104 protein-coding genes, 1 pseudogene and 1 riboswitch (2 of these 106 cut by a window edge) are annotated in these 112,617 nt (G+C 73.1%); of the genes and pseudogenes, 56 read left to right on the forward strand and 49 right to left on the reverse strand.

Features of this window, described 5'->3' with window-relative positions; translation table 11 throughout:
• Window positions 1-894, reverse strand: partial view of a LacI family DNA-binding transcriptional regulator gene (locus tag BRM3_RS14145; RefSeq protein ID WP_263593932.1) — the 5' portion only. Its footprint begins 111 nt before the window's first position; the window shows 894 of its 1,005 coding nt (coding positions 1-894); it begins with the start codon at window positions 892-894; the stop codon falls past the left edge of the window.
• A gap of 167 nt (window positions 895-1,061) precedes the next feature.
• On the opposite strand from BRM3_RS14145, the gene BRM3_RS14150 reads away from it, so the two are divergent.
• The 6 genes from BRM3_RS14150 to BRM3_RS14175 all read left to right on the forward strand — a co-directional run bounded on the left by BRM3_RS14150 (window position 1,062) and on the right by BRM3_RS14175 (window position 9,934).
• Complete coding sequence (locus BRM3_RS14150) at window positions 1,062-2,342, forward strand: sugar ABC transporter substrate-binding protein (protein ID WP_263593933.1); 1,281 nt, start codon at window positions 1,062-1,064, stop codon at window positions 2,340-2,342.
• Window positions 2,343-2,441: 99 nt separating this feature from the next.
• On the forward strand, window positions 2,442-4,022 hold the full coding sequence (locus BRM3_RS14155; RefSeq protein ID WP_263593934.1) for an ABC transporter permease subunit: 1,581 nt from the start codon (window positions 2,442-2,444) through the stop codon (window positions 4,020-4,022).
• Window positions 4,023-4,040: 18 nt separating this feature from the next.
• The gene (locus BRM3_RS14160) at window positions 4,041-4,934 is read left to right on the forward strand and encodes a sugar ABC transporter permease (protein ID WP_263593935.1); all 894 of its coding nucleotides are present in this window, start codon (window positions 4,041-4,043) and stop codon (window positions 4,932-4,934) included.
• Window positions 4,935-4,942: 8 nt separating this feature from the next.
• Window positions 4,943-6,850 carry an alpha-amylase family glycosyl hydrolase gene (locus tag BRM3_RS14165; protein ID WP_263593936.1) on the forward strand — a complete coding sequence of 636 codons (1,908 nt, stop codon included), beginning with the start codon at window positions 4,943-4,945 and terminating at the stop codon, window positions 6,848-6,850.
• A gap of 138 nt (window positions 6,851-6,988) precedes the next feature.
• On the forward strand, window positions 6,989-8,632 hold the full coding sequence (locus BRM3_RS14170) for a glycoside hydrolase family 13 protein (RefSeq protein ID WP_263593937.1): 1,644 nt from the start codon (window positions 6,989-6,991) through the stop codon (window positions 8,630-8,632).
• Window positions 8,633-8,668: 36 nt separating this feature from the next.
• Window positions 8,669-9,934 carry a carboxylate--amine ligase gene (locus BRM3_RS14175; RefSeq protein ID WP_263593938.1) on the forward strand — a complete coding sequence of 422 codons (1,266 nt, stop codon included), beginning with the start codon at window positions 8,669-8,671 and terminating at the stop codon, window positions 9,932-9,934.
• A gap of 16 nt (window positions 9,935-9,950) precedes the next feature.
• Here BRM3_RS14175 and BRM3_RS14180 read toward each other — a convergent pair whose 3' ends face one another.
• Window positions 9,951-10,733 (reverse strand): cysteate racemase, encoded by a 783-nt coding sequence (locus BRM3_RS14180; protein WP_263593939.1) that lies wholly within the window; start codon window positions 10,731-10,733, stop codon window positions 9,951-9,953.
• The gene (locus tag BRM3_RS14185; RefSeq protein ID WP_263593940.1) at window positions 10,730-12,055 is read right to left on the reverse strand and encodes a carboxylate--amine ligase; all 1,326 of its coding nucleotides are present in this window, start codon (window positions 12,053-12,055) and stop codon (window positions 10,730-10,732) included. The genes BRM3_RS14180 and BRM3_RS14185 overlap by 4 nt, the downstream gene beginning before the upstream one ends.
• A 107-nt stretch (window positions 12,056-12,162) precedes the next feature.
• Between BRM3_RS14185 and BRM3_RS14190 the strand changes: the two genes are divergently transcribed.
• From BRM3_RS14190 to BRM3_RS14200, 3 genes are all read left to right on the forward strand, one after another.
• Window positions 12,163-12,651, forward strand: coding sequence for a YbhB/YbcL family Raf kinase inhibitor-like protein (locus BRM3_RS14190; protein ID WP_263593941.1), 489 nt, complete (start codon window positions 12,163-12,165; stop codon window positions 12,649-12,651).
• Window positions 12,652-12,760: 109 nt separating this feature from the next.
• Window positions 12,761-14,029, forward strand: a complete 1,269-nt coding sequence (locus tag BRM3_RS14195) for a glycosyltransferase family 4 protein (RefSeq protein WP_263593942.1) — start codon at window positions 12,761-12,763, stop codon at window positions 14,027-14,029.
• A gap of 23 nt (window positions 14,030-14,052) precedes the next feature.
• Window positions 14,053-15,216: a glycosyltransferase family 4 protein gene (locus tag BRM3_RS14200; RefSeq protein ID WP_263593943.1), complete on the forward strand. Its 1,164-nt coding sequence runs from the start codon at window positions 14,053-14,055 to the stop codon at window positions 15,214-15,216.
• 46 nt (window positions 15,217-15,262) lie between these two features.
• Here BRM3_RS14200 and BRM3_RS14205 read toward each other — a convergent pair whose 3' ends face one another.
• The 4 genes from BRM3_RS14205 to dnaK all read right to left on the reverse strand — a co-directional run bounded on the left by BRM3_RS14205 (window position 15,263) and on the right by dnaK (window position 19,525).
• The gene (locus BRM3_RS14205; RefSeq protein ID WP_263593944.1) at window positions 15,263-15,703 is read right to left on the reverse strand and encodes a heat shock protein transcriptional repressor HspR; all 441 of its coding nucleotides are present in this window, start codon (window positions 15,701-15,703) and stop codon (window positions 15,263-15,265) included.
• A 60-nt stretch (window positions 15,704-15,763) separates the two neighbouring features.
• On the reverse strand, window positions 15,764-16,795 hold the full coding sequence (locus tag BRM3_RS14210; RefSeq protein WP_263593945.1) for a DnaJ C-terminal domain-containing protein: 1,032 nt from the start codon (window positions 16,793-16,795) through the stop codon (window positions 15,764-15,766).
• 187 nt (window positions 16,796-16,982) lie between these two features.
• Entirely contained in the window at window positions 16,983-17,663 is a 681-nt protein-coding gene (locus BRM3_RS14215; protein ID WP_263593946.1) for a nucleotide exchange factor GrpE, read from the reverse strand.
• Window positions 17,660-19,525: a molecular chaperone DnaK gene (dnaK, locus tag BRM3_RS14220; protein WP_263593947.1), complete on the reverse strand. Its 1,866-nt coding sequence runs from the start codon at window positions 19,523-19,525 to the stop codon at window positions 17,660-17,662. Before dnaK ends, BRM3_RS14215 begins: the two co-directional genes overlap by 4 nt.
• A gap of 521 nt (window positions 19,526-20,046) precedes the next feature.
• Between dnaK and BRM3_RS14225 the strand changes: the two genes are divergently transcribed.
• From BRM3_RS14225 to BRM3_RS14250, 6 genes are all read left to right on the forward strand, one after another.
• A complete protein-coding gene (locus BRM3_RS14225; protein WP_263593948.1) occupies window positions 20,047-20,445 on the forward strand; it encodes a GNAT family N-acetyltransferase in 399 nt (132 codons plus the stop codon).
• A gap of 203 nt (window positions 20,446-20,648) precedes the next feature.
• Window positions 20,649-21,188, forward strand: a complete 540-nt coding sequence (locus BRM3_RS14230; RefSeq protein ID WP_263593949.1) for a phosphotransferase-like protein — start codon at window positions 20,649-20,651, stop codon at window positions 21,186-21,188.
• A gap of 752 nt (window positions 21,189-21,940) precedes the next feature.
• Window positions 21,941-22,777 carry an ABC transporter ATP-binding protein gene (locus tag BRM3_RS14235; protein WP_263593950.1) on the forward strand — a complete coding sequence of 279 codons (837 nt, stop codon included), beginning with the start codon at window positions 21,941-21,943 and terminating at the stop codon, window positions 22,775-22,777.
• Complete coding sequence (locus BRM3_RS14240; RefSeq protein WP_263593951.1) at window positions 22,774-23,595, forward strand: ABC transporter permease; 822 nt, start codon at window positions 22,774-22,776, stop codon at window positions 23,593-23,595. Before BRM3_RS14235 ends, BRM3_RS14240 begins: the two co-directional genes overlap by 4 nt.
• Entirely contained in the window at window positions 23,592-24,386 is a 795-nt protein-coding gene (locus BRM3_RS14245) for an ABC-2 family transporter protein (RefSeq protein ID WP_263593952.1), read from the forward strand. The genes BRM3_RS14240 and BRM3_RS14245 overlap by 4 nt, the downstream gene beginning before the upstream one ends.
• Window positions 24,387-24,487: 101 nt before the next feature.
• Window positions 24,488-24,832, forward strand: a complete 345-nt coding sequence (locus BRM3_RS14250; protein WP_263593953.1) for a DUF2200 domain-containing protein — start codon at window positions 24,488-24,490, stop codon at window positions 24,830-24,832.
• A 35-nt stretch (window positions 24,833-24,867) separates the two neighbouring features.
• Here BRM3_RS14250 and BRM3_RS14255 read toward each other — a convergent pair whose 3' ends face one another.
• Entirely contained in the window at window positions 24,868-25,407 is a 540-nt protein-coding gene (locus BRM3_RS14255; RefSeq protein WP_263593954.1) for a YbaK/EbsC family protein, read from the reverse strand.
• Window positions 25,408-25,444: 37 nt separating this feature from the next.
• On the opposite strand from BRM3_RS14255, the gene BRM3_RS14260 reads away from it, so the two are divergent.
• On the forward strand, window positions 25,445-26,473 hold the full coding sequence (locus BRM3_RS14260) for a dipeptidase (protein ID WP_263593955.1): 1,029 nt from the start codon (window positions 25,445-25,447) through the stop codon (window positions 26,471-26,473).
• Window positions 26,474-26,492: 19 nt separating this feature from the next.
• Here the strand turns inward: BRM3_RS14260 and BRM3_RS14265 are convergent, their stop codons facing one another.
• On the reverse strand, window positions 26,493-27,671 hold the full coding sequence (locus BRM3_RS14265) for a zinc-dependent alcohol dehydrogenase (protein ID WP_263593956.1): 1,179 nt from the start codon (window positions 27,669-27,671) through the stop codon (window positions 26,493-26,495).
• Window positions 27,672-27,846: 175 nt separating this feature from the next.
• Between BRM3_RS14265 and BRM3_RS14270 the strand changes: the two genes are divergently transcribed.
• Both BRM3_RS14270 and BRM3_RS14275 read left to right on the forward strand, forming a co-directional pair.
• A complete protein-coding gene (locus tag BRM3_RS14270) occupies window positions 27,847-28,191 on the forward strand; it encodes a hypothetical protein (RefSeq protein WP_263593957.1) in 345 nt (114 codons plus the stop codon).
• 33 nt (window positions 28,192-28,224) lie between these two features.
• Window positions 28,225-28,953, forward strand: coding sequence for a DUF899 domain-containing protein (locus tag BRM3_RS14275; RefSeq protein ID WP_263593958.1), 729 nt, complete (start codon window positions 28,225-28,227; stop codon window positions 28,951-28,953).
• Window positions 28,954-29,072: 119 nt separating this feature from the next.
• Here BRM3_RS14275 and BRM3_RS14280 read toward each other — a convergent pair whose 3' ends face one another.
• From BRM3_RS14280 to BRM3_RS14295, 4 genes are all read right to left on the reverse strand, one after another.
• A complete protein-coding gene (locus BRM3_RS14280; protein ID WP_263593959.1) occupies window positions 29,073-29,606 on the reverse strand; it encodes a Dps family protein in 534 nt (177 codons plus the stop codon).
• Between the two features lie 260 nt (window positions 29,607-29,866).
• A complete protein-coding gene (locus tag BRM3_RS14285; protein WP_263593960.1) occupies window positions 29,867-30,319 on the reverse strand; it encodes a hypothetical protein in 453 nt (150 codons plus the stop codon).
• A gap of 48 nt (window positions 30,320-30,367) precedes the next feature.
• On the reverse strand, window positions 30,368-30,880 hold the full coding sequence (locus BRM3_RS14290) for a DUF2087 domain-containing protein (RefSeq protein ID WP_263593961.1): 513 nt from the start codon (window positions 30,878-30,880) through the stop codon (window positions 30,368-30,370).
• A gap of 222 nt (window positions 30,881-31,102) precedes the next feature.
• The gene (locus BRM3_RS14295; protein ID WP_263593962.1) at window positions 31,103-31,702 is read right to left on the reverse strand and encodes a class I SAM-dependent methyltransferase; all 600 of its coding nucleotides are present in this window, start codon (window positions 31,700-31,702) and stop codon (window positions 31,103-31,105) included.
• A 130-nt stretch (window positions 31,703-31,832) separates the two neighbouring features.
• Here BRM3_RS14295 and BRM3_RS14300 point away from each other — a divergent pair, with 130 nt between their 5' ends.
• The 3 genes from BRM3_RS14300 to BRM3_RS14310 are packed head-to-tail and all read left to right on the forward strand — an operon-like array spanning window position 31,833 to window position 34,984.
• Window positions 31,833-32,909, forward strand: coding sequence for a GNAT family N-acetyltransferase (locus BRM3_RS14300; RefSeq protein ID WP_263593963.1), 1,077 nt, complete (start codon window positions 31,833-31,835; stop codon window positions 32,907-32,909).
• Window positions 32,910-32,918: 9 nt separating this feature from the next.
• Entirely contained in the window at window positions 32,919-34,178 is a 1,260-nt protein-coding gene (locus BRM3_RS14305; protein WP_263593964.1) for a glycosyltransferase, read from the forward strand.
• On the forward strand, window positions 34,169-34,984 hold the full coding sequence (locus BRM3_RS14310) for a PIG-L family deacetylase (protein ID WP_263593965.1): 816 nt from the start codon (window positions 34,169-34,171) through the stop codon (window positions 34,982-34,984). The genes BRM3_RS14305 and BRM3_RS14310 overlap by 10 nt, the downstream gene beginning before the upstream one ends.
• A 70-nt stretch (window positions 34,985-35,054) precedes the next feature.
• Here BRM3_RS14310 and BRM3_RS14315 read toward each other — a convergent pair whose 3' ends face one another.
• Complete coding sequence (locus BRM3_RS14315) at window positions 35,055-35,816, reverse strand: endonuclease/exonuclease/phosphatase family protein (protein WP_263593966.1); 762 nt, start codon at window positions 35,814-35,816, stop codon at window positions 35,055-35,057.
• Entirely contained in the window at window positions 35,816-36,916 is a 1,101-nt protein-coding gene (locus tag BRM3_RS14320; protein WP_263593967.1) for an ADP-ribosylglycohydrolase family protein, read from the reverse strand. Before BRM3_RS14320 ends, BRM3_RS14315 begins: the two co-directional genes overlap by 1 nt.
• A 124-nt stretch (window positions 36,917-37,040) precedes the next feature.
• Between BRM3_RS14320 and BRM3_RS14325 the strand changes: the two genes are divergently transcribed.
• The 7 genes from BRM3_RS14325 to BRM3_RS14355 all read left to right on the forward strand — a co-directional run bounded on the left by BRM3_RS14325 (window position 37,041) and on the right by BRM3_RS14355 (window position 44,842).
• Window positions 37,041-37,850, forward strand: a complete 810-nt coding sequence (locus BRM3_RS14325; protein ID WP_263593968.1) for a hypothetical protein — start codon at window positions 37,041-37,043, stop codon at window positions 37,848-37,850.
• A 58-nt stretch (window positions 37,851-37,908) separates the two neighbouring features.
• Window positions 37,909-39,912, forward strand: a complete 2,004-nt coding sequence (locus tag BRM3_RS14330) for a M13 family metallopeptidase (protein ID WP_263593969.1) — start codon at window positions 37,909-37,911, stop codon at window positions 39,910-39,912.
• Window positions 39,913-39,941: 29 nt separating this feature from the next.
• A riboswitch (TPP riboswitch) is annotated at window positions 39,942-40,047 on the forward strand.
• Between the two features lie 79 nt (window positions 40,048-40,126).
• Window positions 40,127-40,753 (forward strand): ECF transporter S component, encoded by a 627-nt coding sequence (locus BRM3_RS14335; protein WP_263593970.1) that lies wholly within the window; start codon window positions 40,127-40,129, stop codon window positions 40,751-40,753.
• A complete protein-coding gene (locus BRM3_RS14340; protein ID WP_263593971.1) occupies window positions 40,750-42,879 on the forward strand; it encodes an ATP-binding cassette domain-containing protein in 2,130 nt (709 codons plus the stop codon). The genes BRM3_RS14335 and BRM3_RS14340 overlap by 4 nt, the downstream gene beginning before the upstream one ends.
• A gap of 39 nt (window positions 42,880-42,918) precedes the next feature.
• Complete coding sequence (locus BRM3_RS14345; protein WP_263593972.1) at window positions 42,919-43,593, forward strand: ArsR/SmtB family transcription factor; 675 nt, start codon at window positions 42,919-42,921, stop codon at window positions 43,591-43,593.
• Complete coding sequence (locus BRM3_RS14350; protein ID WP_263593973.1) at window positions 43,586-44,416, forward strand: MFS transporter; 831 nt, start codon at window positions 43,586-43,588, stop codon at window positions 44,414-44,416. The genes BRM3_RS14345 and BRM3_RS14350 overlap by 8 nt, the downstream gene beginning before the upstream one ends.
• Before the next feature lie 9 nt (window positions 44,417-44,425).
• Window positions 44,426-44,842, forward strand: coding sequence for an ankyrin repeat domain-containing protein (locus tag BRM3_RS14355; RefSeq protein ID WP_263593974.1), 417 nt, complete (start codon window positions 44,426-44,428; stop codon window positions 44,840-44,842).
• 10 nt (window positions 44,843-44,852) lie between these two features.
• Here the strand turns inward: BRM3_RS14355 and BRM3_RS14360 are convergent, their stop codons facing one another.
• Complete coding sequence (locus tag BRM3_RS14360; RefSeq protein WP_263593975.1) at window positions 44,853-45,368, reverse strand: GNAT family N-acetyltransferase; 516 nt, start codon at window positions 45,366-45,368, stop codon at window positions 44,853-44,855.
• 4 nt (window positions 45,369-45,372) lie between these two features.
• Entirely contained in the window at window positions 45,373-46,461 is a 1,089-nt protein-coding gene (locus BRM3_RS14365; protein ID WP_263593976.1) for an alpha/beta hydrolase, read from the reverse strand.
• A gap of 90 nt (window positions 46,462-46,551) precedes the next feature.
• Here BRM3_RS14365 and BRM3_RS14370 point away from each other — a divergent pair, with 90 nt between their 5' ends.
• A complete protein-coding gene (locus BRM3_RS14370) occupies window positions 46,552-47,061 on the forward strand; it encodes a TspO/MBR family protein (RefSeq protein ID WP_263593977.1) in 510 nt (169 codons plus the stop codon).
• Between the two features lie 246 nt (window positions 47,062-47,307).
• Here the strand turns inward: BRM3_RS14370 and BRM3_RS14375 are convergent, their stop codons facing one another.
• The 3 genes from BRM3_RS14375 to BRM3_RS14385 are packed head-to-tail and all read right to left on the reverse strand — an operon-like array spanning window position 47,308 to window position 49,490.
• A complete protein-coding gene (locus tag BRM3_RS14375; protein WP_263593978.1) occupies window positions 47,308-48,363 on the reverse strand; it encodes an Fpg/Nei family DNA glycosylase in 1,056 nt (351 codons plus the stop codon).
• Window positions 48,356-48,823 carry a ribose-5-phosphate isomerase gene (locus BRM3_RS14380; protein ID WP_263593979.1) on the reverse strand — a complete coding sequence of 156 codons (468 nt, stop codon included), beginning with the start codon at window positions 48,821-48,823 and terminating at the stop codon, window positions 48,356-48,358. The genes BRM3_RS14375 and BRM3_RS14380 overlap by 8 nt, the downstream gene beginning before the upstream one ends.
• A gap of 58 nt (window positions 48,824-48,881) precedes the next feature.
• A complete protein-coding gene (locus BRM3_RS14385; protein ID WP_263593980.1) occupies window positions 48,882-49,490 on the reverse strand; it encodes a mycothiol-dependent nitroreductase Rv2466c family protein in 609 nt (202 codons plus the stop codon).
• A 159-nt stretch (window positions 49,491-49,649) separates the two neighbouring features.
• On the opposite strand from BRM3_RS14385, the gene BRM3_RS14390 reads away from it, so the two are divergent.
• From BRM3_RS14390 to BRM3_RS14415, 6 genes are all read left to right on the forward strand, one after another.
• Window positions 49,650-51,437 (forward strand): ABC transporter transmembrane domain-containing protein, encoded by a 1,788-nt coding sequence (locus tag BRM3_RS14390; RefSeq protein ID WP_263593981.1) that lies wholly within the window; start codon window positions 49,650-49,652, stop codon window positions 51,435-51,437.
• A complete protein-coding gene (locus tag BRM3_RS14395) occupies window positions 51,434-53,320 on the forward strand; it encodes an ABC transporter ATP-binding protein (protein WP_263593982.1) in 1,887 nt (628 codons plus the stop codon). Before BRM3_RS14390 ends, BRM3_RS14395 begins: the two co-directional genes overlap by 4 nt.
• Before the next feature lie 147 nt (window positions 53,321-53,467).
• Entirely contained in the window at window positions 53,468-54,121 is a 654-nt protein-coding gene (locus BRM3_RS14400; RefSeq protein WP_263593983.1) for a DUF402 domain-containing protein, read from the forward strand.
• Window positions 54,122-54,176: 55 nt separating this feature from the next.
• Window positions 54,177-56,732: an aminopeptidase N gene (gene pepN / locus BRM3_RS14405; RefSeq protein ID WP_263593984.1), complete on the forward strand. Its 2,556-nt coding sequence runs from the start codon at window positions 54,177-54,179 to the stop codon at window positions 56,730-56,732.
• Between the two features lie 168 nt (window positions 56,733-56,900).
• The gene (locus BRM3_RS14410; protein WP_263593985.1) at window positions 56,901-57,833 is read left to right on the forward strand and encodes a mechanosensitive ion channel family protein; all 933 of its coding nucleotides are present in this window, start codon (window positions 56,901-56,903) and stop codon (window positions 57,831-57,833) included.
• 43 nt (window positions 57,834-57,876) lie between these two features.
• Window positions 57,877-58,350 (forward strand): globin, encoded by a 474-nt coding sequence (locus BRM3_RS14415; RefSeq protein ID WP_263593986.1) that lies wholly within the window; start codon window positions 57,877-57,879, stop codon window positions 58,348-58,350.
• A 105-nt stretch (window positions 58,351-58,455) separates the two neighbouring features.
• Here the strand turns inward: BRM3_RS14415 and BRM3_RS14420 are convergent, their stop codons facing one another.
• Window positions 58,456-58,941, reverse strand: coding sequence for an acyl-CoA thioesterase (locus BRM3_RS14420; protein ID WP_263593987.1), 486 nt, complete (start codon window positions 58,939-58,941; stop codon window positions 58,456-58,458).
• Between the two features lie 40 nt (window positions 58,942-58,981).
• Between BRM3_RS14420 and BRM3_RS14425 the strand changes: the two genes are divergently transcribed.
• Window positions 58,982-59,893 (forward strand): acyl-CoA thioesterase, encoded by a 912-nt coding sequence (locus tag BRM3_RS14425; RefSeq protein ID WP_263593988.1) that lies wholly within the window; start codon window positions 58,982-58,984, stop codon window positions 59,891-59,893.
• Between the two features lie 223 nt (window positions 59,894-60,116).
• On the opposite strand, the gene BRM3_RS14430 is transcribed toward BRM3_RS14425, so the two are convergent.
• The 8 genes from BRM3_RS14430 to BRM3_RS14465 all read right to left on the reverse strand — a co-directional run bounded on the left by BRM3_RS14430 (window position 60,117) and on the right by BRM3_RS14465 (window position 70,773).
• Window positions 60,117-60,596, reverse strand: a complete 480-nt coding sequence (locus tag BRM3_RS14430) for a hypothetical protein (RefSeq protein ID WP_263593989.1) — start codon at window positions 60,594-60,596, stop codon at window positions 60,117-60,119.
• Window positions 60,597-61,027: 431 nt separating this feature from the next.
• The gene (locus BRM3_RS14435) at window positions 61,028-62,353 is read right to left on the reverse strand and encodes an ABC transporter substrate-binding protein (protein ID WP_263593990.1); all 1,326 of its coding nucleotides are present in this window, start codon (window positions 62,351-62,353) and stop codon (window positions 61,028-61,030) included.
• A 140-nt stretch (window positions 62,354-62,493) separates the two neighbouring features.
• Window positions 62,494-63,345 carry a carbohydrate ABC transporter permease gene (locus BRM3_RS14440; RefSeq protein ID WP_263593991.1) on the reverse strand — a complete coding sequence of 284 codons (852 nt, stop codon included), beginning with the start codon at window positions 63,343-63,345 and terminating at the stop codon, window positions 62,494-62,496.
• Window positions 63,346-63,350: 5 nt separating this feature from the next.
• Window positions 63,351-64,211: a carbohydrate ABC transporter permease gene (locus BRM3_RS14445; RefSeq protein WP_318152416.1), complete on the reverse strand. Its 861-nt coding sequence runs from the start codon at window positions 64,209-64,211 to the stop codon at window positions 63,351-63,353.
• Window positions 64,211-66,769 carry an alpha-glucan family phosphorylase gene (glgP, locus tag BRM3_RS14450; protein ID WP_263593993.1) on the reverse strand — a complete coding sequence of 853 codons (2,559 nt, stop codon included), beginning with the start codon at window positions 66,767-66,769 and terminating at the stop codon, window positions 64,211-64,213. Before glgP ends, BRM3_RS14445 begins: the two co-directional genes overlap by 1 nt.
• Window positions 66,770-67,004: 235 nt before the next feature.
• Entirely contained in the window at window positions 67,005-68,687 is a 1,683-nt protein-coding gene (gene ettA, locus BRM3_RS14455) for an energy-dependent translational throttle protein EttA (RefSeq protein ID WP_263593994.1), read from the reverse strand.
• A gap of 222 nt (window positions 68,688-68,909) precedes the next feature.
• Window positions 68,910-69,608, reverse strand: coding sequence for an HAD family hydrolase (locus BRM3_RS14460; RefSeq protein WP_263593995.1), 699 nt, complete (start codon window positions 69,606-69,608; stop codon window positions 68,910-68,912).
• A 43-nt stretch (window positions 69,609-69,651) separates the two neighbouring features.
• Complete coding sequence (locus BRM3_RS14465; RefSeq protein WP_263593996.1) at window positions 69,652-70,773, reverse strand: YlbL family protein; 1,122 nt, start codon at window positions 70,771-70,773, stop codon at window positions 69,652-69,654.
• A gap of 137 nt (window positions 70,774-70,910) precedes the next feature.
• Between BRM3_RS14465 and BRM3_RS14470 the strand changes: the two genes are divergently transcribed.
• Window positions 70,911-72,440 (forward strand): zinc-dependent metalloprotease, encoded by a 1,530-nt coding sequence (locus BRM3_RS14470; protein ID WP_263593997.1) that lies wholly within the window; start codon window positions 70,911-70,913, stop codon window positions 72,438-72,440.
• The gene (locus BRM3_RS14475) at window positions 72,437-73,081 is read left to right on the forward strand and encodes an NUDIX domain-containing protein (RefSeq protein WP_263593998.1); all 645 of its coding nucleotides are present in this window, start codon (window positions 72,437-72,439) and stop codon (window positions 73,079-73,081) included. The genes BRM3_RS14470 and BRM3_RS14475 overlap by 4 nt, the downstream gene beginning before the upstream one ends.
• 42 nt (window positions 73,082-73,123) lie before the next feature.
• On the opposite strand, the gene BRM3_RS14480 is transcribed toward BRM3_RS14475, so the two are convergent.
• The 5 genes from BRM3_RS14480 to nudC form a co-directional block, all read right to left on the reverse strand.
• Window positions 73,124-73,762: a M48 metallopeptidase family protein gene (locus BRM3_RS14480; RefSeq protein WP_263593999.1), complete on the reverse strand. Its 639-nt coding sequence runs from the start codon at window positions 73,760-73,762 to the stop codon at window positions 73,124-73,126.
• 418 nt (window positions 73,763-74,180) lie between these two features.
• Window positions 74,181-74,459: a WhiB family transcriptional regulator gene (locus tag BRM3_RS14485; protein ID WP_263594000.1), complete on the reverse strand. Its 279-nt coding sequence runs from the start codon at window positions 74,457-74,459 to the stop codon at window positions 74,181-74,183.
• 113 nt (window positions 74,460-74,572) lie between these two features.
• Entirely contained in the window at window positions 74,573-74,704 is a 132-nt protein-coding gene (locus BRM3_RS14490) for a hypothetical protein (RefSeq protein ID WP_263594001.1), read from the reverse strand.
• 99 nt (window positions 74,705-74,803) lie between these two features.
• Window positions 74,804-76,984, reverse strand: a complete 2,181-nt coding sequence (locus BRM3_RS14495; protein ID WP_263594002.1) for an ATP-dependent DNA helicase UvrD2 — start codon at window positions 76,982-76,984, stop codon at window positions 74,804-74,806.
• Between the two features lie 819 nt (window positions 76,985-77,803).
• Window positions 77,804-78,805 carry an NAD(+) diphosphatase gene (nudC, locus tag BRM3_RS14500; protein WP_263594003.1) on the reverse strand — a complete coding sequence of 334 codons (1,002 nt, stop codon included), beginning with the start codon at window positions 78,803-78,805 and terminating at the stop codon, window positions 77,804-77,806.
• A 45-nt stretch (window positions 78,806-78,850) separates the two neighbouring features.
• Between nudC and BRM3_RS14505 the strand changes: the two genes are divergently transcribed.
• Window positions 78,851-80,098 (forward strand): phosphotransferase, encoded by a 1,248-nt coding sequence (locus BRM3_RS14505; RefSeq protein ID WP_263594004.1) that lies wholly within the window; start codon window positions 78,851-78,853, stop codon window positions 80,096-80,098.
• 147 nt (window positions 80,099-80,245) lie between these two features.
• On the opposite strand, the gene BRM3_RS14510 is transcribed toward BRM3_RS14505, so the two are convergent.
• Together BRM3_RS14510 and BRM3_RS14515 are read right to left on the reverse strand one after the other, a co-directional pair.
• Window positions 80,246-83,668: an ATP-dependent DNA helicase gene (locus BRM3_RS14510; protein WP_263595475.1), complete on the reverse strand. Its 3,423-nt coding sequence runs from the start codon at window positions 83,666-83,668 to the stop codon at window positions 80,246-80,248.
• Between the two features lie 5 nt (window positions 83,669-83,673).
• Complete coding sequence (locus BRM3_RS14515; protein ID WP_263594005.1) at window positions 83,674-86,985, reverse strand: UrvD/REP family ATP-dependent DNA helicase; 3,312 nt, start codon at window positions 86,983-86,985, stop codon at window positions 83,674-83,676.
• A gap of 213 nt (window positions 86,986-87,198) precedes the next feature.
• On the opposite strand from BRM3_RS14515, the gene BRM3_RS14520 reads away from it, so the two are divergent.
• The 5 genes from BRM3_RS14520 to BRM3_RS14540 all read left to right on the forward strand — a co-directional run bounded on the left by BRM3_RS14520 (window position 87,199) and on the right by BRM3_RS14540 (window position 92,828).
• Window positions 87,199-87,834: a TetR/AcrR family transcriptional regulator gene (locus tag BRM3_RS14520; RefSeq protein ID WP_263594006.1), complete on the forward strand. Its 636-nt coding sequence runs from the start codon at window positions 87,199-87,201 to the stop codon at window positions 87,832-87,834.
• A gap of 136 nt (window positions 87,835-87,970) precedes the next feature.
• Window positions 87,971-88,192, forward strand: coding sequence for a DUF3107 domain-containing protein (locus BRM3_RS14525; RefSeq protein ID WP_263594007.1), 222 nt, complete (start codon window positions 87,971-87,973; stop codon window positions 88,190-88,192).
• Between the two features lie 9 nt (window positions 88,193-88,201).
• On the forward strand, window positions 88,202-89,872 hold the full coding sequence (locus tag BRM3_RS14530) for a metallophosphoesterase (protein WP_263594008.1): 1,671 nt from the start codon (window positions 88,202-88,204) through the stop codon (window positions 89,870-89,872).
• An 84-nt stretch (window positions 89,873-89,956) separates the two neighbouring features.
• The gene (locus BRM3_RS14535) at window positions 89,957-91,708 is read left to right on the forward strand and encodes a DEAD/DEAH box helicase (RefSeq protein ID WP_263594009.1); all 1,752 of its coding nucleotides are present in this window, start codon (window positions 89,957-89,959) and stop codon (window positions 91,706-91,708) included.
• A 148-nt stretch (window positions 91,709-91,856) separates the two neighbouring features.
• The gene (locus BRM3_RS14540; protein ID WP_263594010.1) at window positions 91,857-92,828 is read left to right on the forward strand and encodes an NAD-dependent epimerase/dehydratase family protein; all 972 of its coding nucleotides are present in this window, start codon (window positions 91,857-91,859) and stop codon (window positions 92,826-92,828) included.
• Between the two features lie 185 nt (window positions 92,829-93,013).
• On the opposite strand, the gene BRM3_RS14545 is transcribed toward BRM3_RS14540, so the two are convergent.
• Complete coding sequence (locus BRM3_RS14545; protein WP_263594011.1) at window positions 93,014-94,129, reverse strand: CobW family GTP-binding protein; 1,116 nt, start codon at window positions 94,127-94,129, stop codon at window positions 93,014-93,016.
• Window positions 94,130-94,277: 148 nt separating this feature from the next.
• Between BRM3_RS14545 and rpmB the strand changes: the two genes are divergently transcribed.
• From rpmB to BRM3_RS14575, 7 genes and pseudogenes are all read left to right on the forward strand, one after another.
• Window positions 94,278-94,514 (forward strand): 50S ribosomal protein L28, encoded by a 237-nt coding sequence (gene rpmB / locus BRM3_RS14550; RefSeq protein WP_263594012.1) that lies wholly within the window; start codon window positions 94,278-94,280, stop codon window positions 94,512-94,514.
• A 58-nt stretch (window positions 94,515-94,572) separates the two neighbouring features.
• Window positions 94,573-94,740: a 50S ribosomal protein L33 gene (gene rpmG / locus BRM3_RS14555; RefSeq protein ID WP_263594013.1), complete on the forward strand. Its 168-nt coding sequence runs from the start codon at window positions 94,573-94,575 to the stop codon at window positions 94,738-94,740.
• Window position 94,741: 1 nt separating this feature from the next.
• Window positions 94,742-95,047, forward strand: a complete 306-nt coding sequence (rpsN, locus tag BRM3_RS14560) for a 30S ribosomal protein S14 (RefSeq protein ID WP_263594014.1) — start codon at window positions 94,742-94,744, stop codon at window positions 95,045-95,047.
• Window positions 95,048-95,068: 21 nt separating this feature from the next.
• Complete coding sequence (locus BRM3_RS14565) at window positions 95,069-95,323, forward strand: type B 50S ribosomal protein L31 (RefSeq protein WP_263594015.1); 255 nt, start codon at window positions 95,069-95,071, stop codon at window positions 95,321-95,323.
• Window positions 95,320-95,445 (forward strand): type B 50S ribosomal protein L36, encoded by a 126-nt coding sequence (gene ykgO / locus BRM3_RS14570; RefSeq protein ID WP_263594016.1) that lies wholly within the window; start codon window positions 95,320-95,322, stop codon window positions 95,443-95,445. The genes BRM3_RS14565 and ykgO overlap by 4 nt, the downstream gene beginning before the upstream one ends.
• Before the next feature lie 62 nt (window positions 95,446-95,507).
• Window positions 95,508-95,675, forward strand: a pseudogene (locus BRM3_RS15180) (GTP-binding protein); the annotation flags it as partial.
• Between the two features lie 62 nt (window positions 95,676-95,737).
• Window positions 95,738-96,475 (forward strand): GTP-binding protein, encoded by a 738-nt coding sequence (locus tag BRM3_RS14575; RefSeq protein WP_263594017.1) that lies wholly within the window; start codon window positions 95,738-95,740, stop codon window positions 96,473-96,475.
• A gap of 427 nt (window positions 96,476-96,902) precedes the next feature.
• Here BRM3_RS14575 and BRM3_RS14580 read toward each other — a convergent pair whose 3' ends face one another.
• From BRM3_RS14580 to BRM3_RS14590, 3 genes are read right to left on the reverse strand one after another with little or no spacing between them, the layout of a single operon-like run.
• Window positions 96,903-97,724 (reverse strand): Type 1 glutamine amidotransferase-like domain-containing protein, encoded by an 822-nt coding sequence (locus BRM3_RS14580; RefSeq protein ID WP_263594018.1) that lies wholly within the window; start codon window positions 97,722-97,724, stop codon window positions 96,903-96,905.
• Complete coding sequence (locus BRM3_RS14585) at window positions 97,721-98,350, reverse strand: MarC family protein (protein WP_263594019.1); 630 nt, start codon at window positions 98,348-98,350, stop codon at window positions 97,721-97,723. Before BRM3_RS14585 ends, BRM3_RS14580 begins: the two co-directional genes overlap by 4 nt.
• 46 nt (window positions 98,351-98,396) lie before the next feature.
• A complete protein-coding gene (locus BRM3_RS14590) occupies window positions 98,397-99,269 on the reverse strand; it encodes a PHP domain-containing protein (RefSeq protein ID WP_263594020.1) in 873 nt (290 codons plus the stop codon).
• 82 nt (window positions 99,270-99,351) lie between these two features.
• On the opposite strand from BRM3_RS14590, the gene BRM3_RS14595 reads away from it, so the two are divergent.
• The 4 genes from BRM3_RS14595 (at window position 99,352) to BRM3_RS14610 (ending at window position 104,182) form a co-directional block, all read left to right on the forward strand.
• Complete coding sequence (locus BRM3_RS14595) at window positions 99,352-100,938, forward strand: aminopeptidase P family protein (protein ID WP_263594021.1); 1,587 nt, start codon at window positions 99,352-99,354, stop codon at window positions 100,936-100,938.
• Between the two features lie 103 nt (window positions 100,939-101,041).
• Window positions 101,042-102,361 carry a magnesium transporter MgtE N-terminal domain-containing protein gene (locus tag BRM3_RS14600; protein WP_263594022.1) on the forward strand — a complete coding sequence of 440 codons (1,320 nt, stop codon included), beginning with the start codon at window positions 101,042-101,044 and terminating at the stop codon, window positions 102,359-102,361.
• Window positions 102,362-102,364: 3 nt separating this feature from the next.
• Window positions 102,365-103,057 carry a DUF1003 domain-containing protein gene (locus BRM3_RS14605; RefSeq protein ID WP_263594023.1) on the forward strand — a complete coding sequence of 231 codons (693 nt, stop codon included), beginning with the start codon at window positions 102,365-102,367 and terminating at the stop codon, window positions 103,055-103,057.
• Window positions 103,058-103,063: 6 nt separating this feature from the next.
• Window positions 103,064-104,182, forward strand: coding sequence for an Mrp/NBP35 family ATP-binding protein (locus BRM3_RS14610; protein ID WP_263594024.1), 1,119 nt, complete (start codon window positions 103,064-103,066; stop codon window positions 104,180-104,182).
• On the opposite strand, the gene BRM3_RS14615 is transcribed toward BRM3_RS14610, so the two are convergent.
• Window positions 104,183-104,617, reverse strand: a complete 435-nt coding sequence (locus BRM3_RS14615) for a twin-arginine translocase TatA/TatE family subunit (RefSeq protein WP_263594025.1) — start codon at window positions 104,615-104,617, stop codon at window positions 104,183-104,185.
• A 289-nt stretch (window positions 104,618-104,906) separates the two neighbouring features.
• Here BRM3_RS14615 and BRM3_RS14620 point away from each other — a divergent pair, with 289 nt between their 5' ends.
• Window positions 104,907-105,557, forward strand: coding sequence for an O-methyltransferase (locus BRM3_RS14620; RefSeq protein WP_263594026.1), 651 nt, complete (start codon window positions 104,907-104,909; stop codon window positions 105,555-105,557).
• 66 nt (window positions 105,558-105,623) lie between these two features.
• On the opposite strand, the gene BRM3_RS14625 is transcribed toward BRM3_RS14620, so the two are convergent.
• The 8 genes from BRM3_RS14625 to BRM3_RS14660 all read right to left on the reverse strand — a co-directional run.
• Window positions 105,624-105,794 (reverse strand): DUF3117 domain-containing protein, encoded by a 171-nt coding sequence (locus BRM3_RS14625; RefSeq protein WP_263594027.1) that lies wholly within the window; start codon window positions 105,792-105,794, stop codon window positions 105,624-105,626.
• Window positions 105,795-105,906: 112 nt separating this feature from the next.
• Window positions 105,907-106,224, reverse strand: a complete 318-nt coding sequence (locus tag BRM3_RS14630; protein WP_263594028.1) for a hypothetical protein — start codon at window positions 106,222-106,224, stop codon at window positions 105,907-105,909.
• Window positions 106,221-107,030, reverse strand: coding sequence for an LOG family protein (locus BRM3_RS14635; RefSeq protein ID WP_263594029.1), 810 nt, complete (start codon window positions 107,028-107,030; stop codon window positions 106,221-106,223). The genes BRM3_RS14630 and BRM3_RS14635 overlap by 4 nt, the downstream gene beginning before the upstream one ends.
• Window positions 107,031-107,089: 59 nt before the next feature.
• Window positions 107,090-108,235 carry a succinyl-diaminopimelate desuccinylase gene (gene dapE, locus BRM3_RS14640; RefSeq protein ID WP_263594030.1) on the reverse strand — a complete coding sequence of 382 codons (1,146 nt, stop codon included), beginning with the start codon at window positions 108,233-108,235 and terminating at the stop codon, window positions 107,090-107,092.
• Window positions 108,236-108,253: 18 nt separating this feature from the next.
• Window positions 108,254-110,809 (reverse strand): FAD/NAD(P)-binding protein, encoded by a 2,556-nt coding sequence (locus BRM3_RS14645; RefSeq protein WP_263594031.1) that lies wholly within the window; start codon window positions 110,807-110,809, stop codon window positions 108,254-108,256.
• 10 nt (window positions 110,810-110,819) lie between these two features.
• Window positions 110,820-112,208 (reverse strand): APC family permease, encoded by a 1,389-nt coding sequence (locus BRM3_RS14650; RefSeq protein ID WP_263594032.1) that lies wholly within the window; start codon window positions 112,206-112,208, stop codon window positions 110,820-110,822.
• A 77-nt stretch (window positions 112,209-112,285) separates the two neighbouring features.
• Window positions 112,286-112,537 carry a hypothetical protein gene (locus tag BRM3_RS14655; RefSeq protein WP_318152417.1) on the reverse strand — a complete coding sequence of 84 codons (252 nt, stop codon included), beginning with the start codon at window positions 112,535-112,537 and terminating at the stop codon, window positions 112,286-112,288.
• Window positions 112,522-112,617, reverse strand: partial view of a ribbon-helix-helix protein, CopG family gene (locus BRM3_RS14660; RefSeq protein WP_263594033.1) — the 3' end only. 147 nt of this gene lie beyond the right edge of the window; only the last 96 of its 243 coding nucleotides appear in the window; the start codon falls outside the window, past its right edge; the stop codon is at window positions 112,522-112,524. Before BRM3_RS14660 ends, BRM3_RS14655 begins: the two co-directional genes overlap by 16 nt.

Below are 112,617 nucleotides of genomic sequence, written 5' to 3' on the forward strand. Positions count from 1 at the left end.
GGCGCGCACGGCGGCGCGCGCCATCTCCGGGACGCTCTGGCGCACGGTGGTCAGGGCCGGGTTGGTCAGCCCGGCCCACTGGGCGTCGTCGTAGCCGATCACGGAGACGTCGGCGGGGACGGCGAGTCCGAGCGAGCGCACGCCCTCGAGGGCGCCGGCCGCCATCACGTCGGAGCCGCACACGATCGCGGTGCAGCCGCGTTCGATGAGCTCGCGGGCGGCCTGGTAGCCGCCGGCGTACGAGAAGTCGGTGAAGGCGATGTCGCGGGCGGGCGACTGCTCGTGGTCGATGAGCCCCTCGAAGGTGCGCACCTTCTGGCGCACGGGCCACGTGCGCTCGTCGCCCACGGCGAGCCCGATCGCGGTGTGCCCGAGCTCGCGCAGGTGCGCCGTCGCGAGCCGCATCGCGTGGTCGTCGTCGGTCGAGATGAAGGTCGCGTCGATCTCCTCGCGCACGCCGTTGATGAGCGCGAGCGAGACGCCCTCGTGCACGAGGCGGCGGTAGTGCTCGACGGGACCGCTCGGCTGGGCGTGGAAGCCGGAGACGACCACCACCCCGGTCGCGTCGAGGCGCAGGAAGCGCTCGAAGGCGGCGGCCTCACCCTGGATGCCCCGGGCGCGGGTGGAGATGATCGACGCCGCCCCCCGTTCGAACAGCTCGGCCTCGAGGCGGTCGGCCCACTGGCAGAAGATGGGGTTCTCGAGGTCGGGCACCAGGACCCCGACCAGCTCGCCCTCCTCCCCCACGTCGTGGTGGCCGAGCTCGCGTGCGGCCTCCCGCACGAGGCGCTGGGTCTCCTCGGCGATGCCGCTGCGCCGGTTGAGCACGCGCGAGACCGTGGACTCGCTGACTCCGGCGCGCTCCGCGATGTCCTTCAGCCGGGTCTTGGCCATGGGCCCTCCTGACGCCTCGAGGGGAGGGTGCCGGGCGGCTCCGATGCCGCCTCCGCTCGCCTCGTAAGTTCTTGCGAGATTCTTGCACAGACTTGCGGGGACCGCTACGCTCGTCCCACCGACACACTGATCCCCGTGTGCGGATTGACCACCTTTCGAAGGAGAAGATGGTGCAGATTCGTCGCAAGTCATTTCTTGCCCTGGGAACTGTCGGCACGGCGGCCTTCCTGGCCGCGTGCGGCAGCAACGATGATTCGTCCGACAGCTCGGCGTCCGACGGCGGCGGCGCCAGCGACGCGGGCGGCAGCGGCGACGCTCCCGCGCGCGCCGATGCCGACCTCGTGGTCTGGGCGGACGACAAGAAGGCCGAGTCCCTCCAGGGCCCTGCCAAGACGTGGGCCGACGCCAACGGCCTCACCATTGCCGTCCAGGCCGTCTCGGGCGACCTCCAGGGCTCGTTCGTGACCGCCAACCAGGCCGGCAACGGCCCCGACGTCGTGATCGGCGCGCACGACTGGATCGGCAACCTCGTCCAGAACGGCGCCATCGCCCCCGTGCAGCTGCCCGCCGACGCCCAGCAGAAGGTCGCGCCCGTCGGCCTCACCGCCGTCACCTACGACGGTCAGGTCTACGGCGTGCCCTACTCGGTGGAGACCCTGGCCCTGTTCGCCAACAAGACGCTCACCCAGGTCCCCGAGCCCAAGAGCATCGAGGAGCTCGTGAGCGCGGCGCAGGCCGGCGGCGCCGAGAACCCGCTGTCGCTGCCGATCGGCGAGGCCGGCGACGCCTACCACATGGAGCCGCTGTACTCCTCGGCCGGTGGCTACCTGTTCAAGCGCAACGACGACGGCACCTACGACACGAGCGACCTCGGCGTCGGCAAGGAGGGCTCGATCGCCGCGGCCGAGAAGATGCACGACCTCGGTCAGCAGGGCGTCCTGAAGACGACGATCTCGGGTGACAACGCGATCTCGCTGTTCACCGACGGCAAGGCCGCCTACCTGATCTCGGGCCCGTGGGCGCTCTCGGACATCAAGACCGCCAAGGTGGACTTCGCGATGGCCGCCGTGCCCGGCTTCGAGGGCATGCAGCCGGCTCGCTCCTTCGCGGGCGTCAACGCCTTCTACGTCGCCACGAAGGCCAAGAACCAGGCCTTCGCGGTGCAGTTCGTCAACGCGGTCGCGACCGACCCGTCGATCGCCGAGGGCATGTTCGGCGTCAACGAGCTGCCGCCCACGAGCCTGGACCTGCAGCAGTCCCTCGCGGCCGACAACCCCGAGATGGTCCAGATCGCCCAGTACGCGGAGAACGCCGACCCGATGCCCGCGATCCCGCAGATGCAGGAGGTCTGGGGACCGCTCGGCCAGGCCGAGGCGAACATCGTCAAGGGCGCCGACCCGACGTCGACGATGGAGTCCGCCGGCCAGGAGATCACCTCCAAGATCTGATCCGGCCCCTTCTGGCCGACACCGCGTCCGCGCCGCCCCTCGGCGCGGGCGCGGTGTCCGCCGAGCCCGTCATCCCGGCTTCTGAAAGGCAATGACGCCATGACCTCCCTGACGGCGCCCGCGCATCGCGAGCGCTCCACCTCCGTCCCCGCCGTCGTCGGCAGGGTTCTGCTCCTGGGCATCGTGCTCGCGGTGACCGTCTGGATCGTGCCCGTCATGATCGCCACGAAGCAGTGGCTGTGGGTCGGGGTGACCATCCCCGCCGCCGTCCTCTTCTTCGTGCTCTACAGCACCAAGCGCTTCATCCCGGGCAAGTACATCTTCCCGGGCACGTTCTTCCTGGCCACGTTCCTGATCGTCCCGATCGTGCTGACGGTCAGCTACTCCTTCACCAACTACGGCGACGGCAGCCGCGGGTCGAAGGAGGAGGCGATCGCCTCGATCACGGGCAACTCCGTGCAGCAGGCACCCGATTCGCCGCTCTACGCGATGTCGGTGGGCACGACGGGCACGCCGACCGACGGCCCCTTCACCCTGTTCCTCGTCAACCAGCAGACCGGCGAGGTCGAGATGGGCGAGGACGGTAAGAAGGCGACCGCCGCCGACTCCTCCGACGTGACCGTCACCGACGGCCGCGTGACCGCGGCGGACGGCTACACCATGCTCGACCCGCGCCAGATCAACGCCGCCTATCAGACGATCAGCCAGATCGCCGTCGAGGTCGACGACACCCGCGCGATCCGTGCCCAGGGGCCCAACCAGGCCTTCGTGGGCACCAAGGTGCTCCAGTACGACGAGGCCACCGACACGATCACCAACACCTCGACGGGAGAGAAGTACACCGTCGGCAAGGTCGGCGACAGCGAGGTGTTCGTCGACTCGACCGGCAAGCAGGCCTTCGCCCAGGGCTGGCTGCAGAACGTGGGCGGCGACAACTACATCCGCCTGTTCACCAACTCCAAGATCGCCCAGCAGTTCCTCCAGGCCCTCGCCTGGACCCTCGTGTTCGCGATCGGCTCCGTGCTGCTGTGCTTCGTGGTGGGCTTCGCGCTCGCCCTGACCCTGAACGACGAGCGGATCCGGGGCCGCAAGGTCTACCGCTCGGTGCTCCTGATCCCCTACGCGATCCCCGGGTTCATCTCGCTGCTCGTGTGGTCGAACTTCTACAACAAGGACTTTGGCCTCATCAACCAGACGCTGCACCTGCATCTCGACTGGTTCGGCGACCCCACGCTCGCCAAGGTCGCCGTGCTCCTGACGAACCTGTGGATGGGCTTCCCGTACATGTTCATCGTGTGCACGGGCGCCCTGCAGTCGATCCCCGACGAGCTCATGGAGGCCTCGCGCATCGACGGCGCGAGCCGCCTGCAGACCACCCTGCGCATCGTGACCCCGCTGCTGCTCGTCTCGGTCGCCCCGCTCCTGGTCTCGTCCTTCGCCTTCAACTTCAACAACTTCAACGCGATCCAGCTGCTGACCCAGGGCGGCCCGTTCGCGCCGGGCGAGTACGACCGCGGCGGCACCGACATCCTCATCTCGATGATCTATCGCATCGCCTTCGGCGGCGGCGGCTCGGACTTCGGCTTCGCCTCCGCGATCTCGGTCGCGCTGTTCGTCCTGACGGGCGTGCTCGCGATGATCCAGTTCCGCTTCACCCGCGTCCTCGAAGACATCAACTGAGAAAGGCAGGCGGTCATCATGTCGAATCCCCAGACCTCCGGGGCTCCCGCCCACCGGATGCCGTTCGGACGCTGGTTCGCCGAGATCGGCTGGCGGCACGTCGTCGGCATCATCGCGTTCCTCTTCGCGATCTTCCCCGTGCTGTTCGTGATCTCGGCGTCGTTCAACCCGCTCGGCACGGTCGCCTCGACCGGGCTGATCCCCACCAGCTTCAGCCTCGAGCACTACACGACGCTGCTGAGCGGAGCGAAGGGCAACTTCCCCCGCTGGTACCTCAACACCGTGATCGTGTGCGTGACGGTCTCCCTCACCCAGGTGTTCCTGTCCACGCTCGCGAGCTACACCTTCAGTCGCTTCCGCTTCAAGGGGCGCCGCGCGGGCATGCTGAGCCTGCTGCTGATCATGATGTTCCCGTCGGTCCTCTCGATGATCGCGATCTACACGATGCTCGCGGGCCTCGGCGAGGTGGTCCCGATCCTGGGGCTCGACTCGCTGCCCGGCTACATCCTCGTGATGCTCGGCGGCTCGCTCGGCCAGGTCTGGCTCATCAAGGGCTTCTTCGACACCGTGCCCAAGTCCCTCGACGAGGCCGCGACCCTCGACGGGGCCACCCACTGGCAGCTGTTCACCCGCATCCTGCTGCCCTCGCTCGTCCCGATCCTCGCGACGACCGTGCTGATCAGCCTGGTGGGCGTGATGAGCGACTTCCTGCTCGGCTCGCTCATCCTGACCAGCGATGACAACAAGACCCTCGCGGTGGGCCTGTACGGGATGCTCTACGGCGACAAGTCCAACAACCTCGGGATCTTCGCCGCGGGCTCGATCATGATCATGGTCCCCGTCATCCTCCTGTACATGTTCCTCCAGCGCTATATCGTCGGCGGCTCGACCGCGGGCGCCGTGAAAGGCTGACCATCTCCGTGCCCTCCTTCCAGAACCTCCCCCACCACGACTCCGGGCCGGTCTTCGTCCCGCAGCCTGCTCGGCGGCTCGGCGACGAGGTGCCGCTGCGGGTCTGGGTGCCGGCCGCCTACCCGGTGCGCTCCCTCGCCGTGCGCGTCCTGCAGGACGGCGAGCCCAAGGTCACCGAGCTCGAGGCGGAGGACGCCCCGACCCGCTGGAACGGGCAGTCGGGCACGTGGTGGCACGCCACCGTGCGCATGGTCAACCCCGATACGCGCTACCGCTTCTGCGTGGTCGGGGACGGCGAGCGCTCGCTCGACTACGCGTGGCTCACGGCGGCCGGCGTGATCGACCACGACCTCGCCGACGCGACGGACTTCCGTCTCGTGCTCGACGAGTCCCCGAGCTGGGTGGACGACGCCGTCGTCTACCAGATCTTCCCCGACCGCTTCGCGCGCGGCGCCGGCTCCCCCGCCCTCACCCCCGAGACCGTGCCCGCGTGGGCGCACATCATGGAGTGGGACGAGGAGCCGGCGGCGCACGGGCCGAGCACCGCCCACCAGCTCTACGGCGGGGATCTCGACGGCATCGTCGAGCACCTCGACCACGTGCAGTCCCTCGGGGCGAACACGATCTATCTGACGCCGATCTTCCCCTCCGGCTCCGTGCACCGCTACGACGCCTCGACGTTCGACGACGTCGACGCGCTGCTGGGCGGGCAGGAGGCCCTCGTCCGGCTGAGCAAGGCCGTGCATGCGCGCGGCATGCGGTTCATCCTCGACCTGACGACCAACCACACGGGCGACACCCACGAGTGGTTCGAGCGCGCCCAGGCGGACGCGGACAGCCTCGAGGCCGGCTTCTACCTGTTCACCGACCACCCCGACGCGTACGAGATGTGGCTGGACGTGCCCAGCCTGCCCAAGCTCGACCATCGCAGCCAGGCGCTGCGCGAGCGCATGCTGCAGGGTCCCGAGAGCGTCGTGGGCCGGTATCTCGCGGCGCCCTTCTCCGCCGATGGCTGGCGGATCGACGTCGCGAACATGACGGGCCGCTCGGGGGCGATCGATCTGGCCCATCAGGTGGCCCGCGACGTGCGCGGCACCATGCGCGACGTGGCCGGGACCGCGGAGGACGGCCGCGAGAACGCCTGGCTGATCGCGGAGCACGGGCACGACGCGAGCGCGGACCTCGTGGGCGACGGGTGGATGGGCACGATGAACTACGCGGGCTTCACGCGGCCCGTGTGGGCGTGGCTCGCCGACCCCGACAACGGCCTGAACTGGCTGGGACTGCCCATGAGCATCCCGCGCCTGTCGGGCCGCCAGATCGGCGCCACCCTTCACGAGTACAACGCGCATCTGCCCTACCCGTCGTGGAAGCACTCCCAGAGCCAGCTCTCGAGCCACGACACGCCCCGCACCCGGAGCGTCGTCGGGACGAGCGAGCGCCAGGTGGTCGCCCTCGCGGCTCTCGCGGCCCTGCCCGGCGTGCCCACCGTGTTCGCGGGCGACGAGCTCGGGTTCCCGGGACGCACCGGCGAGCACTCGCGCACCTCGATGCCGTGGGACGGCCTGGCCGGCGTGGGGCCGCGCGCCTCGACGATCGACCGGGAGGTGCTGCGCGCGACCGGCGACCTGCTGCGGCTGCGCGGTGACCTCGCGGCGCTGCGCCGCGGCGGCATCCGCTTCCTTGCCTGGGAGGACGATGCGCTCGTCCTCCAGCGCACGCACCCGGACGGCGACGTGCTCGTGCACCTCGCGCGCGACGCCCATGCGCCGATCACCCTCGACCTGGACGCCGGCGAGCTGCTGCACCGCGAGGGCGGCACCGAGGTCGAGAGCCTGGGCTCGGAGACCGGCGCGCCGCAGCTCCGGCTGAGCGCGTCGGGTCCCGGCACGAGCTTCGTGCGCCTGACCGCCTGACCCGACCTCCCCTCACGGCCCGGGCCGCTCTCCGGTAGCCGGCCCGGGCCGCTCTCCGGTAGCCGGCCCGGGCCGTCGACGCGCGACCCGCGCACCGCCCGGCCCCGGGCCCCACACCCCCTCTCGCAAGGAGAACCCATGTGCCAGCAGTGGTGGCGCGACGCCGTCGTGTACCAGGTCTACCCGCGCTCCTTCGCCGACTCCGACGGCGACGGCATGGGCGACCTGCCCGGCATCACCGCCCGCCTGCCCTATCTGAAGGGCCTCGGCGTCGACGCCGTCTGGCTCTCCCCCTTCTACACCTCCCCGCAGCACGACGCGGGATACGACGTCGCGGACTACTGCGACGTCGACCCCCGCTTCGGCTCCCTGGCCGACGCCGACGAGCTCATCGCGCGCGCCCACGGTCTCGGGCTCAAGGTGATCGTCGATCTCGTGCCCAACCACTCCTCGAGCGAGCACCCGCTGTTCCAGGCGGCGCTCGCGGCCCCCGCCGGCTCCCGCGAGCGCGACATGTACGTCTTCCGCGACGGGCGCGGCGAGCACGGGGAGCTGCCCCCCAACAACTGGCACTCGATCTTCCACGGCGCCGGCTGGACGCGGGTGACCGAGCCCGACGGCACCCCGGGCCAGTGGTACCTCCACATCTTCGACACCACGCAGCCGGACTGGAACTGGGAGAACCCCGCCGTCCACGAGCTGTTCGCGTCGATCCTGCGGTTCTGGCTCGACCGCGGCGCGGACGGGTTCCGCGTCGACGTCGCGCACGGGATGGTCAAGCCCGAGGGGCTGCCGGACGCGACCGTCGACGCGGCGGGCCTGATCGACGTGCCCGAGGGCGAGGTGCCCGTCTACTTCGACAACGACGGCGTGATCGACGTGTACCGCGAGTGGCGTCCGATCCTGGACGAGTACGAGGGCGACCGCATGCTCGTGCTCGAGGCCTGGATCCCCGAGCAGCGTCTGCCGCTGTACATCGGCCACGACAAGGCGCACCAGTCGTTTAACTTCGGGTTCCTCCAGGCCCGCTGGGGCGTCGAGACGATGCGCGCGGCCATCGAGAAGCCGCTCGCGATCGCCGAGGCCGTCGACTCGCCCACGACGTGGGTGCTCTCGAACCACGACGTGATCCGGCATGCGAGCCGCTACGGCTTCGCGCCCGACCACGTGTTCGGCGAGGGTCTCGCACGCGACGAGGTGCCCGACGCCGCGCTCGGGCTCCAGCGGGCCCGCGCCGCGACCCTGCTGATGCTCGCCCTGCCCGGCTCCGCCTACCTCTACCAGGGCGAGGAGCTCGGCCTGCCCGAGGTCGCGGACCTCCCCGACGAGCTGCGCGAGGATCCCTCCCACAAGCGCGCCGGCGTGCCCGGGCGCGACGGCTGCCGGGTGCCGCTGCCGTGGGTCCACGACGCCCCCGCCTACGGCTTCTCCCCCACCGGTGCGTCCTGGCTGCCGCAGCCGCCGGCCTTCGGCGAGCTCGCCGCCGATCTCCAGGACGGCGTCGAGGGCTCGACCCTCGAGATGTACCGGTCGGCCCTGCGCCTGCGTCACGAGCTGGATCTGGGCGTCTACGGCGACGGCGTGCGGTTCGTGGAGGACGTCCCGGCGGGCGTGCTCGCCCTCGAGCACGCCGGGGTCCTCGTCGTCGTCAACACGACCGATGCCGAGGTGAGCCTGGCCGAGGTGGCGGACCCCGCCGACGCGGTCCCCCTCGTGGCCTCCGCGGCGGGAGCCTCCGATGTGATCCCCGCCGAGGCGACGCTGTGGCTGCGTCGGCCCTGACCGGCTCGCGGCGCGCCCACCGCTAGGATCACGGCCATGCCCGACGCCACCGCATCGTCCTCGTCCGCCGCGCCCGACTTCGATCTCGTCCTCGCCGGGTCGGGGCTGGGCGTGTACACGCTCGCCCGTGCCTTCCACGAGGAGTACGGGGTGGTCGCGACCGTCGTCACGAAGATCGCGGTCGAGGCGATGCGGCGCTCGGTCGCGTGCAACGTGATCGAGCTGGGGGCGCGGGCCGACGAGGACGACATGGTCGCCCGCCTCGTGTCGCTGGCCGAGGAGCGCGGCGGTCGGCGGCCCCAGCTCCTGCTGGCCAACGCGGACTCCGTGATCCAGATGATGAGCGACCACCGCGAGCCCCTCGCCGCGCACTACGTGATGCCGATCCTCGACGCCGACGTCCTCGAGCGCCTCTCGGACAAGGCCGAGTTCGCGCTCGCGTGCGCCGAGCACGGCGTCGCGACCCCGGTCACGGAGATCGTCGACGTCGCGGACGCCCGCGGCACCTCGTGGACGCCGCCCGCGACCCGGATCCCCTTCCCCGTCGTGGTCAAGGCGGCGCGCACCGCCGACATGGCGCACGTGCGCTTCGCGGGCAAGAAGAAGGTGTGGTTCGTCGAGTCGGCCGCCGAGCTCGACGAGCTGCTGCGCACGATCGCACGCGCGGGGTACACGGGCCGCGTGGTGGTCCAGGAGCTCGTGCCCGGGGACGACACGACCGAGTGCTCGATCACGGCGTACACCGACCGCCACGGCCGGGTGACGCTGCTGTGCTCGGCTCGCGTGCTGCTGGGCGAGCACACCCCCGACGCCCTCGGGCGGCCCGCGGCGATGATCACGACCCCGCTCCCGGAGGCGCTCGAGCAGGCCCGGCGCCTGCTCGAGGCCACCGGGTACCGCGGTTTCGCGAACTTCGACGTCAAGGAGGACCCGCGCGACGGGTCCCTCAAGTTCTTCGAGGTCAACCCCCGCATCGGCCGCAACAACTTCTACGTCACCGCGGCCGGGGCGAACATCTCCCGCTTCGTCGTGGCCGACGCGATCGAGGATCGTGAGATCGAGCCCGTGACCGAGGTCGACGAGATCCTCTACTCGCTCGTGCCCACCCCGCTCCTGCTGCGCTACGTGCGCGACCGCGGCATGCGTCGCTGGGTGCGCCGGGTCGCGCGGCGCGGGGTCGAGAACCCGTGGGCCTACCCGGCCGACGGGCTGTGGGCCCGCGGCTACGCCGCCACGGTCGCGCTCAACCACGTCCGGAAGTTCCTGCGCTACTACCCGCGCCCCACCGACACCGGGTTCTGAGGGGCGGCTCGCCGCCTCACGGCGCGGGCGTCTGCCTCGCGAAGGCCGGGGCGAGCTCCTTGTGCGCGCGCAGCACGGTCTGCCGGGCGAGCTCGGTGAGGGAGTCGGTCAGGCGCTCGTCGGCGCGGAAGCCGTGCTGGTCGTAGATGACCGACAGCTCGGTGCAGCCGAGCACGACCGTGCCGGCGCCGAGGGCGACCGCCTCGGCGACGCAGCGCTCGAACAGGCCGCGGTCCACGGGCCGGTTCGCCTTGACCTGGTCGTAGATGAGCGTGTTGATCCGCGCCTGCAGCTCGCCGTCCGGCACGAGGGCGCGGAGCCCGCGCGCCTCGAGGGCGTCCTGGTAGACGCGGGCGTGGATGTTGCCCTCGGTCGCGAACACGGCCACCGTGCCCCCCGCGCCGACGCTCTGCGCGGCGACCTCGACCGTCGCGTCGACGATGCTCACGAACGGCACCGAGGTGACCGCCTCGATCCGGCGCACGAAGTGGTGGGCGGTGTTGCACGGCAGGACGAGCAGGCCCACGCCCGCGCGCTCGAGCATCGCGGCGTCGCGGGCGAGCACGGGGCCGGGGTCCGCGGCGGACTCGTCGAGGATGTGCGCGGTGCGGTCGGGGGTCGTCGAGTGCTGGGACACCAGCAGGTCCAGGTGCTCCTGGTCGCTCGCGGCGTCGGTGGCCCGCACCAGCAGGTCCAGGAACACGGCGGTGGCGGCGGGGCCGAGGCCTCCCAGCACGCCGACCACGGGCGCCCTCCAGGTGCCGTCGACGCGCGCGCCCTCGGCGCCGCCCGCGCTCACGGGCGGGCGTCCTCGACCGGCGCCGCCACGTCCTCGGGGCCCACGGGCTCGGGATGGTAGTGACGACGGAACTTGCGCACGTAGTTGGCCATCGCGGCCGCGATGTGGGCCCAGCGTCGCGGGCTGCGCTCCACGCCGCGGTAGACGAGGGGGTTGGCGACGCGCCGCGCGGCGAGCACCCGGCGCAGCTGGGCGCGCGCGTCGGGCAGCGTCGTGTAGTGCTTGACGAGGGCGACGGGCACCACCGTGTACAGCACCTCGGGCTGGTCCTGCACGATCTCGGGCAGCTCGCCGTCGGCCACCGGCGGCAGTCCCCCGCCGATGTGCTCGTCGACGTACCAGGTCACGGGGTTGTGGCCTCCCGCGGTGACGTAGTAGTTCGAGCGGCCCAGGCGGGGGTTGAGCTCGAAGAACTTGGTGCGGCCGTCGCGCGGGTCGAACTTGAGGTCGAAGTTGGCGTACCCGGTCCAGCCCAGCTCGGTGCACAGCCGCTGCGCCTGATCGACCATGGCAGGGTCGGTCCCCGTGATGATCGCGGCGGGGTTGCCGATCGCCCCGGGGCTGTGCTCCTCGAGCAGGGTGCGTCCCCACGAGGCGAAGCGCACCCGGGACTGCTCGTCGCAGTAGCAGGTGAGGATGCGCATGTTCTGGTCGTCGCCGGGGATGCGGTCCTGGACGATCACGCTGCTGCGGTAGCCGGACCCGCGGATCGCGCGCAGCAGGGCGATCAGCTCCTCGGGGGAGGCGACCGTGTGCACCTTCTGCTTGCCCGGGAACGAGATCTGCTTCCACGCCGAGACGTCCGCGGGCTTGGCGATCACCGGGAAGGTGAACGGGACCTCGAGGGCCGGGTCGACGTCGTCGGCGAGGTCGACGATGCGGGTCGCGGGATGGTCCACGCCGAGCCGCTCGCACAGCGCCGTGAAGTTCTGCTTCTCGGTGCCCGCGCGGAAGGTCTCGAGATCGACGTACGGCACGACCCAGCGGTCGTCGAGCACGTCGGTCTCGTCGCGCACGCGGATGATGGGCTTGACCGTCGCGTCGGCCGAGCCGAGCAGGATGAGGCGGCCGTGCGCGATCCGCCCGGCGATGTCCGCGAGCACGGGCGCGAGCGCCTCGTGGTCGAAGGGGTCGTCGCAGTGCACGTTCACGGTGATCGCGCTGTCGGTCACGTGCCAGCCGGCGAGGCGGGAGACGATGACCGTCCGGATCCCGTAGGCCTCGTGGAAGGCCCGCGCGAGGGAGTAGGCGCCGATGTCGCCGCCGACGACGACGGGCGTGAGAGCGGGCGCGGGCGAGGTCGCGGAGGCGGCAGCTGACATGCCGGCCAGTGTATCGACGGCGCCCTGCGCGCCGAGGGACGCCCGGCCGCCGTCACGGCCGCTGTGGCGCCCTCGACACCTCCCGGCCGCCTCCCTACCCTGTGGACATGACCACCGACACGTTCTCCCTGTCCTCGAGCGCGACCCCCTCCGGCTCGGTCGTCGCCGCCGCCCAGCTGGCCCCGGAGCTCGACGGCTCCTCGACCTCGCCGGACCTGACCTGGGGCGGCGCGCCCGAGGGGACCCGCAGCTTCGCGGTCACGTGCTACGACCCGGACGCCCCCACGGGCTCCGGCTTCTGGCACTGGGTGGCCTGGGACATCCCGGCCGACGCCACCGCGCTGCCGCTCGGCGTCGAGCGCGACGCGGAGGACATCGCACAGGCCGTCAACGACTTCGGCCGCCGCGGCTACGACGGCCCCAACCCGCCGGCGGGCGCCCCGCACCGCTACATGTTCACGGTGCACGCCCTGCCCGTGGCCTCCCTCGGCGTCGACCCGGACGCGCCGCACGTCCAGGCGCGCTTCGCGATCTTCAGCCAGCAGCTCGACTCGGCCTCGTTCACGGCCACGTACCAGGTGGCGCCGGAGGCCTGAGGCGGACCCCTGTATCAGGTCGCGGGCTGATCCGACAGGGGGCTCACTCCGTGAAATGTCCGGGGCGCACCGGAGGGACGCGGCGGCGCCGGGCCCCTACGCTCGAAGCATGACCGCACTTCCTCTGGGCACGACGGCGAGGACGCTCTCGCCGGCACCCGCCACGGTCCTCCCCTCCTCCGCCGATCCCCGCCCCCTCAAGGTGCTGCTGACGACCGACTGGTGGGAGCCCACCGTCAACGGCGTCGTCGCGAGCGTGACCACGCTCAAGCGCGAGCTCGAGCTCCTGGGCTGCGAGGTGCGTGTGCTGACGCTGGCCGAGGGCCTGCGCTCGACGCACGCCGACGGCGTGTACCGCCTCGGCTCCGTCTCCGCCTCGATCTTCTACGACCGGGCGCGCATCGGCGCCCTGAGCAGCGACGCGATCCGCCGCGAGATCCTGCGGTGGGGGCCCGACATCGTGCACTCCAACTGCGAGTTCTCCACCTATCTGTGGGCCAAGCGGCTCTCCCGGGACCTCGGGGTGCCGATCGTGCACACGTACCACACGATCTACGAGGACTACACGCACTACTACTCGCCGAGCCGCACGATGGGCAAGAAGGCCGTCGCGGCCTTCTCCCGCAAGCTGCTGGCCGGCACCGACGCCGTCATCGCGCCGACCACCAAGGTGAGCGCGCTGCTCGCGGGCTACGGCGTGCGCCGCCCCATCCACGTGGTCCCGACCGGCCTCGACCTGCGCCGCTTCCGGCCCGCCCGGACCGTCGCCGAGCGCGAGGACGCGCAGGCCCTGCGGCGCGAGCTGCGCATCCCCGAGACGCACCGCGTGCTCGTCTCCGTGTGCCGTCTGGCCAAGGAGAAGAACATCGAGGAGGTGCTGCGCAACGTCGCGGCGGCGCGCCGCACCGACTGCACCCTCGTGCTCGTGGGCGACGGCCCGATCCGCGCCGACGCCGAGCGCCTCGCCGAGCAGCTGGGCATCGGCGAGGACGTGCGCTTCGTCGGCTGCGTCGACCCCGCCCAGATCCCCCGCTACTACCGCCTGGGCGACGTGTTCGTCTCGGCCTCCCTCTCGGAGACCCAGGGCCTGACCTTCATCGAGGCCCTCGCGTGCGGCCTGCCGCTGCTGTGCCGGCGCGACCCCTCGCTCGCGGGCGTGGTGCTCGACGGCATCACGGGCTGGCAGTACGAGGAGGCCGGCGAGTTCGCCTACCGGCTGTCCGACCTGCTCGACCACGACGCCGATCGCGCCCGCATGTCGCGGTCCGCGGCGGCGCATGCCCACGAGACGTGCGGCTCGGATGCCTTCGGGCGCGGGGCGCTCGAGGTCTACCGCGACGTGATCGCGGCGCGACGTCCGGCTCGCGCCGCCGCGTGAGACCTGCGACCGGTCCCGCGACGATGCTCCTCACCCGCACCCGCCTCCCCGCCACGGGAGTGGATCGCCTCCGCGCCCGGGCGACCGCCGTGCTCGATGCCGTCCTGGGCCGGTTGCCGCGCCGTGCCGCCCCTCCCGCTGAGGCGCCCGACCGCCCCCTGAGGGTCCTGATCCCCCGCGGCCTGGCGCGCCTGGCCACCCAGTCGGGCATCGGCGAGGCCATGCGCCACCAGCGCACTGCCGTCGAGGCCCTCGGCCACACGGTCGTGACCGATCCGCTCGGGCCCTTCGACGTCGTGCATCTCAACACGCCCTTCCCCGACACGCCGCTGCTCGCGCGCTGGGCGCGGCTGCGGGGACGGCCGGCCCTCGTCTGGGCCCACTCGACCGAGGAGGACTTCCGGGACTCCTTCACCGGGTCCAACGTGCTCGCCCCGTGGTTCCGTCGATGGATCGCCTGGATCTACCGCAGCGGCGACGCGGTGCTGACGCCCACCGCCTACGCGCGCTCGCTCATCGTGCGGCCCGCCTACGGGCTGCGTCGCAACATCCACGTGCTGTCCAACGGGGTGGACACCGCCTTCTTCTCCCCGGACGCGTCAGCGCGCACGCGCCTGCGCGAGCAGCTCGGCCTCGGGGCCGAGGCCCCCGTGGTGATGAGCGTGGGGCTGCAGATGGTGCGCAAGGGCATCCTGGACTGGGTGGAGGTCGCGCGGGCGCTGCCCGAGGTCACGTTCGTCTGGTACGGGCACACCGACGCCCGCATGATCACGCGGGACGTGGCCGCCGCGATCGAGGGCGCCCCGGCCAACTGCCTCTTCCCCGGCTACGTGCACCCCTCCGTGCTGCGTGACGCCTACCGCGGCGCCGACGCCTTCTGCTTCCTCACCCAGGAGGAGACGGAGGGGATCGTGCTGCTCGAGGCGCTCGCCTGCTGCGCTCCCGTCGTGGTGCGTGACATCCCCATCTACCGCGACTGGCTGCCCGACGGCGAGGTCACCCACATGGTGCACGGCCGCGGCGCGGAGGTCGTCGAGGAGATGGTCACGCGCCTGCGGGATCTGCTGGACGGACGCCTGCCCGACCTGACGGCGGCGGGGCGCCGCGCCGCCGAGGAGGTCGACCTGCACCGCGTCGCCGAGCGGCTCGGCGAGATCTACGCGATCGAGGGCGTCCGCCCCCGGTGACCCGACCGGGGAGGCCGCCAGGTGCCCGCCCCGGCGGGCCCCGGCCTCAGGACCGGCGCGGCCGCCACAGCACGAGGGCGCCGGCCTGCTGACGCTCGGGCCGCTGGCCGCGGCTCAGCGAGGTCACCTGCCCGTCGCTGTCGGCGGCGAACACACGGCGCGCCGAGGCGGGGCTCAGCTGCTGCTCGACGGCCCGCTGGACGGCGCCGAGCTGCTCGTGCATGGCGCGCACCTGGTCCTCGAGCTCGAGGATGCGCTTGATGCCGGCGAGGTTGATGCCCTCCTCCTGCGACAGACGCTGCACCTGACGGAGCTTGGCGACGTCGCGCGCGCTGTAGCGGCGGCCTCGTCCCGCGGAGCGGCTCGGCGTCACGAGCCCGAGCCGGTCGTACTGGCGGAGGGTCTGCGGGTGCATCCCCGACAGCTCCGCCGCCACGGAGATGACGAACACGGGGGCGTGCTCGTCGAATCCCTGCGTCGGTGTCATCACCGCTCACCTCCCTCCTGGGGGCGGAACCGCGTGGTCACGGCTCCCGTGGTCCGCCGGTCACCTCGCCGCGTCGGCGGCGAGCGAGGCCCGCGGGTTCTCGTCCTCCTGCGCCGCGCGCAGCTGCTCGACGGCCGCGCGGGTCGCATCGTCGAGGTGGGCGGGCACCGTCACCTCGAGGGTCGCCAGCAGGTCGCCGGTGCCCTTCGAGGTCGTGATCCCCTTGCCCTTGGCGCGCAGGGTGCGGCCCGACGGCGTGCCGGCCGGCACCTTCATGCGCACCGTGCCGCCGTCGAGACGGGGCACCTCGACGGTCGTGCCGAGCACGGCCTCGTCGTAGCGCACCGGGACGGTCACCCGCAGGTCGTTGCCGTCGAGCGAGAAAACGGGGTGGGGGGTGACGGAGATCGTGAGGATCAGGTCGCCCGCCTCGCCGCCGTTCGCGGACGGCTGGCCCTTGCCGCGCAGACGGATCTTCTGGCCGTCGCGCACCCCGGCCGGCGTGCGCGTGGTGACCGAGCGGCCGCCGACGCTGAGGCGGATCTCGGTTCCGAGCGCCGCCTCGCGGAAGCTCAGGGTGGTCCGGGCCGAGAGGTCCTGGCCCTTGGCGGGGGCGGTGTAGCCGCCGCCCGCACCGCCGAACCCTCCGCCGCCGAAGCTGCCGGCGCCCCGACCCCCGCCGCCGAACATGGAGAAGATGTCCTCCATGTTGGGGCTGCCCTGAGCACCGCCCTGACCGCCGAAGCGGACCCGGGCACCGCCCTGGCCGCCGCCGCCGAACATGGCCGAGAACATGTCCTCGAAGCCCTCGGCGCCGGCTGCGCCGCCGGGGCCCGAGGAGAAGCGGGCGCCGCCGGAGCCCATCGCGCGGATCGCGTCGTACTGCTGGCGCTGCTCGGGGTCGTTGAGCACCCCGTAGGCCTCGCCGACCGCCTTGAAGCGGTCCTCGGCGTCCTTGTCGCCGGGGTGGCGGTCCGGGTGCAGCTGCTTGGCCTTCTTCCGGTACGCCTTCTTGATCTCCTGGGCGCTCGCGTCCTTCGAGACACCGAGCACCGCGTAGAAGTCCTTGTCGAGCCAGTCCTGTCCGGACATCGTCGGCGCCTCCCTTCGGATGCGTGGTCGTGGTGGTCATCATGTCGGTGGGGCCGCCGGGGAGGCGGCGATGCGGGTCGAGGCCCGCGGAGCGCGACGGCGGACCGTCCGGCAGCTGGACTGCGCGAACGATCCGCCGTCGTCGCTCAGGGGAGGCGTCGCGCCGGGGCGAGCTCCCCGCAGGGGGTCACTGCGGGCCGTAGGTGGCCACGCGGGCGGGCCGCAGCACGCGGTCCTTCATGCGGTAGCCGGGCTGCAGGACCGTCTTGATGGTGTTGGTCTCGACGTCCGCGGAGTCCTCGTGCAGGAGGGCCTCGTGGATGGTCGGGTCGAACACCTCGCCCGGGGCGCCGAAGCGCTCCATGCCGTGAGCGGCCAGGGCGTCCTCGAGCTTCGCGGCGATCGACGCGAACGGGGTGCCCTCGGCGAGGTCTCCGTGCTGACGCGCGAGCTCGAGATCGTCCAGGACCCCGATCAGCGAGGTCAGGACGCGACCGACGGCGGCCTCGGTCGACACGACCGCGCTCGCCTCGATCCGGCGCCGGGAGTTGACGTACTCGGCCTGGGAGCGCTTGAGCTCCTCCTCGAGATCGGCCACCTGGCCCTCGAGCTCGACGACCCGCTCCGAGACGACCTCGGCGCCGTCGCCGGAGGCGGCATCGGCGAAGAGCTTCGCCGCCTCGGCGTCGATCGGGTCCTCGGGCTCCTGCTCGGACCCGGGGGCCGGGGCGTCCGACGGACGGACGCTGCCGTCCGTCGGATCGACCCGGCGCTTGTCCGAGAAGGAGAACCGCGGCTCGTCCCGGCCGGCGCCGGAGCCGTCGCGCGGCTCCTGCTCCGGGGTGGGGCTGCTCTGGTCCTCGGTCACTTGTCCTCCTCGTCGTCCACGATCTCGGCGTCGACCACGTCATCGTCCGAGGACGAGCCGGTCGTGCCGGCCTGCTCGCCGTCGGCCCCCGGCGCCGCCTGGGCGTCGCCCTGCTGGGAGTAGATGGCGGTGCCGACCTTCTGCAGCGCCTCGTTCAGGGCGTCGCGCGTGGACTCGAGCTCGTCCTTGGACGCGTCCTCGTTCGCCAGGGTCTCCTTGGCGGCCTTGATCGCGTCCTCGGCGCCGGTCTTGTCGCCGTCCGGCACCTTGTCGCCGTTGTCCTTCAGGAGCTTCTCGCCCTGGTAGACGAGCTGCTCGAGGGTGTTGCGGGCGTCGGCCAGGTCGCGGCGCTCCTGGTCCTCGGCCGCGTGGGCCTCGGCGTCCTTGATCATCTGGTCGATGTCGTCCTTGGAGAGGGCCGACCCGCCGGTGATCTGGATGGACTGCTCGTTGCCCGTGCCGCGGTCCTTGGCGGAGACGTGCACGATGCCGTTGGAGTCGATGTCGAACGTGACCTCGATCTGCGGGATGCCACGGGGAGCCGGGGCGATGCCCGAGAGCTCGAAGGTGCCCAGCAGCTTGTTGTCACGGGTGAACTGACGCTCGCCCTGGAAGACCTGGATGGCGACCGACGGCTGGTTGTCCTCGGCCGTCGAGAAGACCTCGGAGGTCTTGGTCGGGATGGCCGCGTTGCGCTCGATGAGCTTGGTCATCACGCCGCCCTTGGTCTCGATGCCGAGGGAGAGCGGGGTGACGTCCATGAGCAGGACGTCCTTGCGCTCGCCACGGATCACCGCCGCCTGGAGGGCCGCGCCGATGGCGACGACCTCGTCGGGGTTGACGCCCTTGTTGGGCTCCTTGCCGGTGAGCTCCTTGACCTCCTCGGAGACCGCGGGCATACGGGTCGAGCCGCCGACGAGGACCACGTGGTCGATGTCGGAGACCTTGATCCCGGCGTCCTTGATCACCTGGTGGAAGGGGGCCTTGGTGCGCTCGAGCAGGTCCGAGGTCATCTCCTCGAAGTGCGAGCGGGTCAGCTTCTCGTCGAGGTGCAGCGGACCGTTCTCGGTCATCGACAGGTACTGGAGGGAGATGTTGGTCGACGTGGCCGACGACAGCTCCTTCTTGGCCTGCTCGGCGGCCTCCTTGAGGCGCTGCAGGGCGATGCGGTCCTTGGAGAGGTCCACGCCGTCCTTCGCCTTGACCTGCGAGATCAGCCAGTCGACGATCTTCTGGTCCCAGTCGTCGCCGCCGAGGCGGTTGTCGCCCGCGGTCGCCTGGACCTGGATGGTCGAGCCGTCCTCGTCCTTGGAGACCTCGAGCAGGGACACGTCGAAGGTGCCGCCGCCCAGGTCGAAGACCAGGATCTGCTCGTCGTCCTTGCCCTTCTCGAGGCCGTAGGCGAGGGCCGCGGCGGTGGGCTCGTTGATGATGCGCAGGACGTTGAGGCCCGCGATCTGGCCCGCGTCCTTGGTCGCCTGACGCTCGGAGTCCGAGAAGTAGGCGGGGACGGTGATGACCGCATCGGTAACGGGCTCGCCGAGGTACGCCTCGGCGTCGCGCTTGAGCTTGCCCAGGATGCGAGCGGAGATCTCCTGGGGGGTGTACTTCTTGTCGTCGATCTCCTTGGTCCAGTCGGTGCCCATGTGGCGCTTGACGGACGAGATGGTGCGATCGACGTTGGTGACGGCCTGACGCTTGGCGACCTCGCCGACGAGGACCTCCCCCTGCTTGGAGAAGGCGACGACGGACGGGGTGGTGCGGGTGCCCTCCGCGTTGGCGATGACGGTGGGCTGGCCACCCTCGAGGACGGCCACGCACGAGTTGGTGGTGCCGAGGTCGATTCCGACGACACGGGACATGTGTGCCTGCCTTTCTGCGGCGGATGCGCCGCGAACGATGTCGGTGGTGCCGCCCGGCGCGGGATCGGGTCGGGCGGGCTCGATGCCCACCCGACGGGACTGTCCCCGCCGTGCGACTCCGCCGGCCGCCGGGGCCGGCGGCAAGACGTGAGCTGCTTCGGCTCAAGCAGATACCTCGCGGGTCGAGGTGTCAAACCCCTCGGCATCAAACTTGAGTACATACGACTCAACTACAGGGGTGGGCGGAGTATTCCGGATGGGTGCACGAGTGACGGGGGTCACATTCCCAGCTGCGGCTGCTCGCTCAACTGGGCCAGTTCTGACGTTCTTGGCCAGTGCGAGTCACATCTCTCGCCGACGTCAGACGGGCACGATGGACGTGTCGGCGGGCACGAGGTGCTCCTCCGGTGCTACCACCGTCGCCGGCGACGAGGTCGCGACGACGTGAGAGGCGGTAGGTGGAGATCCGATCATCAGGGATCCGCCCGACATCGATGGACGGCGCCTCTAGAGTCATGGGGGTGGCCGGCCGAACCGAAGAACCGAGACTGACTGAGCACAACGGCACCCTTGGCGCCGCCGCGTTCGCGTCGATGCGAAGCGACCGGCTCTATATCCGTGATCTGGACCTGGTCATCGAGGCACCCGATGGCTCGCCGGCAGGCTGTTGCACGGTGTGGTTGGATCCGGCCAACGGGTGGGCCGAGGTCGAACCGCTGGGCATCGTCCCGGAACACAGGAACCGGGGCCTGGCCCAAGCGCTCGCGCTGGACGCATGCCGTCGAGTCGCGCATCATGGCGGCCACTCCGTTTTCATCAACACTGCGCCGCTGCCGTACTACCGGGCACCGTGGGACGCCTACCTCAAGGCCGGTTTCACCCCGATGGGCCGAGGCATTCGAATGAGTCGGCGAAGCTGAGGAATCGGACAACTCAGCGAGAGTCCGGGCACCGTGCCCAGGTCACGCACCACAGGTGACAGAGCTGTGCTTCTGACAGATCTCGCGGGAACCTCCACTTCTGATCCCACGGCTCCCCGCGCGCCCGAGAGAGGAGCACCGCGCCGCACGTCGCGTCGTCGTCCAGAACGTGCCGGCCCAGGGATCTGGTTAGGCTCCTCGTCATGCCACGACGTGAGTTCGGAATCTTCCTCAACGGCTCGTACGGAGTGGGCAAGTCCTCGACGCTCGATCACCTCACGGACCTCTTCGCCGAGGCCGAGCTGCCGTTCAGCCTCTTCGACGTCGACTGGTTCCACCGCTCATGGCCTCCGGGGTCCGGGGACCCTCGGAACGTCCTGACCGAGGCCGACAACATTCGTGCCGTGTGGAGGAATTACCGCCGGACAGGTCCGCGGACGCCGATCGTCGCAGGCGTGATCGCGAGCCACGCGGACCGTGAGCGCTACACACGGTGTTTCGAGCTCCCTCTTCGAGTCGTGCACCTCACCGCATCGTCGGAGGTGGCAGAACGCCGATTGCGGACCCGGTACACAGAGAGCCAACACCGCGCTCTGACGTGGCACCTCGACGATCACGAACGTCTGGCGCGAGAGCTCCACCGGCTCTCGTCGTACGACCTCGTCGTCGACACGGACCACAGAACACCTGCCGAGGTCGCCGCGCTCGTCTTCGAGACGTTCGCGCCACAGCTGCGCGGCTGAGCCGGCCCCAGCAGCCTCGTTCGCAGTGTCGTGCCGACAGACGAGCCATCGCGGTCGCCTCGGCGGCGCTCCTGAGGATCGTGACGACGTCGCGCGAACCTGAGCGCCGCACCCGAGTGTCGCACCACAGGTCACAGAGCTGCACCCCGACGACTCCCACGAAATCTGCACCACCTGCGCGGCGTCTGTGCTCCCCAGTTCCTCTGTGCCCCGCTGCGGACCGTCGCGTGGGCAGAGGGGTCCGCGAGCGGACTCAAAGGGCCTCATCGCGCGGGCAGGCTCTCGGCCAGACGCGCCCGCCACGGTGCTCTTTCCCGAGGACAAGAGACCGCACATCAGCGTCGATGTCATCTGGGCAACCTGCCGGTGGCACAGCTGGCCATCGCTCGAATACCATCGACCTCGTGCATCTCATGACGGGGGCACGCGGGCCGCGAGGTCCACCCCGTCCCATCCCCTGCCCACGGAGACGTGCACGGGATCGGATGATGCGCCGGCCGACGGCAATGTCGGCATCTCTCCCGGTCATCGCGGCATCGCCGCGCGCTCAGAGATCCAAGGCGCTTCATGTCCTCTGCACGTCACCTCTCACCGTCCGAGCCCGTCATCCGGGCGGTCTCCCTGTCCAAGTCCTATCGTCGTCACCACCAGGATCCCGGGATCCGCGGGGCACTGCATGCCTTCCTAGGTCGTCGCGCCGAGGATCGCCTGGCACTGGCCCCCTCGATCTCGAGGTCGCCCCGGGTGAGGTCGTGGGCCTGCTCGGCCCCAACGGGGCCGGCAAGACCACCCTGGTCAAGCTGTGCTGCGGTCTCATCCGCCCCACCACGGGCACGGTGAACGTGCTCGGGCACGAACCCGCGCGTCGCCGCGCGGAATTCCTGAAGACGATCGCCGTCGTGTTCGGCCAGAAGTCGATGCTGTGGTGGGACGTGCCCACGATCGACTCGATGCTCGTGCACAAGGCGATGTACGGCCTGGACGGGCCGACATACCGCCATCGAGTCGGCGAGCTCACCGAGATCCTGAGCTTGCACGAGATCATCGACGTCCCGGTGCGACGCCTGAGCCTCGGGGAGCGCATGCGATGCGAGCTCGCGCTCTCCCTGCTGCACTCCCCGCGCCTGCTGTTCGCCGACGAACCGACGATCGGCCTCGACGTCACCGCGAAGCAGGCACTGCGGTCGATGCTCACCCGCACCAATGAGGCTCTGGGCACCACGATCGTGGTCACCAGCCACGACATGGACGATGTCGAGGCGCTGTGCCGTCGGATCCTGCTGGTGGCGGGCGGGCAGCTGACGTTCGACGGTGACCTCTCCGGTCTCCGTGCCCGGATCGCGCCCCGCCGCCAGATCCGCACCGTCCTCGACCGGCCGGTGCCGCCGGAGAACCTTCCACCGGGAGCAGTCCTGCGTGACCACGGGGTCGTGAGCATCGAGGCGTCGGAGGAGGAGCTGGAAGGTGCCGTGGCCTCGGTCCTCGCCCTCGGAGGTCTTCGGGACCTCACGGTGCAGGAGGTCGACCTGGACACGATCATGGCCCAGGCGTACACCCAGCAGTCGCGCCCGGGACGGGAGCGACGATGAGCCCCGCGATTATTCCTCCCGGTGGCACGCTTCTCACGACCGGACTGGCCCTGTTCGGACGGGACCTCACCGTGACGCTCACGAACCGGGCCTGGGTGCTGCTTCTCCAGCTGGGCGCGATCACCCCTCCCGTCGTCTCGCTCCTGGTCTGGACGGGCGCGATCGCAAGGGGTGCGACGCCCCCGATACCGGCGGACCGTCTCGTCACCTGGTTCGTCCTGGTCGCGGTGGTCTCGATGGTCACCTCGAGCTGGACGGCCTCGTTCCTCGCCGAGGACATCCGCACCGGCGGGCTCTCGATCTGGCTGGTGCGTCCATGCCCGGCCCTGGCCCACCTCGTGTCCAACAATCTGGCGGAGAAGACGGTGAAGATCGCCGTCCTGCTGCCGATGGTCGCAGCGCTCGGAGCGCTGTTCCGCGACCAGGTGCAGCTGCCCCTGGACCCCTCGGTCTGGCTGGCGGCGCTGGCCGCCCTGGGCTGCGCCGCCGTCCTGGCCTTCGTGCTCGACGTGCTCATCGGCTGCCTGGCCTTCTGGTTCGAGGACGTCGACGGAGTGCAGGGCATCATGAACCTCGCTCAGCGGTTGCTCTCCGGGGCGGTCGTCCCCCTGATGCTCCTGCCCGCGCAGGTGCGAGAAGCGATACGTTTCCAGCCCATCCGCTTCACGCTCGCCTTTCCCCTGGAGATCCTCACGGGCACAGGCACCGCCGATGTCGAGGACTGGCTCGCCATGCTCGGATGGACCGGCGCCTCCCTCGCCCTGCTCACCCTGGTGTGGACGCACGGGGTCCGACGCTATGAGGCGGCCGGCGCATGATCGGGCGCACCTTCTCGTGGTGGCTGGCGTGCTGGCGCCAGGCGATCAGCCGGGATCTCCAGTTCCGCACCCAGACGATCCTCATCGCCCTGGGGGCTGTGGTCGACGTGGCGATCTCCCTGGTGCCCGCCCTGGTCCTCGCCCAGAGCGCTCGAACAGCCGAGAGCGGATGGGACGAGTCCACCGCCGTGCTGGTGGTCGGACTGTTCACGCTGACCACCGCCGTCCTGGACACGGTTGTCGGTCCGAACCTTCTGCGGCTGGACGCAGCCGTGCGCACGGGGGAGCTCGACCTCCTCCTCATCCGGCCGATCCCCGCCGTCGTCACCCTCACCCTGCGATGGATCAGGCCGGCCGAAGCGACCCGCCTACTGGTCGGAGCGGCTCTCGTCCTCGGAGCCCTCTCGATGGTCGGCGGGGCCGTGTCACTCGGCGGAGTCCTCGGCTGCCTGCTGCTCATGGCTCTGGGGACCGGAGCCTGGACCCTGTTCTGGATCAACGCGAGCTTCCTGTCCTTCTGGTGGGCATCCGTCGAACCGGTTCAGGAGGTCATCGGAGCCCTGCGTGAAGCCGGCCAGTACCCGCGGGCTGCGTTCGACCGCCTTCCGCTGCTCGGCTTCACGACACTGGTGCCCGCGCTGCTGATGGCCACGCTTCCGGCGCAGGTGCTGCTGGGCGGAGAACTGGGCGGGCCGCTGCTCGGAGGGGTCGTGGTCGTCGGCGCAGGCGGCCTGGTCACCGCCCTGCACTGGCGTCTGGCCATCCGCCGGTATGACAGTGCGAGCAGCTGAGAGGGGTACCGCAGCCCACGCTCGGCTCTTCCCGGAAACCCACCACTCACAAGCACGCCGATCCTCCCGGCCGGCGTGCCGCGAGTCGCTACGATCCCTGCATGACGCACCGGATCTTCTCCATGCCCGTCGCCGAGGTGTACCCGCACTACGTCGCCAAGGCGGAGCGCAAGGGCCACACCGAGGCCGAGGTCCGCGAGGTCATCACCTGGCTCAGCGGCTTCGACGACACCACCCTCGACGCCCACCTGCGCGAACGCACGAGCTTCGAGGACTTCTTCGCCGCCGCGGTGCTCAACCCGCAGGCCTCGGCGATCACCGGCTCCATCTGCGGGGTGAGGATCCAGGAGATCGAGGATCCCCTCATGTGGCGGATCCGCTGTCTCGACAAGCTCGTCGACGAGGTCGCCGCGGGGCGTCCGATGGAGAAGATCAAGCGCTCCTGAGACAGAGCGTCGACAGGGGCGCCGGCGGTGCCGTCTCAGTCCGCGATGACGAGGTCGAGCACCTCTGCGGCGGGCAGGTCCGCGAGCTCGGCACCCGGGACCAGGAGCTTCGAGCCGCGCACGCCGCCGCCGATCACCACGAGGTCCGCCGCGGCCACGCGCGAGTCCACCAGGACCGGCCAGTCCGCGGGCAGGCCGACCGGCGTGATGCCGCCCGAGGTCATGCCCGCGGCCTGTTCCACCTCGGCCTGGTCGGCGAAGCTGATCCGCCGCGCTCCCAGATGCTTGCGCACCGTGCGGTTGACGTCGGCCCGGTCCGTCGCGAGCACCATCACCGCCGCATGGGTCACGGTCTCACCACGGCGGCCGCACACCACCACGCAGTTGGCCGAGGCCTCGGGGTCCACGCGGTACCGCTCGCAGAAGGCCGCCGTGTCGGCCAGCTCGGGGTCGATCTCGGCGACGCAGGCGCTCGGCACCGCTCCCCCGCCCACCGCCTGGGCGACGGAGGGGGCGAGCAGGTCGGTCGCGTCGGCGGCCGGGATCCAGGTGAGGTCTCCACGTGCATCGGGCATGCCCCGACCCTAGCGAGGGCGGTGGGAGCATGGGGGCATGAGCGCACCGATCGCCGTCGTCGACGGCCACAACGATCTGGCATGGGAGCTGCGCGAGCGCGGCTACGACCTTGAGACCCACGACATCTCCCGCCCTCTCGACGGCTTCCACACCGACCTTCCGCGCCTGCGCCGGGGCGGCGTGCGCGGCCAGTTCTGGTCGGTGTACGTGCCCTCGACGATCGAGGATCCGGTCACCGCGACGCTCGAGCAGATCGACGCGGTCCACGCCCTCATCGAGCGCTTCGGCGACGATCTGCACCTGGCCACACGCCCCGACGACCTCGCGGCCGCCCTCGACGACCGCGCCGACGGCCCGATCGCCTCGATGCTGGGCGCCGAGGGCGGCCATGCGATCGGCGGCTCGCTCGGCGCGCTGCGCTGCCTGCACCGCCTGGGCGTGCGCTACATGACGCTGACCCACAACGAGAACACCGCCTGGGCGGACTCGGCGACCGACGAGCCGCGCCACGGCGGTCTGACGGAGTTCGGTCGCGCCGTGGTCGCCGAGATGAACCGGCTCGGCATGCTCGTGGACCTGTCCCACGTCGCCGAGACCACGATGCGCGACGCGCTCGCGGTGAGCCAGGCGCCCGTCATCTTCTCGCACTCCTCGTGCCGAGCCGTGCGCGACCAGCCGCGCAACGTGCCCGACGACGTGCTCGCCGCCGTCGCGGCCGCAGGCGGCACCTGCATGATCACGTTCGTGCCGCGATTCGTCAGCTCCCGCCCCTCCGCCGATCTGGAGGACGTGGTCGGGCACCTCGAGCACGCCCGCGAGGTCGCCGGGATCGACCACATCGGTCTGGGCGGCGACTACGACGGCACGCCCGACATGCCCCGCAGCCTGGAGGACGTGAGCTGCTACCCCCGACTGTTCGAGGCCCTGCGGGCGCGGCGCTGGAGCGAGGACGATCTCGCCCGCCTCGGCGGGCGCAACATCCTGGCCACGTGGCGCGAGGCGGATACGGTCGCCGCCCGCCTGCACCGCGATCACCCCGTGGACCCGCGCCTGCGACGCCCTTGATCCGCAGCGGCGCCGGCCCTCAGCGCTGGGGGTCCAGCACCACCTTGATGCAGCCGTCCTCCTTCTTCTGGAAGACGTCGTACATCTCCGGGGCCTGGGACAGGCCCACCCGATGGGTCACGAGGTCGGCGACCCCGAGCGGGTCGGAGGGATCGGAGACGAGCGGCATCAGGTCGTCGATCCAGCGGCGGACGTTGCACTGGCCCATGCGCAGCGCGATGCCCTTGTCGAACATGCGCATCATCGGGAGCGGATCGGCCATGCCGCCGTACACGCCGGACAGCGACACGGTGCCACCGCGGCGCACCGCCGCGAGCGCGGTCTCGAGGGCGGCGAGCCGGTCCACGCCCGCCCGCTGCATGAGCGGCGCGGCGAGCGCGTCGGGCAGCAGCCCGGCAGCTCTCTGCACGGCGCCCGCGACCGGCGAGCCGTGGGCCTCCATCCCGACCGCGTCGAGCACGGCGTCGGCGCCGCGACCGTCGGTCAGCTCGCGCAGGCGCTCCACGGTGGCCTCGTCGTCGATCGTCTCGACGCCGTGCCGCTGCGCCATGGCCCGCCGCTCGGGCACCGGGTCGACGCCGATCACCCGCGCCCCGAGGTGCCGTGCGATCCGGGCCGCGAACTGGCCGACCGGTCCGAGACCGAGCACGGCCAGCGTGTCGTCCGCCCCGACGCCCGCGTACCGGACGCCCTGCCAGGCGGTGGGCAGGATGTCGGAGAGGAACAGGTACTGCTCATCGGGCCCCTCGTGAGGAACGACGACGGGGCCGTAGTCGGCGTGGGGCACGCGCAGGTACTGCGCCTGGCCGCCGGGCACCGAGCCGTAGAGCCGGGAGTAGCCGAACAGCGCCGCGCCGCTCTCGTACTGCGTGACCTGGGTGGTCTCGCACTGGGACTGCAGGCCGCGCCGGCACATCCAGCAGTGCCCGCACGCGATCGTGAACGGGATGACCACGCGGTCGCCGACGGACAGGCCGGTGACGTCGTCGCCGATCTCCTCGACGATGCCCATCGGCTCATGGCCCACGACATCGCCCGGGTCCATGAAGGGGCCGAGCACGGAATACAGATGCAGGTCGGAGCCGCAGATGGCGGTCGAGGTGATGCGGACGATCGCGTCCGTGGGCTCCTCGATGCGGGGGTCCGGCACCTCCTCGACGCTCATGGTCCGGGGGGCCTGCCAGGTGACTGCGCGCATGTCCTGCTCCTCCTCGTGGGTCGGGCCGTCGTCTCGACCCTGCCACAACCGACCTCCGCCGAGGGCGGGACCGACCGGACGGTCGCCGTCCCGACTGTCGGGGGGTGGATCTAGCGTCGGCGTCCTCGATGAGCACAGATCCCGGCCCCGTCGCCGGCCGACCAGAGGAGGGCCCATGCTCCACGACTCACGAGGCGAGGACGCCGCCGTCGACCGCGAACGGATCCGACGTCGGCTCCTGCGCCGTCGACCGTCGCTGCGCCATCGCCTGTTCACCGGGCCCAGCGGAGCGCTCACGATCCCGGTGAGCGGCGCGCGTGCCATCGAGATCGGCCGCATGCGCCGCAGCGGCGTGTCGCGCTGGGTCGTCGTCGAGCCGATGGAGGACGGCGCGGCGGTGCACGAGCCCGCCTCCCTCGAGGACTGCGTGCGCATCGTCCTGGTGGCCCTCGCGCGCCGGCGGCCGGTCGGCACGGGTAAGCCGGGGCGCAGCGGCGCCGTACCGCCTTCCGGCCGGTAGTGTGATGCACGACACCCGAGACGGGGAGGGGTCATGGGCACGGACGAGAGCACGACGACATCACCGACCGCCGGGCGCAAGGCGCAGCAGCCCGAGGCCGCTCCTCCGATCGTCGGCCGCGCAGCCTTCGACGAAGCGCTCGAGGCTCAGGTGCTCCTGGACAAGGAGGCCACCCACGCGAGCGATCGTGCCGCGGCGGCGCGTCGGCGCCTGCCCATGGTGGAGGTCGAGGACTACGTCCTCACCGGCCGTGACGGCCCGGTCCGGCTCTCCTCGCTCTTCGGCGAGCACTACCTGCTGCTCGTCCAGAACTTCATGTTCGCGCCCGACTGGGAGGAGGGCTGCCCGTCGTGCACGTGGGCGGTGGACAACCTCCCGGCGAACATGGGGCGCCTGGAGGAGGAGGAGGGCATAGCGTTCGCCCTGATCTCCCAGGCCCCCGTCTCGCGGCTCGAGGCCTGGAGGACACGCCACGGCTGGCCGCACACCTGGGTCTCGTCGGGGTCGACCACCTACCACGACGACTGGAACTGGACCCTGCACGCGGAGGACCCGGACTCCGGCGGCTACGCGGGCCCCGTGCCGGGCTATTCGTACTACCTCAAGAAGGACGGCCGGGTGTTCCTCACCTATGCGACCCGCCAGCGCGGCACGGAGGCCATCCTGCCGGTCGCGCACATCATGGATCGCGCCGTGTACGGGCGGCAGCAGGACTTCGAGGACAGCCCGAGCGGCTGGCCCCAGTACCCGACGTACGGCTGAGGGCGCCGCCCCGAGACGACGAAGGCCCCGTGCCCGGGCGAACGGGGCACGGAGCCTCCGGCTCGCGAGGCACGCGGCCCCGCGAGGGGCGACGGGGCGCGCGGCCCCGTCGTCGGTCCTCAGCGCACGGACGGCTTGCGCGTCTCGGCGCCCACGAACCAGGCCTGCTGCTCGAGCTGGTGGATGTAGTCGTGCAGGATGTCGGCCGAGGTCGGGTCGGCCTCGTCGACCGCGTCGTGCACGCGGCGCATCGTGGCGGTGGTCGCCTCGATCGACTTCACGACCAGGTCGATCGCGTCGTGGGTGTAGATCTCGCCCTGCGGGAGCTCGGGGAGCGTGGTGGTCGCGGCGACCACGGACGGCCGGCCGTCGGGCGTCGCGTGCAGGGCGCGCAGGCGCTCGGCGATATCGTCGGAGCCCTCGCGGGCGACCCCCACGACCTCGTCGAGGTTCAGGTGCAGGTCGCGGAAGTTCGGGCCGACGATGTTCCAGTGGGCCTGCTTGCCCACGAGGTGCAGCGCCACCAGGTCCACCAGGACAGCCTGGAGGTTGTCGGCGAGCGTCGCGTCGGCGGTGAAGCCGTTCTCCGCGTTCTCGCGGTCGGTCAGGGTCGCGCCGTGGTTCTCGGGAAGCGTCACGTCGGTGTCGGTCATCGCAGTGTCCTTTCATCCGGTCGGATCGACGGTCTCGGGCGGATCCTGTCATGGCGTCCGCCCCCGTCGGGGTGCCTCCAGCATACCCCGACTCAGACGTTTTTTGGACTCAGTCCAGATTAGGGTGACCTGACCTCGTCCCTCTGCACGCCTGTGACCTGCATGTTCTTCAGACGACCCGCACACGGACCATCAGGTCGCTCAGGCTGGACTTACCGAGCCCGAGGACGCGCCGGTGTCCCTCGCCGCGTCCGGAGTCCTCAGCCGACCGCCCGTCGCACGAGCTCGGCCACCCGCCGGCGGACCTCGTCGCTCGCGTGCAGCAGCGCGAACTCCTTGGCCCACATGTCACCGTCGTCGAGCCGCGCCATGTCGTTGAAGCCGAGCGTCGCGTAGCGGTCCTTGAACTTCGCGGCGGGCTTGAAGAACACGATCGCCTTGCCGTCGCCCGCGTGCCAGGCCGGGAAGCCGTACCAGGTCTTCTTGAGCAGCTGCGGCGCGGCGTCCGCGACCGCCCGCTCGACGAGCTCGGCGAGCTCGCGGTCCTCACCCTCCATGCCCGCGATCGCGTCGGCCAGGGCCTGGGCCTCCGCCTCCTGCTTCGCCGCTCCCGTGGCGGTGCGCGAGCGCCGGAGCTCCGTCCCGCGCTGCTTCATCGCCGCGCGCTCCTCGTCGCTGAAGCGCCCGTCCTCGTCCGTCCCCGTGTCAGCCATGGACCCTCCTCGTCTCGGGCCGCCGCCGGCGGCAGCAGATGGCGACGATTATGCGCTCGCCAGGAAACGCGGAAGCCATACCTGCTCCCAGTCGGTGATCTCCTGGGTCATGGTGCCGGTCCGGGCGGGCATGGTGCGGGTGACCCAGTAGGCGCCGAGGCTGTCGCGCTCGAGGAGCCCGTAGTCCACGAGCTCGCGTCGCAGGTAGGCCACGTCGTCATGCAGCACGCCGAGGATCTCGCCGACCTCCGCCTCGGAGTAGACGTCCCCCGGGGCGAAGCGCGCGAGCAGCTCGAGCATGACCGCGAAGCGCGCCCGGCGCCGGCTCGGGATCTGCACGAGCCGACCCTCCCGCAGGAACGGCCGGATCAGACGCTCGTGCTGGACTCGCGCCGCCACGGGATCCGGCTCGGCACGCGGCGCGGCGGGCGGCGAGATCAGCTCGCCGCGGGGATCGGTCGCACGCTCGGCGAGCAGGGCGGCGCGTGCGGCGGTGTAGTTCTCGCCCGTCTGCCCCATACGGGCACGGACGAGCTGCTTGAAGTCGCTGTTGCGGGTCATGGCGGTCACCTCGCACCGATCGGCATCCCCAGCATGCGACGGCGCGCGGACGCGTCATGGACTCGAGCCGATCCGAGGATGCTCTCCCCTTCGCCGCTGCGCTCGGGCTGGGGCCGAGGCGCGGGCTGGGCGACGGATCATCGCCGGGCCCGAGCCTCGCACGCGTCCAGCCCCCGGTCAAGCCTTTCCCGGGGCACCTGCCGCGGTGTCGGCGGAGCCGGGTCAGCGGGCCCGGCGCGCCATCACCGAATGCACGTGCCAGTGCTTCTTCTCGCCGTCGAAGGACCGGCCGTCCTCGTCGCGGACCTCGCGGCGCACGATGTGCAGGCCCTCGAACATCGCGTCGATCTGCTCGAGGGAGAGCGTCGCGATCTCCTCGTTCTCGACCCAGGTGTCCTTGTCGCCGAAGAGGTCGACCGCGATCACCCCGCCCGCCTTCACCGCCGCCCGCAGGCGCTCCCAGACGGTCGGCAGCGCATCGCCGAGCATCGGCAGGGAGTACGCGGCGAACACGGCGTCCACCGCGGGGAACTCCTCGACCTCGGCCACGTCGCCGTGGCGGAAGTAGACGGTCCCGGGCATGCGGGTGTTCTCGACGAGGCGCGAGGCGAGGGTGTCATCGGTGTCATAGGCGTACACGGTCCAGCCGTGCCGTGCGAACTCGAGGGCGTCGGCCCCACCGCCCGCGCCGATCTCCAGGACCGTGCGTCCCGGACCGTCCCCTCCGGCGGCAGCGATCACGCGGGAGACCTGCCGCCGCGCAGGGCGCCCCGCCGCCGACACGTTGTACGCGTGCCAATCGATCAGGGGTGCAATAGTCATGCCTCCACACTGTCCTCCCCGGCCGGTGATGTCCACGTCGGGCGCTACGCCCGCGGCGAACCTGCCCCCGGATGACGCCGGATGACGTCACCATGGCGCCGCCCGCCGGGCCGGCGCCTAGGATCGCCCGGTGACGACCAGCACGGAGAACCCAGCCCCAGAGCCCCAGCCCGAGCCGAGCCCGCGCGAGGCGGACGGCGTCCGGATCGTCGAGCTGACCGCCGATGAGGCCTCGACCGTGCGGACGGTCATGCAGGCGGCGTTCGCCGAGTACACGACGCCCGACTTCTCCTACGGCACCGAGGACGAGACGGATGCCTCGATCGCCGAGGAGCTGCGGAGCGGCGGCCGGGCGATCGCCGTGCTCGAGCACGGCGATCCGGTCGCGGTCGCCAAGCTCCATCCGGAGGAGAGGACCGGGCTGCTGTACTTCTGGCGGGTCGCGGTGCTCCCGTCCCGTCGCGGCCGCGGCCACGCCGACCGGATGATCGACTGGATCACGGCGACGGCGCGCGCCGAGGGGTACGACGGGATCGCCTGCAATGTAGTGCCGCGCCATCGGGGCCTGGTCGCCGTGTACGCGCGCCACGGCATGGCCGACCTCGGCGAGGTCACCGTCCCGCTGCACAGCGGCACCGGGGACGACATCACGCTCGTGCGCCTCGAGCGGCGCTGGCGTCCCCCGCACGAGGTGCGCGAGCTCGGCCCCGACGACGCCGCCGTCCTGCGCGACGTGCTGCAGGACGCGTTCGCCCAGTACGAGCACACCGAGGCGCCCTCGGGCGCGATGCTCGAGACCGTCGACTCGCTGCGCGAGGACCTCGCCGGTCGCATGCGGGCGGTCTCGATCCTGGTCGAGGGCCGCGTCGTCGCCGCGATGAAGCTGCGGGTCACACGGGACCGGGCGCTCGAGATGTCCCGGGTCGCCGTGATCGTGGACGAGCGCGGCCGCGGCTGGGCGCGTCTGCTCGTCGGATGGGCCTGGGGCGAGGCCGAGCGGCTCGGACTGCGCGCGGTCGGCTGCACGGTGCGCGCCGAGGAGGCCGGGCTGATCGCGATGTACGAGCACCTCGGGCTCGCCGTCACCGCGCACGGCGTGCATCAGAGCCTGACCGGGAGGCCCCATCAGGTGGTGCAGATGCGCGGCCGTCTGGCCGCCGGCCTCCCCGCCGGGGCCGTGCGCCCCGAACGTCGCTCGGACTCCTAGGATCAGTGCATGTCCGCCCGCCCTCTCCACGTCGCCGCGATCTCGCTGCACACCTCGCCCCTGTCCGTTCCCGGCAGCGCCGACGCCGGCGGCATGAACGTGGTGGTGCTCGAGCAGGCCACGGCCCTCGCCCGCCGGGGGCATCGGGTCGACCTGCTGACCCGCCGGGCCGATCACGACGCCCCCGCCGTCGTCGAGGTCGAGCCGAACCTGCGGCTGATCCACCTCGAGGCGGGACCCCCGCAGCCTCTCGCCAAGAGTGACATGGAGCAGGCGATCGTCCCCTTCACCGCCTCCCTGGAGCGACTGCTCGACGCCTCCGACGACCCGTACGACGTCGTGCACGCCCATCACTGGTTCAGCGGCGTCGCGGCGCTGCCCGTGACCCGCGAGCGCGGCCTGCCGCTCCTGCAGTCCTTCCACTCGGTGGCCGCCCCGGCGGACTCGACCTCGCTCGGCGCGGGTGAGCCCGCCGAGTCGGACGGCCGGATCGCCGGCGAGCGCGCGGCCGCGACGGCCGCCGAGCTCGTGGTGGCCGTCTCCGACGCCGAGGCCGGCACGGTCCACGAGCGCTACGGCGTACCCGCGGCGAGGATGGCGGTGGTGCGACCCGGCGTGGATCCCGAGGCGTTCAGCCCGGCGGCGCCCGCGGAGATGCCCGCCGAGCCGGTGCTGCTGTTCGCGGCACGCCTGCAGCCGCTCAAGGCGCCCGACCTCGCGATCGAGGTGCTCGCGCGGCTCGAGAGCGCCCACGGCGCCCGGCTCCTGCTCGCCGGCGGCGCCTCCGACGACTTCGCCGCCTACCCCGACGAGCTCGCCCGGCAGGCAGAGCGGCTCGGCGTGCGCGACCGGGTCGAGTTCCTCGGCTCCGTCTCGCGGGCCGAGCTCGCGCATCTCATGGGCGCCGCGAGCATCCTGCTGCTGCCCAGCTGGTCCGAGACCTTCGGCCTCGTCGCCCTCGAGGCGCAGGCGTGCGGCACACCCGTCGTCGCGTGGCGCTGCGCGGGCGGGGTCGCCGAGGCCATCGGTGACGGCGGCCTCGTGCTCGACAGCCGCGACGCCGACGTCTGGGCGCACGCCGTCGAGACCGTGCTCGAGGACGCCGACGCCCGCGGACGCATGGCGCGATCGGCCCGGGCCTTCGCCGAGTCCCGCTCATGGGCGGCGAGCGCCGCCGACCTCGAGGCGGTCTACCGCCACGTCCTCGACGGCGGCCCGCTGCCGCCGTCCGCCCTCCCCCGCCTGCGGAAGGACTCCCCATGCCCGTGACGCCCACCGCCGAGCCCCGCGATCCGTGGGCCCTGCTCGATGCCGCCCGCACCGTGCTCACCGTGCACGCCCACCCCGACGACGAGTCCCTCTCGACCGGCACCCTGCTGGCCCACCTGGCCGCCCGCGGGGCCGAGGTGGTGCTCGTGACCGCGACCCGCGGCGAGGAGGGCGAGACGATCCCCGGCTCGATCCCGGCAGGGGACACCCGTCTCTTCGACGAGGTGCGGATGGCGGAGCTCGACGGCGCGGCCTCCGCCCTCGGGATCGCGCGACGGCACCTGCTGGGCACCCCGCCCGCGCTCGCCCCCGGCGCCGCGCCGCGCCGCTACCGCGACTCGGGCATGCGCTGGGTGACCCCGCAGATCGCCGGCCCCGCCGAGGGCACAGGCGACGACGCCTTCACGCGGCGCCCGCACCAGGAGGCGCTCGCCGACCTCGTGGCCGCCATCGAGCACGAGCGTCCCGACGTGCTCGTCTCGTACGACGACGGCGGCACCTACGGCCACCCCGACCACGTGCTCGTCCACCAGCTCACCGCGGAGGCCTCCGCCGCGACCGGCGTCCCCTTCGTCGAGGTCGAGAGCTACAACGAGGAGGGCCACGGATCGGCAGACGGCGTCTTCGCCCACCGTGAGCTGCCCGGGACCGCCGCCGCCGTGCGCGGCGCGCTCGACGCGCACCGCACCCAGCTGACGCTGCTGGCTCCCGACAGGCGCACCGACTCGATCGGGCTGCGCCTGAGCGGGGGCCAGGAGCACCGGCTCCCGCTCGGCGCCGGGGTGCGCGTGCACGACGCGGACTGAGAGGCCGGGCTGACAGGCCGGCCCGCCTGGCAGGCCGGCCGTGCCGCGGACGTCGCCCGGGCGGCGGCGGTCAGAAGGCCGGGACCTCGATCTCGAGCAGCACCGGCAGGTGGTCGGAGGCCTCGCGGAAGCGTTCTGCGGGCACGGAGGCGCTCTCGGTGAGAGTCCGTGCGCCGAGCACCCGCACGTCGGGCGTCGCGTAGAGCGCGTCGATGCGCCGCTGCGGTCGGCGGGCGGGGAACGTGCCGCCGTGCGCGTCGTCGCCGGTGTCCCGCGCCGCCTGACCCAGCAGGGTGCGCGCGGCACCGCTGCCCACCTCGTTGAGGTCCCCGCCGACGACGACGGGGGCGCCCGCGCCGCGCACGAGCTCCTGCACGTGGCGTGCATGCACGATCCGGTTGTCCTCCTGGAGGGCGAAGTGGATGCACGAGACGACGAGCTCGGCGCCGGGACCGGTCGACAGCCGCACCGCCGCCACCCCGCGGGGATAGGTGGACTTGCCGTCCGTGATGCGCTGGGACACCCGGTGCATGCCCGACCGCACCAGCTGGCGCGCGACCTCGTCGGTCGCGAGGATCGCGAGCCCGCGTCCGAAGCGTCCGCCGACCAGGACGCGACGGCCGATGCGTCGGGCGAACCAGTCCAGACGGGTCTGCGGCAGCACGAGCCGGGGAGCCTCCTGCACGAGCAGGATGTCGGGGGCGATGTCGCCGATGGCGGCCACGAGGGCGCCGAGGTCTCCTCGCAGCTCGCAGATGTTCCAGCTCAGGATGCGCAGCGTGCGCCGGGGCGCGGCGGCCTCCGGCACGAGGGGCGCGGCGGGCTCGTCCATCAGAGCGCGGCGAGCGGCGGCTCGCCCTCGAGCACGACGGGGGCCTCGGGGAGGGACGCGGGGACGGGGAGGTCGACGACGCGCTCGGCGAGGTTCGCGAGCTCGCTGACCTCGTAGCCGGGCCATCCGAACAGGGCGCGGCGCCACTCGGGCAGGACGGACTTGTGGCCGAGCGCCGCGCCGAGCAGGCCGCCGGCGATGCAGGCCACCGTGTCGGTGTCGTAGCCGGCGCGCACGGCGCCGTCGAGCGTGTCGGTCATCGCGGTGCGCTGGGCGAACTTGCCCTCGGGGATCGTGGGGCAGGCCCGATGGATCGCGGACCACGCGGCCTGGAAGGCGTGCACGACCCAGCCGTTGCGTCCGAAGGTCGCGGGCGGCGCCGCCTCGGCCTCCTCGATGCGCTGGGCCCACAGCTCGGCGCGCTCGGGGCTCAGGCGCACCAGTCCCACGCGGATGTCGAGCCGACCGGTGAGGATGGCGTGGCGGACCGCGAAGGTCCACAGCACGCACGCCTCCTCGACCTCCTCGCCGTAGTGGGTGAGCCGACAGATCTCGAGGACCGCCTCGTGCAGCACGTCGTCGTCGCGGTCGAGGTAGGGCAGGGCCACCACATGGGTGCGCATGAGGGAGCCGTTGCCGGCGTTCTGGGTCGACTCCTCGTGCACCGCGATCGCCGCGGCCCGGAAGTCCTGGGCGCGGGGCACCGAGCGTCCCGCCGCCTGCGCGGCGTCCGCGGCGCGCTCGACGACGTGCGAGGTGAGGGTGCCGATGTCCGGGGTGCCCTTGGACCACGAATACCATTCGCGGGCCACCTGGTCGAGGGTGGACTCGACGCGCAGGTCATGCCCGTCCGGGGTCGAGGCGGCGGCCTCGAGCAGCACGATCGCCATGGAGGTGTCGTCGGTCCACTCGCCGACCTCCCAGCCGAGGATGCCGCCGCCGGTCATCGCGACGTCGTCGGAGGCGGGGATCGGCGCCTGGAACTCGTACGGCGCGCCGAGGGCGTCGCCGGTGGCCGCCGCGACCACGCAGCCCACCGCCCGGGCACGCTGCGCGCGCACGTCTGCCGCCGCATCCCCGCGACCCTGGATCTCGCCCACCGGGTCATCGTTCCACACATCGGCGCATGCCACAGCCACGACCGCGCACCGGCCGGACGCCCGGACCGCCTCCAGGGGGATGCCGGGGCGCCCCGGTAGGCTGGAGCGGCAACGAAGGAGCCCCATGTCGACGACATCCACCCCCTCGCCCGCCGCCGATCCGGACGCGTGCGGCAGCGATCCCCACGACCACACGGGTCACGATCACGGCCCGACCGGGTCCGACATCGTCACCGGGCTCGTCCGCGGCTTCTCGATCCTCGCGCTCGTGGTCCCGGCCTTCGGCGTGATCGTGGTCCTGGCGGCGCTCGCCTCGACCCCGTCGACGCCGCTCGTGGCCCTGCTGGGCCTCGTGCTCGGCGGTCTCCAGCTCGCGTCCCTCGTCGTCACCGGCCTCGTCGTCCAGCGCGGGGACCGGCGCCTGTCGGTCCATCCCGCGCTCGTCACGGCCCGCTCGGTGCTCGACGAGATCCTGCGCCTGGCCGTCGTGCTGTGGGCGCTCGTGCTGTGGCCGGCCCAGCCCCACGGCCCCATCGGGCTGTGGATCGGCGTGGGCTGCGCCGTCGTCTGGGTCGCTCTGACCACCGCCCAGCTGGTCTCCTCGCGGCGTCGCATCGCGAGCCCGTCGGACTGGTCCCAGGAGATGGTCGCGACGCTCCTGCTCGAGAAGGTCTCGGTGGGCCGCACGATGGTCATGCGCCTGCTCGACGTGGTGGGTCTCGTCCTGTTCCAGATCGGGGCGACGGTGCTCATCACCGCCGCGCCCGTGATGGCCGTCGCGACCATCGTGCTGTCGATCGCCTCGGGCCTGTCGACCCTCATGCTCGTGCGGCGGGCGCCCTCGGACCGTCTGCACTCCGCCTGGGCCTTCGCGCCCCTGGGCATCGGTCTGCTCACCGCGGCCCTCGCCCTGCTGGCCTCGCTCTCGGTCTGAGCCGTCCCGGCCTCTCCGTCGCCCCCTCGCTCCGCCCCTCTGGAAGGACCCTCCGCCCATGTCCTCTGATGACACCACTCTCGCCGCCGGCCTCGACCGCTCCGGGGTCGATGACTCCCAGCGCCTCCAGGACGACCTGTTCGGGCACGTCAACGGCGCGTGGCTGCGCGACCACGTGATGCCCGCCGACCGGTCGAGCGACGGCGAGTTCCGGCGCCTGCGCGACCTGTCCGAGAGCCAGGTCCGCGAGATCGTCGAGGACGCGGCGAGCGCCGAGGTCCCCGCCGACCCGTCCACGCCCACCGAGCGGATCGGCGCGCTCTACCGGCTGTTCATGGACACCGAGGCGATCGAGGGCGCCGGTCGCGCCCCGCTCGAGCCGCTCCTGGACGAGATCGTCGCCCTGTCCGACCACACCGCGCTGACCCGGGCGATGGCGTCGCCCGACGCCGGCACCTCCCTGATCCACGCGTACGTGTGGACGGACGACCGCGACTCGACGCGCTACCAGGTCAAGCTGCACCAGGGCGGCCTGGGGCTGCCCGACGAGTCCTACTACCGCGAGGACCGGTACGCCGAGATCCGCGAGGCCTACGTGACCCATCTGGGCCGCCTCGCCCAGCTCGCCGCCCTGCCCGGCCGCGACGGCCTCGTCGACGGGGACGCCACCGCCCAGGCCCGCGCGGTCATGGACCTCGAGACGCGTCTGGCCGGCACGCACGTGGACGTCGTGCGGCTGCGCGACTCCGAGAAGTCCGACAACCCCATGGGCCGTGCCGAGCTGCGCGAGGCCGCACCGGGACTCGACTGGAACGCGTACATCGAGGGCACGGGCGCCGCGGCCTCGGCCTTCGAGGTCGTCAACGTCGGCCAGCCTGAGTTCCTCGCGGGCGCCGCTCCCCTGTTCGCCGACGAGCCGCTGCCCGTGCTGCGCACGTGGCTCGCGCTGCACACGGTCTCCGCGTACGCGCCGTACCTGTCCTCGGACTTCGTGGAGGCCGAGTTCGACTTCAGCGGCCGCGTGCTGTCCGGCGCCGAGGAGCTGCGCGAGCGCTGGAAGCGCGGGGTCGCGTTCGTCGAGGGCGCCGTCGGCTTCGACGTGGGCCGCGAGTACGTCGAGCGCCACTTCCCGGCCTCGCACAAGGAGCGCATGCAGGGTCTCGTGGACTCCCTGCTCGCCGCCTACCGCACGTCCATCTCCTCGCTCGACTGGATGACGCCGGCCACGCGGGACAAGGCGCTCGAGAAGCTCGAGCGCTTCACCCCCAAGATCGGCTACCCGGAGCAGTGGCGCAGCTACGACGGACTCGTGGTCGACCCCGCCGACCTCGTCGCCTCGGTGCGCGCGAGCCGGCGCTTCGACGCCGCCTACGAGTTCGGCAAGGTCGGCGGCCCGATCGACCCGTACGAGTGGCACATGACGCCGCAGACCGTCAACGCCTACTACAACCCCGGCGCCAACGAGATCGTGTTCCCGGCCGCGATCCTGCAGCCCCCGTTCTTCGACGCCGACGCGGAGGACGCCGTGAACTTCGGCGGCATCGGCGCGGTCATCGGCCACGAGATCGGGCACGGCTTCGACGACCAGGGCTCGAAGTACGACGGGGACGGGAACCTGCGCTCGTGGTGGACCGAGGAGGACCGTCGCGAGTTCGAGAAGCGCACGGCGGCGCTCATCGAGCAGTACTCGGCGCTCTCGCCGCGCGAGCTCGACGACACCCACCACGTCTCGGGCGCCCTCACGATCGGCGAGAACATCGGCGACCTGGGCGGCCTGTCGATCGCCGTCGCCGCCTACCTCTCGCACTTCGAGGGCGAGGAGCCGCCCGTGCTCGACGGCATGACCGGTCTGCAGCGCCTGTTCTGGTCGTGGGCCACGGTGTGGCGCGGCAAGAACCGGCCCCAGGAGTCGATCCGGCGCCTGGCGACCGACCCGCACTCCCCCGCCGAGTTCCGCTGCAACGTGCCGGCCGCGCACATCGACGCGTTCTACGAGGCGTTCGACGTGACCGAGGGTGACGCGATGTACCTCGCACCCGAACGCCGGGTCCGCATCTGGTGAGGCCCGCGGGCGGTAGGGTGGTCCTCGTCATCCACTGACAGGGGAGCACCACGGGGTGCTGAGAGTGCGCGAACGGCGCAGACCCTCGAACCTGATCCGGTTTGCACCGGCGTAGGGAGTCGGGATTTCTCTCGTGACGCGCCGCATGGCGGCGGGCTCTCGCGCCCGCCGTCGGCGTCGCGTCACGACCCTTCCTCGACGGAAGGAGCACATGATGACGACGACGAAGGCCACACCGCACGAGAGGACGGACCGCCGGCGCGGGTTCCGCACCGTGGACGTCACCGTCACGGTCACGATCGGGATCGCGATGGGCGTCGTGTTCCTGGGCCTGAACTACCTCTACTACCCGATCAACTCGATCACGGCGGCCTTCGCGCCCGCCGCCGGGGTCCTCGCGGGCGTCTGGTTCCTGCCGGCGATCCTGGCGGGCCTGATCGTGCGCCGCCCCGGCGCGGCCCTGCTGGCCGAGCTCATCGCCTCCTTCGTGGAGATGCTGATCGGCAACCAGTGGGGGTACACGACGATGATTTCGGGCCTCGCCCAGGGCCTCGGGGTCGAGATCGGCCTGGCGCTGCTCGCGTACCGGCGCTTCGGCATCGGCGCCCTCGCCCTCGCGGGGGTGGTCGCGGCCGGACTCGAGTGGGTCTACGAGGCCTTCGCGACGAGCGCCGTGTCCTGGGCGCTGTCCTGGAAGCTCGTCTACCTCGCGCTCATGGCGCTCTCGGGAGCCGTGATCAGCCCCCTCGTCTGCCTCCCCCTCGGGCGCCTGCTCGCCCGGACGGGCGTCCTGAACGCCTTCCCCATCGGGCGGGAGCGGGCGGCACGGGACCTCGTGTGACGACCCGTGCACGCGTCGGCGGGGCGCTCGAGGTCCATGACCTCAGCTGGCGCCCCGCCGGCCGTCGGCTGCCCACGATCGACCACCTCGACCTGCGCCTCGAGCCCGGCAGCACCGTGCTGCTGGCCGGGGCGAGCGGCAGCGGCAAGTCGACGGTCCTGCTCGCGCTCGCGGGGCTGCTCGACGACGAGTCCGGGGACCTGAGCGGGCGGGTCGACGGCTCGGCTCGGCGCGGCCTGGTCCTGCAGCAGCCCGAGCACACGGTCGTGGCCGAGACCGTCGGCCGTGACGTCGCCTTCGGCCCGGAGAACCGGTCGGTGCCGCGAGCGGAGATCTGGGAGCGGGTGCACGGAGTGCTCGCCGACCTCGTCCCCGACGTCGACGAGGCGGCCGGCCCGCTCGAGACCTCGGGCGGCCAGCTCCAGCGCGTCTCCCTGAGCGGCGCCCTCGCCCTCGACCCCGAGGTGCTGCTGCTCGACGAGCCGGTCTCGATGCTCGACCCGGCGAGCGCGCACGAGGTCCGGGAGGCCGTCGCGACCCTCGCCCGCGAGCGCACGGTCGTGATCGCCGAGCACCGCGTCGAGCCGTGGCTCGATCTGGCCGACCGGCTGCTCGTGCTGGGCCCCCAGGCCCGGATCCTCGCCGACGGCGATCCCCGCACCCTGCTCGCCGAGCAGCGCGAGACGCTGCTCGCGGCCGGGCTCGAGCTGCCCGCCCCGGCGACGGCCGCTGCGCAGGAGACGGCCGCTGCGCAGGCGACGGTCGCCGAGCCGGCGACGGCCGGGGACGCCGACGTCGCCGAGGTGCTCGCGCTCGAGGACGTCGCGGTCGTGCATCCCGACGGCACCGGCCGCCTCCTGGCCGAGCATCTCGAGCTGCACGCCCCGCCCGGCGCGCTGGTCGCGATCACGGGGCCGAGCGGCGCCGGGAAGTCGACCCTGCTGCGCCTCGTCGTCGGCCTCGACGAGCCGGCCGGCGGGACGGTGCGTCGCCCCGAGGCCCGGCGGCGGGCGATGGTGCCCCAGAACCCCGAGCACTCCTTCGTGGCCGGCACCGTGCGCGAGGAGATCCTCGCCTCGCTCTGGGTGTCCGATGCCTCGATCGCCGACCGGCTGCTCGCCGCGACCGACCTGGCGGCCCTGGCCGGCGCCAACCCGTTCACCCTCTCGGGCGGGGAGCAGCGCCGCCTCGCGATCGCGGCGGCGCTCGCCGCGCAGCCCGCGCTGCTCGTGCTCGACGAGCCGACGGTCGGGCTCGACGCCCGACGCGCGGCGGCGGTCCTCGATCTCCTCGACACCGCCCGCGCGCAGGGCTGCACGGTCGTCGCCGCGACCCACGACCCCGTCCTGGCCGCGCGCGCCGACCAGCGCGTCGAGCTGGCGGGAGGACCCGCGGCACAGCCCGCGCGCCTGCGCCGCCGGGCGGCGCCGGCGGCGCGGCTCAACCAGCTCACGATGCTCGCGATCGGGCTGCTCGCGATGATCGGCTCGTTCGCGGTCGACTCCCCCGCCGTGGGCGCGCTCGTGATGGCGCCCATCGTGGTGCTCGCGCCGCTGGCCGTCCGCTCGCTGCGCGCCGCCGCGCCCCGGGTCCTGCCGACCGTGCTCGCGATGGCGACGGTCGCGTGGTCGGTCGTGCTGCTGTCCCCCGCCTCGATCGGGAGCGCCGCTGCCTGGGAGCTCGCCGCCCGGGAGGCCCTGCGGATCGGGGCGCTCGTGCTGCCCGGCGTGCTCATGCTCGGCAGCCTCGACCCCACCCGGCTCGGCGACGCCCTGGGCCAACGGGCGCATCTGCCCGCGCGCATCGTGGTCGGCTCGACGGCGGGGTTGGCCCATCTCAGCACCTTCCGTCGCAGCTGGAGGATCCTCATGGAGGCGCGACGGCTGCGCGGCCTCGCCCCGCGATGGAGCCTGCGCCCCTACGCCTCGGCCACGCTCGGCATGCTCGTGACCGCGATCCGCTCGGCGACCGTGCAGGCGATCGCGATGGATGCGCGCGGCTTCGCGACCGCCCACACCCGCACCTGGGCGATGCCGAGCCCCTTCACCGCGGCCGATGCGGTGGGCGGCGCGGTCGGTCTCGTCCTTCTCGTCTGGCCCTGGATCGCCCGCGCTCTCGTCGGCTAAGGCTTGAAAAGGTCTCTTTCGAAAGATATCTTTCGATACATGTCGACTCGCCCTCCCGCCCCGCCTGCCATCGTCGAGGACCACGGCCTGCCGCTGCGGAGCCTGCAGCGCCCCGATCAGCTGCGGGCGCTGGCGCATCCGCGCCGGCTGCAGATCATGGACCTGCTGATCGCCGAGGGACCGTTGACCGCGAGCGAGTGCGCCGCGGCCCTCGGCGACTCGGCGGCGTCCTGCTCGTACCACCTGCGCCAGCTGGCGCGGTTCGGGTTCGTCGAGGAGGCCGAGGGCGGTCACGGCCGCAGCCGTCCGTGGCGGTGGGTCGCGCTCGGCACCCGGATCGACGCCGGGGACAGCCCCGCCGAACGGTCGGCCGCAGAGGCCCTCGAGGCCGTCGTCGAGGCCGGCAAGATCGACCGCATCCGCGCGTACCAGCAGCACCGGTCGAGCGAGCCGTGGCGGACGTCCGCGTCCTCGTCGTCCTGGTCGATCCGGATGACCGAGGCCGAGCTGCAGGGTCTGTCATCCTCCATCGCCGCACTCCTCGCCCCGCTGCAGCAGCGCACCTTCGCCGGGGAGGCGCCGGAGGGGTCCCGGGTCGTCGACGTCCTCGCCTACCTGATGCCCCGTCCCGACCGGCACGCAGCCGAGGGCCCGACCACGGACGATGAGCCGGCCGCGGAGGCGCCGGGCGGTGACGGACAGACCCATGCGTGAGGTCTTGCGGCGTCGCGACGTCCGCCTCCTGCTCGCCAGTCAGACCCTGTCCATGTTCGGCGACTGGACGCTGCTGCTGGTCTTCGGCATCTGGGCCAAGACCCTGACCGGCAGCAACGCCATCGCCGGCATGACCGTGCTCGCCATGGCGGCGCCCGGGCTGCTCGCCCCTCTCGCCGGAGTCCTCGTCGACCGCCTGCCCCGCCGGACGGTCATGATCACCGTCAAGCTGATCAGCGCCGCGGTCGTCTGCACCCTGTGGTTCGTCGACGGGCCCGACCGGCTGTGGCTGCTGTTCGCGGTCGCGATGTGGTACGGCCTCAGCACCATCATCTTCAACGCCGCCATGACCGGTCACGTGCAGGCGACGCTCCCGATCGACCAGGTCGGCCCCGTCAACGGCCTGCTGGCCACGGTCAAGCAGGCCCTGCGGCTGATCGGGCCCATCATCGGCGCCGGCCTGTTACGTCACGCTCCTCCAGCGCCGCACCCCGAACGCGGTGATGGGACGTGCCGCCGCCGGCTACGACATGCTCGCCTCCGTGCCCACCACCGCCTCCATCGCCGCCGGCGCCGTCCTCGTCGCCGCCTGGCCCTACCAGGCCATCCTCGCGCTCAGCGCCGCCGGATGCGCGGCCGCCGCCGTGGTCCTGATCGCCGTCACCGCCCGGCGTGCGCGCATCACCCCGTGGCCGATCTCCCCGGTGGGCCCGTCCGACGCCGCGACCACCGATCCCGGGACGGGCCGGTTCGCCGCCAGCTGAGCGGTCGGCGGTCTGCCGGCGGGCGCCGCCTGTGCGCCGTCGCAGGATGCTGTCGCTAGCCTGGGTCGGTGACCTCGAACAACGCCTCCCCCGCAGACGACGATGCCGTGGCCCTCGCGCACTCCCTGTTCGACGCGTGCCGCCGCGGCGACGCCGCCGGAGTCCTGCCCTATCTCGACGCCGGGGCGCCCGCCACGATGCGCGACGCCGACGGCAACTCGCTGCTCATGCTCGCGGCCTACCACGACCACCCGGAGCTCGTGAGGGCTCTCGCCGAGCGCGGAGCGGACGTGGACCAGCTCAACGACCGCGGCCAGAGCCCTCTCGCCGGGGCCGCCTTCAAGGGGTACGACGCGGTGGCACGGGTGCTGCTCGACGCGGGCGCGGATCCCGAGCTCGGCACGCCGAGCGGACGGGAGACCGCCGCCTTCTTCGGGCGCGAGGCCATCGCGGCGATGATCGAGGAGCGTCGCGCCCGACCGTGACCGGGGCCCCTCAGGGGCGCAGCACCATCGCGACGTGCTCGATGCCGGCCTCGAGGAAGATGCCGCCGACCGTCTCGAAGCCCATCGAGCCGTACCACTGCTCGAGGTACGCCTGGGCGTCGATGCGGATCTCGAGCCCGGGGCCCTGCTCGCGGCAGACGTCGAGGGCGGCCTGCATGACGCGTCGGCCCGCCCCGCCGCGGCGCCGGTCCCCCGCGACCACGACGCGACCGATCCGCATCGCGTCACGGTCGGCGAGGACCCGCGCCTGGGCGATCACGCGTCCGGTCCCGTCGCCGCCTTCGGACGTCCGCTCCTCGAGCCAGACCAGGATCGTCGTGTCCTCGAGCTCGCGCCCGTCGAGATCCTCGTCCGTCGCGTGCTGCTCCATGGTGAAGACGCGCTCGCGCAGCTGCAGGATGCGGTAGAGCGTGCGCGGGTCGATCTCGCGCAGCGGGGCGCGACGCACCACGATCTCGGACGGCACGGCGGACGGATGACTGGCACGGGGCTCGGAGCTGGGCACCTGCTCACCCTACGGCGCGTCGACCGGTCCCCTCGGCCCCGGTCTGCGTCCCGGACGCCGAGAGCGTCCGGGCGAAGTCCTCCATGGCTGCGCGCCACGCCGCGACCATGCGCGGACCGCCGTGCCCCTCGTCCTCGACCACCACGAGGCGGCTCGCGGGCCATGCGCGATGCAGCTCCCAGGCGGTGACGAGCGGGCCGGAGACGTCGCGCCGACCGTGGATCAGCACGCCCGGGAGGTGGCCGATCCGATCCATGCGGGAGAGCAGGCCGCCCTCGGGCCCGAAGCCGTCGTGGGCCCAGTAGTGGGTGACCAGCCGGGCGAAGCCGAGGGCGAAGCGCCGCTCCTGCTCGGACAGGCTCTCGGCGGGGCGGGCGGGGCCGCGCACGTCGCCGGTGCCGATCCGGATGTGCTCGTCCTCCCAGGCCATCCATGCAGCCGCGGCCCTCTCCTCGAGGTCGCGGTCGCCGCATGTGAGCAGACGCCGGTACGCCTCGACGATCCGCACCCGTCCCGGGGAGCGGTCGTGGCGGTCGAACTCCCCGTGCCGCTCGGCGAACGCGGCGAAGGCGTCCCAGGCCTCGGGGTAGATCGCCCCGACGTCCTCGGTGATCCAGTCGACCTCGCGGCGCGACGTGCTCGTGACGGCCATCAGCACGATCCCGAGCACGCGATCGGGGTGGGCCTGGGCGTAGGCGATCGCGAGGGTCGAGCCCCACGAGACGCCCTGCACGATCCACGCCTCGACCCCGAGGGCCTCGCGCAGTCGCTCGATGTCCGCGATCAGGTGCGCCGTGGTGTGGACGGCGAGGTCGACGCCCTCCTCTGCGGCGCTCGGGGTGCTGAGACCCGCGCCGCGCTGGGAGAAGCCGATGATCCGGCAGCGCTCCGCGGGAGCCTTGCGGCGATACCCGCTCGTGAGGCGGCCGCCGGGACCGCCGTGCAGATAGAGGGCGGGGACGCCGTCGGGGGCGCCGGAGACCTCGTAGTGCAGACGCTGGCCGTCGCCGACGTCGAGCATGCCCTCCTCGAGGAGGGGTGCGGGCTCGGGCTCGGGCTCGGGGAGGGAGGGTAGCGTCGGGGCATCGTCCATGGGGCGAGAGCCTACTGAGCCCGGCATGCCGATCCGTCTCACCTCGGCCCGATGCTCGGCCGGATCGCCCCGCTCCCGAAGGAGGCCCCCATGTCCCGATCGCATCCGTCCCGCTCGCTCCTGCCCCGCGCCCGTCACCTCGTGCCGACCGGCCTGCTCACCGCCGCCGCGGCGGCCGCGGGCACCGTCGCGACCCGGCAGGGCGTCGACTCCGACTGGTTCGAGCGTCTCGACAAGCCCGACTTCTTCCCGCCCCGCTGGGCGTTCCCGGTCGCCTGGACGGCGCTGTACGCCGACATCGCCGCCACGAGCGCCGCGGCCCTCGACGAGCTGCCCGAGGAGGAGCGGCGTGCGCTCTGGCGTGCCCTGACGGTGAACCTCGGGCTCAACGCGGCCTGGTGCTGGGTGTTCTTCGCCCGGCGCGAGGTGGCGCTGTCGGTCCCCGTCGTCGCGGCGCTCACCCTCTCGAGCGCCGGCCTGGTGCGGCGCGTCGGCCGGGCCCGGCGGCGCTACGCCCTCGCCCTTCTGCCCTACCCGGCCTGGTGCGCGTTCGCGACCGCGCTGAGCGGGGCCATCTCGGCCCGCAACCCCGAGGACTGAGACCCGACACGGCGCGGGGGCCCTCGGGCCGTCCCGCCCGGTCAGCGCCTCGTCGAGCCCGCCTCACCGGGCCCGACGGATCGAGGGCCGCACGGACCGAGCCCTCCACCGATCGAGGGCCACGCGAATCGAGATCGCGCTTTCCGGCGGAATTGTCGTCGAATTCCGCCGGAAGACGCGATCTCGATGTGTCCGCGCAGGTGAAGCGTCCGGGGGCCCGGCGATATCGATCGGCGCCCCGTCGCCTCAGTCCCCCGCCGTCCCGCTCCCGAGGCCCTCGCCGGGGAGCGCCCACGCGGCCGCGGGGTGCTCGCGCGACCAGACGGCCCGGCGCGAGCGCACGCTCTGGCAGCGGGGGCACCAGAACACGGTGCGCCCGGCGAGCTCGGCGGAGCGCACGGTCGTCGCGCACAGGCGGCACGGCAGCGTCTGACGGTGGTAGACGTAGAACGACTTCTCGCGCGGCACCACCGCGGGATCGTCGTCGCCGTTCTGCCGGGTCCCGCGGGAGCGTTCGACGATGCGCGCCTCGATGTCGCGGTGCTCCGGCTCCGTCGTGACGATCCGGCCGGTGCGGGCGCCGTAGTCCATGAGCGCCGACAGGTCCTCCCAGATCCCCTCGACGAGCGAGGCCGTGAGGTGCTCCCCCGGCACGAAGGGGTCGAGGCGGGCGCGGAACAGGGCCTCGGCGCGGTAGATGTTGCCCGCCCCTGCGATCACGTCCTGGTTCATGAGCAGCACGCCGATGCCGCTGCGCGAGCGTCGCACCTTCTGCACGAAGCGCGACGGATCGGCGTCGCGCCGCAGGGGGTCGGGCCCCAGGCGCGTGAGGAGCGCCTCGCGCTGCGTGGCGTCGTAGAGCTCGCATGCGGTGGGCCCCGTCAGATCGGCGAGCCCGTCGGGGCCGGCGATCCTCACCCGCACGGTCGCGCGCGGCACGAGACGCCGCCAGTCCTGCTCGACGTCGAGATCGCCCTCGACCTCCCCGACCCGGCGTCGCGGCGCCCCGATCGCGGGGGCCGACGCGAAGCCGGCGTCGCCGGCGAAGGTCCACGAGCCGTACAGGCCCAGATGGACGTGCACGAACGAGACGGCGGGATCGGTCAGAGCCGTGTCCGCCGAGGGGGCGAAGCCGAGCAGCAGGTGCTTGCCGACCGCCTCGGCCTCCACGAGCACCTGCCCGTCGAGGCGCTCGGCCTCGGCGGCGAAGCGGCCCTGCGGGCTCGAGACCCGGACCCGCCGACCCCCGAAGCCCTGCTCGAACGCGTCGGCGAGGCGATGGACGGTGTGCCCCTCAGGCACGGGCCCCGTACCCGCCGGTCTCCTCGTACCGGGCGATGAGGCCGATGCGCCGCACGTGGCGCTCGTCGCCGCTGAACGGCGTCGCGAGGAACAGGTCGATCAGGTGCTCGAGCTCGTCCTCGCTGTGCTGGCGGGCGCCCACGGAGATGACGTTGGCGTCGTTGTGCTGGCGGGCCAGGGTCGCCGTGTCCTCGTTCCACACGAGGGCGGCGCGCACCCCCTTCACCTTGTTCGCCGCGATCTGCTCGCCGTTGCCGCTGCCGCCGATCACGATGCCGAGGGAGCCGGCGTCGGCGACGACGCCCTCGCCGACGGCCGTGCAGAACGGCGGGTAGTCGTCGACGGCGTCGTACTCGTGGGCGCCGTGGTCGGTGACCTCGTGGCCCTTGGCGGTGAGGGAGGCGACGAGCCGGTTCTTGAGCTCGAAGCCGGCGTGGTCGGTGCCGATGTGGACACGCATGTCGAAATGCCTTTCGCGGTCGGGCCGCGGCCCGCCGGGGCGGACCGCGGCCAGGTGATCAGGAGAAGTCGGGGCCGTGGTCGCGCGTGCGCTTGAGCTCGAAGAAGCCGGGGACCGTCGTCGCCGCGGCGAGCGCGTCGAACAGGATCCCGGCCTGCTCGCCCTTGGGGGCCGGGGAGATGACGGGACCGAAGTAGGCCACGCCCTCGCCGAAGGACACGACCGGCGTGCCCACCTCGTCGCCCACCATGTCGACCACGGCGCGCTGGGCCGCGCGCAGGTCCTCGTCGAGGTCCGCGGAGTCGTACGCGTCGAGCCACTCGGCCGGCAGGCCGGCGGTCGCCAGGGCGGTCGCGGTCGACCCGCGACGATCGCCCGAGTCGCCCACGTGGTAGTCCTCGCCGAAGGCGGTGTAGAACGCGGCGAGCTGCTCCTGGGAGGCCGACTGCTCGACCTTGAGGGCCACGCGGGCGGGGCCCCAGGCCTCGTCCATCGAGCGGCGGTAGTCCTCGGGGAGGTCACGTCCCTCGTTGAGCACGGCGAGGCTCATGACCGAGAACACGGGGTTGACGTCGCGGACCTCGGCGGCGTGCAGCAACCAGCGGCTCGTCATCCAGGCGAACGGGCAGATGGGGTCGAAGTACAGCGTGACGTCCTGAGCGGGCATCGTCGTCTCCGTTCTCCGGCGCGGGGCGCCGGGAGGGTGGGTGCAGTCGATGTCGTCCATTGTGTCACCGGTCACCGGGACGGCCGCCGCCCGGGGCGCGTGAGCGGAACCACGTCAATTGCGTTGCGCCCGAGGCGATCGGACCGATTGGATCGATGCGTGTCGTCCCCCTTCCCCGTCGCCTCCTCCGCGACGCCTGATCCCGCCGCCGCGCACGCCGCCTCCCGCTCGGTCCTTCGCTCGATCGTGCGCGCCAACCGCCGGATGCTGATCCGCGTGCTGCCCCTGTCCATCTACTCCGAGGGCATCGAGATCGTCGTGCCCATCGGCCTCGGCATCGTCATCGACCGCGGCATCATCGCGGGCGACCTCCTGATCACGGTCCTCGGCGCCCTCGCGATCGTCGCCGCGCGCGTGCTGGGCATGTTCACCTGGGTCGACGTGTTCCTGCGCTCGCAGGAGGGGCGCATGCGCGAGCGCCACCGCCTGCGCGTGGTCGCGACCGCGGCGGTGCTCGACCCGCGGTCGTCCACGGCGGACCGCCCCGCGGGCGAGGTGCTCTCGATCGCGACCTCCGACGCCGACAAGGCCTCGGACATCCTCGACATGCTGCCGTGGGCGTTCCCCGCCTCCGCCGTCGTGCTCGGCTGCGCCGTCTGGTTCACGATCCTGGACCTGTGGCTCGGCCTGACCCTCTTCCTGGGCCTGCTCGCCCTGGTCATCGTGATCCGCGTGGTCTCCCCCGTGCTCTCCCGCCGCTACGACGCCCAGCAGTCCGAGGCGGCCGAGGCGGCGGCCACCGCGACCGACCTCGTGCAGGGTCTGCGGGTGCTGCAGGGCCTCGGCGTGCAGTCCCGCGCCCGGGCCCGCTATCGGGAGCAGTCGCGCACGGCCCTGCGGGCGGCCCTGACCAACGCCCGCTTCTCCGGGGTCTCGAGCGGCCTCACCACGCTCGTGACCGCCGTGATGCTCGCGGCCGTCGTCGTGATCGCCGCCCGCCACACCCTGAGCGGGGTGATGACGCTCGGCACCCTGATCGCCGTGGTCGGCGTGACCCGCTCGATCATGGGCCAGCTCCAGGGCCTGTCCGGTGTGCCGGTGTGGTGGGCGAGCATCTCGACGTCCGCCCGCCGTGTGCGCGACCTGCTCGCCGACCTCGGCTGGACGGTCGACGACCCGCGCCTGCAGGAGCTCACCCCCTCGGGCGGCGCCGAGGGCCGGGCGCCGCGCCGCGCCGGCGCGGGCGGCCTGCGGATCGCCGACGCCGACCACGGCACCCTCGAGGGCGTGGACCTCGAGGTCCCCGACGGCCACGTGGTCGCGGTCGCGTGCGGCGACCTCGCCGACGCCGACGCCCTGCTCGAGGTCGTGACGGGAGGCGCCCCCGGCGCCCGCCTCGGCGAGCGCGCCGTGGCCTCCCTCGATCCCGAGGAGGCCCGCGCCGACCTCCTGGTCGAGCCGCACCGCGTGGACCTGTTCGACGGCACGCTGCGCGACCAGCTCGCCACGCGCGTGCCGCGCGGCGCCGCGACCGACGGGAGCGACGACGCCTGGGCGGACGCCGCGCTGCACGCGGCGGGCGCCGAGGACATGCTGCGCATCCTGCCCGACGGCTTCGACTCGCGGATCCTGGACCGCGGCGCCAACCTGTCGGGCGGACAGCGCCAGCGCATCGCGCTCGCGCGCGCGGTCGCGGCCGACGCCCCGGTGCTCGTCCTGCAGGACCCGACCACCGCTGTCGACGCCGTCACCGAGCAGCACATCGCCGAGGCCCTCACGGCGGCCCGGCGCCTGCCCGATCGGGCCACGCTCGTGCTCACGCGCGCGCCGGCCCTGCTGCGCGAGGCCGACCGCGTCGTCTTCGTGCGCGACGGCCGCGTCGCGGCCCAGGGCACCCACACCGATCTGATGGACGACGACCACTACCGAGAGGCGGTGCAGCGATGAGCACGACCCCCTCCGCCTCCGGCGCGCTCGGGCTGACGCGCGCGGACTGGCAGGCCGTGCCGGCCGACCTCACCTCGACCTCGACCGCCGACTCCGACGAGACGGCGCGCCGGCAGCTCGCCGAGCACGCCTCCCTGCTGCCGATCGCGAGCGGCCGCACGGCCGCGCGCTTCATGGGCGCCCGGCTGCGCGAGCACGCCGTGGCGACCGCGCTCATGGTGCTCACGAGCACGATCGCCTCGCTGTGCGCGGCCTGGCTGCCACGCCTGATCGGGCAGGCCGTCGACGTCGTGACCGCGGGCGACGGCCGGGCCCTGTGGCGCCTCGGCACGCTCATCGTGGTCGCGGGCGCGTTGCAGGCCGTGTTCTCCGCGCTCGCGTGGGCGCAGGTGAGCGCCCTGGGTCAGCGCATCCTCGCCGGGATGCGCGAGGACGTGATCGACCGGGCGCTCGACCTGCCCGCCCAGACCATGGAGCAGGCCGGCATCGGCGACGCCCTCTCGCGGGTCGCCGACGACGTCGACGTGACCGCGCGCGCCGTCAACAACGTCGTGCCCACGCTCGTGCAGACCGCCTTCTTCGTGGTGGTCACCCTGATCGGGATGGCGACCCTGTCGCCCTGGCTGCTGCTCCTGGTGGCCCTCATCGTGCCGATGTACATCGTCGCGGGGCGCTGGTACCTGCCGCGCTCGGCCCGCATCTACCGCCGCGAGCGGATCGCGATGGGCGCCCGCGCCCAGGGGCTGCTCTCGGCCATCCACGGCTCGCGCACCGTGCACGCCTACGGTCTCGAGCAGCGCGAGACCCAGCACGTGGCCGTGCTGTCCAAAGCCGCGGCGGTGCTCGGCATGCGGGTCGTGGTGCTCGTGTCGCGCGTGGTCAAGGGCATCAACGTGCCCGAGAACATCGCGATCGCGGGCGTGCTGCTCATCGGCTACCTGATGGTCCACGGCTTCGGCGCCCCGCTCGGCATGGTGACGGCGGCCGGGATCTACATGACCTCGCTCATCTGGCCGATGATGATGGTGATCTTCACCCTCGACGACGTGCAGTCCGCGGGCGCGAGCCTCACCCGCATGGTGGGCGTGATCGACACGATCGACCCCGCCACGTCCCCCGGCGACGAGCGTCCGCGGGACGCCTCGATCGACCTGACGGGGGTCTCCCACGCCTACGGCCTCGACGCCGAGGGCGCCGAGCGGGTCGTGCTCGAGCCGCTGGACCTGCACATCGCGCCGGGCGAGACGATCGCCCTGGTGGGGGCGTCGGGCGCCGGCAAGTCGACGCTCGCCTCGATCATCGCGGGCACCCTCGCGCCGCGCCACGGCAGGGTCCTGCACGGCGGGGCCGATCTCGCGCGCGCCGACCTCGAGGCGATCCGCGCGCACGCCTCGATCGTCAGCCAGGACGTGCACGTCTTCCGCGGGCCGCTGTCCACCGACCTGCGTCTGGCCCGGCCGGAGGCGACCGACGCCGAGCTCGAGCAGGCCCTCGCCCGGGTCGGCGCGCTGACCTGGGCGCGACGGCTGCCCCGCGGGATCGAGACCGAGGTGGGCGAGAAGGGCGAGCAGCTCACGGCCGAGCAGGCCCAGCAGCTCGCGCTCGCCCGCGTCGTGCTCCAGGACCCCGAGGTCCTCGTCATGGACGAGGCGACCGCGGACGAGGGCTCGACCGGGGCGCGCGTCCTCGAGCAGGCGGCCCTCGAGACCGCGCGGGGACGCACGACCGTGATCGTCGCCCACCGCCTGTCCCAGGCGGCGCTGGCCGACCGCATCCTCGTCATGGCCGACGGCCGCGTGGTCGAGGAAGGGCCCCACGAGCAGCTGCTCGGGCGCGGCGGCGTGTACGCCCGGCTGTGGGGCGCGTGGTCCGGCGAGGGCTGACGCGGCTGGACACGGCGGACCAGGGGCGAAGGGGTATGGTCGATCCCATACACGTTCCCCCTCGCGGGCGGGCAGGTGAGCACCGGGGCCTTCGGCCGGACGACTCGGTGCGGTCCGTGGGGGCCGACCCGGCCTGGACGAACTCAGATGCCTTCGACGCGACGCTGGTCGCCCGGCGACCACGTGACCTGGACCTACTACACCCTTCAACACCCCACCCGCACCGTGCGCCCCGGGACCGTCGTGCTCGACGACGACCGCGGGATCGTCGTGTGGATCGCCCCGGGCACCGAGGTGCTGCTGCCCGTGCTCGAGAGCGGGGCCGCCCTGCGCCGTGCCGGTGACGAGGGCATGTTCACCGCCCCGCGGGTGCAGTCCAAGCAGCTGTGGACGGGCAACGGGATCCTCATGATCGGGCTGCCCGACAAGCCGTACTCGGTGTGGCTGTTCTACAAGGACGACGGCTCCCTGGGCTGCTACTACGTCAACCTCGAGACCCCCTTCGAGCGCACCGACGAAGGGGTGCGCACGCGCGACCTCGTGCTGGACCTCGTGGTGCTGCCGCGTCGCGACTGGCACTACAAGGACGAGGACGAGCTCGAGGGCGCCGAGCGCGTCGGCTACTTCTCCGCCGAGGAGGCCGAGGACATCCGACGGGCCGGGCGCTGCGCGGTGCGGGACATCGAGAGCTGGGCCTATCCCTTCGAGGCCGGCTTCGAGCACTTCTTCCCCGACCCCTCGTGGAAGATCCCGGAGCTGCCCTCCCACTACACGTGGGACCTCGACCTCACCTCCCGCTGAGAGGGCCCTCCCCCGCCGGACGGACCGTCCCCGCACCGGTGGCAAGATGGACGGCATGCCTGCAACCGAGAACCTCACCCGTGAGGAGGCGCGCGAACGCGCCTCCTTCCTCTCCACGGACTCCTACGACGTCCGTCTCGACCTGACCGGCGGCCCCACGACGTTCCGCACCGAGACCACCATCCGGTTCCGCTCGAGCGTGGCGCGCGAGACCTTCGTCGACCTGATCGCCCCGGCCGTGCACGAGATCGAGCTCAACGGCGAGCTGCTCGCGGACCCCGCCTCCCGCTTCGACGGCGCCCGCGTGCAGCTGCCCGCGCTCGCCGAGGGCGAGAACGTCGTGCGCGTCCTCGCGGACGGCGCCTACATGAACACCGGCGAGGGCCTGCACCGCTTCGTGGACCCCGTCGACGACGAGGTGTACCTCTACACCCAGTTCGAGGTCTCCGACGCCCGGCGCATGTTCGCGTGCTTCGAGCAGCCCGACCTCAAGGCCGTCTTCACCTTCACGGTGACCGCGCCGGAGCACTGGCGGGTCATCTCCAACGCCCCGACCCCCGAGCCGACGCCCGCGGACACGGGCACCGCGACCTGGTCGTTCGATCCCACCGAGCCCATCTCGACCTACCTGACGGCGCTCATCGCGGGACGCTACGAGGGCGGCGAGGGCTCCGTGACCACGCGCGACGGCCGCACCATCCCGATGGGCGTGTACGCGCGGGCCTCGCTCGCCGAGCACCTGGACCCGCAGAACATCATCGACGTGACCGCCGCCGGCATCACCTTCTACGAGCGGGCCTTCGACTGCGACTTCCCGTTCCGCAAGTACGACCAGGTCTTCGTGCCCGAGTACAACATGGGCGCGATGGAGAACCCCGGCGCGATCACCTACGTCGAGTCCTACGTGTTCCGCTCCGACGTCTCGGACGCGATCCGCGAGCGCCGCGACCTGACGGTCCTCCACGAGCTCGCCCACATGTGGTTCGGCGACCTCGTGACGATGCGCTGGTGGGACGACCTGTGGCTCAACGAGTCCTTCGCCGAGTACGCCTCGACGCTCGCCTCGGCCGAGGCGACGCGTTGGCGCGACGCGTGGACGACCTTCGCGGGCAGCGAGAAGTCGTGGGCCTACAACCAGGACCAGCTGCCCTCGACCCACCCGATCGTCGCCGACATGGTCGACTTCGACGCGGTCGAGACCAACTTCGACGGCATCACGTACGCCAAGGGCGCCTCCGTGCTGCGCCAGCTCGTGGCCTACGTGGGCCAGGACGCGTTCTTCGAGGGCCTGCGCGCCTACTTCCGCAAGCACGCGTGGTCCAACACCGAGCTGGACGACCTGCTCGTCGAGCTCGAGGCCACGAGCGGCCGCGATCTGCGCGAGTGGTCGGCGCTGTGGCTCGAGACGGCGGGCGTGACCACCCTGCGCCCCGTCATCGAGCGCGACGCCGACGGCGTCGTGCGCCGCTTCGCGGTCGAGCAGACCGCGCCGGCCGACCATCCGACGCTGCGACCGCACCGGCTGCGGATCGCCGGTTTCACGCTCGCCGACGGGCGCCTGCGCCGCACCTCCGAGGTCGAGATCGACGTCGACGGCGCCTCGACCCCCGTGCCCGCCCTCGAGGGAAAGGCGGCGGATCTCTGGCTCGTCAACGACGGCGATCTCGCCTACGCCAAGGTGCGCCTGGACGAGGCCTCGCTGCAGGTCGCCATGGAGCATCTGCGCGACATCGACGACCCGCTGGCCCGGACCCTGATCTGGGGCGCCGCGTGGGACATGGTGCGCGATGCCGAGCTGCCCTCGCGGCGCTTCCACGAGCTCGTGCTCGCGAACCTCACGGGCGAGGACCAGTCCTCGGTGATCCGCACCCTGCTGGGCCAGCTCGACGCCGTGACCGGCCGCTACGCGGCACCCGCGGATCGGGCGCGCCGCGGCGAGGCCACCGCGGACGCCCTGTGGTCCCTCGCCCAGGAGGCGCGCGGCGGCTCGGACGCGCAGCTCCAGTTCGTCGAGGCCTTCGCCCGCCACGCGGTGAGCGCCGCGCACGAGCGCGTGCTCGCGGGGCTGCTCGACGGCTCCGTCGCCCTCGAGGCGCGTCGAATCGACACGGACCTGCGCTGGAAGCTCGTGATCGCCCTGGCCTCCCTCGGCGCCGTCGACGAGGCGGCCGTCGACGCGGTGCTCGCCGACGACGACACCCAGTCCGGCCGCAAGAGCGCCCTCACGGCGCGCGCCGCCCTCCCCACGCCGGACGCCAAGGCCGAGGCCTGGCGCCGGACCGTCGAGGAGGACGTGCTGCCGAACGAGTCGGTGACCGCGGTCGTGCAGGGCTTCTGGCGCGTGCACGACGACGCCCTCGTGCAGGTCTACACGGGCCCGTACTTCACGATGCTCGACGACGTGTGGGAGGCGCGCTCCAACGAGATCGCCAACCGCCTGATCCAGGGCTACTTCCCGTCGTCCTTCCCGAGCCAGGACGTGGTGGCGCACGCCGACGCGTGGCTCGCCGAGCACGAGGACGCGCCGCTGGGCCTGCGCCGACCCATCGTCGAGGGCCGCGACGGCGTGGCCCGCGCCCTGCGCGTGCAGCAGGCCGACACGGCCTCCTGACCGCGGCCGCGACGGTGCCGCCGTCCTCGATGCGGGGGCGGCGGCACGGCCGTGCCCGGCCCGCGGCCCTGCCCGGACGGGCCGGCCCGGCGACGGCCGGGCGCGGCCACGGATACATGGGTCACAGCTCCCGGACACCGGTCAGTCGTCCTCGTTAGGGTCGGCTCCATGGATTTCGACTGGCTCCTCTCCGACGGCGAGGCCGACCAGGCCGTCTCGCTGCTGGACTCGTTCCTCACCTGGCTCGCCACGAGCGGCGTGCGGATCCTGCTGATCATCGTCGTCGCGGTCGTGCTGCGCGTCGTCCTGCGCTGGCTGATCGGCCGCTTCTTCCGCACCATGATGGACTCCGGGACCGCGCTGTCCTCGGTCACCAACGCCGTGGTCCGTCGTGACAAGCGCGAGCTCAAGCAGGCCCAGGCCCGCCGCGAGCAGCGGGCCGAGACCCTCTCCAACGTCGCCGTGAACGTCGCCTCGGCCGTCATCGGCCTCGTCGCGGTCGTCATGATCCTGTCCGAGGTCGGCGTCAACGTCGCCCCCATCATCGCGAGCCTCGGCGTCGCCGGCCTGGCCGCCGGCATCGGCGCGCAGACCATCATCAAGGACCTGATCGCGGGCGTCGTGATGCTGTTCGAGGACATCATCGCCGTCGGCGACGTCGTGGACCTCGAGTACGCGACCGGCACCGTCGTGAACATCAACCTCCGCGTCACCCAGGTGCGCAGCCTCGACGGGGCCCTGTGGACCGTTCGCAACGGCGAGATCGTGCGGATCGCCAACATGTCCCGCGGCTACTCCAACGCCGTGGTCCAGCTCGACATCTCCAACCAGGCGCGCAACGCCCAGGTGAGCGAGGTGCTCGGCTCCGTCGTCGACGCGATCTGGGACGACGAGAGCTGGCACGAGCTGCTGATCGAGAAGCCGACCGTCTCGGGCATCCTCTCGGTCGACGGGGCGAGGTTCCAGCGCCGCATCGTCGCCAAGGTCCAGCCCGGCCAGCAGTGGGCGGTCGAGCAGGACCTGCGCCAGCGGGTGCGGGTGGCCTTCTCCGACGCCGGCATCGAGTTCGCGATGCCCCGCGTGGCGGAGCCCGCCGCGTGAGGCGCCCCGGCCCGCACGGGCGCTCGGACGACCGGAGGACGCGATGACCATCCCCCTGCGCCCCTCCGGCCCGACCGGGCCCGAGGGCGATCCCCAGCAGACCTTCTACGAGGCCGTCGGCGGGCACGACACCTTCGTCGCCCTCGTCGACCGCTTCTACGAGGGCGTCGCGACCGACCCGCTGCTGCGGCCGATGTACCCCGAGGCCGATCTCGCCGGCGCACGCGAGCGCCTCACCCTGTTCCTCGAGCAGTACTGGGGCGGCCCCAAGACCTACGGGGAGCGACGCGGCCACCCGCGCCTGCGGATCCGTCACGCCGTGTTCCCGGTCTCGCCCGCCGCGCGCGACGCGTGGCTGGGCCACATGAACGCGGCGGTCGACGCGCTCGAGCTGCCGCCCCTGCACGCCGAGACCCTCCGGGACTACCTCGAGCGGGCCGCGCACTCGCTCGTCAACACCGTCGACGGCGGCCAGGCGCCGCTGGCCGGGCAGCAGATCCCGGGCACGCTGGACTGAGCCGCTCGCGGCGCGCCGCCCCGCCGGGTCCGTCCGCCGGGGCGGCGCGCCGCGATCGGCAGGACGCCCGGGGCCCGTGCCCGGTCCGTCCCCCGGGGCGGACGCTCAGTCCTCCCGGAAGCGGAGGGGCTCCCCCTCGTAGTCGCGCAGCGAGGCCCGCAGGTCCGCGTCGATCCGGGTGGGGCGGCCGGTCGCGGCGTCGACCAGCACGATCACGGTGCGTGCGGTCGCGTAGGGCGACGTGCCCTCCGGATCGTCGCGTGTGAGCACCTGGTAGTCGATCGTCAGGCTCGCACCCCCGATCCGGGACAGCCACAGCCGCACGATCACGGCGTCGCGGCGGAAGCCGAGCTCGCGCGCGTACTCGATGCGGTTGCTCGCGACCACGGTGTGCACGGTCGAGCCCGAGTCGTACGTGGGCAGCGCGCTCGGCAGGACCTCGGCGCCGAGCGCGATCTGCTCGTCGGGCGCGCCCCAGAAGGCCCGGATGCGGGCCTCCTCGAGGAGCGTGAGCATCGCGGAGTTGTTGACGTGCCCGTAGCCGTCGATGTCGCTCCAGCGCATGGGGACCGTGATGTCGAGATGAGCCATGGCGTCATGGTCTCACCCGCCGCGTCATAGCATGGCGGCCATGACCACGCCCGACGCGCCCGATCCCGACCTGACCTCCCCGGACGCCCGCGAGGTCGCCGCGGGCCTGGTGGCCCTGCTCGACCTCGCGGAGATCGACGACCACGTCTATCAGGGCTACTCGAACCCGCAGCCGGGCGGGCACGTCTTCGGCGGCCAGGTGATGGGCCAGGCGACCGTCGCGATGGGCCGCACGGTCCCCGAGGGACGCCGCATCCACTCCTCGTTCTCGTACTTCCTCGAGGCGGGGGCGCCCGACGTGCCCATCCGCTTCACGGTCGACGACCTGCGCGACGGCGGCTCGTTCTCCGTGCGCCGCGTGCTCGCCTCCCAGGAGCGGCCGACGGGCGGCGAGCGCATGATCTTCGCGATGACCGGCTCGTTCCAGGAGGAGCAGGAGGGCCTCGAGCACGGCGAGAGCGCGCCCGAGGCGCCGGACCCGGAGGGGCTGCCGACGACCGCTCAGGTGCTCGCCGGGATCGAGCACCCCGTCGCGCGCTACTGGGCCACCCAGCGTCCCATCGACATCCGCCACGTCACCGACCCCATCTACATCCGCCCGGACGGCAGCGCGAGCGCGACCCAGATGGTGTGGATGCGCACGATCGCCCCCATCGACGCCCCTCCCCTCGTGCACGACGCGATCCTGGCCTTCGCGAGCGACTACACGCCGTTCGAGGCGATCATGCGGCGCCAGGGCCTGTCGTGGGTCACGCCGGGGCTGCGGGCCGCGACGATCAACCACGGCATCTGGTGGCATCGCCACGTCGACGCCAACGAATGGCTCCTGTACGTCCAGCACTCGCCGTCGGCGTCGGGCGGCCGCGGCCTCACCGAGGGCCGCCTCTTCGACCGCGGCGGCGGCCTCGTGGCGACCGTGACCCAGGAGGGCATGATCCGCGTCAAGCAGTAGGCGGTCGGGCGTCCGCGCGGCGCATCGCGGCGCACCGGCAGTCGGCACATCGGGGTCGGCACATCGGGGTCGGCACATCGGGGTCGGCACATCGGGGTCGCCTTTTCGGGCGGAATTCGAGAGGAATTCCGCCCGAAAAGGCGATCTCGATGCACGAGGGAGCGAGCACGGACGCCCGGAAGCCCGCGCGCCGCTCACCGTCCCGCAGCGCGGGCGGGGCCCGTCAGACGCGGCGCTCGAAGGCGACGTAGCGTCTGGTCTCCGGCTGCAGGCACACGACCAGGTGGTCCTCGGGATCGCCCTCGGAGGTCACCTCGTCCTGGCAGAGCAGCGCCTGAAGCTGCTCGGGATCCAGCTCGGCCCCGGACGTGTCCATGATCGAGTCCATGAGATCCCGCTCGGTCCGCGTCGGCGGCGCCGTGAAGCGGTCGCGCTCCCACGCGCCCTCGACGTCGGAGGCCGGGATGGTGAAGACGTAGACGGCGTCGTGCTCGCCGTGCGGCCCGATCTCGGAGGTCGCGACGCTCTCGAGCGTCGACGTGCGCGGGAGCGGCCGCCCCCAGGAGTCGCCGAGGTCGACGAGCTGGACCACGTCGTCCGCCTCGACGGCCGACATCGAACATCCCGCCAGGGCGAGGCTGGCCAGGGCGGACACGAGCAGCACGCCGACGCCGCGAGGGCGCCGAGACGTTCGTGCGGTCATCCGCGCCTCACCGGACGGGCCCCTCCTCCTCGTCGGCGAGGCTCCCGTCGGCGTCATCGGCCGACGAGCGCGGCAACCCCGGGAGCGAGCACGTCGGCGGCGATGGTCCACACCGGGAACTGCGCCATGACCGCCTCCTCGGGGGCCCGAGCCGGCCCGATGCGGAGAGCGTATCCAGGCCTCGCCCGGCACGGAGCACGCCGGGACCGCCCTCGTGTGAGGAGGTCGTGGAGGAACGGAGCGTCTCGAGGACGCGGAGGATCGAGGTCGCCGTTTCGGGCGGAATCCGCAGAGAATTCCACCCGAAACGGCGATCTCGGTGACGGAGCGGGACCTGCGCGCGCCGGAGCCGAGCCCGGCGAGAGGCACGGGCACGGGCACACCATCCGGCCCACGCCCCACGCCCCGCGCCCGTGCGCGCCTCGATCAGCTCACTTCATGGCGTCGTTGCCGGCGTCCTGCGCCTCGGGCACGCCGTCCTTCGCGGTCTTCCGGCCGATGAAGATCTCCTGGAAGATCGGCATCGCGGCGGTCAGACCCGCGTTGGCCTTGGCGCCGGTGTCCGCGGGCGCGGGATCCTGCGTCGCCGTGATGAACTGCTGGACGTCGACGCCCTGGCCGCGCCAGTAGTCGACGAATGCGCCCTGCGCATCCGAGTGCGCGGGGAACGCGACGCCCTGCTCGCCGAGCGGGCGCTGGCCGTCGGCCGAGCCGAGCCACATCAGCAGCTTCTTGATGCCCTCGATCTTGTCGTCCTGCGCGCGGGCGTTGCCGACCGCGGTGACGCCGTGCACGAGCGACTTGGCGCCCGCCGGGCCGGCCACCATGGGGGCGATGGCCCAGTCGAAGGAGCCGGCGACGCCGTCGGCCACGTTCTTGAGGTTGTAGGGGCCGGACTGGAACAGCCCGAGCTTGCCCTGGGTGAACAGGTCGCGCGTGAAGTCGCCGTTCTCGTTGGTGTCCGCGGCGCTCGGCGCGATCTGGTCGACGTTGACGAGGTCGGCCATGTACTGGAAGGCCGCGATGCCCTGGTCGGTCGCGAACGCGTACTTGTCGTCGCTGTCCTCCCACTGGGCGCCGTTGGAGGCGAGGAAGGGGCCGATGATCGCCTGGCGGTCGGCCTGGGAGTTGAAGCCGTACTGGCTGCGGCTGTTGGCGTCGAAGCCGTCCTCGCCGGGATGCTTGCCGGCGCCGTCGACGGTGAGGGCGCGGCCGGCGTCGCGCAGCGGGTCGGTGTCGGCGGCGGGGTCGAAGCGCAGCTGGGTGGGATCGACGCCCGCGGCGTCGGTGAGCTTCTTGTTGTAGAACAGCGCGATCGAGTCCCACAGCTGCGGCACGCCCCACAGCGCGCCGTCGCGCGTGTAGAGGTCCACGACGGACTTCACCCACTTGTCGGTGTCGTCCTTGACGACGTCGGAGATGTTCATGAGGTTGCCGGACTGCTGGAACTGGACGTAGTTGGCCGAGTTCATCCAGTACACGTCGGCGGCCTCGGAGCTGCCCACGTCGAGCGAGAGCTGCTTCCAGTACTCGTCCCACGGGACGACGTCGATCGTGACCTTCCAGCCGGAGTCCTTGCTGAACTTCTCGAAGGACTCCTGGTAGGCGGCCTTGGCCGTGTCGTCCCAGAGGCGGAAGGTGAGGGTCTTCTGGTCGCCGTCGGAGCCGCCGGAGGAGCCCGAGGGCGAGCAGGCGGCCGCGGCGGTGGCGATGCCGGTGACACCGAGGGCGGTCAGGAGATGGCGACGGGTGAGCATGGGGAGTCCTTCCGTACAGGAGGCCTGGCGGTTCGCCGCCGGGCGATGCCACCCATTGTGCCTGGCCGACGCGGCCCGCCGCGCTCCCGCTCACGCCCGCGCGGCGCCCACCGCTGCTCCCCCGGCCGCAGGGCTCGCGCTCAGCGCAGCTGGGAGGCGCCGATCGACCGCGTGATCTGGCGCTGGAAGACGACGAACAGCACCACGAGCGGGATCATCGCGAGGGTCGTGGCCGCCATCACGAGGGTCCAGTTGTTGTTGTACTGGCTCTGCAGGCTCGCGGTCGCGACCGTGACGGTGCGCCACTGCGGACCGGACGTGATGATGAGCGGCCACATGAACGAGTTCCAGTGCGTCACCGCCGTGATCAGGACGAGCGTGACGATGATCGGGCGGTTGAGCGGGATCACGAGGTTCCACAGCAGGCGCAGGGTGCCGGCCCCGTCCACGCGCATCGCGTCGATGAGCTCGGTGGGCATGCCGCGGAAGTTCTCGCGCAGCAGGAAGATCGCGTACGGCGAGCCGAACACGAACGGCAGCACGAGCGCCCAGAACGTGTTGCGCATGTCGGCCTGGGCCATCATCAGGTACAGCGGCACGACCACCACGACCTGCGGGACCATGAGGGTCGCGACGTAGACCCAGAACAGCAGGTCGCGCCCGGGGAAGCGCAGGAGCGCGAAGGCGTAGGCGGCGAGGATGGAGAACACCATCTGCCCCACCAGGATCACGACGACCATCTGCACCGTGACCACGAGGGGCGTGACGAAGCTGTTCTCGCCCGTGAAGAGGCGGGCGACGTTCTCGAAGGTCGGCGGGGACGGCAGGTGCAGGGGGCCCTGCTGGGCGAACTGGCGCGCGCTCGTCAGGCCCGTGACGACCGACAGCACGAACGGCGCGAGCGTCAGCACCGCCGACACGACGAGCACCGCGTACGTCGCGATCATGCCCGCCGTCGAGCGGGCGTGCAGGGAGGAGCGTCTCGAGGCCATGGGTCTCAGCTCAGGTCGTAGGTGATGCGGCGGGAGAAGTACCGCTGCTGGACGACGGTGATCACGACGAGCAGGACGAACAGGATCACGGCGGCCGCGCTCGCCCGGCCCACCCGGAACGACGTGAACGCCTCGTTGTAGATGAGCGAGGCGATCACCTCGGTGCGGTGCTCGGGCCCTCCCCCGGTGAGCGCGTACACGGTGTCGAACACCTGGAAGCTCGCGACCACCTGGGTGACGGCGAGGAAGAACGTGGTGGGTCGCAGCAGCGGCACCGTGATCGACCACAGGCGGCGGGCCGGACCCGCCCCGTCGAGCTCGGCGGCCTCGTAGATCGAGTCGGGGATGCGCGTGAGCCCGGCCTGGAAGAACAGGGACACGTAGCCGACGTTCTGCCAGATCGCGACGAACGCGACCGCCGGCAGGGCGAGCGTCGGGGAGGTGAGCCACTCGACGCGGTGGCCGATGATCGCGTTGAGCGCGCCCGTGGACGGCTGGAAGATCCACTTCCAGACCACGCCGAGCGCGAGCGGCGCGCACACCCACGGGACGACGACGAGCACCCGCACGAGCGCCGAGCCCGGGAGGGCGCGCGCGAGCTGGGTCGCGAGCACGAGCCCGAGCGCGAGCGACACGGGCACCGAGATGAGCGTGAAGACGATCGTGACCAGCAGGGAGTTGGCCAGCGCCCCGCTGCCCAGCAGCTCGGTGTAGTTCTGCAGCCCGGCGAACTCGGGGGTGCCGATGAGGTCCCAGCGGGCGAAGGAGACGACGAACGCCAGCACGACCGGCAGCAGCAGGAAGGCGGTGACGCCGAGCAGGCTCGGCGCCACCAGCATCCATGCCATCAGCGGCTTGACGCGCATCACGCGGTGGCGACCAGCCCCAGCTCGGCCCGCGAGGCGAGCACCGGATGCTGCGGCGTCACGCGCACGGTGTAGCCGAGCTCGCCGGGCGCGGCGAGGGTGAAGCGGGCGCCGTAGCGGCCGCCCTCGGCGCGCTGCAGCGGGATCAGGGTGACGTCGGCCAGCTCGCCGGCGGCGTCGACCTGCCCGACGACGGCCTCGACCGTCACGTCCGCGTCCGTGAGGCCTGCGAGCTCCACGGCAGCCGACAGCGACAGCTCGGCGCCGGTCGGGGCGACCTCGCCGCGCGTGCCCTCGAGGCGCACGTCGGTCACGGAGACCTGGGGCCACGCGTCGGAGACCTGGGCCTTCCACGCCGTGAACGTCTCCTTGAGCGAGGGGTCGTCGGCGAACGCGCGGTAGGCGGCAGCGGCCGGCAGGTACAGGTCGGTCACGTAGTCGCGGACCATGCGGGCGGCCGTGACCTGGGGCGCGATCTGCACGAGGGAGCTGCGCACCTTCTCGAGCCAGCCCCTCGGGACGCCCTGCTGGTCGCGGTCGTAGAACAGGGGCGCGATGCGGTGCTCGAGGATGTCGTACAGCGCGTCGGCCTCGAGACGGTCGCGGTGCTCGCGGTCCCCGGACTCGACGGTCGGGATGGTCCAGCCGGTGTCGTCGGTGGCCATCTCGTCCCACCAGCCGTCGGAGATCGAGAACGTGAGCCCGCCGTTCATGGCGGCCTTCATGCCCGAGGTGCCCGAGGCCTCCTCGGGGCGGATCGGGTTGTTGAGCCACACGTCCGACCCGGCCACGAGCACCGAGGCCATCTTGATGTCGTAGTCGGGCAGGAACGCGATGCGGTGGCGCACGCCCGCCTCGTCGGCGAAGCGCACGAGCTTCTGCATGAACTCCTTGCCGGGGATGTCGGCCGGGTGGGCCTTGCCGGCGATGACGAACTGCACGGGGCGCTCGTCGTCGGTGAGGATGCGACGCAGCCGCTCCGGGTCGTTCAGCATGAGGGTCAGGCGCTTGTACGTCGAGACGCGCCGGGCGAAGCCGATCGTGAGCACGTCGGGGTCGAGGATGTCCTGGGCCCAGGACAGCTCGGCCTCGTCGGCGCCGCGACGCAGCCACGCGGTGCGCATGTGCTCGCGCGCCATCGTGACCAGGTCGGCGCGCAGGCGGTTGCGGGTGTCGACGAGGTCGTGGTCGGTGAGCTGGCCGAGCTGGCTCCAGTCCCCCGTGCCCGAGATGTCGATGTCGCCCATGGCCTTCTTGTAGAGGTCGTCCATGGGGGCGCTGACCCAGGTGCGACGGTGCACGCCGTTGGTGACCGAGCCGATCGGCACCTCGGCGACGTCGAAGCCGGGGTACAGGTCCTGGAACATCGCGCGCGAGACGGCGCCGTGCAGGCGGGACACGCCGTTGGAGCGCTGGGCGAGCCGGAAGCCCATGTGCGCCATGTTGAAGACGGTGCCGCCGTCCTCCTGACCGAGCGCGAGCGCGGCCTCGACCGGGAGGGTCGGGACGAGCCGCGAGATGCCCGCGTCGTCGGCGTCGAGGTAGCGGCGCAGCTCGCCCACGTCGAAGCGGTCGATGCCCGCCGGGACCGGCGTGTGCGTGGTGAAGACGGTGCCCGTGCGGACCTCGGAGAGCGCCTCGTCGAACCCTGCCCCCTGCTGCATCAGCTCGCCGATGCGCTCGAGGCCCGAGAAGCCCGCGTGGCCCTCGTTGAGGTGGAACACCTGCGGCTCCGGGTGGCCCGTGGCCTGGGCGTACGCGTGCACGGCGCGCACGCCGCCGATGCCGAGCACGATCTCCTGGACGATGCGGTGCTCGTGGTCGCCGCCGTAGAGGCGGTCGGTGATGGCGCGGGCCGCCTCGTCGTTGCCCTCGACGTTCGTGTCGAGCAGCAGCAGCGGGACGCGGCCGACCTGGGCCTTCCACACGGCGATCGCGACGTCGCGGTCGCCGGGGAGCTGCACCGACACGGTCAGCTGCTCGCCGTCGGCGCCGGCCACGGGCTCGATCGCGAGCTTCGAGGGGTCGTTGAGCTTGTAGTTCTCCTGCTGCCAGCCGTTGCGGTCCAGGCTCTGGGAGAAGTAGCCCCACTGGTAGAGCAGGCCGATCGCGACGAGCGGGACGCCGAGGTCCGAGGCGGACTTGAGGTGGTCGCCCGCGAGGATGCCGAGGCCGCCCGAGTAGATCGGGAGGGTCTCGGTGATGCCGAACTCCATCGAGAAGTACGCGACGGCGGGGACCGGGCCGTTGTCGGCGGAGGTCGCACGCTGGAACCAGCGGTCCGAGGTCATGTAGGTGTGCAGATCACCGAGCTCGGCGCGCATGCGCTGTCCGAAGCGCTCGTCGCGGGCGAGCTGCGCGAGGCGGCTCGCGGGCACGAGCGGGAGCATCGCGATCGGGTTCTCGCCGCTGCGCTCGAAGGCCTCCTCGTCGATCGACCGGAACAGGTCGAGCGTCTGGCGGCGCCAGGCCCAGCGCAGGTTCATCGCCAGATCGCGGAGCGGCGCGAGCGAGGCGGGCAGGTCGGAGGCGACGGTGATCGTGCTGATCGGCTTCATGCGCCCGAGGGTACCGGACGGTCTCGGCGTCTTGCAGACACTCCCATATCCCGTCCGCTGTGCGGTCCGCCACGTGCCATGCGGGTGGCCAGCACGGATTCGTCCGAGGGCGGGCAGGGACGGAGGGGTCTCCGGGAGGACGTTCGCAAGTTCTTGCACGAGGAGGGGTCGAGGCCGGGACGGCGCAGGGCCCCGCACCGTCGGGTGCGGGGCCCTGCGGGCGGGTCGGAGAGACTCAGTCGCGGGTCAGGCGACGGTGGGTGACGCGATGCGGGCGCGCCACGTCCTCGCCCAGGCGGTCGACCTTGTTCTTCTCGTAGGCCTCGAAGTTGCCCTCGAACCAGTACCACGCCGAGGGGTCCTCCTCGGTGCCCTCGTAGGCCAGGATGTGCGTGGCCACGCGGTCGAGGAACCAGCGGTCGTGGGAGACCACGACGGCGCAGCCGGGGAACTCGAGCAGCGCGTTCTCGAGCGAGCCGAGGGTCTGCACGTCGAGGTCGTTGGTGGGCTCGTCGAGCAGGAGCACGTTGCCGCCCTGCTTGAGGGTGAGCGCGAGGTTGAGGCGGTTGCGCTCGCCGCCCGAGAGCACGCCGGCCTTCTTCTGCTGGTCGGGGCCCTTGAAGCCGAACTGCGAGACATAGGCGCGCGAGGGGATCTCGACCTTGCCGACCTGGATGAAGTCGAGACCGTCGGAGACGACCTCCCACAGGTTCTTCTCGGGGTCGATGTTCTCGCGGTTCTGGTCGACGTAGCTCAGCTTCACGGTCTCGCCGATCTTGAGGTCGCCCGCGTCGAGCGGCTCGAGACCCACGATCGTCTTGAACAGCGTGGTCTTGCCGACGCCGTTGGGGCCGATGACGCCGACGATGCCGTTGGGCGGGAGCGAGAACGACAGGTCCTCGATGAGCACGCGGTCCCCGAAGCCCTTGCGGATGTTCTTGGCGTCGATCACGACGGTGCCCAGGCGCGGGCCCGGCGGGATCGTGATCTCCTCGAAGTCGAGCTTGCGGGTGCGCTCGGCCTCGGCGGCCATCTCCTCGTAGCGGGCCAGACGGGCCTTCGACTTGGCCTGGCGCCCCTTGGAGTTCGACCGCACCCACTCGAGCTCCTCCTTGAGGCGCTTGGCGAGCTTGGCGTCCTTCTTGCCCTGGACCTGCAGACGCTCCTCCTTCTTCTCCAGATAGGTGGAGTAGTTGCCCTCGTAGGGGTAGAGGTGGCCGCGATCGACCTCGGCGATCCACTGGGCCACGTGGTCCAGGAAGTACCGGTCGTGGGTGACGGCGATGACGGCGCCCTCGTACTGCTGGAGGTGCTGCTCGAGCCACAGCACGCTCTCGGCGTCGAGGTGGTTGGTGGGCTCGTCGAGCAGGAGCAGGTCCGGCTTCTCGAGCAGCAGCTTGCACAGGGCGACGCGGCGCCGCTCGCCACCGGACAGATGGGTGACGGGCTCGTCCCCGGGCGGGCAGCGCAGGGCGTCCATCGCCTGCTCGAGCTGGGAGTCGAGGTCCCAGCCGTTGGCGTTGTCGATCGCGGTCTGCAGGGTGCCCATCTCGGCCATGAGCGCGTCGAAGTCGGCGTCGGGTTCGGCCATCTCCTCGCCGATCGCGTTGAAGCGCTGGACCTTGCGGTACAGGTCGCCCATGCCCTCCTGGACGTTCTCGAGGACCGTCTTGGACTCGTCGAGCGGCGGCTCCTGGAGCAGGATGCCCACGCTGTAGCCGGGCGAGAGGCGGGCCTCGCCGTTGGAGGGCTGGTCGAGGCCGGCCATGATCTTGAGGATCGTGGACTTGCCGGCGCCGTTGGGGCCGACCATGCCGATCTTGGCGCCCGGATAGAAGCTCATGGTGACGTCATCGAGGATGACCTTATCGCCGACGGCCTTGCGGGCCTTGTACATGGTGTAGATGAACTCTGCCAACACTTCTCCTGGTCGAATGCGGATGGGGCAGCGGCGCACGCGGCCGGCGCGGCGCGCGAGAGGGCTTCGTGACCGCCCGGGCACGGGGCCGCACGGCGGTGGACGCGCGGAGGGACTCCGGCATCGGGCACAACCTTAGCGGCCGGTCCCGCATTCCCGGCGGCGCGGGGGCTCCGCAGGGCCTGTGTCCGCCGTCCGCGTCCCGTCCGGGGGCGGCCGGGGTCAGTCCAGGGTGATGCCCCGGGCGGCGAGCAGCTCGCGGGCCTGGGCGACACCGGGGTTGGGGGTGCCCGGGTCCCGATCGGGATCGTTGCGCGGCCAGAGGTGGGCGTCGATGCCGAGGTCACGGGCGCCGCGCACGTTCTCCTCGCGGTCGTCGAAGAAGACGACGCCGCCCGGCCGGGCCACTCCTCCGGACTCGTGGGCGAGGGCGGAGAGCAGGATCTCGTAGATCTCCGGGTCGGGCTTGACGATGCCCTCCTCGCCCGAGATGACGGCGAAGGAGAAGGCCTCGAACCAGTCGGCGCGCCGGACCGCCTCGCCGAAGGCGATCGAGGCGTTGGACAGCAGCACGAGGGTCACGCCGTTGCGGGCGAGGTCGTGCAGGAGCGCCCGGGCCTCGGGGTCCAGGCGCAGCCAGTAGCGGTCGTCGGCGTCCTGGAGGTCCTCGACCGTCGTCGCCGAGGGCTCGGGGATCGCCCCGGCCGCGGCGACCGCTCCCCAGTACCGCTCGGGGCTCGTGTCCCCGTGGTCGTAGGCGGCGCGCCCGTCCCAGTAGGCGCGGGCCACGTCGGCGCGGTCGCCGCCCGTGATCTCGAGGACGTCGCCGACGGGGTCGTGCCCCGCGCTCAGGACGCCGCCGAAGTCGAACACGACGACGGGGCGCGGGGCGGCGCGGCGGACGGACGAGCGGCGGCTCACGGGGTTCTCCGTTCCTTCGGGGCTCCGGTCACGCCGAACCCTCTCACGATCCGCACGTGGGCAGGGAGTCGGCGCTGCCGGTCGTGCCGATGGTCTCGACCGCGGCGAGCGCGTCGTCGAAGGTCGAGACCTTGACGACCGCGAGGCCGCTCGGCACATGCCCGGTGACCTCGTCGCAGTTGCCCGCGGGCGCGAGGAAGAACCGCGCGCCCTCCTCGCGCGCCCCGACCATCTTCTGGCGGATACCGCCGATCGCTCCGACCTGCCCGTCGGCGCTCATGGTCCCGGTGCCGGCGATCGCCGCGCCCCCGGTGAGGGAGCCCGGCGTGAGCTCGTCGTAGACGGCGAGGGCGAACATGGTGCCGGCGCTCGGCCCGCCGACCCCGTCGACGGTGACGGTCACGTCGACCGGGAACTCGTAGCCGGGGGCCAGCACGATGCCCATCCGGGTGGTGCCGTCGACCTGCTCGGTCGGGACCTGCACGGTGGTCTCGGCGCCCGCGCGCCGCACGACCATGGTGAGGTCCTGACCGGCGGGGGCGGCGCGCGTCAGCTTCTGGTAGTCGGCGGTCGTGGTGCGGCTCTGACCGTCGATCGACACCACAATGTCACCGGGCTCGAGCACGCCGTCGGCCGGTCCGCCCTGGAGCACGCCGGCGACCATGACGTCCTGGTGGTAGGCCATGCCGAGCGCGGTGAGCGCGACCGCGACCGCGTCCTGCTGGGACGTCGTCATGTCGGCGCTGTTGCGCAGCGAGGTCTCCTCCTCCGACTGGCCGTCGGGGAACACGAGCTCGCGCGGGAGCACCGACTCGGAGGAGTCGAACCAGGCCCCGATCACCTGCGCGGGCGTGACCGGATAGCCGGGGCCGCCGGCCACCGAGACGGTCGTCATCATGAGGGAGCCCGTGGTGGGGTACTGCTCGGCGCCGCTGATCGAGAGGACCCGCTCGCCGTCGTGCTCGCCCAGCACGTCGATCGCCGGGCCGGGCTGCTCGATCACGTACGGGACCGGGAGGAACATGCCGCCCAGGAGCAGCCCGCACATGGCCACGAGCGAGACCCAGGTGGCGACGGCACGGCCGGAGGGCCGGCGCCGGGCGGGGGCGGGCGCGGTCGGTGCCGCCTCGGGGGCCGGGGACGTCGCGTCGGGGCTGGAGGTCACCTACGTCATTGTGCCGCACCCTTCAGGTCGCGCCCACGCGTGCTCGGTAGGCTGGAAGCCATCGACACGTCCGTCGCGCACCGCCTCGCGACGACCCTCCCGCGCGTGCGGGAGGCCGCGCCACCATGGAGGCCCCCGTGAGCCAGAACCCCATGCCCCCTGACAACTCCGACGAGCAGAACCTGCGCCGTTTCCTCGAGGAGGTGTTCGGCGGCCAGCTCCCGCCCGAGGCTCTCGACGGGGTGGACCTGTCCGAGCTCGCCCGGCAGGCGAACCTGCCCACCGACCCGAACCAGCTGCGCGCGGCCGCCGCCCAGATGCAGCACCTGTTCGACGCGGGCGGCGAGGGCCCGGTCAACTGGAAGCTCGGCCACGACCTCGCCCGGCAGACGGCGAGCGGCGCGGTGCAGATCCCCGGCGCTCCCGCGGTCGCCGGCAGCCCCGGCGATCCCTCCCCCACGCCCCAGCAGATCCAGGACCTGCGGGAGGCCGGGAACATCGCCGCGCTGTGGCTCGACCCGCACGTGGCGGTCGACATGCCCGCCGCCGCGCTCGACGTGTGGAGCCGCGGCACCTGGGTGCACCGCACGCTGCCCCGCTGGCAGTCGATCACCGAGCCCGTGGCGACCTACATGTCCGGCGCGATCGGCGATGCGCTCGCGGCCCAGATGCAGCAGCTCCCGATGGAGCTGCCGGGCGGGGACCCCCGCACGATGATGGAGCGCATGGGCGGCACCATGTTCGGCGTGCAGTTCGGCCACGCGATCGGCTCGCTCGCGCGCGAGGAGTCCGGCACGACCGATCTGTCCCTGCCGCTCGGCCCCGACGGGGTCCCGGCGCTCGTGGCCGCGAACGTCGAGGACCTGATCCGCGACAACGAACTGGATCCCTCGGCCGCCCGCATCTTCCTGGCCGCGCGCGAGATCGCGCACACGGCCCTGTTCGCGGCGGTCCCATGGCTGCCCCGGCAGCTCTTCGGCGCGATCGAGGACTACGCCCGCGGGATCACCCTGGACCTCGACGCCCTCGACGAGATGGTGCGCGGCCTGGACATGTCCGATCCGCAGGCGATGGCCAAGGCCGCTCCCGACGGCATGTTCGTGTTCACGCGCCGCGAGTCCCAGGAGCGTGCTCTCGAGGAGCTCGCGACCACGCTCGCGCTCGTCGAGTCCTGGGTCGACCACGTGGTCTCGACCTCGCTCGAGGGCAAGCTGCCCGGCCTCGACGCGATGCGCGAGGTGGTCCGCCGCCGCCGCGCCTCGGGCGGCCCCGCCGAACAGATGCTCGCCTCCGTGGTGGGCATCGAGCTGCGGCCGCGCCGCGTGCGCGAGGCCCTCGCCTGGTGGGACAGCGTGCTCGCGACCGAGGGCGTCGAGGGGCGCGACCGGGTGTGGGAGCACCCGGACCTGCTGCCGACGGCCGAGGTGCTGAGCGGCCGCCCGCAGGCCCCGCGCACCGAGGGCGAGAGCGCCGAGGCCGCCGAGACGGCGGCCAAGACCGACTTCGACGCCGAGCTCGAGAAGCTGCTGCGCGGCGAGGGCGACGCCGACGCCCCCAAGGAGGACGAGGCCGGCCGTGTGAGCGGCGACGACCCGGGCGCCGACGGGCCGGGATCGGGCCCGGGTGTCGGCGATGACGGGGACACCCCGTCGACGCCCGCCTCATGACCCCTCCCGGTCCGGCCGGTCCGGCCGGTCCGGCCGCGCCCGCCGGGGACGATCCGCGTCGCGCGCTCGCCGAGCTCGCCGCCGCCGACTCCCCCGCGGTCGACCCGCGCCTGCGCACCGCCTTCGCGGAGCTCATGCGTCGCACGCCCGCGGCCCTGCACCGCGAGGGCGGCCCCGTGCATCTGACCGCGAGCGCCCTCGTGGTGGACGCGGACGGCGAGCACGTCGCCCTCGTCTGGCACCGCAAGGGGCGCTTCTGGGTCCAACCGGGCGGCCACATCGAGCACGGCGAGACCTCCTTCGAGGCCGCGGCTCGCCGCGAGGCGGAGGAGGAGACGGGCCTGGGCTCGCTGCGGCGGGTCGGCCCGGGCCCCGCGATGCTCCATGCGCACGCCCTCTCCGACGCCTTCGGCGGCTGCCGCGAGCACTGGGACGTGCAGTACCTGTTCCGGGCGCCCGTCCGCGCGCAGGAGGCGCCCCTGCGCGCGAGCGACGAGACGCCCGAGGCGATCTGGGTCCCCTGGCCGCGCGGCGCCGACGGCCGCCACGGCGGCGCCCCGGCCCTGCCGGCGGGGACCGTCCCGGACCTCGGGGCCTCCCTCGCGGCGCTCGCCCCGCTCGTCGACGCCCAGCCCGGCTGACACCGCCGTCCCGGCGCGGGTGATGTCGACGGCCCGGCGCAGTCAGTCGACGTCGCCTCCGGTCCCGCCGTGCTCGGGCGTCGTGCCCTCGACCGGTCCCGCCTCACGGCCCGTCTCGGGTCCGCCCTTGGGCGGTTCGGCGCCCCGCTGCTCGGCGAAGCTCACGCCGTCGAGGAAGCCGCGGGCGCGCTCGGTGTGCGGGTAGCGGTGCACGAGGGCCCAGAACGCGGGACCGTGGCCGCCCTCGAAGAGATGCGCGAGCTCGTGGACGAGCACGTAGTCGAGCACGTCCTCGGGCATCTCCTTCAGGCGCGAGGAGATGCGGATCGTGCCGTCGGCAGGGGTGCACGAGCCCCAGCGCGAGCGCTGACGCGTGCTCCAGGTGACGGAGGAGGGGCGGGCGCGGCCCTCGAAGTGCCGTCGGCTGAGGGCGGCGGCACGCGCCGCGAGCTCCTCGTCGCCCCGGCCGGCGGCCCGCGACTCCTGGGCCGCGATCCGCTCGACCATGGCGCGAACCCAGCGCGCCTCCTCGCGCCGGGAGAACGAGGCCGGGATCGCGACCTCGAGCGCGCCGCCGCGGCGCGTGATCGTGACGGTGCGGCGGCGTCGGGCGGAGCGGCGCACGAAGATCTGCTCACCGCGTGGGCCGGTGATCCCATCATGTGGAACGAGGTCGGGCATGGTCCAAGATTCCCACGGAATCGTGTCGTCCCCAGGATGTGCACACGGTCGATGCTCGTCACAGGCGCTCCGGGCGCGTGCACGGGGGACCTGTCAACACCCCGGGCCCAGATACCCACAGTCCGTCCACCGCGGACCTCCGACTTGTCCACACTGCGTCCCCCGCGCCGCTTTGACCGCGCGCACGCGGGGGCATACGTTCGTCGGCAGTGAGGCCCCGGGATAACTAGCAGGACGCACACGGGGAAGGTGCGCGTGGTGCTGAGCGCCCCCGGGGCCTCACCCGAGCGAGGGCGTCCCGCGACGCCCACTCAGCCACGGACGACGGCCCGTCGCACGCACTTCCTCCGGTCCCCCCGGACCTTCTGTCCCGAAGCGTGCGGACGGGCCGTCGGCATGAGAGCCGACGGCCCGTCGATCAGGCGGCGTTCTTGCGGGGACGGCCCCGGGGCCGCTTGACGGCGATCACCTCGCCGGCCTGGAAGATGCTCCCTCCCCACACGCCCCACGGCTCACGACGGGCGAGCGCGCCCTCGAGGCACTCGCGCCGCAGAGGGCAGTCGGTGCACAGGGTCTTGGCGGCCTCGAGGTCGGCGGGACGCTCGGAGAAGAAGAGATCGGCGGCGTCGTCGCTCTGGCACGGGAGCACGGCCGTCGTGGCACGGGGATGATCGGCACGGATCAGGACATCGGTCATCGTCGGAAGTTCCTGGGATCGTCGAAGAGAGAGGGACCGCTGCTACAGCTGCGGCGGAGGGGCGAGGCGGCTGCGCTGCCGCCGACGCGATCGGACCGAGTGGTCCGGATCGGTCAGGCCAGACCGGGGAGGGCGATGAAGCCCTCACGCGGCCGGCGATCGTGCCCGGAGGTGCCGCCGCCGACGGCATACGACGCGAGCACGGTCGCGAAAGCGCCCGCCTGCTGGGTCATGTTGTCGATCACTGCGACACCTCCTCTCTCATGCGCGTGCTCCGGTCTCCCGGCCCACGTCGTGGACGATGAACGAGATGAGCCTACATGCTCTCCCGCGATGGCGACATCCTATTTTTGACCTGCATGTTCGTCGTGATCGCGGTGCTCGGCGAGGATGCCCAGCACGGCGTCGGCGAACGCCTCGACCTTGGCGGGCCCGACCCCGGGCACGGCGAGCAGCGCCTGACGGCCGCGGGGGTCGCGCTCGGCGATGGCCTCGAGGGTCGCGTCGGTGAAGACCGTGTACGCGGGGGCGCCGTGATCCGCCGCGACCTCCCGGCGCCATGCCCGCAGCGCGTCCATGAGCTCCTCGGAGTGGCTGGGCGGGCAGGTCTCGTGGCGGCCGATGCGCTGCTCGTGCGGGGTGGTGAGCCCGCCGCCGCACACCCGGCACTCCTGGTAGACGGTCGCGCCGCGGCGCCCGGTGCGGCGCCGCACGGCGCCGCTCGCCGTGCCCGCCGACGGCCTCTCGAGCACGCCGTCGAGGAAGCGGCTGGGCTTGCGGGAGCCCCGCGCCCCCGGCGTGCGCGCCGCCGACCACGAGACCGTCAGCAGGTCGCGGGCCCGCGTGAGCGCGACGTAGAACAGACGCCGCTCCTCCTCGACCTCCGGCTTGGTCTGGGCCATCGAGATCGGCAGCAGGCCCTCGCTCGCGCCGATCACGTAGACCACGGGCCACTCGAGGCCCTTGGCGGCGTGCATCGAGGCGAGGGTGACGCCGTCGACGACGGGGGCGCTCTGCGCCTCGGCGCGCTCGTCGAGCTCGCGCACGAGGTCGGCGAGGGTCGCGCCGGGACGGGCGCCGACGGTGTCGGCGAGGTTGACGAGGGCGTTGAGCGAGTCCCAGCGATCGCGCACGGCGCCCGTCGTCTCGGGGGCACGCTCGGACCAGCCCATCTGGCCGAGCACGTCCCGGGCGGCGCGTGCGGGATCGTCGAGCCCCTCGACCTTGGTGGCCGCCCGCAGGGCGACCATGGCGCGGCGCACCTCCTGGCGGTCGAAGAAGCGGTCGCCGCCGCGCACGAGGTAGCCGATGCCGCGTCCCGTGAGCGCCTGTTCGACCGCCTCGGACTGGGAGTTGGTGCGGAACAGCACGGCGACGTCGGCCGCCGGCCGTCCCTCGGCGACGAGCGCGGCGATCCGCTCGGCCACGCCCTCGGCCTCGGCGGGATCGTCGGCGTAGGTCTCGATCACCGGCGGCGGCCCGTCGGGGCGCTGCGCGACGAGGGTCAGGCGCTGGGCGCGGGTGCGGCCGTGGGCGCCGTCGAGCACCGCGTTGGCGAGCGCCACGATCTGGGGCGTGGAGCGGTAGTTGCGCTCGAGCCGCACCGTGCGGGCACCCCGGAACTCCCGGGCGAAGTCCAGCAGGTAGGAGGCCCGGGCGCCCGCGAAGGTGTAGATGGTCTGGGCGGCGTCGCCGACGACGCACAGGTCGCTCCCCTCCCCCAGCCACAGCCGCAGCAGGGCGTGCTGGAGGGTCGAGACGTCCTGGTACTCGTCGACCACGAAGTGGCGGTACTGGGCGCGCACCTCGCGGGCCACGTCGGGCCGCTCGGTGAGGATCCCGACCATGTGCAGCAGCACGTCCTCGAAGTCGATGACGTTGCGCTCCCGCTTGACCTCCTCGTACTGGGTGAGGATGCGCGCGATCGACCGGGAGTCGAAGCCGGCCACGCCGGGGCGATGGGCGCGGGCGGCGGCCTCGGGATAGGTCTCGGGGGTCAGCATCGACACGCGCGACCACTCGATCTCGGAGACGATGTCGCGCAGTGCCGCGCGGTCCACGCTCATGTGCAGCCGCTGGCAGGCCTCGCCGACGCCCGCGAACTTCTGCGGCATGATCTCGGGCATCGCGCCGCCGACGACGCGGGGCCAGAAGTGCCGCAGCTGGCGCAGCGCCGCGGCGTGGAAGGTGCGTGCCTGGACCGCGGGCACGCCGAGGTCCCGCAGCCGTGAGCGCATCTCCGCGGCGGCCTTGGCGGTGAAGGTCACGGCGAGCACGTGGCGCGGGTTGAGCCGACCCGTCGCGACGCCGTAGGCGATGCGATGGGTGATGGCCCGGGTCTTGCCGGTGCCGGCGCCCGCGAGCACGCACAGCGGGGTGCCGAAGCTCGTGGCCACCTCCCGCTGCTCCGGGTCGAGCGAGTCGAGGATCTCCTCGGCCGTCGCGGGCGGCGACGGCGGGGCCTCCACGGCGCGGGTCGTGGAGGCCAGGGTCTGCGGGGCGGGGCTGCCGGCGTTCTCGCTCATCGCCGACCAGTCTCGCATCGAGGCCCGACAGTCGGCCGGGGCCCATCGGTTGGTCGTCTCCGCAGGCCTGGGCCCGTCGGCCGGTCGTCTTCGCAGGCCTGGGCCCGTCGGTCGGGGCCGTCGGCCGGGCCCGTGGGCCGGTCGGCCCCCGCGGTCGGGGCCCGCGAGGACAGCGACATGCACGAAGACGTCGGAAGCCGCTGAGATGACGACGACAACGTGCATCTCGATCCAGAAGACCGACGAGAACGTGCACGTCGATCCGGGCATTCAATGCCGACATGCCGCCAGACGGCGTCCATGTCAGGTGGCGCTCCAAGGCCCGCGACGACAGCGACAGGCACGAAGACGTCGGAGAAGCTCGGGAGACCGACGACAACGTGCGCCTCGATCCAGGAGACCGACGACAACGTGCATGTCGATTCACGCGTTAGATGCCGGCATGCCCCTCGATGGCAATCCATGTCAGACGGCATCCCGAGGGCCCCGCGACGACAGCGACAGGCACGAAGACGTCGGAGAAGCTCGGGAGACCGACGACAACGTGCGCCTCGATCCAGGAGACCGACGACAACGTGCATGTCGATTCACGCGTTAGATGCCGACCTGCCCCTCGATGGCACGCGTGCCAGGCGGCGGTCCAAGGCACGCGACGACAGCGACTGGCACGAAAACGTCGGAAACCGCTGAGACAACGACGACAACGTGCGCCTCGACCCACGAGACCGACGACAACGTGCACGTCGATCCAGATGGTCTCCGCCGACGCGTCCCGAGCCGGCGTCCTCGGCGGCGTGTCTGCGAGGCGGCGCCCGTCGGTCAGTCGGCGCCGGGCAGGCTCCCGCCGTACCAGTCCTCGATGAGGGCGCGGGCGATCGAGGCACGGCCGGGCACGGCGATCGACGCGTCGCCGAGCGCGGCGGCGAGCTCCTCGCGCGTGTACCAACGGGCCTCGGCGATCTCGTCGTCCTGGAGCACGAGCTCACCGGCGGCACGCGCCCAGGCGCGGAAGCCGAGCATGAGCGAGCGCGGGAAGGGCCAGGGCTGGCTGCCTACGTACTCGACCTCGTCGACGACGACCCCGACCTCCTCGCCGACCTCGCGGGCGACGGCGGCCTCGAGGGTCTCGCCCGGCTCGACGAAGCCGGCGAGCACCGAGCTGAAGCGGCCGCGGACGTTGGCGTTGCGCGCGAGCAGCAGTCGGTCGTCCTGGTCGCGGACGGCCATGATGACCGCGGGATCGGTGCGCGGGAAGTGCTGGCTGCCGTCCTCGTGGCAGCGCAGCACCCAGCCCGAGCTCTCGGGCTCGAGCACGCCGCCGCACCCGGGGCAGTGGCGCATCGACCGGTGCCACGCGCCCATGCCGGCGGCCGTGAGCGCGAGGCCGGCCTCGGTGCGGGGCAGCTGCACGGCGACCCGGCGCAGCTCGCGCAGGTCACGGCCGGGATCGTCGAGCTCGGGGCTGGGCTCGGGCACCTCGGCGCCGAGCACGCGGAGCCCGTCGAGCAGGCCGAGGTAGACGAGCGGGAGGCTCTCGTCCTGGCGAGGGTCCTCCGCCTCGAGGGCCAGGCGCATGCCCTCGCCCCCGTCGGCGACGCTCACGGTCGCGCCCGCGGTCACCAGGTACCGGACGTCGTCGCCCGGGGCGAGGGCGGCGTCGTCGTGGCGCGCGAGGGCGTCGCGGTCCACCCGGATCGCGGCGAGCGGCGCGTCGGAGTGCGCACCGCGGGAGTGCGGGGTGCGTGGGGCGGCACGACCGGCCTCGGGCGGGCGGGTCTGCTCGGGATCTGTGCGCGACTCAACACCGCGGGGGGTCGTCATGTGTCCCACCGTACTGCCGGCCGCGGCAGGCAGTACGGTGGAGCGGTGCGACGGAACTCCTACGCCCTGGCAGCCCTCGCGGCCGCGGCGGTCCCCGGCCTGAACCCGGCCCGGACCGTTCCCGTCGCGACCCCCATCGACGAGTTCGACGTGGCCGGCGTGATCGGCGAGGACGGACGGCGCGTGCTCATCACCGCGCCGTCGACGACGGAGGCCGGCGTGCAGCTCGAGAAGGAGCTCGGCGTGGTCGACGCGCTCACGGGCACCTCGATCGCCCCGCTGGTCGCCCCGCCCGTCGGCTACGCGCGCCTGGCCGAGGGCGGTCGCGCCGTGGTCACCGAGCCCCCGAACGGGGCTCCGCTCATGTTCGACGAGCTGACCGAGGACGTCGGGCTCGCGCGCTCGCTCGGCCGCGTGATCGCGCGGATCCACGCGGTGCCGGCCTACGTGGCGGAGGCCGCCGGCGCCGAGACGTACACGGCGCAGGCGGTGAGGGCCGGACACCGCTCGCAGGTCCATCGCGCGCGCCAGGCCGGGGAGCTGCCCGCGGCGGTGTCCCAGCGCTGGGAGACGTTGCTGGCCGACGACGACCTGTGGGGCTTCCGCCCGTGCTTCGTGCACGCCAATCTGTCCGAGGAGTGCCTGTTTACCGACGGTGAGCAGATCACGGGTGTCACGGGATGGCACGAGGCCCGCAGCGGCGATCCCGCCGTGGACCTCGCGTGGCTCGTCTCCGCCCTCGAGCCGTCCCTGTTCGACGCGCTGTACGCGGCGTACGTGTCCGAGCTCCCGATCGCACCGCATGCGCGGCTCGTCGAACGCGCCCAGGCCGTCGGCGAGCTCGCCGTCGTCGACTGGCTCCTGCACGGCATCGACGCCGACGACGAGACGATCGTCGAGGACGCCCGCGGCATGCTCGACGACCTCGACCACGACATCAGCCAGCTCGCGCGCGAGGAGGCCGAGCGGGCCTTCGACGATCTGGACGACGTCTCGCCCGGGCACGGGCGCGCCCCGGTGCACGAGCAGGCCCCGGCGTACGAGCAGGCGCCCGATCATGCCCACGAGCCCGCCGGTGCCACGGCGCGCACCCCAGGGGCCGACGTCCCGGAGACCGACCGGACCGACGTCGAGCCCTCCGGTGAGGCCTGGATCGAGACGGCCGCGCCGGAGGACCGTGCCGCGGACGACCGCGACCGGCGTCCCACCTACGGGCTTCCGGCCGATCACAGCGGCTCCCACGCGGTCGGGCTCGGCGAGGCCGCGACACTCGACGCCGAGCGCGACCGCTGACCCCTCCCTGCCGGGACCCGGCAGGATCAGGCGCGGAGGACACCCCCTCGGAGCGGACGCCACGCGGTGTCGCCCTCACGATCTCGACCGGCACCGGTCTCGACAGGGGCCCCTGCCGGGCGGCGTCGCCGCCCACCGAGGCCGCCGTCAGTCGGCGCCGGAGGCCTTCGCACCCTCCCCTGTCTCTGCTGTCTCCGCGCCGCCGAGCAGGCGTGCGAGCTCCTCGCGCTCGGGATGCTCGGTCACCTCGTCGGTGACGTTCTCGCCGACGTAGTGGAACATCGTGCGGATGCTCTCGAGCGGGAGCCCGGTGCGCTCGTGCCAGGCCAGGCGGTACACGGACAGCTGCACCGCGCGGGCACGACGGCGCGCCCCCGTGGGGCGTCGGCCCGTCTTCCAGTCGACGATGACGACGCCGCCGGCCGGCGCCTGCGACGCCTCGTCCGGATAGACGGCGTCGATCACGCCGCGCACGCTCGTGGTGCCGATCGTGACGGTGACCGGCTCCTCGACGGCGAGCGGCGTGCGGTCGACCCAGATCGACTCCTCGAAGGCGGCCCGCAGGCGCGCCCGGTCCTGCGCCGCCGCGTGCTCGACGCCGCCGGCCTCGTCGGGATCGGGCCGGTCCAGGTCGGCGATCTCCTCGATGTCCTCGAGCTCGAGGAGCGTGCCCGCGCCGAAGCGGTGCTCGAGCCACGCGTGGAACTCGGTGCCCCGGCGTGCCGAGGCCGAGGGCCGGCGCGGGAGCGGGCGCAGCAGCTCGAGCGGCGCGCCCTCGGGGTCCTGGGCTCGGGCCACGATCTGGGAGGCCGACAGGCGGGCCGGGGAGCGCACGGTCACGTCGCCGCGGCGCGCGGCCATGTCGGCGAGCACCCGGCGGGTCTGCTCGACGAGGTCGTCCTCCGCTCCCGCGCCCCTGCCGTCCGGCTCCTGCCCGGCGGGTCCGGCTTCGAGCAGAGGCGGGATCGCGGCGGGGTCGAGGCGTGCCCGCTCGACGAGCGCCGCGGCGCGGGACCGGGCCGCCTCGCGCGGCCCGGGGACGGGCGGCCAGACGGCGTGCCGGGCGGAGACCGAGAGCGGGTTCTCCTCGGGGATCTCCTCGCGACGGTGGAAGGGGGCAGGCACGACGGGCAGGGCCTCGACGAGGTAGCGCGAGCGGGGCTGGGAGGTGACGCGTCCCGCGCGCCAGGCCGCGGACGACAGCAGCAGACGCCGGCGCGCCCGTGTCACCGCGACGTACACGAGACGGCGGTCCTCGCGCAGGGCCTCGTGGCCCAGCTCGTCGTAGAACTCCTCGAGGATCCCGTCGGCCTCGACCTGGGTGTCGGCCTCCGCCCAGCGCAGCTCCGGGAGGATGTCGGCGTCGCCGCGCAGCTCGGTGGGCACCTCGGCGTCGGCGAGGGGCCCCAGCCAGCCGGGATCGGGCACACGCACGGAGCCGTCCTCCGCGGTGCGCGCCCGGCGCAGGTCGTAGCTGGGGACCGTGCCCTCGGCGAGCCCCGCGACCGCCACGAGGTCCCATTCGAGGCCCTTGGCCGAGTGCATCGTCACGATGGTCACGGCGCGGGGGTCGGGCTCGAGCCCGCGTGAGGTGACCGCGAGCGCCGCCTCCTTGTCCTCGCTCACCTCGAGCAGCGCGAGGAAGGCGCCGAGGCCGGGGCGCAGCGCCGTGCGCTCGAACTCGGCGGCGTAGTCGCGGAAGGCTTCGAGGTCGTGGAGGGCGTGACGGGTGTCGACGTCCGGGGCCGAGAGCAGCGCGAGGTCGACGCCGAGCGCGCTGATCGCTGCGGTCACGAGGTCCGGCAGGGGCAGCGAGATGCGCCGGCGCATGCCGCGCAGGATCCCCTGCAGGTCCCTCAGCCGGTCGCGGGCGGTCGTGCTGAGGGCCCGGCCCTCGCGATCGGTCCAGTCCTCCGGCGGCAGGTCGTCGACGGCGTCGAGCAGGGTGACCTCGTCCGCGTCGTCGGGGGCGACGGCGGTCGTTCCCGCGCGGCGGCGGAGGCGTGCCCCGAGGTGCTCGCGCCAGCGGCCGAGCACGGCCATGTCCCGCGCCCCGAGCCGGACGCGGGGCCCGGCGAGCAGGCGCATGAGGGAGTCGCCGCGCCCGGGATCGTCGACGCATTCCAGGAGGGCGCGCACGTCGGCCACCTCGGGACGGTGCAGGAGGCCGCCCAGTCCCACCACCTCGACCTCGAGGCCCGCGGCCTCGAGCTCCTCGACGAGCGGCGGGATCTGGCGGCGGGCGCGCACGAGCACGGCGGCGCTCGGGACCGGAGGCCGCTCCCCGGCCGTCTCCGGTGCGGACTCGGCGCGGCGCTCGAGGATCCAGCGCGCGATCGCGCGGGCCTCGGAGCGTTCGTCGGCGGCCTCGACCACCTCGACGGCGCCCTCTCCCGCGTCCGGGCGCGCCGTGAGCTCGGGGATGGCGACGGCGCCCGAGGCGCGGCGCAGCGGCGCGGCGATCCGGTTGGCCACGGCGAGCGGGGCCTGGTCGTTGCGCCACGACGTGGACAGGGTGCGCTGCAGGACCGGCTGCTCAGGCGTGCCGAAGGCAGCGGCGAAGCCCGCGAGCGAGGCGCTCGAGGCGCCGCGCCAGCCGTAGATGGCCTGCTGCGGGTCGCCCACGGCGCACGTCGCATGACCCGCGCCGAAGAGGCCGGAGAGCAGCTCGAGCTGGGCCACGGAGGTGTCCTGGAACTCGTCGAGCAGGACCACGCGGTGCAGGTCGCGGGCGAGCGCCCCCGCGGCGGGGATCTCGCGGGCGATGCTGGCGGCGAGCGTGACCTGATCGGAGAAGTCCAGGGCGGCCCGCTCGCGGCGTGCCCGGGCGAAGCGCTCGACGAGCGGGAGCAGGGCCAGCCGGGCGTCGAGCGCCGCGATCGCCTTCTTCACCCGCTCGGGCGGCGTGCGCCGCCGGCCCTCGGTCTGCAGCGGGATCCGGATCAGGTGGTCCCGCATCCGCGCCAGGTGCTCGCCGAGGTCGGCGGGATCGACGAGGTGGTCGGCGAGGGAGGACGTGAGCGAGACGAGCGCGGCGGTGAGCGTGGCCGGCGAGGCGTCGATCGCCAGCTCGTCGCCCGAGGACTCGACGATCTCGTGGGCGAGCTGCCACGAGGCAGACGGCGACAGCATCGTGAACTCGGGGTCGAGCCCGACGGCGAGCGCGTGCTCGGTCACGAGGTCGAGCGCGAAGCCGTTGTAGGTGTGCACGGCGGGGCGCTGGCCCAGCAGGTCGTCGCCCGTGCGGTCGAGCCCCGGCGGCACGGCGAGGCCCTCGTCGCGCAGCGCGTCGCCGAGGGCGGCGAGCCGGGTCGTGATGCGCTCGGTGAGCTCGTGCGCCGCCTTGCGGGTGAAGGTGAGGCCGAGCACCTGCCGGGGTTCGACGAGCGCGTTGGCGATCAGCCACACCACGCGGGAGGCCATCGTCTCGGTCTTGCCGCTGCCGGCGCCGGCGACGACGAGCAGCGGCGCGAGGGGCGCCTCGATCACGGCGGCCTGCTCGGGGGTGGGCAGGGGGCGCCCCATCAGCTCGGCGAGGCGGAGGGCGGAGAGCGGAGGGCTCGGGGGCATGGTGCTCACAGCTGTGCTCCTTCGGGCCAGAGGGTGCACGTGCGGCGCACGCTGCAGTGGTCGCAGTGGCGGTTGGGGCGGGCGGTCACGTGGGAGCCGCGGACCTGCTCGGCGACGTCCTCGACGATCTCGTCGAACCAGCGCGGGTTCTCGGCGTCCGTGAGCGCGCCCTGGGTGCGGACGGCGGGCTTGCGGGTCCCCGTGCCGACGTAGACGAGCTGAGCGCCGTGGAGGCGCTCGGGGGCGTCCTCCCCCAGCACGTCGGCCAGGGCGCCGTCGCGGATCGCGCTCTGATAGGCGGCGAGCTGCAGGTCGACGGCGGCGTCGACGGCGCTCTTGGCGGCACGGCCGGTCTTGAGGTCCACGACGCGCAGGCCCGTCGTGTCGCCCTCGATGCGGTCGATCGTGCCTCGCAGCTCGACGTCGCCGTGGCGCACGGTGAAGGGCGCCTCGACGGCGAGCGGCATGCCGGTCACCGCGAGGTGCTGGGACAGCAGGCGCACGGAGTCCTCCGCGCGTCCGAGCAGGCGCCGGGTGGACCAGGTGCGGTCGAGGTGCAGCGGGGCCAGCAGCAGGGAGAGCTCGGCGAGCAGGTCGCGCGGGCTGCCGTCGGCGTCGACGTCCTCGGAGCCGGCGGGATGGTCCTGGGCGATCCGGTGCACGGCGGTGCCGATGGTCTGGGCGGGGCCGCTCGACGGGCTGCCCCCGGCGCGCTCGAGGAGCCATGCCTGAGGGCAGTCGTGGGCGCGTTCGAGCGCCGAGGGGCTGAGGGTCACGGGGTCCGTCGCCGCCAGCAGGGCCGTGGTGCTGCTCGGCTCCTGGTGGTACCAGAGGGCGGGGTCGGCTCCCGGGGCGCCCGCGGCGGCGAGCGCCGCGAGCAGCGCCGCGGACCGGTCCTGGCCGGTCTCGGCGGGGTCGAGGTCGGCGAGGCGCTGACGCAGGGCCGCCACGAGGCGGCGCGGGTCGGGGGCGGGCCCGGGGTCGGCGGCCGCGGCGTCGGGGTCGACCCAGCCGGGCCCGGCGCCGCGCTCGATCACCTCGACGAGGGCGGAGGGGCTCTCGTCGTCGTTCTCGACGGCGGTCACGAGCAGTCGGGTGCGGGCGCGGGCGAGCGCGCTCACGGCCAGGCGCAGCTCGTCGGCGATGACGCCCTCGCGCTGGACGGCGCGCAGGGCGGAGGGCTGGGTGGGCAGCTCGGGGTCCTCGGCCGCGAGGGCGAGCTCGGCGGCGCCGAACAGGGTCGAGCGCAGGCGCGTGTTGGGCCAGGCCCCCTCCTGGACGTGGGCGAGCACGACGGTGTCGACCTCCTCGCCCGCGACGGCCGCCGGGGTGAGCACGCGCACCCGGCCCGTGAGGGGTGCACGCGGGGCCAGGGTGTCCTCCGCGACGGCCTGGTCGCGGATCTGCTCGACGAACCCGGAGGCGTCGGCACCGGGGCGTCGCTCGGTGAAGCGCTCGACGGCCGCGAAGAGCGCGGTCACGGCGTCGAGCCGCCGGGCGGCGAGGCGGCCGCGCGCCCCGGCGCCGTCGAGGTCGTCGGTCTCGAGCGAGGCGGTGCGCCAGCCCTCGGCGACCTGGGCGGCGTCCCACGCGGCCCACAGCGCGTCGACGGCCGCGGGGGCGGGGCCGAGCGCGCGCACGGCGGCGATCATGCGCCGGACCCGGTGCACGGGCGCGGCGGCGCGGTCCCGCTCGCGGGGCTCGGGAAGGCCCGGCACGTGCTCCTCGACGAGGGCACGGGCCAGCAGCTCGGCCGATCCGGTCGTGGGCGGCTCCTCCTCCCCCTCCCGGCGTCCTGCCTGCGGAGCGTCGGAGGCCTCGGTCGCGTCGTGGGCGTGCAGCAGGAGGCGGCGGATGCGGCGCAGCCGCAGGGCGTCGGCGTCCCCGAAGGGGCCGCGCAGCAGCTCGGCGGCGTGCTCCGGGGTCGGCACGGTGCCGGCGAGCGCGATCTCGAGGATCCCGAGCAGGTCGGCGACGACGCGCTCGTCGCGCAGGGCGCGCGGACGCCGGGCGGCGGTCACGGGCAGGCCCTCGCGCTGGAGCAGGTCCGCGAGGTCGTCGACGGCGGCGCCCGAGCGGCACACGATCGCCATCTCGTCGTAGGCGACAGCGTGCGCATGGTGGAGATCGCGCAGCACGCCCGCGATCTGCCGCGCCTCCTCGATCGGGCTCGCACAGCGCAGCACGCTCACCGCGCCGGGGACGTCGGCGGTGCCCGCGGGCGCCGCGCCGTCGTCCCGGGACGACGCGATGCCCCGACGCGAGGCCGCGGGGGCCCCCGCGAGCGGCAGGCGGCCGCGCAGGGACTCGAGCACGGGGCGGGCGCCGCGAGGGCTGCGCAGCATGGCGGGCAGGGCCGCCTCGTGCACGGCGCGCCCGGGGCGCGGGCCGCGCACGACCGGCAGGATGCGGCGGGCCGCATCGGGCACCGCACCGCGGAAGGAGTCGACCACGGCGTCAGGGCAGGACGTCACGAGCACGTGCGCCCCGGCGTCGCGCAGGGCGCGCACGAGCGCGATGCCCGCGGCGGTGAGGTCCTGGGCGTCGTCGACGACGACGGTCCCGACCGCGCCGACGGCGGCCCCGGACGCCGAGGGACCGGCCGCGACGATCTCGGCGGCGCGGCGCACCATGGCGCCGGCGTCGTGGCGCGGGCCCGCATCGAGGGCCGCGGCCGCCTCGAGGTCGAGCACGTCGAGGTAGAGGCGCAGCACGTGCGCCGCGTCCCACCACGCGGTCCGCCCTCGCCGCGCCGCGAGGTGCTCGAGGTCGGCGGGAAGCAGCCCGAGCTCGTTCGCGCGCGAGATGACGTCGCGCAGCTCGGCCCGGAAGCCGGGGAGCGTCCGCGTGGCCGCGTCGACGTCGACCTCCCACGTCTCCACGGAGGAGATCAGGTCCCGGACCAGGGCGTCCTGCTCGGCGCCCGTGACGAGGGTCGGCTCCCCGCGCCCGTCGCGCGCCGCGGCGGCGCGCACGACGGAGAAGCCGTAGGCCGCGGGCGTCGCGACGCGCACCCGGGAGACGCCCCCGGCCTGTGCGACGGCGTCGCGCAGGAGCCCGGCCGAGGCGCGACGCGGGGACAGCAGCAGCACCTCGGCGCCGGAGGCCTCGAGGGCGGCGGTGAGCGCGAGGCGGGTGCGGCCGCTCCCGGGCGCCCCGTGGACGAGCACGTCCTCGCCGCGCGCGAAGGCCGCGAGGGCACGGCGCTGCGCGGGCAGCGCGGCGTCGCCCAGGGGGTGCGGCACGGCGGCGGGGTCGGGCGGCAGCAGGCGCACCCGGGCGCGGGAGGCATCGGGGCGGGAGGTCGCGGCGGGCATGGTCGACATTCGACCACAGCCGCCCGACACTCGGGCCGTCGCGAGGGTGCCGGGCCCGAGCGGACCATCCGGACGTGTGTCACGTTTCGGACGCCCCGCTGACCCTTGCTACCGATCAGTACAGTGACGGCGACCGGCGGTCGTCCGGGCTGCGTCCGAGGTCGTGACGCTCGGGGGCCGCTCCGCGACCGGATCCCCCCGAAAGGCCGCACGATGGGCTCCCTCTCCCGACTCCCCCGCGCCCAGCGCCGTGCGCAGCTCCTCGACGCAGCGATCCCGCAGTTCGCCCGCGACGGCTACCACCGCACCTCCATGGAGTCGATCGCGAAAGCCGCCGGCGTCACCAAGCCGGTGCTCTACCAGCACTTCTCCTCCAAGGAGGCGCTGTACCTCGAGGTGATCCGGACCGTCGGCTCGACCATGGCCGGAGAGATCGACAGCCTCGTGCGGCTCGAGGGCGACACCTCCGTGCGCATCGCCCACGCCCTGCGCCGCTTCACCGAGATCCTGGTGTCGAGCGGCATGTCGATGCGCGTCCTGCAGACCTCCGAGCGCATCTCGGACGAGGTCGCGGCCGCCGTCGAGGAGGTGCTCGAGCGCAGCGCGCGCTCGATCGCGATCGTGCTGCAGCGCTCGCGCGACCTGACCGAGCGCGACGCCCAGGTGCTCGGGCTCGTCCTGGCGGGCATGGCCCGCTCGTTCGCCGACCAGCTCTCGCGGGCCGAGACGACCGAGGACCGCTCCCGCATCACGGGGCTGCTGACGACCTTCATCTCCAACGGGCTGCGGAGCTTCCCCGCCCTCGAGAGCCCTCAGATCCGCGGCACCGTGACCGAGTCGTTCGTCTGAGCGACGCTCCGGGGCGGCAGGCGCCGCCGGAGCGTTGCGCTCGCAGCGAAGACGGGTCCCCGGAGCCCGCGCGACGCCGCCGGCCATCGATAGGATCGGGCCGTCACCCCGACCGTCGACCTGAAGGACGCACCCCATGGAGATCCGTCTCGGCATCCAGCACTCCCCGCGCGAGATCGTGGTCGAGACCGAGGACAGCGCGGAGTCGATCACCGCGAGCATCGCCGACGCGGTCGGCCAGAAGTCCACCCTGCAGCTGACCGACTCCAAGGGCCGCATCGTCGTCGTCCCCGGGGACAAGATCGCCTACGCCGAGCTGTCCACCGAGGAGCCCCGCCGCGTCGGCTTCCTCGGCTGACCCCCGGCCGTGACGCGACGGCGTCCCACGGCTCGACGACGCCCCACCTGGCGATCCACGGCCCGCGTCCTGCGACGCTGGGGCCTGCCCCTCGTGGTCGGGCTGCTCGGCGCGGCCCTCGGGATCCTGCTCACCCCCGCCACCACGGTCCAGGTGGGCCCGCTGACCGCGAGCGTCCACCTGCGTCCCTCGCTCGACCCGCGCACCGTGATCCTGCTGCCGCCGGTCGGCGAGGTCTCCTTCGACACCCACACAGCGCCCGTCGCGATCGAGGCCCGGGTCCTGAGCGTCGACATCGCCGAGGCGGAGGACCTGCTCTACGACGACCATGCGCTCGCGACGCTCGAACGGACCGCGCCGGACGCCATCACGAGCGCGGCGCTGCGCAACGCGGGCCTCAACGCGCTCCTGGCCTCCCTCGGGGCCGCCGGCGCGATGGCGCTCACCTATCGGCGCGTGCGCCGCTCGGTGGTCGCGGGAGGCACGGCGCTCGGCGTCACCGCGGTCTCGTGCGGCCTCGTCGGCGCGACCTTCCGCCCCCAGGCCCTGTACCAGCCGCAGTTCGACGGCCTGCTCTCCCAGGCCGCCTACGTCGCCGACATCAGCCACTCGACGATCGCGGACTACTCGAGCTACCGCGCGACGCTCGCCGACTTCGTCGGACAGGTCTCGGCCCTGTACATCGCCGCCGACTCGCTGCCCGCCGGGATCGGCGCCGACCAGGACCTGATCACCGTCCTGCACGTCTCCGACATCCACGACAACCCCCAGGCCTTCGACGTGATCGACCAGCTCACGGGCCAGTTCGACGTCGACGCCGTGATCGACACGGGCGACATCGTGTCGTGGGGCACCCCGTGGGAGGACGACCTGCTGACCGCGATCGGCGGCATCGACGTGCCCTACGTCTTCATCTCCGGCAACCACGACGGCGCGGGCGCGGTCGCGGCCGTCTCCGCCCAGCCCAACGCCGTCGTGCTCAACAACCAGGTCGCCGACGTCGCGGGCCTCCGGATCGCCGGCATCGGCGATCCGCGCTTCGCGGCCGACGACGACTCGGACGCGGGCGGCTTCGCGCGCGGCAAGGACGCGGTGGCCGCGACGACCACGCAGCTCGGCGACACGATCGACGAGTACGACGCGGCGCACCCGGACGCGCCCGTGGACCTCGCCCTCGTCCACGACCCCACCCAGCCCCTCGGGCTCGAGGGACGTGTCCCCCTCGTGCTCTCGGGCCATCTGCACACCGACAAGATCGAGCTCGACCGGGACGGATCGGGCACCGACTGGCTGACCGTCGGGTCGACCGGCGGGGCGCTCGCCTCGGGCGGGGTGCGCCCGGTCGCCGACGGCGGCGAGCCCCTGGACCTCTCGGCGCGCATGCTCTACTTCGACGCCGACACCCACCGGCTGCTCGCGTACGACGACATCACGATGGGCGGCCTCGGTCTCGTCTCGGTGTCGATCCAGCGCCACCAGATGCCCGCCGACGAGGAGCAGCTGACCGTGCCCGAGGACGCGACCGCGCCGGCCTCGACCGATCCCGCCCTCCCGTCGATCTCCCCCGGCGAGACGGTGCCCGACGACGAGCGGGTGACGCCCGACCCGACGGACTCCCCCGCCCCGGCCGAGGGCACGCCCCCGGCGCGCGAGCAGGAGGGCGCGACCACGACGCCCTGACGAGTCGTCCCTCACGAAGCACGAGGCCACGACACGGGCCCGGGCTACCATGACAGGGCATACCCGTATCCAGAGAGTTGAACTGTGTCCGAAGAGACCACCATTCCCGCGGACGACGCCACCGAGATCTCGGACGCCGCCGTCGCCGCCCCCGCCGTCGAGTCCGACTCCGGCGAGACCATCACCCCCGAGCGCGTCGCGAGCCAGACCTTCGCGGACTTCGACGTCCGCGACGACATCGTCGAGTCCCTCGCCTCCAAGGGCATCACCACCCCTTTCCCGATCCAGGCGATGACCCTGCCCGTGGCCCTGCGCGGCCGCGACATCATCGGTCAGGCCAAGACCGGCACCGGCAAGACCCTCGGCTTCGGCATCCCGATGCTGCAGAGCGTCGTCGCCCCCGGCGAGGACAACCCGCAGAACCGGCCGATCGGCAAGCCCCAGGGCCTCGTCGTGCTGCCGACCCGCGAGCTCGCGGTGCAGGTCGCCCAGGATCTGCGCGACGCCTCGACGCATCGGCCCGTGCGCATCCTGACCGTCTACGGCGGCCGCGCCTACGAGCCGCAGATCGAGGCCCTCCAGGAGGGCGTCGAGATCGTCGTGGGCACCCCGGGGCGCCTGATCGACCTCATGCGCCAGAAGTACCTCGACCTCTCGCAGGTCCGGACCGCGGTGCTCGACGAGGCCGACGAGATGCTCGACCTGGGCTTCCTCGAGGACATCGAGAAGCTCCTCAGCGCCGTGCCGACCTCGCGCCAGACCATGCTGTTCTCCGCGACGATGCCCGGCCCGATCATGGCGCTGGCCCGGCGCTTCATGAGCCAGCCCACGCACATCCGCGCCCATGACCCGGGCGACGAGTCGCGCACCAAGGCCGACATCAAGCAGGTCGTCTACCGCGCGCACCAGCTCGACAAGATCGAGGTCCTGGCCCGCATGCTGCAGGCCCGCGGCCGCGGCCTGACCATCGTCTTCATGCGCACCAAGCGCGAGGCCGACCGGGTCGCGGGCGACCTCATCGGCCGCGGCTTCGCCGCCGCCCCCTTGCACGGCGACCTCGGCCAGGGCGCCCGCGAGCAGGCGCTGCGCGCGTTCCGCCACGGCAAGATCGACGTGCTCGTCGCGACCGACGTCGCCGCCCGCGGCATCGACGTCGAGGACGTCACCCACGTCATCAACTGGAACTGCCCCGACGACGACAAGACCTACCTGCACCGCACGGGCCGCACCGGCCGCGCCGGCAAGAAGGGCACCGCGGTCACGTTCGTCGACTGGGAGGACGTCGCGCGGTGGGCGCTCATCGCCCGTCAGCTCGGCCTCGAGTCCACCGAGGCCGTCGAGACCTACTCGACGTCCGAGCACCTGTACGCCGACCTCGACATCCCCGAGGGCACCAAGGGCACCCTGCCCGCCGAGAACCGCACCCGCGAGGGCCTGGACGCGGAGGTCCTCGAGGACCTCGGCGGCCGGGACGCCGCGCGCGAGCGGGCCCGCGAGAAGCGCTTCGGGCCCCGCGAGGGCGGCCGGGGCGGACGCGACGGGGCCCGTGGCGGCCGCGATCGCGGCCCCGCCCGCGGCGGCGAGGGCTCCGGCCCCCAGGACGACTCCTCGAGCGATCGGCCGCGTCGCAACCGCAGCCGCACGCGCACCCGCCGGGTCAACGGCGAGGTCGTCGAGGGCCGCCCGGAGTCCGGCTCCCACGGTCCCGCACAGACCGCCGGCGAGGGCGAGGCGCAGTCCTCCGGCGCCCGGCGTCGCCGCTCGCGCGGCGGCCGCGGTCGCAGCCGCGGCGGCCAGAGCTCCTCGACCTCCTCGAGCTCGAGCTCGGAGGGCTGAGCGCCTCGCGCCCGGACCGTCCCGCACGCGTCGACGCCTCGCCCCTCCTTCCGGAGGGGCGAGGCGTCGTCCGTTCCCCGGGCGCCGCACCGCGCGGCAGACCGGCACCGGCGCGGGTGCCGGACAGAGGCCCTGGCAGACTGGCGCGATGACGTCCTCCCCCTGCGTGGTCCTCGGCGGCACCGGCATGCTCGCCACGACGGTCGAGCGCCTGGCGCGCTCCGGCGAGCGCGTCGTGGTCACGGCGCGGCGCCCCGAGCTCGCCCCGGCCGCGTGGGCCTCGCTCGACGTCGAGGTGGTGGCGCTGGACCGGGACGACGAGGCCGGGCTCGACGCCCTGCTGGCCCCCGGTGCCCGCCTGCTCGTCGACGGGCAGTGCTACACGCCCGTCCACGCACGCGCCCTCGCCCGCTGGTCGCACGCCGCCGACGCGACCGTGATGATCTCCGCGCGCGCCGTCTACGTCGACGCGCAGGGCCGCCACACGAACTCCGACGAGGCGCCTCGATGGGAGGGGCCCACGCCCGAGGACACGCCCACCCTGGCCTTCGCGGGCGAGCCGTACCGGTCGCGGGAGGGCTACGGCGCCAACAAGGCGGAGGCCGAGCGCCTGCTCGCCGCGACGGGCCGCGACGTGAGCGTCCTGCGTCCGGCCCGCATCCACGGCCCCGGCGTGCGCCGGGTGCGGGAGTGGCCGCTGGCGCGCGCCGGTCTCGACGGCACCCCGGTGATCCGGGTGCGTGACGGGTCCGCCGCCCCGTCGGTCACGTCGGGCGAGGCGATCGCACGCACGATCCTCGCGTGCGCGGCCGACCCCGCGACCCGCGTGCTCAACGTCGCCGACGTGCCGCCCACGCGCGCGATCGACCTGGCCCGCGCCGCGCTCGACGCGACCGGCGGCGAGGCCTCCGTGCTCGTGGACGTCGACGACGCCGAGGAGGCGCTCGCGCTCCCCTGGACCGGCGACCAGGTCCTCGCGACCGATCGCGTCACCGCTCTGGGCGTGGCCCTGCCCCCTCCGGTCGAGACCGTGGCGGACGCCGCCCGCTGGGTCGCTTCCCGCGCGCGCCGCTCCCCGGACGGCACCTGGGAGCTTCCGCCGCACCTCGACGGCAGCTGAGCGAGGGCTGCGACACCGGACCGTGGCACGACGGCGTGACACCAGACCCGTGACCCCAGCCCCGTGACATGGGCCCGGGCGTCGCTGCCGGCATCGGGCGTCGTGCGGTCAGGCCCCCGCGCCGGCGCCGTCGTCCGCCCGCGGAGCGCACGATCCTGGCGCCCGCGTCAGGGACACCGCGGAGGTCAGGACGCCGCGGAGGCCTCCCCCAGCCACGGCGTCATGCCGTCGTCGCGGCCCAGCCAGAACGCGAGGCCGCGCTCCCACTCGGCGTCGTCGAGCAGACTGGCCCTGAAGGCGCGGCGCACGCGCTCGCGGTCGAGGCGCCCGATGCCGGTGACCACGATCCGGGTCGTGGGCAGGTCCGCGCCGGCGGCGCCGATCACGCCGATCGAGACGTGGCCGCCCGCGCCGTCCCACTGGCAGATCGAGTGCGGCCGCGTGGGCAGCCAGAACCGACCGCGTCCGCGCAACTCCCCGCTGCCCAGGCGCTCGATCTCCTCGAGGAAGCGCTCGGGGTGGAAGGGCCGGTCCGAGCACAGATCGAGGGTCCAGGTGCCGTGCACGGTCGGTCCGCCCCACGGCTCGACGGTGCGCGGGTCGACCCGGCGCGCCGCGGCACGGGGGTCGTGCACGACGTCCTCGAGGAGCAGGTCGACGGAGACCTCGTGCACGCCGTGCACGAGCAGCTGGTCGTGGCCGCGCAGATGCTCGACGAGCTCGGCCCCCGGCGCGCCGGCCTCGCCGTCGGCGAGCACCGTGTCGCAGTACTCGAGCTGGGCGGCGAGCGCCTCGCCCACGCTGCGCTCGTCGCCGTCGGTCCAGCGCAGGCCGCGCTCGGCGAGCGTGTCGTCCCCGAGCAGGTCGGCGCGTGCCGCGTCGGTGTCGACGATCGCGGTGGTCGAGGCGATGTGCGCGCCGCGCAGCTGCGGTCCCAGGGTCCCGCACACGGCCTGCGGGTCCGCCGCGACGGGCAGCACCATGAGCGCGGCCGACCAGCGGGGATCCGCCGCGAGGGCCTCGATGACGGGCAGCGCGTCCTCGCGCATGGCGCACGAGATGCACTCGTGGGCGAGCTCGAGGGGAACGTCCTCGAGCACGCCGCCGCGGTCGAGCACCAGGCGGCGCAGGCCGCCGCGATCGGGGTCGGTGTCGTAGCGCACGGCCACGAGGTCGGCGGTGTCGAGCAGCAGGTCCGTGGTCAGCGCGTCGCGCAGCACGGGGTCGATCCCGCACACCACGGCGAGGGGGAGGCTGCGGCGCAGCCGGCGACGGGCGGCCTCGGACGGCTCACGGATCATGGACAGGACCTCCTGGGACCAGACGGCGGAGCGGGCGCGGGCCGCGGTGCGGCAGGGCGGAGCACGTGCGCGCTCCGGCTCCCTGCTCGCTGTCCGGCAGCCCGGCCAGCTTGACGGGAACGATTTTCATTTCCTAGTATCAGCCGTCATGTCCGCACACTGTCAAGTCACCGGCGCTCGCCCGCAGTTCGGCAAGCGCGTCTCGCACTCGCATCGGCGCACCTCGCGCCGCTTCAACCCCAACCTGCAGAAGAAGACCTACGACGTGCCGTCGCTGGGCCGGAGGGTCACGCTCACGGTCTCGGCGCGCGGCATCAAGGTCATCGACGCCCGGGGGATCGAGGCGGTCGTCGCCGACATGCGACGACGCGGCGAGAAGTTCTGAGCGGCGCGACACCGAGATCCGGTCGCATCACCCACGAGAGAAGGCACCCCGCACCACCATGGCCAAGAAGAGCGACATCCGCCCCATCATCAAGCTGCGCTCCACGGAGGGCACCGGCACCACCTACGTCACCACCAAGAACCGGCGCAACTCCCCGGACCGCCTGCGCATGCGCAAGTACGACCCGGTGCTGCGCCGCCACGTCGAGTTCCGCGAGGAGCGCTGAGATGGCCAAGACCAGCAAGATCGCCAAGGACCTCGAACGCCGTCGCACGGTGGCCCGCTACGCCGAGCGGCGCGCCGAGCTCAAGGCGCTCATCAAGAACCCGCGCACCGCACCCGAGGACCGGGAGAGCGCCCAGCGGGCGCTGCAGGCCCTCCCCCGCGACGCGAGCCCCACCCGGCTGCGCAACCGCGACGTCGTCGACGGGCGCCCGCGCGCCCACCTGCGCACCTTCGGGCTCTCGCGCGTCCGCTTCCGCGAGATGGCGCACCGGGGCGAGCTGCCCGGCATCACGAAGTCCAGCTGGTGAGAAGCCAGGAAGGAGCACGCAGTGAAGAAAGGGATCCACCCGGCCTACGAGCCGGTGATCTTCCGCGACCGCTCGGCGGGGTTCAGCTTCCTCACGCGGTCGACGCGGACCTCCGAGGTCCGCGAGACGTGGGAGGACGGCAAGGAGTACCCGGTGATCGACGTCGAGATCTCCTCGGCCTCGCACCCGTTCTACACGGGCAGCGCGCGGGTCGTGGACACCGAGGGCCGCGTCGAGCGGTTCCGCCGCCGCTATGGAAAGGGGACCACGCGATGAAGGTCCGTGCCTCCCTGCGCTCCCTCGCCCGCAAGCCGGGAGCCCAGGTCGTCCGCCGTCGCGGACGCGTCTACGTCATCAACAAGAAGAACCCGCGCTGGAACGGCCGCCAGAAGGGGTGAGACCGGCCCGTCAGGTCCCCGTGATCGCCCTGACGGGACCGCTCGGCGCCGGCAAGACCACCGTGCTCAACTCGCTGCTGCGGGCGCCGGGGGCCCGGCTGGGCGTGGTGGTCAACGACTTCGGGGAGATCAACCTCGACGCCGCCATGGTCACGGGACAGGTCGACGAGCCGGCCTCGATCGCCGGGGGCTGCCTGTGCTGCCTGCCCGACGCCGGGGGCCTCGACGACGCCCTCGACCGGCTGGGCGACCCGCGGCTGCGCCTCGACGCGATCCTGGTCGAGGCCAGCGCATGGCCGAGCCGCTCGCGGTGCATCGTCTGCTGCGTCTGGCGGCCTCGTCCCGCGTGCGCTTCGGGGCGTTGCTCGACGTGGTCGACGCGACAGGACCGCTCGCCGCGGCCGCGCCGCCCGGACAGGTGCGACGGCCGCCCGTGCGGTTCGCCGCCGCCTCGCTCGTGGTCGTCACCAAGCTCGAGGCGCTGCCGGAGGCCGAACGGGCCGGGGCGCTCGAGAGGATCTCCGCGGCCGTCCGCGCCCACCACGACACGGTGCCGATCGTGACCGCCGCACACGGCGAGCTCGACCCCGACCTCGTGCTCGACGTCGCGAGCAGCGAGGACCCGCCCGACCAGCTCCCCCTAGCGGCGCTCGCACGGGAGGCCCGCGCCGAGCACCTCCACCACCATGCGACGGCGGTGACGGTCGCCGCGGCCGGTCCGGTGGATCCCGGTCGCGTGCTCGACCTGCTCGAGGATCCTCCCGCCGGCGTGGTCCGCATCAAGGGGCGTTTCGCGGTCGAGACCTCGCGCAGCTACCGCCACTACGACGCCCATCTCGCCGGACGCCACATCCATGTCGCGCCGTCGGACATCGGGGGCGGCCCCGACGCGCTCGTCGCGATCGGCATGGAGCTGCGGACCGAGGAGGTCCGCGCACGCCTCGAGGCCGCCGTCGCACCCCCGGACGGCCCGGTCGCCGCGGGCATGCGCCGCCTGGTCCGCTACCGCCGTCTCAGCATGCCCGTCTGACCGGCGCGGCGCGCCGCCCTGGCCCCGACCTCCGTCGGCCGGGCCGCCATAGGCCGGCCTCCGTCGAACCGGGCTCGCCATCGAGCCGGGCTCGCCATCGAGCCGGGCTCGCCATCGAGCCGGGGCCGCCATCGGCCGGATCGCCGTCGAGCCAGGGAGTGCCGACATGACGCCACCCCGTGCTCGGGGCGGCCCCGTCCGGCCGGTGCACCGGGCGTCGGTGTCGCGGACGGGACGCTGGTGATGTGCACTGGCTATATCGCCACAGCGCATCACCAGCGTCCCGTCCGCGACCGCCCACCTCGCATCCGCCTCCTGTCCACCCCGCTCCAGGGACTCGCACGGACATCCAGGGCCCCGGCCGGGCTCCCGGCACCGCGTGCACAGCCCCCTCACGTCCCCTGAAGCCCGACCTCGGCCCGGTGCGTCATCGCAGGAGGCGCACCGGCAGCTCCCTCTCGACCGCGACGGCGGGCAGGCCGCTCGCCGCCCGTTCGTCATCCCCGGCCGCGCCGTCGCGCCGGATCCCCTCGACGCCGGACGCCGGCCCCCGTTCGACGAGCCAGGCCCGGGCGCCGGACCCCTCGGCGACCGCGTCGACGAGCTCGCCGTCGCGCCACACGAGGGCGGCGCCGTCGTCGACCGCCCACGTCCGGCCCATCCGGCCCTCGGTGATCCAGCGCAGGAGCAGCGGCCGCCGGTCGGGCTCGCCGTGGTAGTGCGGACAGGCTGCGCCGGGCAGCACGCCGAGCCCGTCGTGCAAGGGGGCGAGCGGTCCGTACGAGTCGGTCGAGCACGCCGCGAACCAGCAGTTCATGCCCGCGCTGATGCCCGCGAGCACGACGCCCTCGGCGGCGGCGTGCGCCAGGATCGCGGGCAGACCGTGGCGGCGCCACTGGGCGAGCAGCTCGACCGTCGAGCCCCCGCCCACGTAGATCAGATCCTGGTCGAGCAGGCAGCGAGGATCACGCTGAGCGCCGGGCACACGGCCCAGCAGGCTCAGCACCTGCGTGCGGGCGCGGCCGCGGAAGGCCGCCTCGAACCGGCCGCTGTACCCGGGGTCGTCCTCGCTCGCGGTGGGGAGGAAGCACACGCGGGGACGCTCGGCGCCGGTGAGCTCGAGCAGCAGGTCGTCGATGTCCGAGGAGCCGTCCTCGGACATCGAGAAGCCGCCCCCTCCCAGGGTCACGAGGGTGCCCTGCGGCGCACCGTGCGGGGTCTCCCCCACGGCAGCCCGGGCGGGGCTCACGGCGCCACCAGCCCCCAGCCGACGAGGAAGGACCGCACGGCGTCGAAGATCATCTGCACGCTGATCGCGCTCAGCAGCACGCCCGAGATCCGGGTGACGAGGGTGACCCCGCTGTCGCGCAGGACGCGGGCGATGATGCCGGAGAACCGCATGAACACGTACATCATGAGCGCGATGCCGAGCAGCGCGAGGGCGATGCCGCTCACGCGCGACAGCTCGGCCTCCGAGCGGTGCACGAACAGCATCACCGCGACGATCGCGCCGGGGCCGCCCAGGAGCGGCGTGCCGAGCGGCACGAGGGCCACGTTGACGCCCTCGGACGCGCCCATCTCGCCCTCCTTGCCGGTCAGCAGCTGGAGCGCGATGAGCAGCAGGAGCAGGCCGCCTGCGAACTGCAGGGCGGGCAGGGTGATGTGCATGTAGGTGAGGATGAACTGGCCGAACACGGCGAAGCCGACGATCACGAGCATGCCGACCCCGGTCGCGACGAGCGCGGCCCGTGAGCGCTGACGGCCCGTCATCGTGTTCGTGAGCGCCATGAAGATCGGGATCGTGCCGGGCGGGTCGACGATGACGAACAGCGTCACGAACACCTCGAGGAGGAAGCGCAGATCGACCACGCTCATCGCACCGCCTCGCGCGGCGCCGACGCGGGGGTGTGCACGACCTTCTTCACGGCCAGAGGACCTCGGTTCCGCTCGAGGAGAGCGAGATCATCGCCTCCAGGACTGCCGGCGACGTGAGGTTCTCTCCGAGCCGGTTGGGTTTGCCGCGGCCATGGTAGTCGCTGCCCCCGGTGGTCAGGAGCCCGTGAGCGCGCGCGAAGGCGGCCAGGCGGCGGCGCTCGGACTCGCCGTGCTCGCGGTGGTCGACCTCGACGCCGGCGAGGCCCGCCGCGGCCATCGACTCGAGCAGCTCCATCGGCACGGCCGCGCCGCGGCTCCCGGAGGCCGGGTGCGCCGCGACGGCCACGCCGCCGCTGTCCCGGATGGCGGCGACCGCGACCTCGGGCGAGGGCGCGTAGTGGCCCACGTAGTAGGGGGAGCTGGGGGCGAGCATGCTCGCGAACGCCTCGTGGCGGTCGGCGACGACGCCCGCCGCGACGAGGGCGTCGGCGATGTGGGGGCGCCCCACCGTCGTGGCCTCCCCCGCCACCTGCTCGGCGACGAGCTCCCACGTGACCGGGAAGTCGGCCGACAGCCTCTCGACCATCGCCCGGGCGCGAGTGCGCCGCGAGTCGCGTGCCCGCAGGATCTCGTGGGCCAGGGCGGTGTCGGGCGACGGGTCGGGCAGGAGCGCGAGCACGTGCACGCTCGAGTGCCCGTACTCGGTCGAGACCTCGATGCCGGGGACGACGGCCACCCCGTGGCAGCGCACGGCCTCGGGCGCCTCGGCCCACCCGGCGATCGTGTCGTGGTCGGTCAGGCCGATCGCGTCGAGCCCCGCCTCGCGGGCCCGCCGGACGAGCTCGTCGACCCCGCACGTGCCGTCCGAGAAGGTCGTGTGCGTGTGCAGATCGATGCGATCGTCGGGCCCGGGGCGCATGGGGCCAGGGTACGTCGGGCGCCTCCGCCGCGAGCCGGTCCGAGCGTCCCGCCTCCCACGACGGATGTGAAACGATCCGAGGGTGAGCGAGAACGAGAACACCCCGCAGACCAGCACCGAGAACACGCCCGCCGACGCCGCGGCGCCCGGCGGCACGAGCCGTCCCGCCGAGGGCCCCACGCCGGAGGAGCTCGCGGCCCGCGGCGACTCGCGCTCGCAGCGCCCCACCAACGCCGCCTTCCGCGCGTTCATCGGCTCCGGCTGGGACGACACCGTCCCGCCGCCCGAGCGCCGCGAGGTCGCGGACTTCACGCCGGCCCGCCGCGACGCCCTCGTGCGAGCGGTGCCCGCGACCCGCCTCGTGCTGCCCGCGGGCGTGCTCAAGGCCCGCAGCAACGACACCGACTATCCCTTCCGGCCCGACACGGCCTACGCCTACTACAGCGGGCTGGGCACCGACGAGGAGCCCGACAGCGTGCTCGTCGTCGAGCCCTCCGCCGACGATCCCGCGCGCGCCGAGGCGACGTACTTCTTCCGGCCCCGCGCGGGCTTCGACTCGACCGAGTTCTACGCCGACGCCACCTACGGCGAGCTGTGGGTGGGCCGCCGTCCCACGCTCGAGGAGACCGCGACCCGGATCGGCATCCCCACGCGCCACATCGACGAGCTGCGCGACGCCCTCGCCAAGGACGTCGGCGATCAGCTCTCCCTCGTCGCCATGCCGGGCGTCGACGCGTCCGTCGAGGCGCTCGTCGCCGAGATCCGCGATCAGAACGGCCTGCCCGGCGGCGACGGCGCGACGCGCGAGGCCGACCGCTTCGCCGAGGTCGCCTCCGAGCAGCGCCTCGTCAAGGACGGCTTCGAGGTCGCGCAGATGCGCGAGGCGGTCGCCGCGACCATCCGCGGCTTCGAGGACGTCGTGCGCCACCTCCCCGAGGCGGTCGCGCACGAGCGCGGCGAGCGCGTCATCGAGGGCACCTTCAACGCCGTCGCCCGGCGCGAGGGCAACGCCGTGGGCTACGAGACGATCGCCGCGAGCGGCCACCACGCCGGCACCCTGCACTGGATCCGCAACGACGGACCGGTCCGGGAGCAGGATCTCGTGCTGATCGACGCGGGCGTCGAGATCGACTCCCTCTACACGGCCGACATCACGCGCACGCTCCCGGTGTCGGGGCGCTTCTCGACCGCGCAGCGCCGCGTGTACGACGCGGTGCTCGCCGCCTCCGACGCCGCCTTCGCCGCGGCGCGGCCCGGCGCCCTGTTCCGCGACGTCCACGCGGCCGCGATGGAGGTCATCGCCGCGACCCTCGAGGAGCTCGGGCTGCTGCCCGGGACGGCCGCCGAGTCCCTCGCGCCCGAGGGCCAGTTCCACCGCCGCTGGATGGTCCACGGCACGAGCCACCATCTCGGCATGGACGTGCACGACTGCGCGAAGGCCCGCCGCGAGATGTACCTCGACGCCGAGCTCGTGCCCGGCATGGTCTTCACGATCGAGCCGGGGCTCTACTTCCAGGCGACCGACACGCTCGTGCCCGAGGAGGTGCGCGGCATCGCCGTGCGCATCGAGGACGACGTGCTCGTCACCGCCGACGGCGTCGAGAACCTCTCGCGCGCCCTGCCGCGCACCGCCGAGGACGTCGAGGCCTGGATGGCGTCCCTGCGCTGACGCTCCTCGACCGCCCGGTCCGTGCCCGGCGCCCCGTGGGGCGTCGGGCACATGTGCGCTCCCAGCCGATGACGTGGCCGGCGTGCGCACTACCCTGGAAGGCGTGAGTGCAACGAACCGCTTCTATGCCGCGCGCCTGGTCGGGACCACCGTCTTCGACCCGGTCCGCGAGCCCGTGGGCCGGGTGCGCGACGTGGTCGTGCTCCCGGGCGCCCGGGGCGCCCGCGCCGTCGGCTTCGTCGTCGAGGTCCCCGGCAAGAAGCGCGTGTTCCTGCCCGTCACGCGCGTCACCTCGATCTCGCTGGGCCAGGTCATCATGTCCGGCGTGCTCAACGTGCGCCGCTTCGAGAAGCGCAGCGCCGAGCAGCTCGTGATCGGCGACCTGCTGGACCGCGTCGTCACGCTCGTCGACGGCTCCGGCGAGGCGACCGTCGAGGACGTGGGCCTCGACCAGAACCGCCACGGGGACTGGGAGATCGCCAAGCTCCACGTGCGCCGCCGCAAGCGGGGCGGCTCCCTGTCCAAGCTCGTGTCCGGGCGCGGCGAGTCCCTGACCGTCTCCCCGTCCGAGGTCACGGGCCTGTTCGGCACGCAGGCCGAGCAGTCGGCCGCGCTCCTGCTGGCCTCGTACGAGGATCTCAACGCCGCCGATCTCGGCGACATCTTCCAGGAGATCGACGCCAAACGCCGCGTCGAGCTCGCGGGCGAGCTCTCGGACGACCGTCTCGCCGACGTGCTCGAGGAGCTGCCCGAGGACACGCGCGTCGAGGTGGTCACGAACCTCGAGGCCTCCCGCGCCGCCGACGTGCTCGAGGTCATGGACCCCGACGACGCCGCGGACCTCGTCCAGGAGCTGCCCGAGGGCGTGGCCCAGCAGCTGCTGGGGCTCATGGAGCCCGAGGAGGCCGAGGACGTGCGGCGCCTGATGGCGTACGACGAGTACACCGCGGGCGGCATGATGACGACCGAGCCGCTCGTGGTGTCCCCGGAGACGCCCGTGGCGCACTGTCTGGCCATGATCAGCCGCGAGGAGCTGTCCCCCGCGCACGCCTCGACCGTGCACGTGTGCCGGTCGCCGCTCGAGACGCCGACGGGCCGGATGCTCGGCATCGTGCACTTCCAGCACCTGCTGCGCGAGCGGCCCGACCGTCCCGTGGGCGAGATCGTCGACTCGGACCGCCATGTCGTCGGCCCGGGCGCGATGCTCTCCGAGGTGACGCGCGAGATGGCGACCTACAACCTGGTCTCGATCCCCGTGTGCGACGACGAGGGCCGATTGCTCGGGGCCGTGACCGTGGACGACGTGCTCGACCACATGCTCCCCGAGGACTGGCGCGAGCAGGACGAGCCGACGACCGTGACGGGACAGATCGATCTCTCGGAGATCGCCCGCCAGATGAAGACCAGCGATCAGAAGGGGTGACAGATGGCCGAGAACACGAAGGCGAGCCGCCGACGCGATCCCAAGCCGAGCTCCACCCTCGACGATCCGGCACCCCGTCGCCGCAAGGTGATCAGGAACCCCATCAGCGGTGACGCCTTCGGGCGCGGCGCCGAGGCGTTCGCCCGTTTCATGGGGACCCCGCTGTTCCTGGTGGGGATGACGATCTTCTGCGCCGTGTGGCTGATCTGGAACTCCGTCATGCCCGAGAGCGTCCAGTTCGACCCGCGCGCCCTCAACTTCACGCTGCTCACCTTGATCCTGTCGCTCCAGGCGTCCTACGCCGCGCCCCTGCTGCTACTGTCGGACAACCGCCAGGCCGATCGCGACCGCGTGCAGGCCGAGCAGGACCGCCAGTCCAACGACCGCAACCACGCCACGACCGACTTCATCACCCGCGAGATCGCCTCGCTGCGCCTCGCGCTCAACGACATGGCCACCCGCGACTTCGTGCGCGGCGAGCTGCGCGACCTGCTCGAGGAGCTCGAGGAGACGCGCGGCGAGGCCGTCGACGAGGCCGGGAGCGTGCTCGAGCGCCCCGCGCCGCTGCCGGAGCGCGAGGACCTGCGCCGGATGCTGCACGAGGAGCTCGCCTCCGTGCTCGCCGAGCGGGACGCCGCACGCGTCGGCGCCCTGCCGGCCTCCCCCACCGACCCCACCATGGATGCGAGGAGCTGACGACAGATGGCAGATCTCGTCGAGCAGATCACCGAGGCGCTGGGCCGCGTGATCGACCCGGAGATCCACCAGCCCATCACCGACCTGGGCATGGTCGACTCCGTGACCGTCGACGCCGAGGGCGTCGCCCGCATCCGCGTGCTGCTGACCATCGAGGGCTGCCCCATGCGCGGCCGCATCGAGCAGGACACCGCCGAGGCCGCGGCGACGGTCCCGGGCCTGACCGAGGTGCAGGTGGACACGGCCGCCATGAGCGAGGAGCAGCGCCGCGACCTCACCCGGCGCCTGCGCGAGAACCGCCGCGCCATCCCCTTCAACGACCCCGGCTCGCTCACGCGCGTCATCGCGGTCTCCTCCGGCAAGGGCGGCGTGGGCAAGTCGTCGGTCACCGCGAACCTCGCGGCCGCGATGGCGCTCGACGGCCTGCGCGTCGGCGTGCTCGACGCGGACATCCACGGCTTCTCCATGACGGGCATGTTCGGCATCACCGACAAGCCCACCAAGGTCGGCGACCTGCTCATGCCGCCCGAGGGCCACGGGGTCAAGGTCATGAGCATCGGCATGTTCGTGCCGCCGGGCCAGGCGGTCGTGTGGCGCGGGCCCAAGATGCACCGCGCGATCGAGCAGTTCGCCTCCGACGTCTACTGGGGCGACCTCGACGTGCTGCTGCTGGACCTGCCGCCCGGCACCGGGGACGTCGCGATCTCCGTGGCCCAGCTGCTGCCGCGTGCCGAGATGCTCGTGGTCACGACCCCCCAGTCCTCGGCCGCGACCGTGGCCGAGCGCGTCGGCTCCCTCGCCGAGGCGGTCGAGCAGGACGTCGTGGGCGTCGTGGAGAACATGAGCTGGATGGACCTGCCCGACGGCTCGCGCATGGAGGTCTTCGGATCCGGGGGCGGTCGGCACGTGGCCGCCGCGATGGCGGGCCACGTGCGCCATCCGGTGCCCGTGCTCGGTCAGATCCCGCTCGACGTGCGGCTGCGGGAGGGCGCCGACACCGGCTCCCCGGTCGTGGTGTCGGACCCGGCCTCGACGGCCGCCCAGGAGCTGCGCCGCATCGCGCGCGAGCTCGGGCACCGTCCGCGCGGCCTGGCGGGCCGGAAGCTCTCGCTCAGCGTGCGCTGATCAGGTCGCCTCGTCGTCGAAGGGGGCGCGTCCGGACCGGGCGTCCGCGACGTCCGTCGAGGCCGAGGAGCTCCGGGAGCCGGAGCCCTTGGCGGCCTCGCCGACGGCGGCGACGCCCGCCGCGCTCGAGCCCACGAGGGCCGAGGTGTCCTTGACGAGATCGTCGATCGGCGAGGTGTCGCCCCACGCGTCGCGGATGATGCGCCGCGGGTCGTACTGACGGGGGTCGTACTTCTTGAGGTCGTCGACCGCGATCCCCATCTCGTTCTCGACGCTCTCGCGGGACTCGTCGACCCACTGGCGGGCACGGCGGACCATGCGCACGATGTTGCGCGTGTACTCGGGCAGGCGCTGCGGTCCGACGATGAGGACGAAGACCAGCAGCAGGATGATGAACTCCCAGCCACCGATCCCGAAAAACGAGCCCGAACCCACCGCGACACCTGACCTTGTCCTTGACGACGGCCGCCATTATGGCAGAGCAGACCGGGAGGATGGTCGGAGGATCGCGGCGGGCGGGCGGCGGCCCGCCGGCCGTCGCCGCCGCGGCCCGCAGCCCGCCCGCCGGTGCCGATGGCGGTCTCCCGTCCCGCCTGACGTACCCTGGTCACGGCACGGTCACGACCCACGGTCGGCCCGGCCACGTCCTCGCGCATCCGCTCTCCTGCACGGCGGATCCGCCCCTGGCGCCGCGCGCGCCCCGTCCCGGGAGGTCTCGGAGCTCATGCCGTCTGGAAAGGTCGCCAGCTGGGCGTTCTGCGAGGAGTTCGTGCCGGAGTCGTCCCTGTTCCCCGACGAGTCGGTGATCGACCGCGCCCGGGAGCGGGCGAGCGAGCTCGGCGCGCCGCCCGTGCTGCCGGGGGCCGGCCAGATGCTGCGCCTGCTCGCGGCGGCCGTCGACGCCCGCTCGGCCGTCGAGATCGGCACCGGCGCCGGCATCGGCTCGCTCTACCTGCTGTCGGGCATGAACGAGGCGGGTGTGCTGACGACGATCGACCCCGAGGTCGAGAACCAGCGTGCCGCCCGCGAGTCCTTCACGGAGGCCGGCATCCGCTCGGCGCGGGCCCGCACGATCGCCGGTTCCCCGCGCGAGGTGGTCGGCCGCCTGACGGACCACGCCTACGACCTCGTCTGCTTCCCCGCCGAGACGCCCCACGCCCTCGACCTGCTCGAGCACGCCGAGCGGCTCCTGCGCCCGGGCGGCGTGCTCGTGATCACCAACGCCCTGTTCCACGACCGGGTGGCCGATCCGACCGCGCGCGACTCCGCGACCGCCCAGGTGCGTGCCGTGCTGCACGCCGTCCAGGACTCCGCGGCGCTGCGCGCGGCGCTGGTCCCGAGCGGCGACGGGGTGCTCGCGGCCGTCCGCCGCTGACCGTACGACGACGGGGGCCGACCGAGCATCAGCTCAATCGGCCCCCGTCGTCCTCGGTGAGGAGCGTCAGTCCTTGATGACGCCGCCGAGCGCCTCGCGCAGCTCCGCGGCCTCGTCGGCCGTGATCTCGACGACCAGACGGCCGCCGCCCTCGAGCGGCACACGCATGATGATGCTGCGGCCCTCCTCGACGACCTCGAGGGGCCCGTCTCCCGTACGTGGCTTCATTGCGGCCATCGGCCTGCCTCCTGAATCGGATGGTGCGTCGGCGGGGCCCGCGCCGGGTCCCGGCACGCTCCCGCTCGACGAGTCGGTCGCCTCTAGTATCTCAGGTTCTGGGAGTGCTTCGTCACACGACGGGATTGTCGCGCGCGGTCGCGCCCTCCGCGCCGGCCCGCGCGTCCTCGTCATCGCCCGACTCGTCCGGTTCGTCGGGACCGTCCTCGGTCGCGGGCGGCGGCGCGTCGGCGGTGTCCTCCGGGGCCGTCCCGGCGTCGGCCTGCTCGCGCTCGCGGGCCTCGCGCCGGCGCCGGCGCAGCACCCACCAGGGGCTGGGCGGCGGCTCCATCGACATGGGCACGCGGCCGACGGCGCCGAGCACCATCACGACGCCCACCGCGACCGCGAGCAGCAGCAGGACGACGACGCCCGGGCCCACCGAGGTCATGCGCGCGCGGCCCGGATCACGTCGATGACCTCGTCGGCCGTGTCGACCACCTGGATCAGGTCGAGGTCGCCCGGGGAGATCGTGCCGTAGTCGGCGACCGTCGTGCGGATCCAGTCGAGCAGGCCGCGCCAGTAGCCCGAGTCCACGAGGATCAGCGGGAACTTCGTGATCTTGTGGGTCTGGATCAGGCACAGCGCCTCGAACATCTCGTCGAAGGTGCCGAAGCCGCCGGGCATCACGACGAAGCCGCTCGAGTACTTCACGAACACGGTCTTGCGGGCGAAGAAGTAGCGGAAGTCGACACCGAGGTCGACCCATTCGTTCATGCCCTGCTCGAAGGGCAGCTCGATCCCGAGGCCGACCGAGACGCCGCCGGCCTCCTTGGCGCCCTTGTTGCCGGCCTCCATGATGCCGGGCCCGCCGCCGGTGATGACGGCGAAGCCGAGCTCGGCGAGGCGCCCGCCGATCTCCTCGGCGCGGGCGTAGTTGGGGTCCTCGCGCGCGGTGCGGGCGGAACCGAAGATCGAGATCGCGGGGCCGAGCTCGGCGAGCGCCCCGAACCCCTCGACGAACTCCGCCTGGATGCGCAGCACGCGCCACGGATCGGCGTGCAGCCAGTCGGCCGGTCCGTCGCTCTCGAGCAGGCGCTGGTCCGTCGTGCGGGTCGGGCGCTGGGAGCCGCGCAGACGCACGGGCCCTCGGCGGTAGTCGCGCTCCTCCTCGTCGACGGCGTGCAGCCCGGGGCCCTCCGCGGGGCGGAGGCGAGGGGCGGGCACGGGGCGCTCGGCGTCGTGGGCTGTGCTCATGGCGCCGAGACTATCGCGCACGGCGCGTCGTGCCTGGGCGCGGGCTCGTCGCGCCCGGCTCAGGGGCGTTCGGCCGACGGCAGGTCCACCTCGAGCCAGCTCGCGAGCGCGGCCAGGGCGGCGCGGAGGTCGGCGACGGGCACGTGCTCGTCGTCGGTGTGGGCCAACAGCGGATCGCCCGGGCCGAAGTTCACGGCGGGCACGCCGAGGGCGCTGAAGCGGGCCACGTCGGTCCATCCCTGCTTGGCGTCGACGCGCACGTCGTCGCCGAGGGCGGCGAGGAAGGCGCGCGCCGGGGCGGAGTCCAGGCCGGGCAGGGCGCCCGCGGCGGCGTCGGACACCTCGATCTCCAGGTCGAGACCGGCCAGCAGCTCGCGCACGTGCGCCTCGGCCTGCTCCGGGCTCGTGTCCGGGGCGAAGCGGTAGTTCAGGGTGAGGTGGGCGCGGTCGGGGATGACGTTGCCGGCCACGCCGCCGTCGGCGAGCACCGCGTTGAGGCACTCGCGGTACTCCAGGCCGTCGATCACGGCACGACGCCCCTCGTAGTCGGCAAGGCGCTGCAGCACCGGGGCGAGGCGGTGGATCGCGTTGTCGCCCACCCAGTCGCGTGCCGAGTGCGCGGCCACGCCCCGCGCCGTCACCTCGAGCTTCATGGTGCCCTTGCAGCCGCCCTCGACGCCCGCGGAGGTGGGCTCGCCGAGGATCGCGAAGTCGCCGGCGAGGTGCTCGGGGTGCTCGCGCGCGATGCGGGTGAGGGAGTTGTCGGCCGCGGCCACCTCCTCGTGGTCGTAGAAGATCCAGGTCAGATCCACGGGCGGCGCCGTCGCCAACACGGCGAGCTGCAGCAGCACGGCGACCCCGCCCTTCATGTCGCACGTGCCGCGCCCGACGAGCTCCTCGACGCCGTCGCGCACGCGTCGGCTCGACGGCAGGTTGTCGGCGACGGGCACGGTGTCGAGGTGGCCCGCGAGGATCGCGCGCTGGACCCTGCCGAGCGCGGTCCGGGCGATCACGGTGTCGCCGTCGCGCACCACCGTCAGGTGGGGGGCGTGGGCACGCAGGGCGTCCTCGACGGCGTCGGCGAGCGCCCGCTCATGGCCCGACACGGACTCGATGTCGACGATCGCGGCGGTCAGATCCACGATGTCGGCGAGCGGGTCGAGCACGGGGCGGACGGGGGACGCGGGGCGGGGAGTGTCGGTCACGCCCCCATCGTGCCACCGTCACCAGCGGGCGCGCGTGGTCTCCGTGGGGCCGTCGAGCTCCGTGAACCCGGCATCGGTGATGGACACCGGGCGCCCGCCCTCGGCCCAGGTGGCGGCATCGGGGCGGGTCACACGGACCGCGAAGCCCTGGGCCCGCCAGGCGTCGCGCACCGCGGCGGGCACGAGATCGAAGGCGCGCTGGGCGGCGTGCGCGACCTGGGCGACGAGCTTGCCGCTCGTGATCTCGATCAGGGGGCTGACCTCGATCGTCACGAGGGCGTCGCGGCAGCGGCCCTCCTCGGCCCGCTCGAAGGTCGTGCCGCCCACCTGCAGCTTGTCGAGGGCGTGCGGCAGCGGCCGCACAGGGGCGGGCGGGAAGGCGCGGGCAGCGGCCGGGCCGGCGATCAGGCGGTCGGCCTCGATCGTCGCGGTGAGGCCGGGGAGCTCCTGGACGTCGCTCCAGCGCTTGCCGTCGGCACGCCGCACGAGCTTGCGGATCCTGCCGTGACGGGTCCACCGGGTCACGGCGTCGTGCCAGGGGCCGCCGGGCGCCGCGCGCTCGTCGTCCAGCAGGCCGACGACGGCGCGGGCGGCGGCCGCGGCGACGTCGACATCGGCGGCGAGGTCCTTCTTGTCGCGCAGCACGACGATCTGCATCGCCCACGGCACGTCCTCGGCCTCGGCGTCCTCGGGCACCGCGGTGCCCGGCGCGGCGTCCGCCCCGCCACGGGCCGCGGCGGCGGCGAGCGCACGGGACGCCGCCGTCTCCGGGGAGGGCAGGGCGTCGGCGTCGAGGGCTCCGGCGTGCCGGGCCAGGGCGATCGCGGTGTGCTCGGCGTAGCGCAGCAGCTGCGGCGAGGTGCCGGGCTCGGCGGTGATGGCGCTGCCCGGCTGGGCGGCGGAGACCGGCACCCCGACCAGCAGGCGCCGCGGGTAGCGGGTGCGGTCGGCGCCGATCAGGGTCCCGTCGCTCGTCACGTCGATGCTGCCGGTGACGAGCGGCTCGTCGCCGTGGGCGGAGGGCAGGATGGCCGGCTCGACCTCGCCCCGCGCACGCCATGCCCGGATGAGCGGGCTCGTGTAGCGCTCGAGGTCGACGCCGGGCAGGTGCGCCTCGAGCACGGCGTCGCAGCGGTAGGTGGGCCCCTCCCCCGCGTGCACCGTGAAGCGCCGGGCGGACTCGTCGAAGCCGAGGGCGAAGCCGGGGCCGGTGAAGACCAGCAGCCCGGCCTCCTCGAGGGCGAGCGCCTGCCGCGCGCGCAGCAGCGGCGGCCCGGAGGCCCACGAGGCGAACGCGTTCTTGAGGAAGCCGTCGATGTCGCGCGTGTAGCTGCCGGTCGTGAAGGCGCCGCGGTCGGCGAGGGCGTTGATCCGGATCCGCAGCGCGGTGAGCACCTCGAACACGAGCACCCAGGCGGGGTCCGGATCGCCCGCGGCGGCGACGGCCTCGCGCAGGATCGCGCGGGTGCGGCGGTGGGCGTCGTCGATCGCGACGGACTTGCGTCCGAGCGGGAACAGCAGCCGCATGATCGCCGCCTCGTCGGTCAGCGCGGTGAAGCCCGCCCGCCCCAGGGCGTCCGAGAGCTCCGCGACGAGCAGCGGCAGGGTGTCGCGCTCGTGCTCGAGACCGCCGGGACGGCGCGCGAGCTCGTCGACGACGGCGTCCGTGAGCACGCGCGGCTCGTAGACGGCGGGCATGGCGGGGCGCAGGTCGGGCTTGGGGCGGTACACCATGCCGGTGCGGGAGCCGACGACGAGCTGCGGCTCGCGGCCTCCGGCGACGTAGCGCAGGCCAGACGGCGCCGAGGGGTCGTCGTCGAAGCGCCCGCCCGCGACCTCGGTCAGCATGCCGATCGCGTCGTAGAAGTTCAGCCCCATGCCCTGCACCGCGACCCGCTCGCGCCCGAGCAGGGCGGCGTAGTCGACCTCGAGGGGGTTGGCCGAGGGCAGGTGCACGAGACCGTGGCGCGCGGCGAGGTCGGCCGCGCGGTGCGAGCGCGGGGAGGGCCCGGTGGCGAGGTGCCCGAGCGCGAGCGCCACGGCGTCCACGTCGATGCTCTCGCCCGAGGCCAGATGCACGGTCTGCGGGCCGTCGGGGGCGCCCGTGACGTCGACGGCGGTCACGGCGTGCCGGATGATCGTGAGGCGGCCTCCGCTCGCGGCGGCATCGCGCTCGGCCTGGTCGAGCACGGCCGTCAGGTAGCGGCCGTGGGCGGCACGCGGGGCGATGTCGGCGGGCGCGTAGCCCTCGGTGGAGAGGAAGTCGGCGAGAGTCCGCCGATGCCCCACGGGCAGGCACGGCGTGCACGAGGGGTCCGGGTACATCGTGGTCTGGCAGGTGGCCGTGTTCATGAGCAGCACGGGGCTCTGGTCGGCGCGCCAGACCGCTCCCCCGCGGCCGACGTCGGGATCGACGAGGTGCAGCTCGAGGCCGCCCTGCCAGGCGTCGGTGCCCGCCGCGGCGCTCAGACGCTCGGTGATCGCGATGCCGCGGGGTCCCGCTCCCACGACCGCGACCCGGCGGAGCGGCGACGGGGAGGCGGGCACGGCGGGAAGGGGGCGATCGTCGTTCATCCCCCCAGTATCAGGGCGTCGGCGCGGTCGTGCGGCGCCCCGAGCGTCCCGCCACGAGCACGATCACGCCGAGCAGGGCCCAGATCGCCCCCACCACGAGGGCCACGCCCGTCGAGTTGACGAGCACGGTCACGAGCACCGCGATGCCGAGGATCGGCACCACGAGGTGGCGGATCGGGCGCACGGGCCCGTCGCGGTGGCGGACCACGGCGTACGCGATGACGCTCACGTGCACGAGCACGAAGCCGACGAGGGCGCCGACGTCGACGATCGAGACGACGTGGTCGAGCCCGTCCGGACGCGAGGCGGCCCACAGCGACACGACGACGTTGCCGGCGGCCGCGACGAGGGTGCCCACGAGCGGCGCCCCGGTGCGCGGAGAGACGCGCGAGAAGAAGCGCGGCAGGGAGCCCGAGCGGCCCATGTCCATCAGGACGCGGGAGCCGGCGGCCTGGCCGACGAGCGCGGAGAACGCGGCGCCGACGGCCTTGGCCAGCGCCAGCAGCCAGTGCAGGACGGGGGAGATCGACTGGTCGACCATCGTGTAGTAGGCGGCGCCCTGCTCCTCGGGGTGCGCCTGCAGCTCGGCCGTCGTGAGCGGGCTCAGCAGGGCGCCGATGTAGGTCTGCGCCATGAACAGGACGCCGGCGACGACGAGGCAGACGACGGTCGCGCGGCCGATGACGCTCGCGGGCCCGCGGGTCTCCTCGGCGAAGGTCGCGAGCGCGTCGAAGCCGAGGTAGGACAGCACGGCGACGGCGACCGCGCCGAGGATCAGATGCGGATGCAGCCCTGCGCTGCCCCCGGTGAACGGGTCGAGCCAGCCGCGCACGGGCCCGTGCTGGACGAGCACCACGACGCCGACGACGAGCACGACGAGCAGGACCGCGACCTCGACGAGCACGACCACCATCGAGACGCGCGAGGTCACCCGCACCCCCGAGAGGTTGAGGGCGGTCGTGAGCACGACGGCCACGGCGACGAAGACCCAGACCGGGACGGAGGGGAACAGGGAGTTCAGGGCGATGCCGGTGAACAGGTACGCGACGGAGGGGATCAGGATGTAGTCGAGCAGGACCATCCAGCCGGCCATGTGGCCGGTGCGCCGCCCGATCGCCTCGGACGCGTACGCGAACACCGAGCCCGCGCGCGGCACGACGCGGGACATGACGGCGTAGCTCGAGGCCGTCAGCGCCATGGCGAGGGTCGCGACGAGGTAGACGACGGGCACCACGCCGCCGGACTTGGCGTCGAGCGTGCCCCACACGCCGACCGCGGCGGCGGGCCCGATGAACACGAGCCCGTAGGCGATCAGCTGGCCGAAGGAGATCTCCCGGCGCAGCTCGGTGGGCCCGCTCGGATCGTCGACGGCGGGGCGGGAGGAGGCGGTGCTGCTCATGACGGATGATTATGCCCCCGATAAGAGGAGCCGAGCGCCGTGTGTGACGGTCCCGTCACGGGGCGGCGAGCCCTCGGCTACCTCAGGAGGTCGAGGTACTGCGTGCGGGCGCGCATCGCATGAATGATCTCCTCGGTACCGTCATCCCAGACCAGGACCACCAGCTCAAGGAGCCGTGCGTGCTGATCGAAGCCCAGACGGAACTCCCGTTGCGGATCCTCCTCGTCCAGGGGCGCGAGATACACGCTGCGCGAGGCCGCATGGATGGACTCGTGAGCCGCGATGCCGTGCTTGAGGGCCGAAGGCCGCACCTTCACGTCGTGGCCCATTCACGGACAGCGCGCCGGATGGCCTCGGACCGATTCAGATGCTCGCGGTCGGCACGTCGCATCAGCACGGCGAGCTCATC

The sequence above is a fragment of the Brachybacterium huguangmaarense genome (genome assembly GCF_025725725.1).
In the GTDB taxonomy this organism is placed as follows: Bacteria; Actinomycetota; Actinomycetes; order Actinomycetales; family Dermabacteraceae; genus Brachybacterium; species Brachybacterium huguangmaarense.

What these genes read in the sequence shown, in the direction of transcription:
- BRM3_RS14325 (WP_263593968.1), top strand. Translation starts at nt 37,041, where the DNA reads ATGTCGACGACATCCACCCCCTCGCCCGCCGCCGATCCGGACGCGTGC.
- BRM3_RS14545 (WP_263594011.1), bottom strand. Translation starts at nt 94,129, where the DNA reads ATGATCCGTGAGCCGTCCGAGGCCGCCCGTCGCCGGCTGCGCCGCAGC.
- ykgO (WP_263594016.1), top strand. Translation starts at nt 95,320, where the DNA reads ATGAAGGTCCGTGCCTCCCTGCGCTCCCTCGCCCGCAAGCCGGGAGCC.
- BRM3_RS14400 (WP_263593983.1), top strand. Translation starts at nt 53,468, where the DNA reads ATGCCTTCGACGCGACGCTGGTCGCCCGGCGACCACGTGACCTGGACC.
- BRM3_RS14520 (WP_263594006.1), top strand. Translation starts at nt 87,199, where the DNA reads ATGGGCTCCCTCTCCCGACTCCCCCGCGCCCAGCGCCGTGCGCAGCTC.
- BRM3_RS14635 (WP_263594029.1), bottom strand. Translation starts at nt 107,030, where the DNA reads ATGAGCACAGCCCACGACGCCGAGCGCCCCGTGCCCGCCCCTCGCCTC.
- BRM3_RS14295 (WP_263593962.1), bottom strand. Translation starts at nt 31,702, where the DNA reads ATGACTATTGCACCCCTGATCGATTGGCACGCGTACAACGTGTCGGCG.
- BRM3_RS14370 (WP_263593977.1), top strand. Translation starts at nt 46,552, where the DNA reads ATGTCCCGATCGCATCCGTCCCGCTCGCTCCTGCCCCGCGCCCGTCAC.
- BRM3_RS14285 (WP_263593960.1), bottom strand. Translation starts at nt 30,319, where the DNA reads ATGGCTGACACGGGGACGGACGAGGACGGGCGCTTCAGCGACGAGGAG.
- BRM3_RS14655 (WP_318152417.1), bottom strand. Translation starts at nt 112,537, where the DNA reads ATGGGCCACGACGTGAAGGTGCGGCCTTCGGCCCTCAAGCACGGCATC.
- BRM3_RS14190 (WP_263593941.1), top strand. Translation starts at nt 12,163, where the DNA reads ATGACCACCGACACGTTCTCCCTGTCCTCGAGCGCGACCCCCTCCGGC.
- rpsN (WP_263594014.1), top strand. Translation starts at nt 94,742, where the DNA reads ATGGCCAAGACCAGCAAGATCGCCAAGGACCTCGAACGCCGTCGCACG.
- BRM3_RS14150 (WP_263593933.1), top strand. Translation starts at nt 1,062, where the DNA reads ATGGTGCAGATTCGTCGCAAGTCATTTCTTGCCCTGGGAACTGTCGGC.
- BRM3_RS14175 (WP_263593938.1), top strand. Translation starts at nt 8,669, where the DNA reads ATGCCCGACGCCACCGCATCGTCCTCGTCCGCCGCGCCCGACTTCGAT.
- pepN (WP_263593984.1), top strand. Translation starts at nt 54,177, where the DNA reads ATGCCTGCAACCGAGAACCTCACCCGTGAGGAGGCGCGCGAACGCGCC.
- BRM3_RS14200 (WP_263593943.1), top strand. Translation starts at nt 14,053, where the DNA reads ATGCTCCTCACCCGCACCCGCCTCCCCGCCACGGGAGTGGATCGCCTC.
- BRM3_RS14410 (WP_263593985.1), top strand. Translation starts at nt 56,901, where the DNA reads ATGGATTTCGACTGGCTCCTCTCCGACGGCGAGGCCGACCAGGCCGTC.
- BRM3_RS14590 (WP_263594020.1), bottom strand. Translation starts at nt 99,269, where the DNA reads ATGCGCCCCGGGCCCGACGATCGCATCGATCTGCACACGCACACGACC.
- BRM3_RS14365 (WP_263593976.1), bottom strand. Translation starts at nt 46,461, where the DNA reads ATGGACGATGCCCCGACGCTACCCTCCCTCCCCGAGCCCGAGCCCGAG.
- glgP (WP_263593993.1), bottom strand. Translation starts at nt 66,769, where the DNA reads ATGAAGCCGATCAGCACGATCACCGTCGCCTCCGACCTGCCCGCCTCG.
- BRM3_RS14265 (WP_263593956.1), bottom strand. Translation starts at nt 27,671, where the DNA reads ATGCGCGCAGTCACCTGGCAGGCCCCCCGGACCATGAGCGTCGAGGAG.
- BRM3_RS14315 (WP_263593966.1), bottom strand. Translation starts at nt 35,816, where the DNA reads ATGGACGAGCCCGCCGCGCCCCTCGTGCCGGAGGCCGCCGCGCCCCGG.
- BRM3_RS14270 (WP_263593957.1), top strand. Translation starts at nt 27,847, where the DNA reads ATGCTCCACGACTCACGAGGCGAGGACGCCGCCGTCGACCGCGAACGG.
- BRM3_RS14260 (WP_263593955.1), top strand. Translation starts at nt 25,445, where the DNA reads ATGAGCGCACCGATCGCCGTCGTCGACGGCCACAACGATCTGGCATGG.
- nudC (WP_263594003.1), bottom strand. Translation starts at nt 78,805, where the DNA reads ATGACGACCCCCCGCGGTGTTGAGTCGCGCACAGATCCCGAGCAGACC.
- BRM3_RS14350 (WP_263593973.1), top strand. Translation starts at nt 43,586, where the DNA reads ATGCGTGAGGTCTTGCGGCGTCGCGACGTCCGCCTCCTGCTCGCCAGT.
- BRM3_RS14610 (WP_263594024.1), top strand. Translation starts at nt 103,064, where the DNA reads ATGGCAGATCTCGTCGAGCAGATCACCGAGGCGCTGGGCCGCGTGATC.
- BRM3_RS14485 (WP_263594000.1), bottom strand. Translation starts at nt 74,459, where the DNA reads ATGACCGATGTCCTGATCCGTGCCGATCATCCCCGTGCCACGACGGCC.
- BRM3_RS14210 (WP_263593945.1), bottom strand. Translation starts at nt 16,795, where the DNA reads ATGTCCGGACAGGACTGGCTCGACAAGGACTTCTACGCGGTGCTCGGT.
- BRM3_RS14290 (WP_263593961.1), bottom strand. Translation starts at nt 30,880, where the DNA reads ATGACCCGCAACAGCGACTTCAAGCAGCTCGTCCGTGCCCGTATGGGG.
- BRM3_RS14310 (WP_263593965.1), top strand. Translation starts at nt 34,169, where the DNA reads ATGCCCGTGACGCCCACCGCCGAGCCCCGCGATCCGTGGGCCCTGCTC.
- BRM3_RS14575 (WP_263594017.1), top strand. Translation starts at nt 95,738, where the DNA reads ATGGCCGAGCCGCTCGCGGTGCATCGTCTGCTGCGTCTGGCGGCCTCG.
- BRM3_RS14170 (WP_263593937.1), top strand. Translation starts at nt 6,989, where the DNA reads ATGTGCCAGCAGTGGTGGCGCGACGCCGTCGTGTACCAGGTCTACCCG.
- BRM3_RS14330 (WP_263593969.1), top strand. Translation starts at nt 37,909, where the DNA reads ATGTCCTCTGATGACACCACTCTCGCCGCCGGCCTCGACCGCTCCGGG.
- BRM3_RS14430 (WP_263593989.1), bottom strand. Translation starts at nt 60,596, where the DNA reads ATGACCGCACGAACGTCTCGGCGCCCTCGCGGCGTCGGCGTGCTGCTC.
- BRM3_RS14525 (WP_263594007.1), top strand. Translation starts at nt 87,971, where the DNA reads ATGGAGATCCGTCTCGGCATCCAGCACTCCCCGCGCGAGATCGTGGTC.
- BRM3_RS14510 (WP_263595475.1), bottom strand. Translation starts at nt 83,668, where the DNA reads ATGCCCCCGAGCCCTCCGCTCTCCGCCCTCCGCCTCGCCGAGCTGATG.
- BRM3_RS14620 (WP_263594026.1), top strand. Translation starts at nt 104,907, where the DNA reads ATGCCGTCTGGAAAGGTCGCCAGCTGGGCGTTCTGCGAGGAGTTCGTG.
- BRM3_RS14515 (WP_263594005.1), bottom strand. Translation starts at nt 86,985, where the DNA reads ATGCCCGCCGCGACCTCCCGCCCCGATGCCTCCCGCGCCCGGGTGCGC.
- BRM3_RS14345 (WP_263593972.1), top strand. Translation starts at nt 42,919, where the DNA reads ATGTCGACTCGCCCTCCCGCCCCGCCTGCCATCGTCGAGGACCACGGC.
- BRM3_RS14240 (WP_263593951.1), top strand. Translation starts at nt 22,774, where the DNA reads ATGAGCCCCGCGATTATTCCTCCCGGTGGCACGCTTCTCACGACCGGA.
- BRM3_RS14195 (WP_263593942.1), top strand. Translation starts at nt 12,761, where the DNA reads ATGACCGCACTTCCTCTGGGCACGACGGCGAGGACGCTCTCGCCGGCA.
- BRM3_RS14625 (WP_263594027.1), bottom strand. Translation starts at nt 105,794, where the DNA reads ATGGCCGCAATGAAGCCACGTACGGGAGACGGGCCCCTCGAGGTCGTC.
- BRM3_RS14230 (WP_263593949.1), top strand. Translation starts at nt 20,649, where the DNA reads ATGCCACGACGTGAGTTCGGAATCTTCCTCAACGGCTCGTACGGAGTG.
- BRM3_RS14645 (WP_263594031.1), bottom strand. Translation starts at nt 110,809, where the DNA reads ATGAACGACGATCGCCCCCTTCCCGCCGTGCCCGCCTCCCCGTCGCCG.
- BRM3_RS14650 (WP_263594032.1), bottom strand. Translation starts at nt 112,208, where the DNA reads ATGAGCAGCACCGCCTCCTCCCGCCCCGCCGTCGACGATCCGAGCGGG.
- BRM3_RS14255 (WP_263593954.1), bottom strand. Translation starts at nt 25,407, where the DNA reads ATGCCCGATGCACGTGGAGACCTCACCTGGATCCCGGCCGCCGACGCG.
- BRM3_RS14385 (WP_263593980.1), bottom strand. Translation starts at nt 49,490, where the DNA reads ATGCCCGCTCAGGACGTCACGCTGTACTTCGACCCCATCTGCCCGTTC.
- BRM3_RS14335 (WP_263593970.1), top strand. Translation starts at nt 40,127, where the DNA reads ATGACGACGACGAAGGCCACACCGCACGAGAGGACGGACCGCCGGCGC.
- BRM3_RS14205 (WP_263593944.1), bottom strand. Translation starts at nt 15,703, where the DNA reads ATGACACCGACGCAGGGATTCGACGAGCACGCCCCCGTGTTCGTCATC.
- BRM3_RS14435 (WP_263593990.1), bottom strand. Translation starts at nt 62,353, where the DNA reads ATGCTCACCCGTCGCCATCTCCTGACCGCCCTCGGTGTCACCGGCATC.
- BRM3_RS14480 (WP_263593999.1), bottom strand. Translation starts at nt 73,762, where the DNA reads ATGCCCGACCTCGTTCCACATGATGGGATCACCGGCCCACGCGGTGAG.
- BRM3_RS14440 (WP_263593991.1), bottom strand. Translation starts at nt 63,345, where the DNA reads ATGGCCTCGAGACGCTCCTCCCTGCACGCCCGCTCGACGGCGGGCATG.
- BRM3_RS14630 (WP_263594028.1), bottom strand. Translation starts at nt 106,224, where the DNA reads ATGACCTCGGTGGGCCCGGGCGTCGTCGTCCTGCTGCTGCTCGCGGTC.
- BRM3_RS14185 (WP_263593940.1), bottom strand. Translation starts at nt 12,055, where the DNA reads ATGTCAGCTGCCGCCTCCGCGACCTCGCCCGCGCCCGCTCTCACGCCC.
- BRM3_RS14445 (WP_318152416.1), bottom strand. Translation starts at nt 64,211, where the DNA reads ATGCGCGTCAAGCCGCTGATGGCATGGATGCTGGTGGCGCCGAGCCTG.
- BRM3_RS14245 (WP_263593952.1), top strand. Translation starts at nt 23,592, where the DNA reads ATGATCGGGCGCACCTTCTCGTGGTGGCTGGCGTGCTGGCGCCAGGCG.
- BRM3_RS14160 (WP_263593935.1), top strand. Translation starts at nt 4,041, where the DNA reads ATGTCGAATCCCCAGACCTCCGGGGCTCCCGCCCACCGGATGCCGTTC.
- BRM3_RS14425 (WP_263593988.1), top strand. Translation starts at nt 58,982, where the DNA reads ATGACCACGCCCGACGCGCCCGATCCCGACCTGACCTCCCCGGACGCC.
- rpmG (WP_263594013.1), top strand. Translation starts at nt 94,573, where the DNA reads ATGGCCAAGAAGAGCGACATCCGCCCCATCATCAAGCTGCGCTCCACG.
- BRM3_RS14420 (WP_263593987.1), bottom strand. Translation starts at nt 58,941, where the DNA reads ATGGCTCATCTCGACATCACGGTCCCCATGCGCTGGAGCGACATCGAC.
- BRM3_RS14415 (WP_263593986.1), top strand. Translation starts at nt 57,877, where the DNA reads ATGACCATCCCCCTGCGCCCCTCCGGCCCGACCGGGCCCGAGGGCGAT.
- BRM3_RS14540 (WP_263594010.1), top strand. Translation starts at nt 91,857, where the DNA reads ATGACGTCCTCCCCCTGCGTGGTCCTCGGCGGCACCGGCATGCTCGCC.
- BRM3_RS14275 (WP_263593958.1), top strand. Translation starts at nt 28,225, where the DNA reads ATGGGCACGGACGAGAGCACGACGACATCACCGACCGCCGGGCGCAAG.
- BRM3_RS14495 (WP_263594002.1), bottom strand. Translation starts at nt 76,984, where the DNA reads ATGAGCGAGAACGCCGGCAGCCCCGCCCCGCAGACCCTGGCCTCCACG.
- BRM3_RS14395 (WP_263593982.1), top strand. Translation starts at nt 51,434, where the DNA reads ATGAGCACGACCCCCTCCGCCTCCGGCGCGCTCGGGCTGACGCGCGCG.
- BRM3_RS14585 (WP_263594019.1), bottom strand. Translation starts at nt 98,350, where the DNA reads ATGAGCGTGGTCGATCTGCGCTTCCTCCTCGAGGTGTTCGTGACGCTG.
- BRM3_RS14250 (WP_263593953.1), top strand. Translation starts at nt 24,488, where the DNA reads ATGACGCACCGGATCTTCTCCATGCCCGTCGCCGAGGTGTACCCGCAC.
- BRM3_RS14155 (WP_263593934.1), top strand. Translation starts at nt 2,442, where the DNA reads ATGACCTCCCTGACGGCGCCCGCGCATCGCGAGCGCTCCACCTCCGTC.
- BRM3_RS14280 (WP_263593959.1), bottom strand. Translation starts at nt 29,606, where the DNA reads ATGACCGACACCGACGTGACGCTTCCCGAGAACCACGGCGCGACCCTG.
- dnaK (WP_263593947.1), bottom strand. Translation starts at nt 19,525, where the DNA reads ATGTCCCGTGTCGTCGGAATCGACCTCGGCACCACCAACTCGTGCGTG.
- BRM3_RS14305 (WP_263593964.1), top strand. Translation starts at nt 32,919, where the DNA reads ATGTCCGCCCGCCCTCTCCACGTCGCCGCGATCTCGCTGCACACCTCG.
- BRM3_RS14475 (WP_263593998.1), top strand. Translation starts at nt 72,437, where the DNA reads ATGACCCCTCCCGGTCCGGCCGGTCCGGCCGGTCCGGCCGCGCCCGCC.
- rpmB (WP_263594012.1), top strand. Translation starts at nt 94,278, where the DNA reads ATGTCCGCACACTGTCAAGTCACCGGCGCTCGCCCGCAGTTCGGCAAG.
- BRM3_RS14380 (WP_263593979.1), bottom strand. Translation starts at nt 48,823, where the DNA reads ATGCGTGTCCACATCGGCACCGACCACGCCGGCTTCGAGCTCAAGAAC.
- BRM3_RS14605 (WP_263594023.1), top strand. Translation starts at nt 102,365, where the DNA reads ATGGCCGAGAACACGAAGGCGAGCCGCCGACGCGATCCCAAGCCGAGC.